Raw genomic sequence first — 113,063 nt, 5'->3', positions numbered from 1 at the left:
GCGGATTGATGGCGACCAACCTCACCGTTTGAGCCAAATACGGGAAAGCCGTGTCCAGTGCGGCGTTCGGCAGGTAGCGGCTCACCATATTCAAGAGAGATGAGCGCGTCGAGCTTAGACATACCCCAACCCCTTCAGGAACCCGTGTAACGCCTCTGCCGCCGCATCGCGCTTCTGCTCGATTTCGTTCAGCGTTACCCGATATTTGTCCCACCAGTTCTCGAAGGCGGCGACTATCTGCTTGCGTTGGGCGGCGATATAGCGTTCGACGATGGCCTGCATATCGTTGTGCAGGATGGTCAGCAGCAGTTCGGCGGCTTGCTTCTCGTCCAGCCCGTCGACGGCCTGATTCAAGTGACTGGCGAAGTTGTCCTGCCGGTTTTTGAGCTGTTTCTTCACCTTGATCAACTCGGCTTTCCAGGCCTTGAGCTGGGCTTCGTCGACGGTGTTTTCCTCGTCGTCGGTATCCGTCGCGTTTTCGGCCTCGTCAGCCTCTTCCCCTTTAGCCGGGGCGGCGGCCTTGAGCTGACTATCCAGTTCGGTCTTTTTTGCCTCCAGTTCGGCCAACTCGGCAACGAAATCGCCAAGCAGGAACTTGACCAATTTGTGCTCCAACGGGCTTTGCTTGCTGGCCTTGTCTTCCAGAGCGGTGATGATGCTGGTGCGCCAAGCGTCGATTACGCCCCGGCAACCGCGGGCCATCAAGCCAAGAAAGTCGTATTTGCTCTGGTACCAAAAGCCCGCGACGATGCCCCTGACTTGGAAGGGGTCGAGCAGGCCGATGCCTTCCAGCGTCTGGCTAAAACTGGCCAGCAATTCACCGCGCAGTTCGACCAGTGCAGCGCTGTTATCTAGCTTCCCTGCCAGTGCGGTGATACGCGGGCTGTGTTCGTGCCACCAGCGCTCGAAGGCCTCACGGAGGGCGGCCTCCTTGACCAGCAGGCCTGCATTGTTTTCGATGGCCGGCTTGAGGTCGGTGCGGCGGGTCAGCTCGCTGTGAAAGTCGAGATACTGTGCGTCGCGCGCCACGAAGAGGTCCTGCGGGTCGAGGCCGTGGGCGGCGAATAGCGGAGCTTTCGCTTCGACTTCGGCCTTGGGTACCCCGCCCAGCAGGTGAGCACGCACATCATGCGGCTCGGGCAGCGGTGCGTTATCCACATAGCGGCGAATATTAAGGTTGTACTCGTTGTCGCGCAGTGTGGCGATATCCACCACGTCGCTAAGGCCGTCGATCCGGCGAAATTCGTCGAAGGCGGTGGTGATCTTCTCAATGTGCTCGGGCAGTAGGTAGTTCTGCGCACGGCCCTCGAAGCACTCTCGGTCGGCGTTGATAAACAGCACCTTGCCCTGGCGCTCGGCAGGCTTGGCGCTGACACGGTTGGCGCCTTCCTGCTTTTGCTGGCGCAGGATGAGGATGCATGCCGGAATGCCGGTGCCATAGAACAGGTTGGCAGGCAGGCCGATCACGGCTTCGAGCAGGTCGTTCTCGATAATGCCAGCGCGGATGCCGCGCTCCTCACCGCCCCGGAACAGCACGCCATGGGGCAGTACGGTGGCGATCATGCCTTCGTCACGGGTGACGGCGAGCATGTGCTGGAGGAACATCAAGTCGGCTTTTTTCGAGCCTAGTGGCACTTCGCCGAAACGGAAGCGCTGCTCGCGGAATGTCGGGTTCCAGGCCAGGCTGCCATCTGGGCTTTTCTCGGTGTGGCCCCAGTTGATGGAGAACGGTGGGTTGGTGAGGATGCGGTCGAAGCGGCGCAGTTCGCCGCCCTCGATATGCCGAGGGTCGGCCAGGGTATCTTCGTTCTCCAGCCAGGCGTTGCTGATGCCGTGCAGCAGCATGTTCATCTGCGCGATGGACCAGACGGTGCCGTTGAATTCCTGGCCGAACAGGTTGGCCTTGCGGCCATCTTCGCCGTGCTCTTCGATATATTCCTTGGCTGCGATCAACATACCGCCTGAGCCACAACAGGGGTCGTAGACATCGTGAGCCAGGGTCGGCTTGAGCAGGTGCACCATCAGCCGCACAACAGAGCGCGGCGTATAGAATTCACCACCTTTCTTGCCGGCCGAGTCGGCGAACTCGGCGATCAGGTACTCGTAGGCTGCGCCGAGTAGATCAGGGAATTCGAAGTCACTGTTGCGCAGGCGCACGTCACCGAAGTGGGTGATGAGTTGGCGCAGCTTCTGATCGGGAATCTTGCTCTGGCCTACCTTGCGGGTGAAGTCGATGTGCTCCAGTACCCCTTCCAGGGAGACGTTATTTTCCTCGATGCCACCCAGCGCCTTGTTGAGCAGGTTGCCGACGTTGATGTGTGCTTCGTTGAGCAAATATTTGAAGCGCGAATGGCTGGGCACCCAAAAATTACCGTCACGCTTGTACCAGCGCGGATTTTCCGCCGAGACAAAGGCCTCGGCCTTGCTCTTGCCAGCGTTTATCTCATCGGCAACGACCTGCTCATAGCGCTCCTCGAATACGTCGGAGCAGCGCTTGAGGAACAGCATGCCAAAAATGTATTCCTTGAACTCCGAGGCATCCATCTTGCCACGCAGAATATCGGCAGCCTTGAATAGATGGCGTTCCAGTTGTTGCAGCGTGAGGGGCATTGCGGAATCTCTTGTGGGCACTCAGGAGCGGATGCCGATCCTGATGGTATTAAATGCCGGGGATTGTATCCCAATCCAAGCTTGGCACTGAGCAGTCTCGGTTGTACGGGGTCAGGTTGGGTGGCGCAAGACAGGATGCCCGGATGCTTACGCTTAAATGCCGTCGCAGCGAAGATAAGTACATATTTCAGGCATTAAAAAGCCGGCTTATGGCCGGCTTCTCGTTGACTGATTCAGCTCGTTTTTGACAAACCTTACCAGCCTTCAAAACGTACATCCGGCTCTTGCGGCCGGCTGTGGGACTTGGTCAGAAAGTGATCTGCCTTGTCGGTGCGAGGCGTGGGCTCGCAAATGTGGGGCGGAGGATACGCGGGTTTTGTTCGGAAGCCCAGTGGTAAGTGGTGTGGAATCATTGGGTTAGGGGTGATTCAGATAAAAAGCAGGGGGCTGCTGCGCAGCCCAGCGGGAGCAAGCTCCCTGCCACAAAAGCTTCCTGTCACAAAGGCTCCTCGGCGCAAGGCGCTTTGCCTGTCTGCCCGTTCGGGTGGGTTAGTCGAATACCGGCGGTCTCTGTTTGTTGAGGGTTGACCACCAGAACACCCAGCCAATCACCCTGATGTGCTGCGCATCGATCTGTTCGGCGCTGAAGACCTCGTCGGGATACGCAGCGCTGTTGTGGCTGCGCAGGCGCAGGCGGTTGCCGGGGATTCTGTGCAGGTATTTGATACGCAGCATCCCGTCGTGCTCAAGCGCGTAGATTTGGCCGTCGACGATTTGGGTCAGGCCGCGGTCGATGGCGAGGGTGGAGCCGTCGGCGATGCGTTCGGCCATGCTGTCGCCGACCATGGTGATGCAGATGGCGTCGCTGGGGTTTATTTCCAGGGATTCGAGGTGGCTGCGGGGCAGGCGGATGGTTTGGTCGGGGATTTCGGTGATGTGGGTTTTGGTTTCGCCTGGGGCGATGGGGACTTCCTTATAGAAAGGCAGTTCGATGTCCGTCGGTTCCACCACGCTGTAGACGCCTTGGATTTCAGCGGCGTCGTAGGTGGTGCCGGGGCCCAGGCCCAATGGGGTTTGCGGGCCTTCGCCGGTGGCGAGCCACTGCGGGCTGACGGTGAGCAGGCTGGCGATGCTGTAGATGCGCCCCGGTGGGATGCCACGGTTGAACCAGTTGTTCACGTGCTGGGATTTCACGCCGTATAACTTCGCGAAGTCGGCGGATCGAATATTGGCTTCTTTTAGAAGGGCTCTGAAGCGGTCGCCACTGGAAAGTATTTTCATAAACGAAAAGTTTAGAGACGAAGATGTTTTCGGCAATAAACATGTCGTTCAAATATATAAGACGATCTTTCCGTTTGCAGGATTTGAAAGGTGTGGGCTAAACGCCGTTAAACGGTGTTAATACAACTTCGTATTAGGAACCATTAAGACATAAAAAAACCCCGGGGCAAACCGGGGTTCTTTATCAAGTTTGTTTCAGCCTTTGTAGGCGGCAACCGACTTGGTGATCGCTTCGCGGGCGGCGTCTGCACCGGCCCAGCCTTCGATCTTGACCCACTTGCCTTTTTCGAGATCTTTGTAGTTCGCGAAGAAGTGCTCGATCTGCTGGATCAGCAGCGGTGGCAGGTCGGTGTATTCCTTCACGTCGACGTACAGTTGCGACAGTTTGTCGTGTGGCACGGCGATGACTTTGGCATCGCCGCCGCCGTCGTCGGTCATGTTCAGGATGCCGACTGGACGGGCGCGGATGACCGAGCCTGGGGCCACAGGGTAAGGGGTCACGACCAGCACGTCGAGGGGGTCGCCGTCGTCGGCCAGGGTGTTGGGGATGTAACCGTAGTTGGCCGGGTAGAACATGGGGGTGGCCATGAAACGGTCAACGAACAGGCAGTCGCTGTCTTTGTCGATTTCGTATTTGATCGGGGCGTGGTTGGCCGGGATTTCGATCGCGACGTAGATGTCGTTCGGCAGGTCTTTGCCAGCCGGAATCTTGCTGTAGCTCATTGGGCGGTGCCCCCGTTAGTTGACCAAATGACTGGTCGGATTGACCAAAAAGTGGCGGCGATTATAGGCATATTCGGCCGCTGTTGCCACGTTACCAGGGTCGTAGAGACCTTAGTATGACGCCTGATAGACCGGATCTTCGGCCTGAAGTTGCCGCAGCCGGGCCAACGGATCCTGGCGATAGAACGCTTTGAGCTGTTCATACACCCGTGGATAGGCCTGGTGCAGCAGGTCTGGGGCGCTGAAGAAGTATTCGCTGGTGACGGCAAAGAACTCCGCCGGGTTTTCGGCGGCGTAGGGGTCGATGACGGTTTTGGCGTCGGGGTTGTGGTCGAGTTGGCGGTCGAGGTCGTCGAAGGCTTGTTGCATGGCGTCGGCCCAGTCGCTGACGCGCATGTTGGCGTGCAAGGGTGGCAGGCCGTTGGCGTCGCCGTTGAGCATGTCGAGTTTGTGCGCCAGTTCGTGGATCACCAGGTTGTAGCCGTCCCAGCCGCCGCTGGCCATCACGCCGTCCCAGGCCAGGATGATCGGGCCTTGGGGCCAGGCTTCGCCGCTGTGTTCGCCGTCCCATTCGTGCTCGATGCCGCTGGCGTCGCGGTAGCGCTGGTGGCTGAGGAAGTCGTCGGGGTAGAGGACGATTTCGTGGAAGCCCTGGTACCAGTTCAGTTCGCCCAGGTGCATCAGCGGCAATTGGGCCTGGGCGGCGAGCAGCAGGCGTTGTTCCTGGTGCAGTTCGACGCCGGGCAGGGTGGTGAGGTGTTTGTCGTGCAGGAACAGTACGCAGGCTTCCCGCAGCCATTGGTCCTCGGCGGCGCCGATGCCGTCGAGGAAGCTCAATTGTTGGCGCACCCGCTGCCAGGTGTCCTCGGTCACGGGGTGTTTGGCGAGGGTGCGTTGGCGGCGCCAGTTGCTCAGGGACCACATGGGCGATCAGCGCGGATGGGTTTTCGAGGTGCGCTGGCTCAGTTTGCTGCGCACCAGGCCGATGATCATCGGCAGCAGCGACAGCAGGATGATGCCGACGACCAGCAGCGACAGGTTCTGCTTGATGAACGGCACGTTACCGAAGAAGTAGCCGAGGGTCACCAGGCCGCCGACCCATAGGATGGTGCCGAGGACGCTGAAGCCGAAGAAGCGTGGGTAAGGCATTTTGCCGACGCCGGCGACGAAGGGTGCGAAGGTGCGGATGATTGGCAGGAAGCGCGCCAGGGTTACGGTTTTGCCGCCGTGTTTGTCGTAGAAGTCGTGGGTTTGCTGCAGGTAGTCGCGGCGGAAAATTTTCGAGTTGGGGTTGCTGAACAGTTTTTCGCCAGCGGTGCGGCCGATCAGGTAGTTGGTGCTGTCGCCGAGGATGGCCGCGAGCATCAGCAGGCCGCCCAGCAGGACTGGGTCCATGGCGCCACCGGCGGCGACGGCGCCGGCGATGAACAGCAGCGAGTCGCCCGGCAGGAAGGGTGTGACCACCAGGCCGGTTTCACAGAAGATCACCAGGAACAGGATGGCGTAGATCCAGGTCCCGTAGTTGGTCACCAGCATGTCGAGGTAGACGTCGAGATGCAGAATGAGGTCGAGGGGGTTGAAATCCATGCATAGCACCTGTGGTGGCGGCCCGGCTTGGCAGGCGGGTGGGACTGGCTTTGAGTATGACTACAGAGTGTGTAGCTTTTTCTTACAAGCCGGGAAGAGCGGCATTATACGGCGAGGATTGTGAAGCGCGTGTTGAGTTTGTAGCGGGGGATTTCGGTGGTTTTGTGGGCAGTGGCGCACTTTGTGGGGGCGGGCTTGTTCGCGAAGATGGCGGCACATTCAAATATTGATACAGCTGGACTACCGCTATCGCGAGCAGGGGGTTGTGGTGAACATTGGTTTTTGTGCGCGCCTCAATACTAGTGTGGGAGCGGGCTTGCTCGCGAAGATGGCGGCACATTCAGCATTGATGCAACTGGGCTACCGCTTTCGCGAGCAAGCTTTGCTCCCACAGGTCTGATGGGTGTATGAGCGGGAGAATCAGGCTGGCTGTTAGGCCGCCTTCGCGAGCAAGCCCGCTCCCACAATGGGAACGGGGTACGACTGGGAGAGCCAGGCCGGCTGTCAGGCTGCCTCGTGGAGGACGTTGATCTCGGGCGCCCCATTAACCACGCTGGCCGAACGCAGGCATTGCGCAGTGGGCACCTCGGCATGGATGCCGAGGTAGCCGCGCTGGGCCATGGATGGCCCTTCGCGGCGGGCCCACGGAGCAATGCCTTCGTTCAGGCATGCCGAGCCTAGGCGAGGTGCCAAGTGGTGGGGCAAAAGCGCTTTGGTTACTTTCGACTGGGCCGGCTTCCGGGCTTTTCGAAAGTGACCCGCCGTCAGGGCGGAACCCTAAGCAGCCGTTACCGCAGCAACGGATATGTCCCCGACCTTCAACACTGCTCTGAGCGATTCAGATCCCTTCGCTGATCGGCAACACGTAGTTCTTGAACTCGGTGTCTTCCTTGAAACCAATCGATTCGTAGGTCTTCTGCGCCACGTCGTTGTTGCTGCTGGTGGAGACGCGCATGCGGACGGCGTTGGTTTCCTTGGCCATTTTTTTCGCGGTGCGGATCAGGTTGTCGGCCACCAGTTGGCGGCGGGCGTCTTCGGCGACGTAGATGTCATTGAGGATCCACACGCGCTTGAGCGACAGCGACGAGAAGCTCGGGTAGAGCTGGCAGAAGCCCAGCAATTTGCTGTCGTCGTCATCGGGCAAGGCTAGGTAGATCACCGATTCCTTGCGGCGCAGGCGTTTTTCGAGGAAGGCTCGGGACGAATCCGGGTAGGGCAGTGAGCCGTAGAATTCCCGGTACTTGACGAACAATGGGGTCAGCAGGTCCAGGTGTTCCAGGGTTGCTTGGATAATCCGCATGGTAGGTCTCGTCTGCAAGGGTCGACAGATATTCTGACAACAACGTCGCGCTGCCGTGCTTTTGATGCTGCCTGAAAGCGGATCAAAAACGCAATCGGATAAACGGATCAGTTTCGGGGCGGCGCCAGTAGGAAATTACCTTTCATATCGGCAGCGTTTTCCGACTCTAGTGTGTTTACTTGGGCTTCGTCCTTCAGATTGACCCCCGAAAGCTGTCGGCGACAGGCCTCGCGCATCAGGTAGATCAAGCGATGGGCGGCCATGCCGTAGCCCAGGCCTTCGAGGCGGACATTGGAGATGCAGTTGCGATAGGCATCGGTCAGGCCGACCTTGGGGGCGTAGGTGAAATACAGCCCCAGGCTGTCGGGGGAGCTGAGGCCGGGGCGTTCGCCGATCAGTATCACCGACATTTTTGCGCCGAGCCGCTGCGCCACTTCATCGGCCACCGCCACACGGCCTTGTTCCACCAGGATTACAGGTGACACTGACCAGCCTTCGGCGGCGATCTGTTCTTCCAGCCGCGCCAGGAACGGCAAGGTATGGCGATGCACCGCCAGCGCCGACAGGCCGTCAGCCACGACGATGACCAAGTCCACACCGCCAGGGTGTGCCGTGGCGTAGTCCTGCAATTGTTGCGCGGAGGCGTCGTCGAGCCGTCGGCCCAGGTCCGGACGCTGTAGGTAACTGTGTCGGTCGGTCGCCGCGCTGTGGAGTAGTAGGCTCTCGCGGCCGCGTTCAGTTAGTTGCGCGCGAATGCCCTCGTGATCGAACGCCAGGTGTACGGCGTCGCGGGCCTGGGCGTGGGCGAACTGGAAATCCAGTTGCGCCGAGGTGGGCAGGCTGGTGCCGGTACGGCCCAGGGCGATGCGCGCCGGGGTCAGGTTGCGCAGACTCAGCCAAGGGTTTTGTGGGTCGACAGGTTTTTTGTCCATGGGCAGTTCTCTCATCCCAAATGCGCGAGGGCGTGACGGAACGCCGGTGGCAGGTTGTCGCCAAATCGCACCCGGCCATCGGCCTGGGTGAAGATGCCCATGTTCGCCAGCCACGTTTCGAATTCCGGGGCGGGCTTGAGGCCCAGGGTCTGGCGGGCGTAGAGGGCGTCATGGAACGAGGTGGTCTGGTAGTTGAGCATGATGTCGTCGGAGCCGGGGATGCCCATGATGAAGTTGATCCCGGCCACGCCCAGCAGGGTCAGCAGGGTGTCCATGTCGTCCTGGTCGGCTTCGGCGTGGTTGGTGTAGCAGATGTCGCAGCCCATCGGCACGCCCAGCAACTTGCCGCAGAAGTGATCTTCGAGGCCGGCGCGGATGATCTGTTTGCCGTTGTACAGGTACTCGGGGCCGATGAAGCCTACAACCGTGTTGACCAAAAACGGGTTGAAATGCCGTGCCACGGCGTAGGCCCGGGTCTCGCAGGTCTGTTGATCGACGCCGTGGTGGGCGTTGGCTGACAGCGCGCTGCCCTGGCCGGTTTCGAAATACATCAGGTTGTTGCCGAGAGTGCCGCGATTCAGGCTCAGCCCGGCGTCATAGCCTTCTTTCAATACGTTCAGGTTGATGCCGAAACTGGCGTTGGCCGCTTCGGTACCGGCGATGGACTGGAACACCAGGTCCAGGGGCACGCCGCGGTTCGCCGCTTCAATCGAGGTGGTGACGTGGGTCAGCACACAGCCTTGGGTGGGGATGTCGTAACGCTGGATGATGGCGTCGAGCATTTCCAGCATGGCGCAGATCGACGCTGTACTGTCGGTGGCCGGATTGATGCCAATCATGGCGTCACCGTTGCCGAAGAGCAGGCCGTCGAGGATGCTCGCGGCGATTCCGGCCGGTTCGTCGGTGGGGTGGTTGGGTTGCAGGCGGGTGGACAGGCGTCCGCGCAGGCCGAGGGTGCCGCGGAACTTGGTCACCACGCGGATTTTTTGCGCCACCAGCACCAAATCCTGCACGCGCATGATCTTTGACACAGCGGCGACCATTTCCGGCGTCAGGCCGGGGGCCAGTGCCCGCAGGCTCTGCTCATCGGCGGCGTCGCTGAGCAGCCAATCGCGAAAACCGCCGACCGTGAGGTGGCTGACCGTGGCGAAGGCTTGTTTATCGTGAGTGTCGACGATCAGCCGGGTGACTTCGTCGACCTCGTAAGGAATCAACATTTCTTGCAGGAAATGGCTGAGGGGCAGGTCGGCCAAGGCCATCTGCGCGGCTACCCGCTCACCATCGTTGAGCGCCGCGAGCTCGGCCAGAAAATCTCCGGAGCGCGCCGGGCTGGCCTTGGCCATCAGGTCTTTGAGGCTGTCGAAGCGATAGGTCTGGGCGCCGACCGTGTGTGCAAAACTGGCCATACAGGTTCTCCGTGACGGCGCCGCTGGGCGGCGCCGTGGTTTTCGGCGTTTTACAACTTAGTGCAAGGCTTCTTCAGCATTCTGAATGGCCGCGAATTCCTCTTCGGGCGTGCCTGCTACCAAGTGATGCCGGCTGTAGAACGCAAAGTAAGCAATTAACACTCCATAGATGATCGCCGCGCCGATGACCACCCGCGGGTCCACCAGAAAGCCCGCCACCACGGCGATGCACGCCAGCACCAGGGCCACGCCCGAGGTGAAGATGCCGCCTGGGGTACGGTATGGCCGGTCCATTTTGGGGCGACGGATGCGCAGGGTGATGTGCGCGGCCATCATCAGCACGTAGGAGATGGTGGCACCGAACACCGCCACCAGAATCAGCAGGTCGCCCTGGCCGGTCAAGGACAGGCCAAAACCGATGATGCCGGGGATGATCAGTGCCAATACCGGTGCTTTGCTTTTATTGGTTTCGGAGAGCTTGCGTGGCAGGTAGCCGGCGCGAGACAGCGCAAATATCTGCCGCGAGTAGGCGTAGATGATCGAGAAGAAGCTGGCGATCAAACCGGCCAGGCCGACGAGGTTGACGAAGTTGCCCATCCAGGTCGAGCCACCGTAGGCCTTGGCCAGGGCTTCCACCAGCGGGTTGCCCGAGGCCATCAGCGCGTTCGAGCCCGCGCCGCCCGGGCCGATCACCAGAATCAGCAGGGCAAACGCCACCAGCACCAGCATGGCGCCGATCAGGCCGCGCGGCAGGTCGCGCTTGGGGTTCTTGGTTTCTTCAGCTGCCAGCGGTACGCCTTCCACGGCCAGGAAAAACCAGATGGCATATGGAATGGCTGCCCACACGCCGACATAGCCGAAAGGCAGGAATGGGCTGGCGCCCGTGGCCGCGCTGACCGGGATGTCCAGCAGGTTGGTAACGTCGAAGTGCGGCACCATCGCCACCAGAAACACGCCCAGTGCCAGGGCGGCGACGGCGGTGATGATGAACATCAGTTTGAGGGCTTCCCCCACGCCGAATATGTGAATGGCGATGAAGATAATGTAGAACGCCAGGTAGATCATCCAGCCGCCAATGCCAAATAGCGATTGGCAATACGCGCCGATGAACACCGCAATCGCCGCTGGGGCAATGGCGTACTCGATCAGGATCGCCGTGCCGGTGAGAAACCCGCCCCAGGGCCCGAATGCGCTACGGGCAAAGCCATAGCCGCCGCCGGCGGTAGGGATCATCGAGGACAGCTCGGCCAGGGAGAAACACATGCACAGGTACATCGCGGCCATCAGCAGCGTGGCGAGGAACATCCCGCCCCAGCCACCTTGGGCCAGGCCGAAGTTCCAGCCGGCGTAGTCCCCGGAAATGACATACGCCACCCCCAGGCCCACCAGCAGGACCCAGCCCGCCGCGCCTTTTTTCAGTTCGCGTTGTTGGAAATATTCGGAGCCGACTTTTTCGAAGTCGACCGAGGACGTTGCCGGTTGCGGATTTGCTTGATCGCTTGGCATAAGGGTTTACCTGTTTTTATTGTTTTTTGGCCCTGTGAAAGCGGGCTTGCTCATGAAGCGGTGATTCAGTTGTGGCTTTGCTGGATGTACTGCCGCCATCGCGAGCAGGCTCGCGGATCTGTTTCAACCCTGGAAACGAGTTATCCACAAATCCCTGTGGGAGCGAGCTTGCTCCGGGCGGCGATCCGACGATAGCTATCTAAAGGGCGAAGCAGAACCACCTGCCTCGCCCTAAGGGCTTAGAAGAACCCCAACGGATTGATGTCGTAGCTCACCAGCAGGTTTTTGGTCTGCTGGTAGTGGTCGAGCATCATCTTGTGCGTCTCACGACCCACGCCGGACTTCTTGTAGCCACCGAACGCGGCGTGCGCCGGGTACAGGTGGTAGCAGTTGGTCCAGACGCGACCGGCCTTGATCGCCCGGCCCATGCGGTAGGCGCGGTTGATGTCGCGGGTCCAGAGACCGGCGCCGAGGCCGAACTCGGTGTCGTTGGCGATCGCCAGGGCTTCGGCTTCGTCCTTGAAGGTGGTGATGCTCACCACTGGGCCGAAGATTTCTTCCTGGAACACGCGCATTTTGTTGGTGCCCTTGAGCAGGGTCGGCTGGATGTAATACCCGGTCGCCAGGTTGCCCTCGAGTTTTTCCACCTTGCCGCCGGTCAGCAGCTCGGCGCCTTCGCCCTTGGCGATTTCCAGGTACGAAAGAATCTTGTCAAATTGCTGCTCGGACGCTTGGGCGCCGACCATGGTGTCGGTGTCCAGCGGGTCGCCGCGTTTGATCTGCAGGACTTTCTTCATCACCACTTGCATGAATTCGTCGTAGATCGATTCCTGCACCAGGGCGCGGGATGGGCAGGTGCAGACTTCGCCCTGGTTGAAGAACGCCAGCACCAGGCCTTCGGCGGCCTTTTCAATGAAGCTCGGCTCGGCTTGCATGATGTCTTCGAAGAAGATGTTCGGCGACTTGCCACCCAGCTCTACGGTAGACGGGATGATGTTCTCGGCGGCGCACTTCATGATGTGCGAGCCCACCGGGGTGGAACCGGTGAAGGCGATCTTGGCGATGCGCTTGCTGGTGGCGAGGGCTTCACCGGCTTCTTTACCGAAACCTTGCACCACGTTCAGCACGCCGGGCGGCAGCAGGTCGCCGATCAGCTCCATGAGCACGCAGATGCCCAGTGGGGTTTGCTCGGCCGGCTTGAGCACCACGCAGTTACCGGCGGCCAGGGCCGGGGCGAGTTTCCAGGCGGCCATCAGCAGCGGGAAGTTCCACGGGATGATCTGCCCGACCACGCCCAATGGTTCATGGATGTGGTAGGCCACGGTGTTGCCGTCGATCTCGGCGGCGCTGCCTTCCTGGGCCCGCAGGCAACCGGCGAAGTAGCGGAAGTGGTCGGCGGCCAGGGGGATGTCGGCGTTGAGGGTTTCGCGCACAGCCTTGCCGTTGTCCCAGGATTCGGTGATCGCCAGCACTTCGAGGTTGGCTTCGATGCGGTCGGCGATTTTCAGCAGGACCAGCGAACGGGCCTGGGCCGACGTGGCACCCCAGGCATCAGCGGCAGCGTGGGCGGCGTCCAGGGCTTTTTCGATGTCTTCGGCCGTGGAGCGCGGGAATTCGGCAATGGGCTGGCCATTGACCGGGGACGTGTTGGTGAAGTACTGACCTTTGACAGGCGCGACGAACTCGCCGCCGATGTAGTTACCGTATTTGCTCTTGAACGAAACGATAGCGCCTTCAGTACCGGGGTGAGCGTAACGCATGATGAGTTCTCCTTGGCTTTTGTGCTTATACGGGAGGCCGCGCAAAATTGAGCGCTGGTATTTAAGCCTAGAGCAAAGGTCGGGCCATTGCCTTGCAGGGCCCGTAAATCAAGACTTTAGGAGGAGTTGGTCGGACAAACGGAGGGGCTGTGTCGCGGTTGCGATACGTGGGGTGTGACAGTTTGTGCCAGATACGAGACAGTCTGTGACCGGCAGGTCGCGCCAGTATTGCAAAGACGGTTGGGCTGGAGGATGCTGGGCCTTGATGCGAGGCAGGCCGGGTAGGCGCTGTGTAGGAGCTGTCGAGTGCAACGAGGCTGCGATCTTTCCCCAGCCAATTGAATCCCAAGCGAAAGATCAAAATCAAAAGATCGCAGCCTTCGGCAGCTCCTACAGTATGGCCGCAACCTGCGGGGAGAATAATAAGAAAATGCACAGCAACCATTTGAGTCGCCATGCCCAACAAGTCCTGACGGTCACCCAGGGCAAGGCCCATTTGCAGGGGCCCGGCAGCGATCCGTCGATTGCCCGTTCCTGGCTGCGCTGCCTTGAGGACTATCACCTCGACCCGGCCCAGAACCTGGCGCCGACGGTGCTCGAACATGGTCGGGTGCTGGAAAGCCGCGAGCGCTTGCAGCAGGTGCTGCAGATCGCCGGCAATGAAATGACCAGCCTGCATCAGCAACTCTCCGGTGCCGGCCACGCGGTGTTGCTGACCGACGCCCGGGGCGTGATCCTCAACTGCGTCACCGCCCCCAGCGAACGGAAGATATTCGAGCGGGCCGGCCTCTGGCTCGGCGCCGATTGGAGCGAAGCCTGCGAAGGCACCAACGGTATTGGCACCTGTTTGGTGGAGCGCCAGGCCCTGACCATCCACCAGGAAGAACATTTTCGCGGTCGCCACACCGGCCTGACCTGCTCGGCCAGCCCGGTCTTCGACCCTCAGGGCGAACTCCTGGCGGTGCTCGACGTGTCTTCGGCCCGGCCAGACGTGTCGCGCCAGAGCCAGTTCCACACCATGGCCCTGGTCAATCTCTCGGCGAAGATGATCGAGAGCTGCTATTTCCTCCGTTGCTTTGACAATCAATGGCTGCTGCGTTTTCACTTGCAGGCCGAGTCCGTGGGGCTGTTCAGCGAAGGGTTGCTGGCGTTCGACGGCGAAGGGCGGATCAGCGCGGTCAACCAGAGCGCGCTGAACCTCTTGGGGCATATTCGCGGCAGATTGCTGGGCCAGCGGGTGGCAGACTTTTTCGACTGTTCACTGGATGAATTGCTGGGCCGGGCCAGCGCCCAGGCCAGTGCCAGTTGGCCGCTGCGCACCCGTGACGGTCGGCATTTGTTCGCCGTCCTGCGCGGGCAGCCCCGCAGTGTGCCGGTACCGGTTGCGCCAGCGCTCAAGGTTATCGAGCCGGCTCGCCTGCCGGGCATCTGCCTGGGGGACGTGGCGTTGCAGGAGCATTTTCGCAAGGCGCTGCGGGTGTTCGAGCGCGATGTGCCGCTACTGATCCAGGGCGAAACCGGCTCCGGCAAAGAAGCCTTCGCCAAGGCCGTGCACCACGCCAGCCAGCGCGCCGGGAAACACTTCGTCGCCCTCAACTGCGCGGCCATCCCGGAAAGCCTGATCGAGAGCGAGTTGTTCGGTTATCGCGGCGGCAGCTTCACCGGCGCGCGCAAGGAAGGCATGCGCGGCAAGCTGCAACAGGCTGACGGTGGCACGCTGTTCCTCGATGAAATCGGCGACATGCCCCTGGCCTTGCAGACCCGTTTGCTGCGGGTGCTGGAAGATCGCCAAGTGGTGCCTATCGGCGGTGAGCCCGAGGCGGTGAACGTGCGCATCATCAGCGCCACCCACCGGCAGCTGCTCGACCGGGTGCGCGACGGCAGTTTTCGTGAGGACTTGTACTACCGCCTCAACGGTCTGGAAATCCCGCTGCCGGCGTTGCGCGAGCGCAGTGATAAGTCGCAGTTGCTGGATTTCCTGTTGGCTGAAGAGAGCGGGGCCGAGACGGTGTCCATCGAGGAACCGGCGCGCCAGGCGTTGCTTGGGTTCGACTGGCCGGGCAACGTGCGGCAACTGCGCAATGTGCTACGCACCCTTGCTGCGCTGTGCGACGGTGGGCGCATCGGTCTTGAAGATTTGCCAGTCATGATCCACCAGCACCCGGTTGTGGTGGTAGAGGCGATGGCCGAGCGGCCGCTGGAGGATGCCGAGCGCCTGGCGCTGCTCGATGCACTGGAGCGCCAGCGCTGGCACATGACCCACACCGCCGAACAACTGGGGATCAGCCGCAATACCCTCTACCGCAAGCTGCGTAAACACGCGATTACCCGCTGATCGCGAAGGCGGCACTTTAAACATCAATGCAACTGATCCACCGCTATCGCGGGCAAGCCTTGCTCCCACAGAAGGCCGTCTGTGTAGCGGGGGCTCAAACACAAGGTGCGATTTCCCCCTCCCTACGCTAACCTGCGGCCATGTTTACGAGGTCGACTATGCACATCCATATTCTCGGTATTTGCGGCACTTTCATGGGCTCGATGGCGGTCTTGGCCAAGGAGCTGGGCCATCACGTGACCGGTTCCGACGCCAACGTCTACCCGCCAATGAGCACTCAATTGGAGGCTCAGGGCATCGAGCTGACCCAAGGCTACGATCCGGCGCAACTGGACCCGGCGCCGGACCTGGTGGTCATCGGCAACGCCATGTCCCGTGGCAACCCGGCGGTGGAGTATGTGCTCAACAAAGGCCTGCCGTACGTGTCCGGGCCGCAGTGGCTGGCCGATCACGTGTTGCAGGGCCGTTGGGTCCTGGCTGTGGCCGGTACCCACGGCAAGACCACCACCAGCAGCATGCTCGCCTGGGTGCTGGAACACGCGGGCATGAGCCCGGGCTTTTTGATCGGTGGTGTGCCGCAGAATTTCTCGGTGTCGGCGCGCCTGGGGGGCACGCCGTTCTTCGTGATCGAGGCTGACGAATACGACAGCGCGTTTTTCGACAAACGCTCGAAATTCGTCCACTACCGTCCCCGCACCGCGATCCTCAACAACCTTGAGTTCGATCATGCGGATATTTTCCCTGATCTGCCGGCCATCGAGCGGCAATTCCATCATTTAGTGCGCATCATCCCCAGCGAGGGCCTGGTGATTCACCCGACCACCGAGCCGGCCTTGCAGCGCGTGATCGAGATGGGGTGCTGGACCCCGGTGCAAACCACTGGTGCGGGTGGGCAGTGGCAGGTGAAGTTGCTCAAGGATGACGGCTCGCAATTCGAAGTCATGTTCGAAGGCCAGTCCCAAGGTGTGGTCGAGTGGGACATGACCGGCCAGCACAACGTTGCCAACGCCCTGGCGACCCTGGCGGCGGCCCGGCATGTCGGCGTGGTGCCGTCCATGGGCATTGCCGCGTTGAGCGCGTTCAAGAGCGTGAAACGGCGGATGGAGAAAGTCGCCGAAGTGAACGGCATCACCATTTATGACGATTTCGCCCACCACCCGACCGCCATCGCCACCACCCTCGACGGTTTGCGCAAGCGTATCGGCGAGGCGCCGCTGATTGCGATCATCGAGCCGCGTTCCAACTCCATGAAGCTCGGCGCGCACCGTGATGGCCTGCCGGAAAGCGTGGTCGATGCCGACCAGGTGATCTGGTACGCACCGGCCAACCTCGGCTGGGACCTGGGCGCCACTGCGGCGCTGTGCACAGTGCCGTCGATTGTCAGCGATTCCCTGGAAGGCATCATCGAACGCGTGAAGAGCCAGGCCCAGCCCGGCACTCACGTGGTGATCATGAGCAACGGCGGTTTCGGCGGCCTGCACGGCAAACTGGCCGAGGCGCTGAAATGAACACGCGTTTGGAGAGCAATGGCCCCGAACGCATCACGCTGGCGATGACGGGGGCGTCCGGCGCCCAGTACGGCTTGCGCCTGCTCGATTGCCTGGTGCGCGAAGACCGTGAGGTGCACTTCCTCATCTCCAAGGCCGCGCAACTGGTGATAGCCACCGAAACCGACGTGACCCTGCCGGCCAAGACCCAGATGATGCAGGCCTTCCTCACCGAGTACACCGGTGCGGCGGCGGGGCAGATTCGTGTGTATGGCAAGGAAGACTGGATGTCGCCAGTGGCCTCGGGCTCCGGCGCGCCGGCCGCCATGGTGGTGGTGCCGTGTTCCACCGGGACGCTGTCGGCGATTGCCACGGGGGCCTGCAACAACCTGATCGAGCGGGCCGCGGACGTAGCGCTCAAGGAGCGCCGCCAGTTGATCCTGGTGCCGCGGGAAGCGCCGTATTCGAGCATTCACCTGGAGCACATGCTCAAGCTGTCGAACATGGGCGTGACCATCCTGCCGGCCTCACCGGGTTTCTATCACCAGCCGCAGACCATTGATGACCTGATCGATTTTGTGGTCGCCCGGATCCTCAATCTGCTGAACATTCCCCAGGACATGTTGCCGCGTTGGGGCGAGCATTATTTGAGCTGTGATGGATAAGCTGCTGATCGTGCTGCTGGCGTTGCATTTGACCGGCTGCGCCACCGCCCGCACCCTCGACGCCGCCAAGCCCGGCGCGCCGGTGGTGTACGCCGGGACGCGCCTGGATCTGTACGCCCTCAACGGTGGCTGCTGCGCCAAGGACCGCTTTGGTGCCGAGGCGCCGAGCTACCCGGGCTTCGATCTGCCGGGCAGTGCGCTGCTCGATACCTTGTTGTTGCCGTTGTCGTTGTTCACCGCTATAGGGGTGGGGTTCCAGGCTACGGGTGGGTTGTAGCGAACACCATAGAGCCGGTGACGAGGGCGTGCGCGTATGAATTGCGTAGGCGCTGTGTAGGAGCTGTCGAGTGCAACGAGGCTGCGATCTTTCCCCAGCCACTTGAGTCCCAAGCGAAAGATCAAAAGATCGCAGCCTTCGGCAGCTCCTGCACGGCGCCCGTCCTGGCGTAGCGGAATCATTTGCCGAGCTTGCGCAACTCATCCGACTCCACGACTCGTACCCCATCCTGTTCTTCCAGTGCCAAACGCCACATGGCGCGGGCCAGTTGGCAGGCTTCGATGCCGTGGTACTTGCCTGGGATCAGTTTCGACAAGGGGCCGGCCAGTTGCTCGGCCAGGCGCGGTTCGACGCGGTCGCCCAGCAACAGGGAAGGCCGGCAAATGGTCAGTTGCGGCCAGCCTTGGGCCTTGAGTGCCGCCTCCATTTCACCTTTGACCCGGTTGTAGAAAATCGATGACTTGGCGTCAGCCCCCAACGCACTGATCACCACAAGGTGCCGTGCGCCCAGTTCCCGGGCACGCTTGGCAAATGCCACGACCAGGTCCAGGTCTATCGCGCGGAAGGCCGCTTCAGAGCCGGCTTTCTTGATGGTCGTGCCGAGGCAGCAAAAGGCGATGTCGATCTGGCCGCCGAGTTGGGGCAATACCTGCGCCGGTTCCCCGACCGGGTTTTCCAGGCGTGTGTGCTCGGCCAGCGGCCGGCGCGTGGGGGCCAGGACCCGGGTGATGGTCGGCTCATTGAGCAGCCGGTCCAGTAGGTGTTCCCCGGTCAGCCCGGTAGCTCCGGCAAGCAAAACATGCTGAGGCGTCAAGTACATAGTGTTTCCCCCTTGATACGGTTCAGCTTAGTTGCTCTTTGTGGCCTCGTCGTTCAAAGCAGCACTTTGCAATGCTTTACGTGCCTGCTGTTTGCGCAGCAGTTGCCAGTGGGAAAGGACCGTTCTGGGCGCCCACATCTGCGGTTCGGACGCTTCGAAATTGTCGGCCTGTTCGCGCTCGGCGACGATGGCCTTGGCGCGCTTGAAGGCTTGCTCCAGGTTGTCGGTCTGGTTCAGTGCCTGGGCGAACAGCGCATCGCCGAAGTAGGTGAAGTTGGCTTCCTCGGAGCAGCCAAAGGATACCCGGTCGGCCCGTGAAGCAGTCATGATCAGGGTGCGTTCATCCTTGAGTGCCGGGATGAAACCGCCGGAATAACAGGCCGAGATCACCACGATCTTGTCGCGTTTTTTCAGCGGCGCCAGCACTACGGCCAATTCATCGGCGGGCAGGTCGGGCAGTTCCATGCGCGGCTGATCGAGCACCAGCTCATGCTCGCTGGTGCCGTGGCTGGTCAGGTAGATGAAAATCAGGTCTTCCGGGCCACTGCGCTCGGCCAGGGTGGCGGCGGCGCGGCGCAGGCTTTCGCGGCTGGCCATGGGGCGGTCGCCGAGGTGATCGCGGTGGTTGACCAGGCGGATCTGCCCGAACGCGCCGAAACGGCTGGCGAGCATGTTGGCGACATAGTCGGACTCGCGCAGGAACACGCTTTGCTTACCATCGCCGCCCAAGGTCAGGCTGTACAGCTCAACCGCTGGGGTCGAGGCCGGGATGTTGGCCAGGGCATCCTCCAGCAGGCGGCCTTGGGCCAGCACGCCGAGTTCGAGTGCATCCGGCAGCAGCCGGCCGTCAGCGTTGCGCACCCGTTGGCCGTTGGCCCAGGTGCCACTTTGCACGGTGCCATCGGTCAGCACCAGGGTGCCGCGTCCGTGGTAGCTGTCGCTTTCGAACTGGCCGACGTAAAAACTGCCGTCGGGCAGGTTCAGGCGGCCCTCGCCGGTAAAGCGCCAATCATTGAATTGACCGAGATAGTGACTGCCGTCGGCGCCGATCAGTTCGCCCTTGCCGGTCAGTGCGCCGTCCTTGAATTGGCCGATCCAGACGTCGCCGTCGGCATTTTCGTAGCGACCGCGACCGTTGAGCTGGTTGTTCTTGAAGCCGCCGATGTAGACGTCGCCATCGGCACTGTTGAAGGTGCCCTTGCCCTGCAGTTGCCCGTCGACAAAATGCCCGGTGAACTGGTTGCCACTGGCGTCGAAGCGCTGGCCTTCACCGTTGGGCTTGCCGTTGACGAATGGGCCCTGGTATTGGCTGCCGTCGTCGAGTTCCAGGCGTCCGAAACCGGAATAGCGGTCGGCCTTGAACTCGCCCCGGTAGCTCATGCCGTTTTCCTTGAGCGTCCCTTCACCGTCCCGCCGCCCCAGCTTGAAGCCGCCGGTGTAGCTGCTGCTCGGTGTGGTCAGGCTGCCCTGGCCGTGGAACAGGCCCTGCTGGAACTGGCCACGATAGACCTCGCCATTGCTGCCATGCCATTGCCCGGTGCCGTGCCACTGGCCTTTGTCGAACTGCCCGGCGTACCAACTGCCATTGGGGTAATCGATGCGCCCCTGGCCTTGCAGAAGCCCGTCCACCAGGTCGCCGCGGTAGCGGCCGCCGTCGGGCAGGCGCGCGTCGGGAGGCAGCGGCGATTCGCCGTCGCCACAGGCTGTGAGCAGCAGGGTCAGGGTCAGTGGGACGAATAAGCGCATAACGGGTTCCAGGTCATCAGGCCACGAGTATGCCGCAGCTAGACATAGAGAAGCGATGCGAAACTGCCTGGACGGTTTCGCATTTGTGCCTTCTTACACGAAGCAGAGCGACAGCGGCTCGGCGATGTAGGCCGGTTTTTCCGAACCTTCGATTTCCAGCGTGGCGGTGGCCTTGAGCAGCCATTGGCCGGTTTTTTTCTCGGTGACTTCCACCAGGTCGACCTTGAGCCGGACCTTGGAATCGACCTTCACCGGTTGGATAAAGCGCACGCTGTCCAGCCCGTAGTTGACGACCATCTTCACGCCCTCGGGCAGGATCAGGATGTCTTCCATCAGCTTGGGCATCAGCGACAGCGACAAGAAACCGTGGGCGATGGTGCCGCCAAACGGGGTCTGCGCGGCCTTGACCGGATCGACGTGGATGAACTGAAAGTCGCCAGTGGCTTCGGCGAACAGGTTGATGCGCGCCTGATCGATGGTGAGCCATTCGGAACGTCCAAGTTCCTTGCCGACATAATCTTTGAGCGCTGCAACGGGGACGTAGGGCATTGAGACTCTCCTTGGGTTCATCTGTTTTACTTTTTCTGGAACGGGGATCGGCATCCCCGGAGAACCACTGTAGATCAACATGGCGCTTAAGGAAGGTCACCGAACATGCTTTTTACGAATGCCGACCCATAGCGCAGGCGTGTTTAAATGTGTCGCCTGATTACTCCCTGTAGGCGCTGTCCGAAGGCTGCGATCTTTTGGTCTTTCGCTCCAGGATTCAATTGGCTGGGGGAAGATCGCAGCCTCGTTGCACTCGGCAGCTCCTACGCAGCTACAGGGGTGGGGTTTATGGATGTTTGTAAGGGGAGAGAGCGGATGTTGCTACGGGGCCTGACCTGGTTGGTGCTGTTTCAATTGCTGGGCACTGCGATCAATCATTTGTTCTTGCCGGTGCTGCCGGGGCCAATCATTGGCTTGCTGCTGTTGCTGGGCTATCTGGTCATGCGCGGCGAAGTCAGCGAGCCGCTGAGTCTGGCCGCCGGCAGCCTGCTGCGTTATCTGCCATTGCTGCTGGTGCCGCCCGCAGTGGGGGTGATGGTCTATGCCCAGGCGATTGCCGCCGACTTCTGGGCCATCGTCGGCGCGTTGACGTTGTCGCTGGTACTGTCGGTGGCGTTGACGGGAGTGCTGATGCAGCGCCTGGCCCGGCGTCACGTCGCCGCCCCGGAGGACGGCCAATGATGCTCGACTGGCAGGGCGCCTGGACCTCGGTGATCCATCATCCGCTGTTCGGTATCGGCATTACCTTGGGCGCCTATCAACTGGTGCTGGCGGCGTTCGAAAAGACTCGCTGGGTGTTCTTGCAACCGGTGTTGATGTCGATGGTGCTGTTGATCGGCGTGCTGGTCGGTTGCGGCATCGACTATGCCGAATACCGCAAGAGCACCGAGATCCTCAGCATCCTGCTGGGCCCGGCCACGGTCGCCCTGGCGGTGCCGTTGTATTTGAACTTGCGACGGATCCGGCAGTTGTTCTGGCCGATTTTTACTACGCTGGTGATAGCTGGGGTGTTTGCCACGGGCTCTGCGGTGGTATTGGGCTGGGCGTTTGGCGCCGAGCACATGATTTTGATGACCATGGCGCCCAAGTCCGTGACCTCGCCGATCGCCATGCTGGTGGCCGAGCAGATCGGCGGCGTCGCGGCGATGGCGGCGGTGTTCGTGTTGATCACCGGAGTGCTCGGGGCGATCCTCGGTCCGAGCATTTTGACGAAACTGGGTGTCCATAGCCCAGAAGCCCGGGGCATGGCCCTGGGGCTGGCGGCTCACGCGGTGGGCACGTCGGTGGCGTTGCAGGAAAGCGAGGAGGCAGGCGCTTTTGCGGCGCTGGCAATGAGTCTGATGGGCGTGGCCACGGCGGTGTTGCTGCCGTTGGTGGTGTCGATGACGGTTTAAGGAACTGGTTATGAGCTTGCCGCTTTTCCCGTTGAACACCGTGCTATTCCCCGGTTGCATCCTCGACTTGCAGATTTTCGAGGCGCGTTACCTCGATATGATCGGGCGCTGCATGAAACAGGGCGAAGGTTTCGGTGTGGTGTGCATCCTCGATGGCGAGGAAGTCGGCATCGCACCTGAAGGCTACGCGCGGGTCGGTTGTGAGGCGCGCATCACCGATTTCTCCCAGCAGGACAACGGTCTGCTGGGCATTCGCGTGCAGGGTGGGCGGCGCTTTATCGTCCATGGCAGCAGTGTCCAGGCGGATCAACTGACCGTCGCCGAGGTCGAGTGGCTGGAAGAAGAGCCGGAGCAACCGCTGCAGGATGAAGACGCCGACCTGATGGCGCTGCTCAAGGCCCTGGCCGAGCACCCGATGGTCGAGGCGCTGAACATGGGCACCGAAGCGAGCGGCCAGCAATCGCTGGGCAATCAACTGGCCTACCTGTTGCCGTTCAATGAGCTGGACAAGATCGACCTGCTGCAACTCGACGACCCGCAACAGCGCCTGGATGCGATCCAGGCCTTGCTCGATGAGTTGCAGGGCGAACTCTTCGCCTGACGCGCCGATATGGGTAGATCAATGCGGACCTCTGTGGGAGCGAGCAGGCTCGCTCCCACAGGTGGGGTGCAGCGTCTTGGCGTCAATAGGCATACCGCAACATCGCATGCGGCAAGTGCCGCAGGGCGAAGAAGCTGAACGCCGCCACCAGCGCCGGCAGGATCAGCCACCAGATTTTCGGCGGCATGGCCGGCAACGGGGCCTGGCGTTGGCTCAACCACAGGACGGCGGCGCAGACACAGGCGGCGAGCATCGCCCCGGCGACGATGTCGCTCGGCCAATGCGCCCCCAGGTAGACCCGCGACAGGGCAATGGCCAGCGCCGGCAGGCAGCCCAGCAGCAGCCAAGTCAGGCGCAGGCGCGACGGTTGACCGCGGCCGGCCAAGACGGTCAGGGCCAGGAACAGCGCGAACGCCCCGGAGGCATGGCCGCTGGGCATGCTGTAGCTGGTCAACGGGTCGGTGAGGATTTCCGGGCGCACGCGGGCAAAGAAGTGTTTGCTGCCGGTATTGGCCAGCGCGGTGAGCAGCATCGTGCCACCGGCAAAGATTGCCTGGCGCCATTGGCGCGCCAGCAATAGCAACCCGGTCAGCAGGGCGCTGAAAATCAGCATGTTGCGGAACTCGCCCATGAGCGTAAACGTCACGGCGATCTCATCCAGCGTCGGGCTGCGATGCTCCTGGACCAGGGCCATCAAGCCCTGGTCGAACGCCGTCAGGTAACGAAAGCCGTTGAACAGGCCGATCAGGATCACCAGGCCAAGGCCTGCGATCAGCGCCGTGGCATGGCGATGACGACGCAAGCTGCTGTTGACGCTCAGCCCGATCATCACCGCGATGCTGCCGATGACCACGCCGGCCTGAGGCCAGAAACCTTCGGGCAGCGGCAGGCGAAACGCCGCTCCGGTGGCCCAGCCCGGCAACAGGTACGCCACGGTCCAGCCCGCCGCGGCCAGTACGCTGACGACGGCGAAGCGTGGGAATGGCATGTCGCACATCCCGGCCACCATCGGCAACATGGGCCGTAACGGGCCGATAAAACGGCCCACCAGCAGGCTGGCGATGCCGTAGCGCTGGAAATAACTTTCCGCTGCGCCCATCCATTCCGGGTGATGCCGCAGCCCCGGCAGGCGCCGGATGTTCTGGTGGAAATGCCGGCCGAGGAAGTACGACACCAGGTCCCCGAGCAGCCCGCCAAGCAGGCCCAGCAGCAACGTCTCGCCCAAGGACAACGCGCCGCTGCCGGCCAGCACGGCGATGGCAAACAACAGCACGGTACCTGGCACGATCAAGCCGGCGATGGCCAGGCACTCCACGCAGGCGACGATGAACACCGCCACCGCCAGCCATTGCGGGTTGACGGTCAGCCAGCCGGTGATGCTATCGAGCCATGGGCCCATAAATACAACTCCATTGAAAATTGATTGGCATGCAGTTTTTACTGTGTGAGCGAGCCTGCTGTGAACGAAAACTCAAGATCACTGAAGATTAAAGCTGTGGGAGATGCGGTATTTCATCAGGGCAACAAAAAGTAATCACGGCCTTCGACCTGTCCGCGCCGCAACGGGTTGCGGGTACACCACGGGGCGTAGGCGGCGTCGACAAAACGGTAGGGCAGGTGCTCGTCCCGTCCCCGGGGAATGCCCAGGCGGGTGGTCTGGATTGCATTGACCGTCGGCACGCCGACATCTTCCACCAGCAAGCGCTCGGCGTCGAAGCGTTTAGCGTCCCAGTCCGGCACCTTCAGCCCCAGGGCTTTACACAGCAGAGTCTGGCCGGCGCAGAGTTTCTGCGGTGTGCGCGGCCGGCCTTGGGCGTCGGGGTTGTTGAGCAGCATCTGCGCCAGGCTCGCCGGCCCGCAAAGGGCATCAACCCACGGGTATGCCGATTTGATCAACACTGCATTGCCGGGGCCCTGGGCGCTGAAGTTCAACGAATCGCCGCCCCGGGCGTAGTACATATAGATGTGGCCGCCGTCCAGAAACAAAGCCTTACGCTTCTCTGTGTAGCCCAGCGAGGCGTGGCTGCCTTTTTCGGTGAGGTAATACGCCTCGGTCTCGATGATCCGCGCGCTGAGCCAGAGGTTACCGACCTTGTGACGGATGACCTTGCCCAGCAGGTCTTTGGCGAGCACCTGGGCGTCGCGATCGAAAAAGGCGTAGGGCAAGGCGTTGGGCGATGGCAAATCGGTCATGGCGATAAACGAAGTGAGGCCAAAGGAGGCGCGATGATAGCAATGGAAAGCTTAATCAGCGCTGAACACGCGCTTCAACCGGCTGTTTAGGGCTGTTTTGCTCCTCCGCCGGTCACCACTGTGAGTCCATGCTGTTAGTCGAGGGTTACGACAGCTATAATCTGCCGCTTTCCTCATCGCCAAGACCACACAGACCATGACTGAGTCCGTTCTTGACTACATGACCCGCCTGGGTCGCGCCGCTCGCCAAGCGTCGCGCATCATCGGCCGGGCCAGCACCGCGCAGAAAGACCGCGCCCTGCAGGCCGCCGCCAATGCGCTGGACGCTGCGCGTGCCGAGTTGTCCGCTGCCAACGAACTGGACCTGGCCGCCGGCCGGGCCAATGGTCTGGAGCCGGCCATGCTCGAGCGCCTGGCGCTGACCCCGGCACGCATCGACGGCATGATCGTCGGTCTGCGCCAGGTCGCGGCCCTGCCGGACCCGGTCGGGGCGATCCGCGATATGAGCTACCGCCCGTCGGGCATCCAGGTCGGCAAGATGCGCGTGCCCTTGGGCGTGGTCGGGATCATCTACGAGTCGCGGCCGAACGTGACCATCGACGCCGCCAGCCTGTGCCTGAAGTCGGGTAACGCGACCATCCTGCGTGGCGGCTCCGAAGCTATTCATTCCAACCGTGCCATTGCCGCCTGCATCCAGCGCGGCCTGGCCGAGGCCGATCTGCCGGCGGCCGTGGTGCAAGTGGTGGAAACCACTGACCGCGCCGCAGTCGGCGCGCTGATCACCATGCCCGAGTTCGTCGATGTCATCGTGCCGCGTGGCGGCAAGGGCCTGATCGAACGGGTCAGCCGTGACGCCCGCGTGCCGGTGATCAAGCACCTGGACGGCATCTGCCACGTCTACGTCAGCGCCCACGCCGAATTGCCGAAGGCCCAGCGCATCGCCTTCAACGCCAAGACCTACCGCTACGGTATCTGCGGCGCGATGGAAACCCTGCTGGTGGACCAGGCCGTGGCCAAGGACTTCCTGCCGTCGATGGCTGCCCAGTTCGGCGAAAAAGGCGTCGAGCTGCGCGGTTGCGAGCGCACCCGGGCGATCATCGAGGCCGTTGCGGCCACGGAAGAAGATTGGGACACCGAATACCTGGCGCCGATCCTGTCGATCCGTGTGGTCGACGGGGTGGACGAGGCCATCGAGCACATCAACCGCCACGGCTCGCACCACACTGACGCCATTGTCAGTGAAAGCCTGGGTGAAACCCGGCGCTTCGTGGCCGAAGTGGATTCGGCGTCGGTGATGATCAACACCCCGACCTGCTTCGCCGATGGTTTCGAATACGGATTGGGTGCCGAGATCGGCATTTCTACTGATAAGCTGCACGCCCGCGGTCCGGTGGGCCTGGAAGGCCTGACCTGCGAGAAGTACATCGTGGTCGGGGACGGCCAGTTGCGCGGACAGGAGCCGGTCTGACTTGGGCGATCTCGACCCACTGGCCTCTATGACTACGACCGCAGTGACGGCGACCACCGCGCCAAAGCGCATCGGTATCCTGGGCGGCACGTTCGACCCGGTGCACATCGGCCATTTGCGCGGTGCGCTGGAAGTCGCCGACGCCCTGGCCCTCGATGAGCTACGCCTGACGCCTAGCGCCCGGCCGCCTCACCGGGATACGCCGCAGGTGTCGGCGCAGGATCGCCTGGCGATGGTCGAGTGCGCGGTGGCCGGTGTGGCACCGTTGGTGGTGGACGCCCGCGAATTGCAGCGGGACAAACCGTCCTACACTATTGATACCCTGGAGCTGATGCGCGCCGAACTGGCCGCGGATGCCCAGGTTTTTCTGCTTCTGGGCTGGGACGCATTTTGCGGCCTGCCCACTTGGCATCGCTGGGAAGAGTTGCTCCAGCATTGCCACATCCTGGTGTTGCAACGCCCGGATGCCGACAGCGAGCCGCCGGATGCCTTGCGCAACCTGCTGGCGGCCCGCTCGGTGAGCGACCCGCTGGCCTTGAAAGGGCCGAGCGGACAGATTGCATTCGTCTGGCAGACGCCGCTCGCGGTATCCGCCACCCAGATCCGTCAACTGCTGGCCAGCGGTAAGTCGGTACGTTTCCTGGTGCCCGACGCGGTCCTGGCCTACATCGATGCGCACGGGCTTTACCGTGCGTCGAACTGAAAAAGGTGTGCTTCAAGGCACGTGAATGCGTGTAGCGAAGCGCCCGAACATACGAGCAAAACGAGTTTTATATGACTGACAAAGATGTAAGCAAAGTAAAGCGCAAGGGCACATTCAAGAGCGCCCCGCTGCCGGTAGAGGCCCACACCGGCGTCGTACTGGCCGGTGAAGAGCTGGTCAAGGTCGCCGTTGCGGCCCTGGAAGACGTCAAGGCCCAGGACATCCAGGTGATCGACGTTCGTGAAAAGCAGAGCATCACGGACTACATGATCATCGCCACCGGTACCTCCAACCGCCAGATCGGCGCGATGCTGGACAAGGTCCGCGAAGCGGTCAAGGCCCAGGGCGTCAAGCCGCTGGGTGAAGAAGGCAAGGGTGACAGCGACTGGGTACTGCTGGACATGGACGACGTCATCGTGCACATGATGACTGCCTCGGCGCGCCAGTTCTACGACCTGGAGCGCCTGTGGGCCGGTGCCGAGCAGAGCCGTTCGGCCAGCGCTGCGCACCACAGCCCGGAAAACCCCCATGAGCACTTCACCAAGCTCAACAAAGACCAGCAATAAGGGACCGCTGTGCGACTGCGCCTGATCGCCGTCGGTTCTCGCATGCCCAAGTGGGTGGAAGAAGGCTGGCATGAATATGCCAAGCGTCTTCCGTCCGAGCTGGCCCTGGAACTGGTGGAAATTCCGCTCAACACCCGTGGCAAGAACGCCGACGTGGCGCGCTTCATCCGCCAGGAAGGCGAAGCCATGCTGGCCAAGGTCGGGCCGAACGAGCGCATTGTCACCCTTGAAGTCCATGGCAAGCCTTGGAGTACCGAGCAACTGGCGGTGGAGCTCGATCGCTGGCGGCTGGATTCGCGCACGGTCAATTTCATGGTCGGTGGCCCGGAAGGGTTGGCGCCGGAAGTCTGTGCCCGGGCCGATCAGCGTTGGTCATTGTCGCCGTTGACGTTGCCGCACCCGCTGGTGCGGATTCTGATCGGCGAACAGCTGTATCGTGCCTGGACAGTTCTGTCCGGGCACCCTTACCACAAGTAATCCTGCCCCATGCCCCGGCCGATCCGCATCAAGGACCACGAAAAAGACGCCCGCCTGGTGCGGGGCCGCGTCGTGTTCGGTGCCATTGCCGTGGTGACGCTGATCGGCGTGCTGATTGCGCGCTTGTATTTCCTCCAGGTGATCCAGTACGAGTACCACTCGACCCTGTCGGAAAACAACCGGGTGCATGTGCAGCCGATTCCGCCGACCCGCGGGTTGATCTTCGACCGCAATGGCGTGGTGGTGGCGGATAACCGGCCCAGTTTCAGCTTGAGCATGACCCGCGAGCGCTCCGGCGACTGGCAGCATGTACTCGACGTCATCGTCGAGGTGCTGCAACTGACGCCCGAGGACCGGGCGATCTTCGAGAAGCGCATGCGCCAGGGCCGCCGCCCGTTCGAGCCGGTGCCGATCCTGTTCGAGCTGACTGAAGAGCAGATCGCCCTGATCGCTGTGAACCAGTTCCGCCTGCCCGGCGTCGAGGTGGTGGCGCAGTTGGTGCGTCATTATCCCCTGGGGGCGCACTTTGCCCACTCGGTCGGCTACATGGGGCGGATCAACGAGAAAGAGCTCAAGACCCTCGACCCGGTCAATTACAGCGGCACGCACCACATCGGCAAGACCGGCATCGAGCGTTTCTACGAGCCCGAACTGCATGGCCAGGTGGGTTACGAGGAAGTCGAAACCAACGCTCGCGGCCGCGTACTGCGGGTGCTCAAGCGCACTGACCCGATTCCTGGCAAGGACATCGTCCTGAGCCTGGACATCAAGCTGCAAGAGGCCGCCGAAGCGGCGCTGGGCGGGCGGCGTGGTGCCGTGGTGGCACTGGACCCGAACACTGGGGAGGTGCTGGCGATGGTCAGCCAGCCGAGCTTCGACCCGAACCTGTTCGTCACTGGCATCAGCTTCAAGGCTTACGCCGAGTTGCGTGATTCCATTGACCGGCCGCTGTTCAATCGCGTGCTGCGCGGCCTCTATCCGCCGGGGTCAACCATCAAGCCGGCGGTGGCGATTGCTGGGCTGGACTCTGGCGTGGTGACCGCATCGAGCCGGGTCTATGACCCTGGTTACTACCAACTGCCGAACTACGACCACAAGTACCGCAACTGGAACCGCAGCGGCGACGGTTATGTGGACCTGGAAACGGCGATCATGCGTTCCAACGACACCTACTTCTATGACCTGGCCCACAAGCTGGGGATCGATCGGCTGTCGTCCTACCTGGGCAAGTTCGGCATCGGTCAGAAGGTCTCCCTGGACATGTTCGAAGAGTCGTCTGGATTGATGCCGTCCCGGGAGTGGAAGCGGGCGACCCGGCGCCAGGCGTGGTTCCCCGGCGAAACCCTGATTCTGGGGATCGGCCAGGGCTACATGCAGGCCACGCCCTTGCAGCTGGCCCAGGCCACGGCGCTGGTGGCGAGTAAGGGCAAGTGGTATCGCCCGCACTTGGCCAAGACCATCGAAGGCGAGAAACCGGTGGACCCGGACCCGATGCCAGACATTATCCTGCGCAACCCGTCGGACTGGCAGAAGGTCAGCAACGGTATGCAGCAAGTGATGCACGGCGCCCGGGGCACCGCTCGCAAAGCCGCTATCGGCGCGCAGTACCGCATTGCCGGCAAGAGCGGTACGGCCCAGGTCGTCGCCATCAAGCAGGGCGAGAGGTACGACCGGTCCAAGGTCCAGGAGCGCCATCGCGACCACGCCTTGTTCGTCGGTTTTGCGCCGGCCGACAACCCGAAGATCGTCGTGTCGGTGATGGTCGAGAACGGTGAGTCGGGTTCCGGTGTCGCCGCGCCAGTGGTGCGCCAGATCATGGACGCCTGGCTGCTGGATGAGCACGGCCAGCTCAAGCCTGAGTACGCAAGCCCCACCACTGCGGAGGCTACGGCCCGTGAAGAATAATTTCGACCGGATCCTCTCCAGTGAGGATGTGATGCGCCGCCGTGCCACCTTGTTACAGCGCATGCACATCGATGGTCCGTTGCTGCTGCTGCTGCTGACCCTGGCCGCGGGTAGCCTGTTCGTGCTGTATTCGGCCAGCGGCAAGAACTGGGACATGCTGGCCAAGCAGGCCACCTCGTTCGGCATCGGTCTGGTGTCAATGATCGTCATCGCCCAGCTCGAGCCGCGATTCATGGCGCGCTGGGTGCCGCTGGCCTATGTGGTGGGCGTGAGCCTGTTGGTGGTGGTGGACGTGATGGGCCACAACGCCATGGGCGCCACCCGCTGGATCAACATTCCCGGGGTGATCCGCTTCCAACCTTCGGAGTTCCTCAAGATCATCATGCCGGCGACCATTGCCTGGTACCTGTCCAAGCGCAGCCTGCCGCCGCACCTCAAGCACGTGTGCATCAGCCTGTTGCTGATCGGCATCCCGTTCATCCTGATCGTGCGCCAGCCGGACCTTGGCACTTCGCTGCTGATCCTGGCCGGCGGCGCCTTCGTGCTGTTCATGGGCGGGTTGCGCTGGCGCTGGATCCTCAGCGTCATGGCCATTGCCGTACCGGTGTCGGTGGCCATGTGGTACTTCGTGATGCACGACTACCAGAAGCAGCGAGTCCTGACCTTTCTCGACCCGGAGAGCGATCCGCTGGGCACCGGTTGGAACATCATCCAGTCCAAGGCCGCCATCGGCTCCGGCGGGGTGTTCGGCAAGGGCTGGCTTTTGGGTACCCAGTCGCACCTGGACTTTTTGCCGGAAAGCCACACCGACTTCATCATCGCCGTGCTGGGCGAGGAGTTCGGCCTGGTGGGCATCTGCGTGCTGCTGCTGATCTATTTGCTGCTGATTGGCCGTGGGCTGGTGATCACCGCCCAGGCCCAGACGTTGTTCGGTAAATTGCTGGCAGGCAGCCTGACCATGACATTTTTTGTTTATGTTTTCGTCAACATCGGTATGGTCAGTGGCCTGTTACCGGTCGTGGGGGTTCCGTTGCCATTCATTAGCTACGGAGGAACTTCGCTGGTGACACTACTGTCAGCGTTTGGGGTCTTGATGTCGATTCATACGCATCGCAAGTGGATCGCGCAGGTTTGAATAAGGTGAAGAGTTCAATGCAAGCAATGCGTGGCTGGTCGACGCGATATGCACCGTGGATCGGCCTGGTCGGCTTCTTGGGCGGTGCGTCGCAGGCCCAGGCTGGCGAATACGAAGGTTCGCCGCAGGTGGCCGAATTCGTCGGTGAGATGACCCGCGACTACGGTTTTGCCGGTGAGCAGCTGATGGGGGTGTTTCGCGAGGCCGAGCGCAAGCAGTCGATCCTTAACGCCATCTCCCGGCCCGCCGAACGGGTCAAGCAGTGGCATGAGTACCGGCCGATGTTCATCAGCCAGGCGCGTATCGCCCGGGGCGTGGACTTCTGGCGCCAGCACGAGGCGGCCCTGGCCCGTGCCGAGCAGGAATACGGCGTACCGGCCCAGTTCATTGTGGCCATCATTGGCGTCGAGACCTTCTTTGGCCGTAATACCGGGAATTTCCGGGTGATCGACGCGCTGTCGACCCTGGGTTTCGATTACCCGCCGCGCGCCGAATTCTTCCGCAAGGAGCTGCGCGAGTTCCTGCTGCTGGCCCGCGAAGAGCAGGTCGACCCGCTGACCCTCAAGGGTTCCTATGCCGGGGCCATGGGCCTGCCGCAATTCATGCCCAGCAGTTTTCGCGCTTACGCGGTGGATTTCGACGACGACGGTCACATCAATATCTGGACCAACCCGACCGATGCCATCGGCAGTGTTGCCAGCTATTTCAAGCGCCACGGCTGGGAAGCCGGGCAGCCAGTGGTCAGCCGTGCCGACGTGCGTGGCGAGCAGGTGGACGAGGGCCTGACCGAGGGCATCGAGCCGACGAAAACCGTCGGGGAGTTGCGGGCGTTGGGCTGGTCGAGTCATGATGCGCTGCGTGACGACATGCTGGTCACTGCGATACGCCTGGAAGGCGAACAAGGCCCCGAATACTGGATGGGCCTGAAGAATTTCTACGCGATTACGCGTTATAACCGCAGCGTGATGTACGCCATGGCCGTATATCAACTGTCTGAAGAGCTGATCAAAGCACGGGGCGTCAAATAATGCGGGCATTGCCTACCTATCTACCCCTGAAAGCCAAATCCCTCAAGCTCGTGGCGTTGGCCGCGCTGTCGTTGTTGGTCGTCAGTTGTTCGACCAGCCGCGCGCCGGCCCAGAAAAACTCCACCGCCGTGCGCGGCTCGCCCCCCGGCCTGGACATCAACCGGGCCCACAAGGACGGCGCGCCGTGGTGGGACGTGGACGTTTCGCGCATTCCCGACGCCACGCCGACCCTGCACACCGGCCCCTACAAGGCCAACCCTTACACGGTGCTGGGTAAGACCTATTTCCCGATGGCTGACTCCAAGAGCTACGTGGCCTCGGGCACGGCGTCCTGGTATGGCACCAAGTTCCACGGCCAGAACACCGCCAACGGCGAGGTGTATGACCTGTATGGCATGAGCGCGGCCCACAAGACCTTGCCGCTGCCCAGCTATGTGCGGGTGACCAACCTGGACAACAACAAGAGCGTGATCCTGCGGGTCAATGACCGTGGGCCGTTCTATTCCGACCGCATCATCGACTTGTCGTATGCGGCGGCGAAAAAACTCGATTACGCTGAAATAGGCACCGCCCGGGTCAAGGTCGAAGGTATTGACCCGCAGCAATGGTGGGCCCAGCGCGGCCGTCCGGCGCCTTTGGTGCTTAACGAACCGAAAGTGGCGCAAAATGCCGCGCCGTCCGTGTCGGCGTCCACCGGTACGGTCGAGCAGTGGACGCCACCGCCGCAGCAGCACGCGGCGGCCGTAGTGCCCGTTCAGCCGGATGCAAAAAAAAACGCTTCTGCAACAGCGTCTGGCCAGTATCTGCAAGTGGGCGCGTTCGCCAACCCGGACGCTGCCGAGTTGCTGAGGTCGAAGCTCAGCTCGATGGTGAGCGCCCCGGTGTTCGTCAGCTCGATCGTGCGCAACCAGCAGACACTGCATCGCGTGCGCTTGGGACCGATCGGTTCTCCGGGTGAAGTCCAGCAAGTGCAGAACAGTGTGCGCTTGGCCAATCTCGGTTCGCCGAGCCTGGTCAGCGCAGAATGATGTGATTGAGGACCCACTTGTGGTTCGAGTGGGTCAGGTTGTTGGCTCCACGCATAACAAAAGCCCGGCAAGGGATGTGAGCGAGCAACTTAAATACGCGGCGACCCGTCAGAAGGTTGCCTGTTTTAGTTTTGCCTTCGGGCAGTCCCATTAGCGATTTCGAGAGACGGATGAACATCACCACCTTTGCCAAACGCCTTTGCCTGCTAGTTCCGCTGCTTCTCTCTCCGGCCGCGTTCGCGGTCGAGATGATGCCTGCGCCTCCTCAATTGGCCGCCAAATCCTTTGTACTCATGGATGCCAGCAGCGGCGAGGTCCTGGTAGAGAACAACGGTGATCAGCGCCTGCCACCGGCCAGCCTGACCAAGCTGATGACCGCCTACATCGCCACCCTGGAAATCCGTCGTGGCCAGATCGGTGAAAACGATCTGGTGACCGTCAGCGAAAACGCCTGGCGTACCGGCGGTTCGCGGATGTTCATCAAGGTCGGTTCGCAAGTGACCGTCAGCGACCTGCTGCACGGCATCATCATCCAGTCCGGCAACGACGCCAGCGTCGCTCTGGCCGAGCACATCGCCGGCAGCGAAGATGCGTTCGCCGACATGATGAACAAAACCGTGGCCGACCTGGGCATGACCAACAGCCACTTCATGAACCCTACCGGTCTGCCGAACCCTGAGCACTATTCGTCGGCTCACGACATGGCGTTGTTGGCACGGGCGATCATCCACGAAGACCCGGCGCACTATGCCATCTACTCCCAGAAGGAATTCCTCTGGAACGGCATCAAGCAGCCTAACCGTAACCTGCTGCTGTGGCGCGACAAGACCGTTGATGGCTTGAAGACCGGCCACACCGAAGAAGCTGGCTATTGCATGGTGTCTTCGGCTGTCCGTGACGGCATGCGCCTGATCGCCGTCGTCTTCGGTACCAACAGCGAAGTGGCCCGTGCCGCCGAGACCCAGAAGCTGTTGACCTACGGTTTCCGTTTCTTCGAAACCCAAACCTTCTATCAGAAGGGCGCCGAACTGGCCCAGGCCCAGGTCTGGAAAGGCACCAGCAACCAGGTCAAAGCCGGCTTGGCCCAGGACCTGACCATGACCTTGCCTAAAGGCCAGCTCAAGAAGCTCGCTGCCAGCATGACCATGAGCCCGCAACTGACCGCTCCCATCGCCAAGGGCGACGTGATCGGTAAAGTCGAAGTCAAACTGGACGACAAAGTGGTGCACAGCGCCGACCTGATCGCTCTGGACGCGGTCGAGGAAGGTGGTATCTTCCGCCGCATGTGGGATAGCATCCGTCTATTCTTCTACGGCTTGTTCAACTGATTGAAGTGTTGACCTGCATGGCCTCGTTCCTATCCGGAACGGGGCCATGTGCGTTACCACGGCTTACGAGGCCGTTACCCCATGACAGACTCTGAAGTAAAAGCGCCAAAGATCGAATTCCCCTGCGTGGATTATCCGATCAAGGTCATCGGCGACACCGGTGTGGGTTTCAAGGACCGGATCATTGCGATCCTTGAAAAACATGCCACCGTTGACCATAAGACCCTGGCGGAGCGCCAGAGTACCAACGGCAAGTACACGACGATCCAGTTGCACATCATTGCCACTGGCCAGGAACAGCTCTACGACATCAACAGCGAGCTGCGCGCGACCGGTTTCGTGCACATGGTGTTGTGATGCCGGGCACGCTGGGCTTTCGCGAGCTGGGCACGATGGCTTACGAGCCGGTCTGGCAGGCCATGCAACGCTTCACGAATGAACGCGGCACCACCGCCGACGATGAAGTCTGGCTGGTGGAACACCCACCGGTGTTCACCCAGGGCCAGGCCGGCAAGGCCGAGCACCTGTTGCTTCCGGGGGATATCCCGGTGGTGAAGGTCGACCGGGGCGGGCAGGTGACCTACCATGGCCCTGGTCAACTGGTCGCCTACCTGTTACTGGATGTGCGCAAGCTGGGATTTGGCGTGCGCGAGTTGGTCACCCGCATGGAGACATGCCTGATCGAGTTGCTGGCCAGCTACGGTGTGACGGCGGCGGCCAAGCCGGATGCGCCGGGTGTCTACGTCGACGGTGCGAAAATCGCGTCCCTGGGTTTGCGAATCCGCCACGGCTGTTCGTTTCATGGCCTGGCGCTGAACGTGGACATGGACCTTGCGCCATTTCGACGGATTAATCCCTGTGGCTACGCGGGACTGGCGATGACCCAGTTGAGCGAGCACACAGGATCGATTGAATTTGCCGAGGTAAGTGCCCGGCTGCGCGCGCAGCTCGTCAAACACCTCGACTATGCTGAGCAGACGACCCTCACGGGCGGAATCGACTGATATGACTACTGATGCAGTGCAAACCATTATCCCGACGCAGGACGTCACCGAACGTCCGGCCCCACGTGCCAAGGTAGAGGCCGGCGTCAAGCTGCGCGGCGCCGAGAAGGTTGCACGCATCCCGGTCAAGATCATCCCGACCACCGAATTGCCGAAGAAGCCTGACTGGATCCGCGTGCGCATCCCGGTGTCTCCGGAAGTCGACCGGATCAAGGCCCTGCTGCGCAAGCACAAGCTGCACAGCGTCTGCGAAGAAGCCTCCTGCCCGAACCTGGGTGAGTGCTTCTCCGGCGGCACCGCCACGTTCATGATCATGGGAGACATCTGCACCCGGCGCTGCCCATTCTGTGACGTCGGCCACGGCCGTCCGAAGCCGCTGGACACCAACGAGCCGGAAAGCCTGGCTATCGCCATCGCCGACTTGAAGCTCAAGTACGTGGTCATCACCTCGGTGGACCGTGACGACTTGCGTGACGGCGGTGCCCAGCACTTTGCCGACTGCATCCGCGAGATCCGCAAGCTGTCGCCGAACGTCCAGTTGGAAACCCTGGTGCCCGATTACCGTGGCCGCATGGACATCGCCCTGGAAATCACCGCCGCCGAGCCACCGGATGTGTTCAACCACAACCTGGAAACCGTGCCGCGCCTGTACAAGGCTGCGCGTCCGGGTTCGGACTATCAGTGGTCGCTGACCTTGCTGCAGCGCTTCAAGCAGATGATGCCGCACATTCCGACCAAGTCTGGCTTGATGCTGGGCTTGGGTGAGACTGATGAGGAAGTTATCGAAGTCATGAAGCGCATGCGTGAGCATGACATTGACATGCTGACCTTGGGCCAGTACCTGCAGCCTTCCCGTAGCCACTTGCCGGTGCAGCGTTTTGTGCATCCGGATACCTTTGCCTGGTTTGCTGAGGAGGGGTACAAGATGGGCTTCAAGAACGTGGCTTCGGGGCCTTTGGTGCGGTCTTCGTATCATGCGGATGAGCAGGCTAAGTTGGTCAAGGCTGAGCTTCTGGGTTCCTGAGTTTTTGGGTGGGGTGTGTATCCGTTTTTTGTGTAATGGCGGCTTATGGTTCCGCCCTTACGGCGGGTCACTTTTGAAAAGCGCAAAAGTAACCAAAACGCTCTTGCCCCACCACTCGGTGCCTCGCCCACGAACCAATGCCTGCGTTCAGCCATCGTGGTTAACGGGGCGCCCCAGATCAAGATCAAAAGCCAAAGCGAGGCGGCCTTAGAGCCGACCTGGTTATTGGTGGGACCGCGTTTCTCCTGTGGGAGCGGGCTTGCTCGCGAAAGCGGTGTGTCAGTTTGCGGTGATGTTGGATGTGCCTGCCTCATCGCGAGCAGGCTCGCTCCCACAGGGGGCTGCGGCGTATATGTATTTTGTGGCTACCGAACATCTATGTGGGAGCGGGCTTGCTCGCGAAAGCGATGTGTCAGTTTGCGGTGATGTTGGATGTGCCGACCTCATCGCGAGCAAGCTTGCTCCCACAGGGTTCTGCGGCGTATATGCATTTTGTGGCTGCCGAGCATCTATGTGGGAGCGAGCCTGCTCGCGAAGACGATGTCACAGTCGATGAAGATGTTGGATCTGCCGACCTCATCGCGAGCAAGCTCGCTCCCACAAAGGGGATCTGCGGTGTACATGAATTGTGTGGCTGCTGAAGATCCAATGTGGGAGCGAGCTTGCTCGCGATAGCGGTGGCGCAGCCACATAGATACTGAACATGCCCCGCTCTTGCTTTGCTTTGCTTTGGATCTTGATCTTGATCTGGGCGCCCCGTTAAACCACGCTGGCCGAACGCAGGCATTGCGCAGTGGGCATCCCGGCATGGATGCCGGGATAGCCGCGCTGGGCCATGGATGGCCCTTCGCGGCGGGCCCACGGAGCAATGCCTTCGTTCGGGCATGCCGAGCCTAGGCGAGGCACCGAGTGGTGGGGCAGAGCGTTTTTGGTTACTTTTGGCGCTCTTCCAAAAGTGACCCGCTGTAAGAGCGGAACCATAAGCCGCCGTTACACAAAAAACGGATATACACACTAAGCAACAACCCGGGAATCCCATGGCCCTAACCCCACACCACCCCGTCCCAGCCCTCCCTCAAGAAGGCCTGATCGCCGTGATCGCCCCCGCCGGCCCCGCCCCCCTGGACACGGGAAAAGCCATCCAATGGATGCGTGCAAGGGGTCATGAGCTGCGAATATTTCCGGGCGTCTATGAAAAGAACGACTACCTGGCCGGCAGCGACGAAGTACGTCTCAACGACCTGCACACCGCCTTCGCCGACCCAGAAGTCAAAGCCATCATCTGCCTACGCGGCGGCTACGGCACGCCCCGTCTACTCGATCGTATCGATTTCGAGCTCTTAAAGCTCAACCCCAAACCATTCGTAGGCTACAGCGACATCACCGCCCTGCACCTGGCCATCAGCCGTTACGCCGGCTTCGTGACCTTTCACGGCCCGCTGCTCAACGCCGATCTGCTGGGCGACAAGGAACCCCCTACCGTCACCTCGTTTTTCAGCCTGCTGCGTGGTCAGTTGAAGGCCGGTAGCGCGCTGAACCATCCCGCCGCCTACCCGTTGACCACCGTCGAGCCGGGCATCGCCCACGGACGTCTGCTGGGCGGCAACTTGTCGATGATTGCCGCGACCATGGGCACGCCTTATCAAATCGACGCCGAAGGGGTGATCCTGTTCATCGAAGACGTCAACGAACCGCTGTATCGCATCGATCGTCTGCTGACTCAACTGCGATTGGCCGGCACATTGCACCAGCTACGCGGCGTATTGGTTGGGGATGTGGCGGGGGTCGACATCGAGGCATTGAACCGATTGCTCAAGCAGACCTTCGAGCCATTGCGCATCCCGGTGCTGTCCGGCTGGCGCAGCGGGCACTGCGATCCGAACCTGACCTTGCCCATGGGGGCGTTGGTGAGGTTGGATGCGGGGGAGAAGAGGTTGGTGCTGGAGCAGGATGTGGTGGTCAGTCGCTAGTCGTGTAGCGTCTGTAACTCAGCCATCGCGAGCAAGCTCGCTCCCACAGGTTGACCGAGAACACCTGTGGGAGCGAGATTGCTCGCGAAAGCGGTAGTCGCCATACGCCAATTCAGCGGCTACGCAACGCCTCCAGCAACTGCTGCGTCGGATACCCATCCGCCGGCCAGCCGAACGACTGCTGGGCGCTGCGGATGGCCTTGCGGGTGTTGGCGCCGATGATGCCGTCGGGGTTGCCCGCGTCGTAGTTATGCTTGCCCAGCAGGGTTTGCAGCTCGATGCGTTCGCTGCGGCTCAGGGGCAGGTCCTCCTTGGGCCACTGGCCATAGACCAGCCCGCCGTTGGTAAAGCGCTTTGACAACAACCCGACCGCCAAGGCATAGGACGACGAGTTGTTGTACTTGAGGATGGCGCGGAAGTTATCGAAGATCAGGAACGCCGGGCCGCGATGGCCGGCCGGCAGGAGCAGGGACGCCGACAGCTCTCTGTCATCGGGGGCTATCGGCAAGCCGCCATATTCTGAAACGCCCAGCCGCATCCATTCGGAGACGGGCTTGCGGATCGTGCCATCGGCCAGTGTGTAGTCGAAGCCCTCTGCGAGATCGACCTCGAACCCCCACGGCTGGCCGCGTTGCCAGCCGGAGCTTTGCAGGTAGTGGGCGGTCGACGCCAGGGCGTCGGTGGCGCTGCCCCAGATGTCGCGGCGACCGTCGCCGTCGAAATCCACCGCATGGGTGTTGTACGTGGTGGGAATGAACTGGGTCTGGCCCATGGCACCGGCCCAGGAGCCGAGCATTTTTTCCGGTGTGATATCGCCCTGTTGCAGGATTTGCAGCGCGGCGATCAGTTGCGCATGGGCAAAACCCGGGCGCCGTCCTTCATAGGCGAGGGTCGCCAGGGAGTTGATCACCGACTTGCTGCCTTGGAACTGGCCGAAGTTGCTCTCCATGCCCCACACCGCCACCAGCGCCTGGCGATCGACGCCATACCGCTGCTCGATGCTTTGCAGGATCTGGGCGTTCTGCCGCATCAGGCTCTTGCCTTTGTTGACCCGCAGTGGCGACAGCGCGCCATCGAGGTATTCCCACACGGGGCGGGTGAACTCCGGCTGGCTGCGATCGGCCTTGATTACGCTCATGTCCGGGCTGACGCCGACAAACGCACGGTCGAACAGGTCGCCACGGATCCCGGCGACCAGTGCCTCCTTGCGAAACCCGGCCTGCCATTCAGCAAAGGTTTGGGTGGGCGCAATGGCCAGGTCTTCACCGGTCGGCACCAGAGGCGGCACGATGGCCGGAGCGGTCACGGCGGGGGTTGTTTGGGGCGGTTGGGCGTCGGCGGCAGTAGGCTTTTCGGCGCAGGCGACAAGCAGGACAACGCTTGTGGCAACAATCATTTGGCGCAGTGGCCAACGATGGGAAAGACAGGAGGGCATGCACGGGTCCAGAAATACAAGTCAGGTGCTGACCTTAACATGCGAAAGGGGCATAGGGCTTGTCCGGTGTTTCAAGCGGCCAGAAAGCAAGAAGCCTCCCAGTTGTCAGACTGGAAGGCTTCGCGGCGGTAGCTGCCTTTGCCCTTGGCGGGTCGCTCCTGGCGGCTGCGGAACAGGGGCTGGGCGACGATGGACTTGGCCTTGTTGGGGCCATGCTTGGATGGCTTTTTGCTCATGGTGGGTACTCTCGTGGGGTTGGGTTTTGCGGGGCAAATCATGGGACAGAGTTGGGGCGTTGTCCATAGGGTAAATGGAGGCGATATTTGTAGGATCAAGAGTGGAAAAAGTCGCAGCCTTCGGCAGCTCCTACAATGGAAATGCATACTTCTGTAGGAGCTGCCGAAGGCTGCGATCTTTTATTCAGCTGGCAGAGTCAACCGCTGGCCGGCCATCAACAGCGACAAGCGACTGAGGCTCATCCACGGTGAGCCGGCGGCCTGGCCCTTGATCTGCGCATCAATGCGTTGGGCCTCGAGCAGCAATTGTGCCCAGCGCGACGCGGAATAGCGTTGCAGGGCCTTGCTCATCAGCGGTTTGCGCTTGTCCCAGACAGGCGGGCGGGCCTGACTGAAGGCCTTGTCCAGCGGTACGCCCTGGCTGTATTGCAGGGAAAGGTTGGCCAGCAGGCGCAATTCCCGGGCCAGGGCCCAGAGGATCACCGGCGGTTCGACGCCTTCGCCCCGCAGGCCTTCGAGCATGCGCAGGGCATGGGCGGCCTCACCGTTGAGGATCGCATCGGTCAGCCCGAAGACATCGAAACGCGCACTGTCGGCCACGGCAGCCTGTACCGTTTCCACGGTGATCTGCCCGCCCTCGGCCATCAGCTTGAGCTTTTCGATCTCTTGGGCGGCGGCCAGCAGGTTGCCTTCGACCCGGGCGGCAATCAGCTCCACTGCGTCCTGGCTGGCCGAGAGGCCGGCCTGGGACAGGCGTTGGCGGATCCAACTGGGCAACTGGCTGACATCCACCGGCCAGATCTGCACGAACTGGGTCTGCGGGCCTTCGACCAGGGCCTTGCCCCATTTGGTCTTCTGCGCGCTGCCGTCGAGTTTCGGCAAGCTGATGAGCAGCACGGTGTCCTCGGCGGGCCGTGAGCAATATTCGATCAACGCAGCGGCGCCCTTGTCTCCGGGTTTGCCAGATGGCAAACGCAGCTCCAGCAGGCGCTTTTCCGCGAACAACGACATGCTCGCCCCGGCCTGCAGCAGCGTGCCCCAGTCAAAACTGGCGTCGGCAGCGAATACCTGGCGTTCGTCGAAGCCTTGCTGGCGTGCAGCGGCGCGGATGGCGTCGGCAGCTTCCTGGCACAGCAGTGGGTCATCGCCACTGATGATATAGACCGGCGCGAGGGCGCCTTGCAGGTGTTTGCCGAGTTGGGCGGGGGCCAGTTTCATAACACGCGGTTCATAAGAGAAGGCGAGCGGGGCGCCGGAGCGCCCCGCAAGGCTTATTCAGCCGGGATCTGCATCGGTGACTGTTGCGGCGTTTGCGCTTCAGCCTCGCGTGCCGCTTCCAGCGCTTCGGCTTCGGCTTTGGCCTTGGCGTCGGCTGTCTGTTGCAGTTGCTCCAGTTGGGTCGGGCTCAGCTGTTGCAGGCGCAGCATCATGCGCTGTACGAGGTCGCGCCGCATTTCGCCGCTCACTTCGCTCGACTCCTGGTCGGAACCGGTGATGTTGTTGCCATCGTGCAGGTAGACCTTCTGCACCTGCAGCTTGTCGTCCAGCAGTACTAGGTCGTTCTGGCCGCGGACTTCATAGTTCAGCACGTTGCTCAGTTCGTACTCGGCCGAACGACCGGCGCCGGCATAGCTCAGGCTGCGCTGGCTTTGCTGTTCGCGGGTCAGTACCAGCTTGTACGGGGCCCCGGTGTAGACTTTCACGCCGCTGTTTTCCAGGGTGTCGCGCAGCATCTTGACGGTGTCGCCATAGGCGTCCCGTGCGCTGAGGTCCAGTTCCGTGATGGCCAGCTCGGTGGTACCGGTGCCGCGCAGTTGGAAGCCGCAGGCGCTCAACAGGACCGCCAGGCCCACTACCAGCAGATTACGTTTGATCATCTTGTTGCTCCCCTTGAACCCTATAGGGGTCGACCATGCGACCCCGCAGGTTGTATTCGGCGCCAGGCTCAAGCCTTGCACCCGATCCAATTAGCTTGCGACGATGTTGACCAGCTTGCCGGGCACGACGATCACTTTGCGAATCGTCAGGCCATCGACGAAGCGCAGCACGTTTTCATTCGCTCGCGCAGCGGCTTCGATTTCTTCGCGAGTGGCGGCGGCCGGCATTTCGATCTGGCCGCGCAGCTTGCCGTTGACCTGGATGACCAGGGTCAGGCTGTCCTGCACCAACGCGGTTTCGTCCACCACCGGCCAGCGTGCGTCAATCACCGGGTCGGCGTGACCCAGTTGATTCCACAGCGCGTGGCTGATGTGTGGGGTGATCGGCGCCAGCAGCAACGTCACGGCCTCCAGGCCTTCGTGAACCAGTGCGCGATCCTGCTCGGTGCCTTGCGCGGCTTTTTCCAGCACGTTCATCAGCGTCATCACCTGGGCGATGGCGGTGTTGAATTTGTGGTTCTGGCCGACGTCATGGCTGGCTTGCTTGATGGCCAGGTGGATCGAGCGGCGAATGGCTTTCTGCTCGTCGTTCAGGCTGGCGACGTCCAGTTTGCCCGGCAGACCCAGGGTGACGTGGGCTTGAGCCAGGCGCCAGACGCGCTTGAGGAAACGGTGCGAGCCCTCGACGCCTGAATCGGACCACTCTGCGCTCATGTCAGGTGGTGAGGCGAACATCATGAACAGGCGGCAGGTGTCTGCGCCGAACTGGTCGATCATCGACTGTGGGTCGACGCCGTTGTTCTTCGACTTGGCCATTTTCTCGGTGCCGCCAATTTCCACCGGCAGGCCGTCGGCGATCAGCTTGGCGCTGATGACCTTGGCTTTGCTGTCGCGTTCGAGTTCGACATCGCTCGGGTTGAACCAGGTGTAGGCACCGTTGGCTTCACGACGATAGTAGGTCTCGGCGATCACCATGCCTTGGGTCAGCAGGTTCTTGAACGGCTCGTTGGAGCTCACCAGGCCTTCGTCACGCATCAGCTTGTGGAAGAAGCGTGCGTAGAGCAGGTGGAGAATGGCGTGTTCGATACCGCCGATGTACTGGTCCACCGGCAACCAGTGGTCAGCCGCGGATTTTTCCACCAGGCCGCCTTGATAGTGCGGCGAGGCGTAGCGCGCGTAGTACCAGGAGGACTCGACGAAGGTGTCCATGGTGTCGGTTTCACGCTTGGCCGGTGCGCCGCATTTCGGGCAACTGCACTCATAGAACTCGGGCATGCGCGCCAGGGGTGAACCGGCGCCGTCAGGTACGACGTCTTCCGGCAGGACCACGGGCAGTTGATCTTCCGGCACCGGAACGTCACCGCAGGTGTCGCAATGCACGATCGGGATCGGGCAGCCCCAGTAACGCTGGCGGCTGATGCCCCAGTCCCGCAGGCGGAACTGGGTGCGCGAGGTGCCGAGGTTTTTCTTGATCAGGGCAACTTCGATGGCATCGAACGCGCCGGGGAAATCCAGGTCGTTGAACGCTCCGGAGTTGATCAGCTCGCCATGTTCGCCATAGGCGTCTTGCCAAGGTTCCGGGGTCTGGTCGCCGGCGCTGGTACGCACCACGGCTTTGACCGGCAGGTTGTACTTGTGGGCGAATTCGAAATCGCGCTCGTCGTGGGCGGGGACTGCCATTACCGCGCCGTCGCCGTAGTGCATCAGTACGTAGTTGGCGACCCAGACCGGCAGTTTCTCACCGGTGAGCGGGTGCTCGACGAACAGCGAGGTTGGCAGGCCTTTTTTCTCTTGGGTGGCGACGTCGGCTTCGGCGACGCTGCCGCCCTTGCATTCGGCGATGAACGCCTGCAGCTCAGGGTTGTTCTGTGCCGCCAGGGTGGCCAGCGGATGCTCGGCGGCCACGGCCACATAGGTGGCGCCCATCAGCGTGTCCGGGCGGGTGGTGAAGACTTTCAGGGTGCCGGCTTCGCCAATGGAGGCGACGTCGTACGGGAACTGTACTTCCATGCCCCGGGACTTGCCGATCCAGTTGCGCTGCATGGTCTTGACCTGCTCGGGCCAGCCGGTCAGCTCGTCGAGACTCTCCAGGAGTTCATCCGCGTAGGCGGTGATCTTGAAGTAGTACATCGGGATTTCGCGCTTTTCGATCAGCGCGCCGGAGCGCCAGCCGCGACCGTCGATCACTTGCTCGTTGGCCAGTACGGTCTGGTCCACCGGGTCCCAGTTCACGGTACCGTTCTTGCGGTAGATCACGCCTTTTTCGAACAGGCGGGTGAACAGCCATTGTTCCCAGCGGTAGTAGTCGGGTTTGCAGGTGGTGACCTCGCGGGACCAATCCACCGCCAGGCCCAGGCTGCGCAGCTGGGTTTTCATGTAGGCGATGTTTTCGTAGGTCCACTTGGCGGGGGCTACGTTGTTCTTCATCGCGGCGTTTTCCGCCGGCATGCCGAAGGCGTCCCAACCCATGGGTTGCAGGACGTTCTTGCCTTGCATGCGCTGGTAGCGGGAGATCACGTCGCCGATGGTGTAGTTGCGCACGTGCCCCATGTGTAGCTTGCCGCTGGGGTAAGGGAACATCGACAGGCAGTAGTACGTCTCCTTGCCTGGCTGTTCACTGACTTCAAAGGACTTTTGCTCGTCCCAGAACGACTGGGCGGCGGCTTCGATTTCAAGGGGCTGGTAGTGTTCGTGCATGGCTACTTTTGTACTGAATGGGGTGGCCCAATCCTCTTCGTTGCCATGCTGGACGCAGACGACGCCACATGCGGCGTTTTCGATGCCCAGCCAAGCTGGAAGTGGAGTTACAGGAAGCGCCGTAGCATACATGACCGCGCTCTACCGAGGGAAACCCTGATTGCTGCCGAACCACCGCTGAGCCATTGCCGATCAGCGGCAATGACCCGTGTTCAGGGCCGTTGGTCGCGGCGCCCTGCCGGTTTGCCCAGCGAAGCTACGCTTCTCAATGGGGAGTGAGTCTTATCTTCAATGAGGTGAGGGATGGTTGAATCACAACGAAAAGTCGCTACACCTGAGTTGTACGAAAAACTGATCGATCGTCTTGGGGTGGCCCTGGACGCTGCAAGAACCGCCGGTCGCTTGCGTGATGAGCGCCCGGTAGAGCTGGAACTGCGAGGCTTGAGCCCCGCAGAGTTCGAACTGGTCAAGGCCTACCTCGAACAGGCCGGACATCAACCCCCCACCACAGGGGCCCAGGCACTCAAGCGTCTAGACGCGCCCCGTTCGGCCAAGGTTGTGTGGCTCAAGGACCGGACGCCTGATAAGGATGCTGTAAAGGTCCGGTCGCTGCAGTTTAAGTAAAGCCGGATTCACGTTTGTCGCTTTTTTTGGTTCAAGGCTTTTTCGAATCTGTTGTCGCTTTGCGTCAACCCACTTAGGCTTCGGGCATCTATGGAGATGCCCGATGCCGTTTCGCTATTTCATCAAACAACTTTTATTGCCGCCCGGCATTCTTTTGCTGCTATTGGCGCTCGCCTGGTGGTGGCGCCATTCACGGCCGCGCCTGGCCCGGCTGTGTTTCGCCGTGGGCCTGGGCGGTTTCTGGTTGATGAGCCTGCCGGTGGTGGTGCAGTGGAGCGCCAACGCATTGGAGCGTGAGCCGCCGCTGCTGCGCAGTGAATGGGCGACCCTGGCCCAGCGTGCCGACGCCATCGTGGTACTGGGTTCCGGTCGCGAGCGCGGTGACCTGGCCTGGGGGGGCGACCAACCCACCGGTGTCGGCCTTGAGCGCCAGCGTTATGCGGCGCGATTGGCCAAGGCTTCGGGCTTGCCCGTGTTGACCACTGGGGGCTTGCACTACGGCACCCCGCCCAGCGAGGCCAAGTTGATGGCCGACTCGATGCTGGATGATTTCGGCGTCAACGTGCGCTGGCAGGAAGGACGTAGCCGCACCACCTGGGAAAACGCCCAGATGAGCGCCGAGATCCTGTTGCCGGAAGGCATCAAGCGGGTCGTGGTGGTCACTCAGGCCTGGCACATGCCGCGGTCGGTCTGGAGTTTTGAACGCGCGGGGTTTGAAGTGGTGCCGGCGCCGGTGGGTTTCCTGGGACAGGACAATGCCCGGCCACTGGGCGGTTGGATGCCGGAGTTCAAGTCGATCTGGCAATCCGGGCAGTTGATGAATGAAACGGTGGGGCTGGTGGGGTATCGGTTGTTTTACCGCTGAGCGGTGTTGCGGCAAGTGGAATTATCCCGCTGGAACGCACCTGTGGAGCTGCGTAGGAGCTGCCGAGTGCAACGAGGCTGCGATCTTCCCCCAGCCAATTGAATCCTGGAGCGAAAGATCAAAAGATCGCAGCCTTCGGCAGCTCCTACAGAGTCCAGCAGGAGCAAGGATTATCGAAAACCTTAAACCGTCCTGGCCATCCGGCTCGCCATCAACGCCCAGCCCAGCAGCAATACGCACAAGATGATCAGCGGCCACGAGCGCCATTGCAGGTACGGCGTCAGGCCGTGCATCGGCACCACTTCGCCGTACAGGATGCCGCGCTCGAATTGTGGGATCTGCGCGGTGATCTGGCCAAAGGGGTTGATCAGGCCGGTCACGCCGTTGTTGGTGGCACGGATCATCCAGCGGCCGGCTTCCAGGGCGCGCATCTGCGCCATTTGCAGGTGCTGCAACGGGCCGATCGAGGTGCCGAACCAGGTGTCGTTGCTGATGGTCAGCAACAGGTCGCTGCGCGCCGAGAGGCCGGCGGCAAATTCCGGGTAGACCACTTCATAGCAGATGAACGGCGCGATCTGGTAACCCTTGGCTTGCAGCAGTGGCTGGTCGGCCGGGCCCCGGGCGAAGTCCGACATGGGCAGGTCGAAGAAGGCGATCAGGCCGCGCAGGATGTCCTGTAGTGGTACGTATTCGCCAAATGGCACGAGTTTTTGCTTCAGGTAGGTACCGTCCCCTTCGCCGGTCACGGTGATGCCGTTGTAATAGCGCTTCTCGTGGCGTACCAGTTGGCGAATCGGCACACCGGTAATCAACGCCGACTGTCGCTCGGCGGCGAAGTTGCCCATCGTGTCCAGGTAGCCTTGGGCAGACTCCTTGAGTACCGGCACCGCGGTTTCCGGCCAGATCAGCAGGTCGACGCGCTTGGAGGCGAAGCTCATGTCGCGGTACAGCGCCAACTGCGCGTTGAGCTGCTCGGGGTCCCACTTCATGTTTTGTTCGATGTTGCCCTGGATCGCCGCGACGCTCAGCGGGTCGCCCGAAGGACTGGTCCAGGCGTGACCCTTGAATGCCATGCCAGCCACCCATGGGCCGATCAGCAGCAGCACGCCCGCGGCGATAAAACCTTTACGTGCGGTGCGGATCAACCGGGGCGCGTTGTACAGCAGCGCGGCGGTCAGGGCCAGGGTGAAGGAGATCAGCCACATTCCGCCCAGCGGCGCGAGGCCGGCCAGCGGGCCGTCGAGTTGGCTGTAGCCGGAATACAGCCAGGGGAAGCCGGTGAGGAACCAGCCGCGGAAGGCTTCCTGGCCCAACCACAACGCGGCGAACGCCAGGGCATCGGCCAGTGGGGCCTCGTTACGGCGCAGCCAGCGCGCCCACAGCCAGGCGGGCAGGGCGAAGAACCAGGCGATGGCGGCGATGAACAGCAGCATCAACAACCCGGCGAGCAGCACCGAGGCGCCGCCGAAGTTATGGATACTGACGTAGATCCAACTGGTGCCGGCACCAAACAGGCCAAAACCGAAACACCAGCCACGGCCCAAGGCCTGGCGCGGCGAGAGTTCGCGCAACCCGGCGTAGAACAAACCGACCGCCAGCAATGCCAGCGGCCAGAGGTCGAACGGCGCCAAGGCCAGGGTGGTGATCGCACCGGCCGCCATGGCCAGCAGGTTACCGGGCCAGCCGGGGCGGGTTATCCAGCGCATTTTTGTCCTTAGCGGGTCTCGCAGGGGTTATCGGCCAATGGGCGACAGGCGCAGCAAGTGAATCCGACGGCTGTCGGCATTCAGGATGCGGAAGCGCCAGGAGCCGATTTCCGTGGTTTCGTTGCGCTTGGGCAGGTGCCCGAAAGCACTCATCACCAGGCCGCCGACGGTGTCGAATTCATCGTCGGAGAATTGGCTGTCGAAGAATTCGTTGAAGTTCTCGATCGGCGTCAGGGCCTTGATCAGGAAGTCGCCGCTGGGCAGGGGCTTGATGTAGCTGTCTTCCTCGACGTCGTGCTCGTCCTCGATGTCGCCGACAATCTGCTCGAGCACGTCTTCGATGGTGACCAGGCCGGCCACGCCGCCGTATTCGTCGATGACGATGGCCATGTGGTTGTGGTTGGCGCGAAATTCACGCAACAGCACGTTCAGTCGCTTGGACTCGGGCACGAAGGTGGCCGGGCGCAACAGGTCCTTGATGTTGAAGCGGTCGCCGTTTTCCTGAAGGATCAACGGCAGCAGGTCCTTGGCCAGTAGCACGCCCATGACGTCGTCATGGCTCTCGCCGACGACCGGGTAGCGCGAGTGAGCGGAGTCGACCACGGCGGGCAAAAATTCGCGAGGGGTCTGGGTCGCCTTGATGCTGACCATCTGCGAGCGCGGGACCATGATGTCCCGGACTTGCAGGTCAGCGACCTGGATGGCGCCTTCGACGATGGCCAGCGCTTCGCTGTCCAGCAGTTTGTTCTGGTGTGCGTCGCGCAGCAGCTCCAGCAGCTCCTGGCGGTTCTTCGGCTCATGGGCAAAAGCCTGGGTGAGCTTGCCCAGCCATGACTTCTGCCCGTTGCTCGATCGATCTTCGCTCATAGCGATTACTCTGAATCCTTTGTCGTTACAGGTTGATGTATCAGTGTTCGTCGCCGGCGTAGGGGTCGGGATGACCCAGCTCTGCAAGCAACGTTCGTTCCAGAGCTTCCATTTCTTCGGCTTCGTCATCTTCTATATGGTCGTAACCCAGTAGATGCAAGCAGCCGTGAATCACCAGATGGGCCCAGTGGGCCTCAGGGGGTTTGTCTTGTTCCGCCGCTTCACGCTCCACCACCGGGACACAAATCACCAGGTCGCCCAGTAGCGGGATATCAAGCAGTTCGTCGGGCACATCGGCGGGGAACGACAGCACGTTGGTGGCGTAGTCTTTCTGCCGCCAGGTGTGGTTCAGTTCACGGCCCTCGGGCTCGTCCACCAGGCGGATCGTCAGTTCCGAGTCGGCGCTGCGCTGGCGCAGGGCCAGTTCGCACCATTGGCGGAACTGGGCTTCGCTGGGGGCGGCGTGTTCGCAGGCCACTTGCAGGTCGAGTTCAAGCATTGTGGCGATTGCCTTTGCTTTCGACCGAATCTTCATCGGCGCGATTCTCGAAACGCTCGTAGGCTTCGACAATGCGTTGCACCAACGGATGGCGCACGACGTCCTTGGGCATGAAGTGCGTGAAGCTGATGCCCGGCACGTCCTTGAGGACCTGGATCACATGGTTCAGCCCGGACTTGGTGCCACGGGGCAGGTCGACCTGGGTGATGTCCCCGGTGATGACGGCGGTGGAGCCGAAGCCGATGCGGGTCAGGAACATTTTCATCTGTTCGACCGTGGTGTTCTGGCTTTCGTCGAGGATGATGAAGCTGTTGTTCAGCGTACGACCACGCATGTAGGCCAGCGGCGCGACCTCGATGACTTGGCGCTCGATCAGCTTGGCGACGTATTCGAAGCCGAGCATTTCATACAGCGCGTCATAGAGCGGGCGCAGGTACGGATCGATCTTCTGGGCCAGGTCGCCGGGCAGGAAGCCGAGTTTTTCACCCGCTTCGACCGCCGGGCGTACCAGCAGGATGCGCCGCACCTGTTCACGTTCCAGTGCATCGACGGCGCAGGCCACGGCCAGGTAGGTCTTGCCGGTACCGGCTGGGCCGATGCCGAAGTTGATGTCGTTGCCCAGGATTTCCTTCACGTAGCGCTGCTGATTCAAGCCGCGAGGGCGAATCATACCTTTTTTCGTGCGCAGGGCCACGGCAGGTTCCGACGGGGCGGGGTTGTCGAGTTCCTCGACAGCCGACTCCTGCAGGAACAGGTGGACCGTATCCGGCGACAACTCGCTCCCCTTGGTTTCCCGGTAGAGACGGCGTAGCAGGTTTTCCGCGGAGGTGGTGTGCTTGGGTTCGCCGATCAGTTCGAACTGGTTTCCGCGGTTGCGGATCTCGATGGCCAGGCGCTGTTCGATCAAGCGCAGGTGCTCGTCGAATTGCCCGCACAGATTGGCGAAGCGGCGAGCCTCAAAGGGCTCGAGAATAAAGCGATGTGGTTCGATGGGTGCGTTCAAGGTCGTTTTTAGCCGCCCGGGGGCAATTAAGGTGAAATCAAGGATAACGCCAGTAGGCTGGGTGCGAAAGCTCTTAATAAACCGAGCGATCTTGTGGGAGCAAGGCTTGCCCGCGATGAGTGCAACTCGGTCCCTCAGGAATTGAGGCGCCTGTATCGCGGGCAAGCCTTGCTCCCACAAGTTCTGCTTTCACAGGGAATTGGGGAGTTACTGGATCAGCGAACCGCGCAGGGAGTGCGGTTGCGCGGCGTCGATGTGCACGTCGGCGAACTGGCCGATCAGGGCCGGGGTGTCGCAGCGGAAGTTGACGATGCGGTTGTTTTCGGTCCGTCCTTGCAACTCGCCCGGGTCCTTTTTCGAGTAATCGGTCACCAGAATCCGCTGGACGGAGCCGACCATTTGTCGGCTGATCTCGAAACCTTGCTGATTGAGGCGATGCTGCAAGGCGTTGAGCCGTTCCTTTTTCAGTTCTTCCGGGGTTTCGTCGGCCAGGTCGGCCGCCGGGGTGCCAGGGCGCTGGCTGTAGACGAAGGAATAGGAGAAGTCGAAGCCCACGTCTTCGATCAGTTTCATGGTCTGCTGGAAGTCTTTCTCGGTTTCGCCAGGGAAGCCGACGATAAAGTCCGAGCTGATGCAGATTCCCGGTACTGCCGCACGCAACTTGCGCAGCTTGGATTTGTACTCAAGGGCCGTGTGGTTGCGTTTCATGGCCGCAAGGATCCGGTCGGAACCCGATTGCACTGGCAGGTGCAGGTGCTTGACCAGTTCGGGGACGTCGGCGTGGGCCTGGATCAGGCTGTCGGAGAACTCCAGCGGATGGGACGTGGTGTAGCGGATGCGGTCGATGCCATCCACTGCCGCCACGACGCGGATCAGTTCGGCGAGGTCCGCCAGGCGCCCGTCATGGGTCAGACCACGATAGCCGTTGACGTTCTGCCCCAGCAGGGTCACTTCACGCACGCCGTGTTCCGCCAGGTGGATGATCTCGGCGATCACGTCGTCGAACGGCCGGCTGACTTCTTCGCCGCGGGTGTAGGGCACCACGCAGAACGTGCAGTACTTGCTGCAACCTTCCATCACCGACACGTAGGCACTTGGGCCGTCGATGCGCGGTTCGGGCAGGTGGTCGAATTTTTCGATTTCCGGGAACGAGACGTCCACTTGCGGCAGCTTGGTGCTGCGGGCGGCGTCGATCATCTCCGGCAGGCGGTGCAAGGTCTGCGGGCCAAAGACCACGTCCACGTACGGCGCACGATCACGAATGGCCGCGCCTTCCTGGCTGGCCACGCAACCGCCCACGGCGATGACCATTTCCGGGTTGGCCAACTTCAGTTCGCGCCAGCGGCCGAGCTGGGAATACACCCGGTCCTGGGCGCGTTCGCGAATCGAGCAGGTGTTGAGCAGGATCACGTCCGCGTCTTCAGCGCGGGCGGTGACTTCCAGGGCCTGGTGTTCACCCAGCAGATCGACCATGCGCGAGCTGTCGTACTCGTTCATCTGGCAACCGTGGGTTTCGATGTAAAGCTTCTTGGCCATGGACGGGATCATCACGTGATTCAAAGAACCGCGCATTATAGAGAACAAGTCCCTGGGTTCCCACCGCTGTGCGAGCAGTGGCTATGCTATAGTTCGCGCCCTCATTTTTACCCGCCGATGTGTTTCGCCAGCCATGACCAAACGTGAAGCTCCAATCTACAAGGTGATTTTCCTCAACCAGGGCCAGGTGTTCGAAATGTACGCCAAGCAGATCTATCAAAGTGATCTGTGGGGTTTCCTGGAAGTGGAAGAATTCGTCTTTGGCGAGCGCACGCAAGTGGTCGTCGACCCGAGCGAGGAAAAGCTCAAGGCGCAGTTCGAAGGCGTGGTGCGCAGCTTCGTGCCGATGCATTCGATCGTGCGTATCGACGAAGTCGAACGCCTGGGCACCCCGAAAATCAGCGAAGCCCGCGGAGCGGTCGGCAATGTGATGCCGTTTCCGATGCCGATGCCTGAGAAGTAGGAAATATTTTTTGTTCCTGCGTCAGGCCCTGTAGGCGCTGGCGAAGCCTGCGATCTTTTGATCTTGATCTTTCGCTCTCGACTCAATTGCCAGTGGAAAGATCGCAGCCTCGTTACACTCGACAGCTCCTACAGGGGCCAGGCTGTGCGATTCAGGGCAGTGGCGAGAAGGGCGTACGCCCATCGGCGTTCTGCAATTCCATCAGGTATTTGCGAAAGATCTGCCCCAGCACTTGGGTTGCCACTTCCAGTTCGTCGCGGGGCATTTGCTCGGCGACTTCGTCGGCGGTATCCAGGGCTTCTTCGGCGCCATTGACCGCGGCCATTTTCAGGACGATGTAGGCCTGGACGTTGTTGGCTGGCACGCCTTCGCCATGGAAGAACATGCCGCCGAGCTTGAATTGCGCCTGGGCATGGCCTTGCAGTGAGGCTTTTTCGAAGTAGTCGAGGGCTTTTTTGAGGTCGCGCGGTGCAGCCTTGCCTTCGTAGTAGAACTCGCCCAACTCGTATTGCGCTTGTGCATCACCTGCGTCCGCCGCTTTTTGACAGGCGTCGAGTGCCGGTGCGAGATCTTGTGGCTGGGTATTGAGCGTGCAACGGCCCAGCGCCGGGATCAACAACGAGTTACCGCCTGCCTGTGCATTCGCGAGCAGGGGCTGAAGGAGCAACAGGCAGCCCAAGGCAAGGGTGCGGCCGGTGCGGTTCATGGGAATCGACTTACCTCTGAGGGGCGCGCGGACCCTCCGGGGGATCCAATAAGCGCGCATTATGAAATAAGCAGGGCCATCCTTACAAAGTCTTTACTCGTTTTTCTGCTGCGAGGGAATCGCAGCGACCATTTGCTAGACGAATATGTAGGAAAAGGCAGGGATGTTGAAGAAGAGATAATCAATTTCGGTGTCAGGCTGGGTCAGTCGTCACTGACTTACCTGAATGATCGCCTACCATTACCTGTTCGCGCTCTAGGCCAGACCTGATAGATCTGACAGTAGCGACACTTTTTACCCTTTGCTAGCTTAACTCTGGAGAGTTGAACCGGCGGATTGTAGATTGGTGCCATGGCAGCGAAGGCAGCACCGACAACGCATGTGAGAGGACACATTCCACGCATTCTCTATGTGGCGGCCCCAGGCGAACCGCCAGGCAGCCGCGCCTGTTGGTAACTTGGAGCGGAGTTTTGGCTATGACTGGTTTGCATCACCATACCCCGACCCTCACAGCCATCGACCCGCGAGGCCTGCCGTCACGCACGGTGCGCTACTGTCGCGCGGAGGTGGCTGAGGTAGCCGAGGCACGGGTGGAGCGCCAAGCATTCGACGCTGTCGGGCGGCCAGTGGCGCAGTGGGATGCACGATTGTGGGCATTACAGGAGACAGGTCAGGTGGTGCCGGCCAATCAGGTTGCGATCCACAGCCTTTCAGGACAGGTGTTGTCTAGTGACAGTGTAGATGCGGGCTGGCGGGTGGCCTTGTTGAGTGAGGCCGGGCAGGCACATCAGGTCTGGGACGGATGCGGTAACCACGTCCGCACCGATTACGATAGCTTGCTTCGCCCGGTGGCGGTGTATGAACAGGCGGCGGGCGAGCCCGAGTGTTGTGTAGAGCGCCTGACCTATGGTGGCCCTTCGGAAGCCGACAGAAACCGTTGCGGTCAAGTGCTGCGCCACGACGACCCGGCTGGCACAAGACACTGGCCCGACTATGGCATGCGGGGTCAGGCACTGGCCGAGAGTCGTGCTTTCCTGCAGACGTTGGAAACCCCCGACTGGGCCGAGGACGAGATCTCGCGTGATGCGCTGCTCGAGCCTGAGGTCTATACCACGGCTTGGACCCATGACGCATTCGGTGCGGTGCTTACGCAGGTCGATGCGCGCGGTCACAAGCAGCGCCAGGCTTACACGGTCGCGGGTCAGCTCAGGGAAAGCGCGCTGACCTTCTCGGGTGGTGTTGAGCTATGCCTGGTGCATGAACTGGCTTACAACGCTTTCGGCCAGGTCGAGTCCCAGTCAGCGGGCAATGGCGTACGAAGCACCGCCACCTACCGTCCGTCCGACGGCCGCCTGCTACACCTGATGACCAGCCGCCCTGACGGGATCCGTCTGCAGTCGCTCGGCTATGGCTACGATCCGGTGGGTAATGTGCTACGCATCGAGGACGCTACCGTGACGAATGCCTACTTCGCCAACCGCAAGACCGACGGAGTGAGCACCTATGCCTACGACAGCCTGTACCAATTGATCGAGGCTTCGGGCCGCGAGAGCCCCAGCGCCGGCGTTGGCCCCGGATTGCCGGGAATCATTCCGCTCCCGGCGGTGCGGACCCTGGCGTGCTCACACCTTACAACGAACGCTATGCCTACGATGCCGGCGGCAATCTCACGTTACTGACACATCAGGGCCAGCAGAACTGGACCCGGCGCATGGCCATAGCCCCCGCCAGCAATCGCAGCCTGCCCTGGCCACAGGACAGCCCCGAACCGGATATCGAGGCGGTTTTCGATGCCAATGGCAATCTACAGAGCCTGGAGGGCCAGCCACTAGCGTGGGACGTGCGTAACCAGTTGAAGCAAGCGACCCAACTGTCGCGCCAGGATGGCCCGACGGACCGGGAACGCTATGCCTATGACGGCGGCAACTGGCGAGTGCGCAAGATTATCCTGCGCCAGGCGCGGGCAATCACCCACGTCTCCGAGGTGCGCTATCTGCCGGGGCTGGAGCTAAGGACCGATTCGGTCACGGGGGAGGTGCTGGATGTGGTCACGACGTCGGCCGGACGGGCCCGGGTGCGGGCGCTGCGCTGGCACGCGGGGCTCCCGCAGGACATCCACAACGACCAATTGCGCTATGAGATGGACGACCACCTGGGCAGTGCGGTGCTGGAACTCGATGCCCAGGCCCGGTTGATGAGCCGGGAGGGTTACTACCCGTATGGCGGCACGGCCTGGCGGGCGGCGCAAAATGCCACTGAAGCGAAGTATAAGGTGATTCGTTATTCGGGCCAGGAGCGTGACGCCACAGGGCTCTCCTACTACGGCTCAGGTATTACGCCCCGTGGTTGCAAAGATGGATCAATCCTGATCCGGCCGGGGCGGTTGATGGGCTGAATCTTTACAGAATGGTTCAGAATAATCCCGTGTCGTTGCGCGACGGGGAGGGCTTGGCTCCACTGTTCAATCCATTTATACGGGCTGTTGATCAAGCCAAGAGCGACGCCCAAAAGATAGTCGGCAAGACGATTGAAATTCTGGAGGCGGGCAGCAGCCCCGAAATTGGAATGGTGATGAATTTATTTTTCGGTGATTCGTCTCCTGAACGAAGGATGCAGTGGAAAGAAGATCTCGGAAAAGTTCAAGCACTTATGGAAGACACGAACGTGTCGCGTGACTTTAAGGAGATTCCTTGGCGAGAAGGTCTGACGACAGTTGCCCAGATAGATCAGAAGGAATATCAAAATTTCAGGATCTATCGGCAGGGCATGGACCGAACTGCAGAGCAATCCAAAGAGCTTTCGTGGATGGAGAAACGGGGCTTTATCAGCGAAAAGAAGGTCGATCTGAAAGATTATAAAGGGGCCAGGTTCTTACAAGCCAATAGGGAAAAATGGCAAGAACAGCGTCAGATCACAGATAAGGACTTTATGGCTCAAACGATCATTCATGAGTTTTCGCATGCGGCGGCAGGCACCGAAGACTATGTCTACGGGAAGGTCTTGAGCGGCATGGATCCAAGCTCTTTATATGAGCTTCCACAAGGGCAGGTTGTTCAGAGGATCAGCTTGACGCATACAAGGAGAGGCTTAAGGGCGGCGGAGCAATAGATTTCCGTCAATTAGCTTATAAAAATGCCGATTCGTTCGCTTACGCGACGACGCTTTTGTCGTTCGCAGATTCCAAGCAGGCTATTCGACGTGAAAAATACCAGAACTTTGTGACCAATCGAGTTAGGTCCTAGGATGAGTTTGTTTGAGTGCCGAATATTCAGTGCCGGAAAACTACTTCATACAGTTCAACTGCCTTGGTAAGGGCAGGGTTGACGCTTCGAACACTAACGCCCCGGGCAGCGGCTTCACTGGAGGACCGCTGCTGTGTCAAGGGACACTATTGTCCGGAGACAGACTGGCGCGCAACACCAATCTGAGCTGGGGTGAGGGCACATCAATAAGCGGCGCTCCTACTTCAGCGCCGCAAAGGCCCGTTCGGCCGCATCGAGGGTGATCTTCAGCTCGGTCTCGCCATGGGCGGTGGAAGTGAAGCCGGCTTCGAATGCGCTCGGGGCCAGGTACACGCCGCCGTCGAGCATCAGGTGGAAGAAGCGCTTGAACCGGCCAGCGTCGCTGGCCATCACGTCTTCGAAGGTGACGATGTCATCGGCGCCACTGAAGTACAGGCCGAACATGCCGCCGGCCTGGGTGGTCACGAACGGAATGCCGGCCGCATCAGCGCGAACTTGCAAGCCGTCGAGCAGGCGGGTGGTGTAGTCGGTCAGTTCGGCGTGGAAACCCGGGCGGCTGATCAGGCGCAGGGTGGTCAGGCCAGCGGCCATGGCCAGTGGGTTGCCCGACAGCGTGCCGGCCTGGTAGACCGGGCCCAGCGGCGCGATGCATTCCATGATGTTGCGCTTGCCGCCGAAGCAGCCCACCGGCATGCCGCCGCCGATGATCTTGCCGAAGGTGCTCAGGTCCGGCGTGACGCCGTAATGGGCCTGGGCGCCACCGAGGGCCACGCGGAAACCGGTCATCACTTCGTCGAAAATCAACACCACGCCATGCTGGTCGCACAGGCTGCGCAGGCCTTCGAGGAAACCCGGTGCCGGCGGCACGCAGTTCATGTTGCCGGCCACCGGTTCGACGATGATGCACGCCACTTCCTGGCCGACTTCGCCGAGCATCTTCTCGACGGCTTCGAGGTTGTTGAACGGCAGGGTCAGGGTGTGTTTGGCGAACGCTGCCGGTACGCCGGCCGAGCTCGGCACGCCCTGGGTCAGTGCGCCGGAGCCGGCCTTGACCAGCAGGCTGTCGGAGTGGCCGTGGTAGCAGCCCTCGAACTTGATGATGCTGTCGCGACCGGTGAAACCCCGCGCCAAGCGGATCGCGCTCATGGTCGCTTCGGTGCCGGAGCTGACCATGCGCACCATTTCCATCGACGGCACGATCGAGCAGACCAGGTCGGCCATCTCGGTTTCCATCGCGGTCGGGGCGCCGTAGGAGAGGCCGTGTACCAGTTGCTTGCGCACCGCATCCAGCACGTCCGGATGGCTGTGGCCGAGGATCATCGGGCCCCAGGAACCGACGTAATCCACATAGCGTTTGTCGTCTTCGTCGGTGACGTACGCGCCTTCGGCGTGCTTGAAGAACAGCGGGGTGCCGCCGACGCTCTTGAACGCACGAACAGGCGAGTTCACGCCGCCGGGGATGTGTTTCTGGGCATTGGCAAACAGGGTTTCGGAACGGGACATGGTTGGGCTCTCGAAAACGGAAAATGGACTATTTGATCTGCAGCAGCTCGTTGAAGGCGCGGGCACGGCGCGTCACTTCAGTGGTGCTGTCGGCACCGAACAGACCGTGGACCACCGCCAGCAGGTTGACCCCATGGGCCACCAGCGGAGCGGCGTTGTCCAGGGTGATGCCGCCAATGGCGCACACCGGAATATGCAGTTTGATGTGCGCCTGTTCGAGCAGTTCAAGGTTTGCGCTGGGGGCGCCGGGCTTGGTGTTGGAATTGAAGAAACGCCCGAACGCGACATAACTGGCGCCTTCGCTGGCGGCTTGTTCGGCCAGTGCCAGGCTGGCGTGGCAGGTGGCGCCGACGATTGCCTTGTGCCCGAGCAATGCCCGCACGGGTGCCAACGGGCCATCAGTTTGTCCCAGGTGCACACCGACGCCCAGGCGTGCGGCCAGTTCGGCGTCATCGTTGATGATCAACTGGGTCTTGTAGCGCTCGCACAGGTTGCGCAGTGCTTCGGCTTCCCGCAGGCGGCGAGCCTCGTCGCTGGTTTTGTCGCGGTATTGCAGCAGGGTGACGCCACCTTCCAGCGCCGCTTCCACATAAGCGAGGAATTTGCCGGCCAGCAATTGGCTATCGGTGATGGCGTAAAGGCCACGTAATTTCATTTCACAGGCCTCCGGTACTACGAGCAGAAATCCAGCGGTAGGCGACGCGGGACGAACTGGCCTTTGCCCAGTTGTTCGGCATCGCGCAAGGTGCGCCAGGTGTAATCCAGTGCTGTCTTGACAGCGCTGGCGAGCTGTTCGCCCTGGGCCAGCCGACCGGCGAGGGCGCTGGCCAGGGTGCAGCCGGAGCCGTGGTAGCTGCCGGGCAAGCGCTGGCAGGTAAAGGTTTCGCGCGCGCCGTCGCGGCTGTACAGGCGATTATGGACTTCATGTTCGTCGCCGTGACCACCGGTGATCAACAGGTGTTTGACGAAGGGCAGCAGTTTGTCCGCGCACTCGTCGGCGCTGCCTTCGGGCAGTTCGGCGAGGATGCGTGCTTCAGGCAGGTTGGGGGTGGCGATGATTGCCAGGGGCAGCAGGCGTTCGCGCATGGCGTAGCCGACCTCATCCTTGCCCAGGCGCCCGCCACCGCCGGCGCGCAGCACCGGGTCGCAGACCATGGGCAGGTGCGGATGCGCCTGGAGCAGTTCGACCACCGTGTCGACCATTTCAAGTGAGCCAAGCATCCCCAGCTTGACCGCCGCCACCTGGGCATCGTTGAGCACGGCATTGGCTTGTGCCAGCACCCACTCTCGGTCGAGCACCCGGAAATCGCTGACGTTGACGGTGTCTTGCACGGTCAGTGCGGTAACGGCGGGGGCGGCATGACAACCCTGGGCAAGCAGGGCTTCGATATCTGCCTGCAAACCGGCGCCACCACTGGGGTCGTGGCCGGAGAGACAGAGGACAACGGGGCGTGAGCTGTAGATATTCATGGTGCGCGAGCTTACCACCAAACCTGTTTTATCGGTGGTCGGACGCTGAGGGTTTTGTAGTGAGTGGCTGGCCACATTGGCCCGCCAGTTGCCAACCTGACCAAGGCAACAGCTCTATCTCAAGGCTTTTCTCTGAGACGCCCGTCCTAGAGCCTTTGGTAGGAAAAATTTCAATGGTGCAAATTGGCCATCAGCGGCTATGCTAAAGGTGGATCCAACTCATAACAGGTCATGCCGGTTTTACGTCTACTCAGGGAATGGGGGGCTTCCTGACTCAACCGGACAGGCCGCGCTGGGGCTTAAATGCGCTATTTGCTGATGTTGTTGCTGTGCTTGTCCCCTCTGGCAAGTGCTCTCGAATTCGATGAATTCACCCACAACCTGCCCTTGGGCCATGCCCTGCAGGTGTTCGAAGATGCAGGCGGCACGGCCACCATCGATGAGGTCCAGGCCCAGGCTGGCGCCGGTGCTTTCAAACCCCACGATCAAACCACCCTGAACGCCGGTTACTCGCGATCAGCTTTCTGGTTGAAAATCGACCTGCAGTACCGCCCCGAAAATCCGGACGCCCAGCGTACCTGGTTGCTGGAGCTGGCGTACCCGCCGCTGGACCACCTCGACTTGTACCTGCCCGATGCGGCGGGGGCCTATCGCCTGGTTCGCCAGACCGGTGATGCGTTGCCGTTCAGCAGCCGCGAGATCCGCCAGAACAACTACCTGTTCAGCCTGGCTTTCAAACCCGAACAACAGCAGACCCTCTACCTGCGCCTGCAAAGCCAGGGTTCGATCCAGGCGCCGCTGACGCTGTGGTCGAGCACCGCTTATCTCGAACAACAGCCAGAGCGTTTGTATGTACTGGGGATCATCTATGGCGTGCTGCTGGGGATGCTGGTCTACAACCTGTTCATCTACCTGAGCGTGCGTGATACCAGCTACCTCTATTACATCTTCTATATTGCCGCGTTCGGCCTGTACCAGTTGTCGGTCAACGGTGCCGCCGTGGAGTACTTCTGGCCGGATAACCCCTGGTGGGCCAACGCCGCGACGCCGTTCTTCATCGGCTGCGCGGGCCTGTTTGGCAGCCAGTTCGCCCGCAGTTTCCTGCAAACCGCCCAGCATAGTCGTTGGCTGGACCGCCTGCTGCTGGCGCTGATCGCCTACAGCGCGATGGTGGTCGGCCTGTCGCTGATGACCAGTTATGCCCTGGCGCTGCGCCTGGCGACGGTGTTGGCACTGCTGTTCACGGTGGCGATCTTTGCCGCCGGGTTGTTTGCCTGGTGGCGTGGCCTGCGAGTGGCGCGTTACTTCATCATTGCCTGGTCGGCGTTCCTGCTGGGGGGCATCGTCAATACGTTGATGGTGCTCGGCTACCTGCCGAACGTCTTCCTGACCATGTACGCCAGCCAGATCGGCTCGGCCATCGAAGTGGCGCTGCTGTCCCTGGCCTTGGCCGACCGCATCAATGCCATGCGCGAACAGCAGGCCCAGACCCTGTTGGATGCTGGGCAGAAACTCGAAGTGCTCAACCAGCAACTGGCCCACGGCAACAAGCTCAAGGATGAATTCCTCGCCACCCTGACGCATGAACTGCGCACGCCGATGAATGGTGTGATCGGTTCCCTTGAGCTGATGGAAACCGTCGAGATGGACGAGGAACTGACCCAGTATCAACAGACCGCCGCCGGTTCGGCGCGGGACATGATGCGCATGGTCAACGGCATCCTCACCCTGACGGAGTTGCAGGCCGGCAAACTCAAGGTCTATCCGGCACCGTTCAGCCTGCGTGGGATGGTCGATGCGCTGCAGGTGCAGTTCGGCGCCAATGCGGCGGCCAAGGGCCTGGACTTCAAGGTCGACGTGTCCCCAGGCCTGGCGGACCGGTTGCACGGCGACAGCGGCAAACTGGCCCAGAGCCTGGAGTGCCTGCTGGACAACGCCATCAAGTTCACCCGGGTTGGCGGTCTGGCCCTGCGAGTCAGCGGCAGGCCGACGGCGCTTGATCGACTGGTGCTGTCCTTTGCTGTCATCGACACCGGAATCGGTTTTACCGATCTGGGGGAAGCGACCTTGTACCAGCGCTTCTTCCAACTCGACGGTTCGATGACCCGCGAATACGGCGGCCTTGGCGTGGGTCTGGCCATTTGTCGGCAACTGGTGGAGCTGCTGGGCGGACGCCTGATCCACACCTCCGAGCCCGGTCGTGGCAGCCGTTTTCAGTTGGACGTGGCGTTTGACGTGGCGTTGCCAGCGGCCGTCCCGACGCCGTTTTCCTTCGGTAGCCGCCAAGGCTCGCGCCTGCCGCAGGAATGCACGGTGCTACTGGCCGATGACAACAGCATCGATCAGTTGGTCATGCGCGGCATGTTGCTCAAGCTTGGTTATCGGGTACGCACGGCCGACAGTGGTGCCGCTGCGCTGGATCTGCTGCACGGCGAGCGCTTTGATGCGGTGCTGCTTGATTGCCAGTTGCCGCCGCTGGACGGTGTGTCGCTCTGCTGCCAGATCCACACCTTGTCAGGCTGCGAGGAACTGCCGGTGCTGGTGGTCAGCCCGAACGTGGGGCGCGAGTGCTGTCCCTCGGGCGCGCCGATCGATTACTTGAGCAAACCGGTGAAATTCGAGGCGCTGCAGGCGATGCTCCAGCGTCGCGTGCTTTGCCCGAGGCAGGGTGAAAGTGCCGACATTTAGGCGTATATGACACTTTGTTCGGCCTGGAGGCGGTGCTTAACTGAATCCCTGGCCGATCGAGGAGCCCTGTCATGAACCTGCACCAGTTCGCTGAAACCCACGACGTCACCAATCAGCCACCGTCCCTGGATGGCGCCAACCTGTACCGCATCGACTTACCGCTACAGCAGTGGTCGCAGCGCTTTGGGGCGGGCTGGGCACAGGCGCGGATCGATGCGTATGGGGCGCTGGCCGGCGGGCCGTTGATGGAGGCGGGCTTCCTGGCCAACCAGAACAAACCGATGTTCTCCAGCCATGACCGTTACGGCCATCGCATCGACCTGGTGGAATTCCATCCCGCTTATCACCAGTTGATGCGCACCGCCGTCGAGCACGGCCTGCCCAGTTTGCCTTGGACGCATCCGCAGCCTGGCGCGCATGTCGCCCGTGCCTCGATGACCTATCTGCACAGCCAGGCCGAAGCCGGCACCGGCTGCCCCCTGACCATGACCTTCGCCAGCGTGCCGGCGCTGCGCTTGCAGCCGGACCTGGCCGAGCGCTGGGTGCCAAAGGTGCTGGCCACCGAGTACGACCCGCGTAACGTCGGCATGGCCCACAAGGCCGGGGTGACCCTGGGCATGGCGATGACCGAAAAACAGGGCGGCACCGATGTGCGGGCCAACACCACCAAGGCCTATCCAGTGGGCACCAGCGGCCCCGGCCAGGCCTATGAACTGGTCGGGCACAAATGGTTCTGTTCGGCGCCGATGTGCGATGCCTTCCTCACTTTGGCCCAGACCGACAAAGGCCTGACCTGTTTCCTGTTGCCGCGCCATCGCCCCGACGACACCCGCAATCAGTTCTACATCCAACGGCTGAAGAACAAACTGGGCAACTGTTCCAACGCGTCCAGCGAAGTCGAGTTCCGTGGCGCGCTGGCCTGGATGGTGGGTGAGGAGGGCCGAGGTGTGCCGACGATCATCGAGATGGTCGCCATGACCCGTTTCGATTGCATGGTCGGCTCCAGCGCCCTGATGCGCCAGGCGCTGACCCAGGCCAGCCATCACTGCGCGCACCGCAAGGTCGGTGGCAAGTTGTTGAGTGAACAGCCGCTGATGCAAAACGTCCTGGCTGACCTGGCGCTGGAAAGCGAGTCCGCGCTGGCCTTGAGCCTGCGCATGGGCCAGGCACTGGATCACTTGAATGACGAACATGAGGCCAAGTTCGCCCGGCTGGTGACGGCGGTGGGCAAGTACTGGATCTGCAAGCGCGCCCCCGCGATGATCAACGAAGCCGCCGAATGCATGGGCGGTGCCGGCTACGTCGAAGACAGCATCCTGCCGCGCCTGTACCGCGAAGCGCCGGTCAACTCGACGTGGGAGGGCTCCGGCAACGTGCAATGCCTCGATGTGCTGCGCGCCTTGTCCAAGGAGCCGGGTGTGCTGGAGGTATTGTTCAGCGAGTTGGGCGACGGCCACGGCGACAAGCGCCTGGCTGCCCACATCCATCAACTGCACGCTGCGTTCAAGGACACCGGCGACATCCAGTACCGCGCCCGGCAATTGACCGAAGACATCGCCGTTGGCTTGCAAGCCAAGCTGTTGCTCGAGGCGGGGAACAGCGATATCAGCGATGCCTTCATCGCCAGTCGCCTGGGTTCGGTCGGCCGGGTGTACGGAGCCTTGCCTCGAGGCTTGAATGTCGAGACGATCGTGACGCGCTCCACTGCGCACGGCTTCTAAGAAGCCCGGGGTCGACACATGACCCTGTGGGAGCAGCCTGCTCGCGAAGGGATCGGCACATTCAATAGTGTGCTGACTGATACACCGCTTTCGCGAGCAGGCTCGCTCCCACAGGGGATGTGCGTTGAATGAAGATTCTGCGACCCGCGGCGATCAGGGTGGGAGCGGTGATGGCAGTTTAGGGGCTGCTGAGATCAAGGGCGCAAGCGAGTCCACTACGCCACTGTTCCCGTCGGGCGGCGATGCAGGCAAGATGAAGGCCTGCAAGTCAGAACACAGGAAGCTGATCGTGACCGAAGCGTTTATTGTCGTTCAAACCGCCGAGCAAGCCGTGGATCGTCTGGCGGCCCTGCACGCGCGTGCGACCACCGCGTTGAACCAGGCGCTGATGCGTTATCTCAAGGACCGCGTCGAGCCGGATGCCGAGCAGCGTGCGTTGTTTCGCTATCCCGCCTTGCGCCTGACCTATCACTGCCACGGCGAAGTCCCGCAAACCACGCGTGCCTATGCCAAGGTTCAATTGCCCGGCACCTACAGCGTCACCGTCACCCATCCCACGGCCTTCCGTAAATACCTGTTGGAACAGTTGGTCCCGCTGATGCACGACTTTACCGTCACCGTGGAAGTGGGCGTCAGCGAGCAGAACATTCCGTACCCGTACGTGGTGGAGCAGGGCGACGAACTGGCCGGCTCCGGCGTGACCGCCGCCGTGCTGGCGCGGGTATTCCCCAGCACTGATCTGTCGGCCGCCACCGATGGCATTGCCGACGGCCTCTATGACTGGGAAAACACCGACCCGTTGCCCCTGGCGCTGTTCGACGCCGCGCGGGTGGACTTTTCCCTGCGCCGGCTGGTGCATTACACCGGCAGCGACTGGCGCCATGTGCAGCCGTGGATCCTGCTGACCAACTACCACCGCTATGTCGACCAGTTCATCGTCCATGGCCTGGAGCAACTGCGCAGCGACCCGCGCTTTGTGCGCATGGTCCTGCCGGGCAACGTGATCATCGACAAGAACATGGAGCACGGCGAAGCGTCGGCCATCGCCGCCGGTGTGGTCTGGCACCGCTACCAGATGCCGGCCTATCACCTGCAGACCAATGATGGTCATGGCGTGACCCTGGTGAACATCGGTGTCGGTCCTTCCAACGCCAAGAACATCACCGACCACCTGGCCGTGTTGCGCCCACATTGCTGGCTGATGATCGGCCACTGCGGCGGGCTGCGGCAGTCCCAGACGATCGGTGACTACGTGCTGGCCCACGCCTACATGCGCCGCGATGGCATTCTTGACCGGGTGGTGCCGCCGAACATTCCGATTCCGGCCCTGGCCGAAGTGCAGATGGCGCTTCAACAGGCCGCGGCGAACATCACCGGCGAAAAGGGCGACGAGCTGAAAAAACGCCTGCGCACCGGCACCGTGCTCACCTACGACGACCGCAACTGGGAGCTGCGCTGGGCCCAGGAGCGTCCGCTGATCAACCTGTCCCGCGCGGTAGCGGTGGACATGGAAAGCGGCACCATCGCCGCCCAGGGCTATCGCCTGCGGGTGCCTTACGGCACCTTGCTTTGCGTTTCAGACAAACCGCTGCACAGCGAAATCAAGCTGCCGGGCTCGGCCAACGCGTTCTATGAACGAGCGGTCAACCAGCACCTGAAGATCGGCATCGAGGCGTTGGACCTGTTGCGTACCGAACTCAACTCGTTGCATTCGCGCAAGCTGCGCAGCTTCGACGAGCCGCCGTTCCGCTGATGCCCCGTTGAAGGGGATGGTGGTTATTTAACGGTCGGGCCACTAGCATGGTCGGCCCAGACCGTTAGATGTTGTATTCGCCATGCCCCGTCCTCCACGCCCTGCTTCCCGTCGTCCTGGCGCGAAGCTTCCAGCCTCCACCCCGCGCCGTGTGGCCAAGGCCCCGCCGGCCGAGCCGAAGCTGATCCTGTTCAACAAACCCTTCGATGTACTGACGCAATTCAGTGACGGCGAAGGGCGGGCGACGCTCAAGGATTTTATCGACGTACCGGGCATCTACCCGGCCGGACGGCTGGATCGCGACAGCGAAGGCTTGCTGTTGCTGACCAACGATGGGCAGTTGCAGGCGCGCATCGCCGACCCCAAGCACAAGCTGGCCAAGACCTATTGGGTGCAGGTGGAGGGCGAGCCGAGTGCCGAACAGTTGCAGCGATTGCGCGATGGCGTGGAGTTGAACGATGGCATGACCCTGCCGGCCGAGGCTCGCTCATTGGATGAACCGCAACTGTGGCCGCGCAACCCGCCGGTACGTTTTCGTAAAAGCGTGCCCACGAGCTGGCTGGAGCTGGTGATACGCGAAGGGCGCAACCGTCAGGTACGACGCATGACCGCCGCGGTAGGCTTGCCGACGCTACGCCTGGTGCGGGTCAGGATCGGTGACTGGACGATCGAAGGGCTCGACCAGGGGCAGTGGAAGGCGGTGCCGGCGCGCTTATAACGTCCCGGATTCGATCAGGCCGATCACCACGCTCTTGATGACGAATGCCGCCACGCCGAGTCCCAGCACGAAAAACAGAATGAACGAGCCGAAACGCCCGGCCTTGGACTTCTTCGCCAGGTCCCAGACGATGAAACCCATGAAAATGATCAGGATGCTGACCAGACCGGTCATCATCCACTCTTCGAAAACAGCAGGATCCATCAGGACACTCCGGCGTGGACGGCATTGAAAAGGCGCGGCGAGTATAAGGCATGGGGCACGGGCGCGGGATCGACCTGCGGCGGTGTGTCGCAGCCCGACCGTCGTGATATAGAGATTTTATGGCCAGGGACTTTCCTCCCGCTCGACGCTGGAGCGTAGGAGCGTAGGAGCTGTCGAGTGCAACGAGGCTGCGATCTTTCCCCAGGCACTTGAGTCTCAAGCGAAAGATCAAAAGATCAAAAGATCGCAGCCTTCGGCAGCTCCTACACGCAACCCAGCGGGAGTAAGCGCCCTCGCCACAAAAACGGTCAGTTGCGCAGGTGAGTCAACGGCATTTCGGTGCTGTTGAGTACCTGGTTCAGCACAAAGCTCGAACGCACGCTGGTGACGCCATCGATCCGGGTCAGGTGCCCCAACAGCAGTTTCTGGTAATGGTCCATGTCGGGCACCACGACCTTGAGCTGGTAGTCCGCGTCCATGCCGGTGACCAGGCTGCACTCCAGCACTTGTGGCAGGTTACGGACGGCGGCTTCGAAGTTCTCGAAACGCTCGGGGGTGTGGCGGTCCATGCCGATCAGCACATAAGCCGTCAGGCTCAGGCCCAGCAGCTTGCGGTCGAGCAGGGCGACCTGGCGGGTGATGTAGCCGTCATCCTCCAACTGCTTGACCCGTCGCGAGCAGGGGGAGGGCGACAGGCCGATGCGTTCGGCCAGTTCCTGGTTGGAGATGCGCGCATCGCGTTGCAATTCCGCCAGAATACTCAGGTCGTAACGGTCGAGTTTGCTCATCGGTCGGGCCTTTATCTTGATAATTGCGGCAGATTATCTATCTAGGGTTAAAAATTGCGCAAGTGATGTTTATTTCCGCAATATCCGCAATCATCTGTCGGCGCCCCAGGCTTATGCTTACCACCAAGATCACTGCTCGGACAAACAGTCCAGTGCAGCCCGCCTAATCAGGCCGGCTGCGGTCGCAGTACCCACCGGTACTGGCAGACCCCCGAGCTGCACACTGTCCAGAAGACGGCGTGAGGTGAGCCGACGTCATAAGCGTCGAGCACGGACGAAATTCTCAAGGGGAGGCCGACGGGTCTCCCTTTTTTAATGCCTGCGAAATAAACCCGGCGACTGATAACCTGTTGCAGAACCGGCCTGGGCTTTTCCAGTCTTACCATCAGGCCTTGAACCGTTGTGAGGAATTTCATGAAGTCGCGCATCTGGCGTTTGGCAGGTGTTGGTCTGTTGTGGGCAAGTGTCAGCGCGCAGGGAATGGCCGATGATCAGCAAAACCGAGGCGGCCTGGACGACGGTCGCGGACAGGACGGGCGCGGCGGCAACGGCCAGGGTTATTCGGGCCAGCCGCGGCCGCAGAGCAACGAAATCATTCGCGGCGACAACAGCCGTCAGTTCGAGGTCAAGCCGCAGAACCCAGGCGGACAACACTACGATCGTCCACCGCAGGACCCTAACGCCCACGGTCGCCCGCCGCAGCCGCAACCCGGCAACAACCTGCCCATCCAGGGCCGGCCCGACAGCGTGACCCAGACCCGCGAACCGCAACCGGGTTACTACCGCGACATTCCTCGTCGCAGCGATGGTTATCCGAGCGGCGGGCCACGCCCAAGTCATGACAACCGTCCCGAACAGCATTGGCCCGGTCGGCCGGCCGGCCATGGCAACGGCTGGGGCCCGGGGCCGCAATACCGCCCGGGTTATGTGATCGACCGTTTCCCGGATCGCAATGACCGCGTGCCCTATCGCGGCCAGGATTATTTCTATTCAGGTGGCTACTGGTATCGCCCCCAGGGGCCGCGCTACGTGGTGGTGCAGCCACCGCGGGGCATCCGCACCCGTTACTTGCCCGATTACGCTCGGGAAGTGTGGATCGGCAGTTCGTTGTTCTTTCTCGCCGCTGGCGCCTATTACATCTACGAAGCCAATACTCAGGATTACGTCGTGGTCGAGCCGCCCGTGGCCAACCCGCAGCCTCAACCGCAAGGCAACAGCTTCGACGTGGTGGCCTATCCGGCCAACGGTCAGTCGCCCGAGCAGGTCAATCAGGATGGCTACGACTGCTATCGCTGGGCGGTGCAGCAGAGCGGTTTCGATCCGCGTAACTACAGCTACCCACCGGCACCGGAAGTGGTGCAGACCTATCGTCAGGCCCAAGGCAGTTGCTTGAGCAGTCGTGGGTATCAGGTGACGTACTGAGGCTGGTAGCACACTGCTCTTGTGGCGAGGGGATTTATCCCCGTAAGTCTCTGTAGCTGGCGAAGCCTGCGATCTTTTGATCTTGATCTTTCGCTCTTGACTCAATGAGCAATGAGAAAATCGCAGCCTCGTTGCACTCGACAGCTCCTACAACGTCCAGCGGGGCGGTGCGACGTTTCGCTAAATCCCCTCGCCACAGGTTATGCGCTGACGCCTTTGACCACTTCCGACGGATCGGCATGCACCAGCACTTCGGCCTTCGGATAAGCATGATGGATCGCATCGGCGGCCTGGTCGCTGATGCCATGGGCCACTGACAGGGTCAATTCTCCCGGCAACTCCAGGTGCAGTTGCACGAACCAATGGTTACCGGAGACCCGCGTCCGCAGGTCGTGGGCGCCGAGCACGCCGGGCACGGCGCAGGCCAGTTCCAGCATGCGCTGGCTGACGTCGGGCGGCAGTTCCTGATCCATCAACACCGCGAAGCTTTCCCGGGCGATCTGGACGGCGCTCCACAGAATGTAAATGGCGATGCCCAGGCCGAACCAGGCGTCGAGCTGATACCAGCCAAACCCGGCCAATACCAGCGCCACCAGGATGCTGCCGTTGAGCAGCAGGTCGGAGCGATAGTGCAGCGAGTCGGCACGCACGGCGTTGGAGCCGGTGGCGCGGATAACCCGATACTGCAATGCCAACAAGGCCAGGGTCAGTGCGAGGGAAAACACGATCACGCCGACGCTCAGCCAGGGGGCATCCACCGGCACCGGGTTTTTCAGGCGCTCGAAAGCCTGCAAGGCGATCAATACTGCACTGCCGCCGATAAACAGCGCCTGGGCCATGCCGGCCAAGGATTCGGCCTTGCCATGACCGTAGCGATGATCATCGTCGGCGGGGCGCAGCGCGTAATGCACCGCCAGCAGATTGAGCAGCGAGGTGACGCCGTCCAGTGCCGAGTCGGTCAGGCCGGCAAGCATGCTCACCGAGCCGCTCAGCCACCAGGCCAGGGCCTTGGCGACGACCAGGATCAGCGCCACGGCCACCGACGCTCGGGTGGCCAGACGCAGCAGACGGGCGTGTTCGGTGCTAGTGGTCATGGCGCGGTCGTTCCTTCTGTAGCGCTTGTCATGCGGCGGGTTTGAGACCCAGGGCAGCCAGTTGTTGCGCGCTGCCCTTGTGCTGGATCAGCCGAGGATCGTCCAGCGGGACGCTGCGGCCCAGTTCGCGTTCCAGGATCGCCTGCAGCTTTTGGTTATTGACCGTGCCGTCGGGGTTGATGGCCGGCTTGAGTTTCTCTGGCTCGATCTGGACGCTTCGGCCCGGTTCGAAATAGATGGCGCCGGTGGCAAAGTCCACGGCGAACGCGATCAGGCCGGGGATGATGTAGAACAACAGGCCGACGGCATCGAGCGCGGCAATTGCCGGGTCGATCTTGCCATCGATCTGGCCGCGACGGTCGGGGTAGAAGATCGAGCCGCAGGCGCTGATTTGAGTCAGCAGGGCGGCGACCAGGACGCCACCGATCACGCGAAAGGGAATACGCATAGCAATCTCCTGAACAGGTAAAGGCGTTGCTGGTTGGAGTCCAGACCACGCTAAACAGTTCGCCGTTATACTCGGCCCTCTGTTTTGGAGCCAGCATGATTTCTTTGCCGATTGATGAAGTTTTACCCGCCCTGCGTCAAGCCTTGGCGTCGCGCCACGAAGCCGTGCTCGAAGCGCCGCCCGGTGCCGGTAAAACGACCCGTGTGCCCCTGGCCTTGCTGAACGAGCCCTGGCTGGCCGGGCAGACCATCCTGATGCTCGAACCCCGGCGCCTGGCGGCACGGGCGGCGGCCGAGCGGCTGGCCAGCGAGCTGGGGGAAAAGGTCGGTGAAACCGTCGGCTACCGGATTCGCCTCGACAGCAAGGTCGGGCCCAAGACCCGTATTGAAGTGGTCACCGAAGGCATCCTCACGCGCCGCTTGCAGGACGATCCGGCGCTGGAAGGCGTGGGGCTGCTGATTTTCGATGAATTCCATGAACGCAGTCTCGACGCCGACCTGGCCTTGGCCTTGAGCCTCAACGGTCGGGAGCTGTTTCGCGACGACCTGCCGCTGAAGATCCTGCTGATGTCCGCCACCCTGGAAGGTGAGCGCCTGGCCGGGTTGTTGGACAACGCGCCGATCCTGCGCAGCGAAGGCCGGATGTTCCCGGTGACGGTGCGCTGGGGCCGGCCGTTCCAGCCCGGCGAGTTCGTCGAGCCGCGGCTGGTGCAGACCGTGCTGGAAGCTCTGGACGATGAAACCGGCAGCGTGCTGGTGTTCTTGCCCGGACAGGCCGAGATCCGCCGGGTTCATCAGCAACTCGCCGAGGCGTTGGGCGAGGGCGGCAATGTGTTGCTCTGTCCGCTGCACGGAGAACTGGACCTCGCCGCCCAGCGCGCCGCCATCGATCCCGCGCCGCCCGGCCAGCGCAAAGTGGTGCTGGCCACCAACATCGCCGAAACCAGCCTGACCATCAATGGCGTGCGGGTGGTGATCGACGCCGGACTGGCGCGGGTGCCGCGTTTTGACCCGGGCAGCGGCATGACCCGTCTCGACACCCAGCGCATTTCCCGAGCCAGCGCCACCCAACGGGCCGGTCGGGCCGGGCGTCTGGAGCCTGGTGTCTGCTATCGGTTGTGGTCCGAAGACCAGCATGAACAATTGGCCGCCTACGGCAGCGCGGAGATTCTGTCGGCGGACCTGGCCGGGTTGGCCCTGCAATTGGGGCGCTGGGGCGTGACGCCGTCGCAACTGGTCTGGCTCGATGTTCCGCCCTCCGCTGCGTATGCCCAGGCCCAGGACCTGCTGCAACGCCTGGGCGCGCTGGAGGGCGAGCAACTGACCCGTCACGGCCAGGCCATGGCCGAGCTGCCGGCCCACCCGCGTATCGCTCATCTGCTGCTGCGCGGTCAGGCGCTGGGGCTGGCGGACATGGCGTGCAACGTCGCCGCACTGTTGGGCGAGCGCGACATTCTCCGTGGTGCCGGCGCGGATCTGCACAGTCGCCTGGCCTTGCTGTCCGGTGAACAACGCGCCGCGCGCGGCGCCCAGGGTGGGGTGCAGCGGGCGCGGCAACTGGCCCGGCAATATCGCGGCTACCTGCGGGGCAAGGCCGAAGAAGCCGTGGCCGACCCCGATCATCCGCGCTGGCTCGGCGCCTTGCTGGCCTTGGCTTACCCGGACCGCGTCGCCCAACAGCGCCGGCCCGGCGGCGCGGAATATCGTTTGGCCAACGGCCGTGCGGCGCTGTTTGCCGAGGCTGACAGCCTGATGAAACAAGTGTGGCTGGTGATCGCCGACCTGGGCAGCCGCCAGGGCCAGCGCGAAGAACGGATCTACCTGGCGACGGATTTCGACCCGACGTTGTTCGAGTCGGTGCTGGCCGAGCAAGTGCGCACCGTGGATCAACTGGATTGGGACGAGCGCGAAGGTGTGCTGCGGGCCGAGCGTCAGCGCAAGGTCGGCGAACTGGTGCTCAGCCGCGAACCCCTGACCGGCCTGGATGAATCGGCCCGTAGCCAGGCTCTGGTGAACCTGGTGCGGCGCAAGGGCTTGGAATTATTGCCCTGGACCCCGGAACTGCGGCAATGGCAGGCGCGGGTGGCGCTGCTGCGGCGCCTGGACCTGGACGCCAAGGGCGAGAGCGAATGGCCGGACGTCAGCGATGGCGCCTTGCTGGACAGTCTCGAGCATTGGTTGATGCCGTATCTGGGCCGCGTCTCACGCCTCAGCCATTTCGCCAACCTGGACGTGTCGAGCATCGTTCACAACCTGTTGCCCTGGCCCCTGCCGCAACGCTTGGATGAGCTGGCACCGCACCATTTGAGCGTGCCGTCGGGGTCGTCGATCCGCCTGGACTACAGCGAGCATCCGCCGATCCTGGCGGTGCGCTTGCAGGAACTCTTCGGCCTGGCCGACACCCCGCGCATTGCCGGTGGGCGGCAGGTCGTCAAGTTGCACCTGCTGTCCCCGGCGCGGCGGCCGGTGCAGGTCACCCAGGACCTGGCGAACTTCTGGCGCAGCACCTATGCCGAGGTGAAGAAGGACCTCAAGGGGCGTTATCCCAAGCATTACTGGCCGGATGACCCGCTGGTGGCGGAGGCGACGGCGCGGGTCAAGCCGCGTAAATGAGCCAGCCCCAAATCCAACACAGCTCCACTGTGGGAGCTTGCTTCGGGCGGCGATCCGACGATAGCGGTGTGCCAGCCAACACTTCCCCGGGAAGCGTTCATCTACACACCGTCTCCCTCAAGAAACTTGCTGTAGCTTAAAAACATCTCGTCGCGTACCCAACCAGCAGATTCATAGAGTGCCTGGGCGGATTGATTGGTTTTGGCAGTGCGCAAATCCATACGGACGGCGCCCTGCTGCCTGGCGTATTCTTCAGAGGCCATAAGCAGCTTTTTGCCTATGCCTTGTTGGCGCAGGTTTGAGTCAACGAAAAGATCATACAAAGTGAAGATGCGTGCAGTGAACACCGAGCAAAAGGTTGGGTAGAGCTGGCAGAACCCGACAATCGCCTGGGTGGCGTTCTCTGCAACGAACACCTGGGACTCACTTTTTTCAATCCGCGCCCCGATATAGTCGGTCGCCCGCTGTAGGTCGGCATCCATCCTGTAGAACTGCCGATACGCATCAAACAGTACACCCACCGCTTCAACATCGTTCTGTTCAGCCAGGCGAATCTGGATGTCGCTCATGGATCACTCCTTGAAATGGGTGTTCAGTCTGAGGGGGCCTCAGAGCAATACCACCAAGACAGTCAGAGCGTACTTATCCTATTGACCGGGCGTTATCCCAAACCGGCACGTTCTAGATTGCGACACAGTTGTTCGGCGATGGGGCTCAAATCACGGTATTGCCGGCAACAGGAACCGCGCAATCACCGGCAAATGGTCCGAGATACGCAAGGTGTCGTCCTGCCGTACCTGGGCTTCGACCCGTTTGATCCGCGGGCTGTAGAACAGGTAGTCGACGGTGCGGTCGGGGCCGTTGAGGCCGGGGTCGTTCGGGTAGTGGGTCAGCCAGTGTGCGCGATCGATGCCGCTGGCCTCGTTGTTGGTGGGGATCATCGGGTATTTGTCCCACAACAGGTGCAAGGGGCTGTCGGCGGAGTAGGGCGTGCGTTGCTCGCTCGGCAGGCGCCGGTACTGGCCCAGGGGTAGCAGGTTGAAGTCGCCGCCGATCAGCCAGGGCTTGCCCGCGGATTCGAATTTATCCAAGGCCTTGGTCACGGCGGTGATTTGTTTGGGCAGGGCTTTGTTCGGCTCGGTGGCCCGTTCCAGGTGCGTGTTGAGCACCGCCAGCTGGCTGCCGTCGCTCAGCGGCAGATAGCTCACCAACAAGGCATTTTTCGGCTGGAACTGACGGCTGATGACGTTGGCGTCGGCCACCGGCAGTTGCACCCGTTCGGCATGGTCGATGCGGTAGCGACTCAGGGTCGCCAGTTGCCGGCCGACGCTGCCGAAAATGTGTGGGTCGGGGATGAAGTCGGCCTTCCAGTCGAAGGCGCTGGTGCCGCACGGATAGAGGTCGGCCAGCCTTTCCTGCAACAGCTTGAACTGGTCCTGGTAATCGCTGGCCTTGGCGCCCTTGTCCAGTTCCTGGAGCAGCACGACGTCCGGTTGCTCGTCGCGGATGACCCGTGCCACTTCATCGAGGCTGAAGGCCATGTCTTCCAGGGTCGGGTTTTCATCGTTGCCCTGGGCCAGGTCGTTCCAGAACACGTAGCGTTTGCCCGCAAGGAACTGGACGTTCCAGGTCATCACCTTCAAGGCCTGGCCGGGCACCAGCGGTGCTGCGTTGGCGGTGCAACTGACCGGCAAGGTTTCCCGGGGCTGTGGCCGCCAGGTCAGGCCGTAGATCGACAGGACGGCCAGGCTGAGGAACAACAGCAGGCCCAGCAAGGTGTAGCGCAGTAGACGGGTCATGGCTCGGCTTATGGGTGAAACGCGAAAGTGACCCCGAGCATACCCGAGAGCGGTTCTCAAGCCCAAGCCCTGGGCCCTCGCAGTGAGCGATCAGCGGTCGTCAGGTTTTGCTTCGATCAACATGAACATGCGGAACAGCACCACGCTGGTGAACAGTTGCAGGAAACTGTGGATGCTGTCGATCAGCAGGCTGAGCGCAGGGTTCTGAGGCGACGGATACACCGAGACGCTGACGCCTCTGAGCAGCCACAACGGGCCCATCACACAGAGAATACACAGCAGGATCCGCCAGAAGTTGCCGCGGGACATGTTCAGGCTTTCCTTCATCGCCGCCAGGGGTGTCAGGCCCCTGAGGACCAACAGGTATTCTCCAAAGGCCAGGGTCACCATCAGCCACAGGCCCGGCAGGAAGTACAACGACAGCCCCACCAGGATCAACAGTGTGTTGAGGGCCGTCAGCAAGGCAAAGCGTGGCCACAGGGTGAGGGCCGTTGCGAGCAGGTCACGGGTGCGTGGTGCTTCACCGCGACTGCGAGCGTCGAGAAACAGGATCAACGCGGCGGTGTACAAGGGGTACACCAACAACCCGACGATCACGCTGTAGCCGGGGAAACCCTCGGGGCCGACAGCGTTGCCCACGCCTTGCTGCAGCAAAGCCTCGAGTATGACCAAAGGCAGGCACAGCTGGGCGATCTGGCCCAGATGGCGCTTGAAGAAATACAAAGAGTCGCGCAGCACGTCAAACGGATTCATGGGTCGGTATCGCAGTTCAAAAAAGCGGTCCGACACTTTAACCGATCAGGCGCCCGCACAAGCAAACGTAAACATCAGGTAAAGACCATTGAAACCTATGCGGCGAGTCCTATTACTGGTGGGCACCGGTCTTCAGGATCGGAATGGTTTCTGCCCGGCAATCTAATGAGGTCGCCATGAACAGCGAAGAACAAACCCTGATCGATGGACTGTTTTCACGGCTGCAACAGGCCGAAAAGGATTCAGCCCCGCGCGATGCCCAGGCCGAGGCGCGGATCAAGGAACACCTGGCCAGCCAGCCAGCGGCGGGCTATTTCATGGCCCAGGCGGTTCTGGTGCAGGAGGCCGCGATCAAGCGCCTCGATGAACAGAACAAGCAACTCACCCAGCAAATCGAGCAATTGCAGGCCGAGCTGCAACGGACCCGTACCCAGCCATCGGTACCCAGTGGTGGCGCAGGCTTTCTGTCGAGCATTTTTGGTGGCAGCGCCCGGGATTCACGCCCGGCAAGCGTGCCGGCTTCCAGCGACGGAGGCAGGCGCGAACCGGCACAGCCGTCCTTCAATGCCCAGCCCCAACAGGGCTTGGGCGCGCCGCTCGGCAATTATGGCGCACCGCAGCAGCAGGCCCCGGCGGCGGGAAGCTTCCTGGGCGGTGCCCTGAAAACCGCGGCGGGCGTGGCCGGCGGCGTGATGCTGGCCCAAGGCATCAGCAGCCTGTTCCACAGTCACCAGCAACCGCAGGAAATCGTCGAGGTCATCAAGCAAGAGCCGGCCCAACCGGCCAACGACACCGCCAACAGCGGCTGGGGCGATGACCAACGGGTGGCCGATAACGACAGCTACGGCAACGACCCGGGCGGTTTCAGCGACGCCGACTACAGCGACGATTCTTCTTTCTTCGGCGACGACGATTCCTTCGTCTGAGCTGCCATTCGTCCGGGCTCACCGACGCCTCGGGCCGATTATTCGCGGAACAATCCTTCGGGCTGGCATACTGGGCGACTTTTCGGCCCAGGTGGTCTGTGTGCGTGTGCATCCAAGAGGAAACGCGGTGAAAAAAATTGCAGTGTTCGCCGATGTCCAGAACCTCTACTACACCGTGCGCCAGGCTTATGGTTGCCATTTCAACTACGCCGCGCTGTGGGCTGATGTCAGCAAACAGGGGCAGATCGTCGAGGCCTATGCCTATGCGATCGATCGCGGTGACAGCAAACAGCAGCAGTTCCAGCAGATCCTGCGCAACCTGGGCTTTGTCGTGAAGCTCAAGCCCTACATCCAGCGCAGCGACGGCTCGGCCAAGGGCGACTGGGACGTGGGCATCACGCTGGACATCATGGACGCCGCCGACCACGTCGATGAAGTGGTGCTGGCCTCCGGCGATGGCGATTTCGACATGTTGCTCGAACGCATCATCCAGAAGCACGGTGTGCAAGCCGTGGCCTATGGCGTGCCGGGATTGACCGCCAACTCGCTGATCCGCGCCGCCAGCCGCTATGTGCCCATCGAAGGCGCGTTGTTGCTCAAGAATTGATTTTCACGGAGTTCAAAAGGTTTGGAACGTATCGCAGTCATCGACTTTGAAACCACCGGGATCACCCCGAGCAGCAGTTGCCGGGCCACTGAAATCGCGGTGGTGATGCTCGAGCAAGGCCGGATCGTCGACCGCTACCAGAGCCTGATGAACGCCGGTGTGCGCGTCCCTGCGTTTATCGAGCAACTGACTGGCATCAGCAACACCATGCTGCGCAGCGCCCCGTCGGCGGAAAAAGTGATGAACGAGGTCAACGAGTTTGTCGGCACCACGCCGCTGCTGGCCCACAACGCTGCGTTCGACCAGAAGTTCTGGGATTTCGAGTTGGGACGCATCAAGCGCACCCGCTTGCAGAATTTTGCCTGTTCACTGTTGCTGGCCCGGCGCCTGATGCCGGCGGCGCCGAACCACAAGCTCGGCACGCTCAACGCGTTCGCTGGCTTGCCCCACACCGGCCAGGCTCACCGGGCCATGGCCGACGCCGAAATGGCCGCCAACCTCACCGCGCACCTGGCTTCGGAGCTGCGGCAAAAGCACGGGCTGCGGGAGCTGTCCCATGATTTGCTGTGCAGTTTGCAGAAAGTGCCGGCGGCGAAGATCAACGAGCACCTCAAGCGGCATCGCGGGTTCTGAATACACCACAAAACAACTGTGGGAGCGGGCTTGCTCGCGAATGCGGTGTGTCAGTCAACTGATAGGTTAATTGACACACCGCATTCGCGAGCAAGCCCGCTCCCACAGGTTGATCAGTGTTTGACCGTTTATTTCCCGTTACCTTCCAACTGCCCCAACGGCACGCGCTTTTCAATGGCGCTGGACAGCACGATCGAGGTCTTGCTGAAGCCGAACTTGGCGATGCGGTTGATCAATTCTTCCAGCTCGGGCATCGAACCCACTGCCGCTTGCATGATCACGCACGGGTCCCCGGTGACCCGGTGGCACTCGGTCAGTTGTGGGATCTTGCACAGTTCGTCGTAGGTCTTCTGGTTGCCGTGCTGGTTCATCCGCAATTCGATGACGCACTGCACCGGCAGGCCGATCTTTGCCATGTCGACTTTGGCTTGATAACCGGTGATGACGCCGCTGGCTTCCAGTTTGCTGACCCGTTCGGCCACGGCGGGGGCTGACAGGTTCACTTTGCGGGCCAGTTCAGCGTAGGACGCACGACCGTTGTCCAACAAAGCGCTGAGCAGCATGCGGTCGTATTTATCCACGGTTTGGCTTCCTGTTGGCGTGACTTTCGAAAACGCGATTTATAGCGCTGATCTCCGTGTTTTGAAAAGTGTATGGCTTTGATAAACAGGTTTTGTAACTTATTTTCCGTCTATCGCCTTTCTAGAATAAAGCCTCTCATTGTCCTGACTTCGAGCTGAACATGCCTGGCCTACGCCGTTTCCCCCTGCCATTGATCGCTGCTTTTTTTGCCTTGTACGTCATCTGGGGTTCGACCTACCTGGTGATTCGCATCGGTGTGGAGCATTGGCCGCCGCTGTTGCTGGCCGGGATTCGTTTTGTGCTGGCCGGTTCGCTGATGTATGGCTTCCTGCGCTGGCGCGGGGCACCGGCGCCGACCTGGGCGCAATGGAAGGCCGGGGCCATCATCGGCGTGCTGTTGCTCAGTTTTGGTAACGGCGCGGTCACTGTGGCCGAGCACACGGGCGTGGCGTCCGGGGTGGCGGCGTTGGCCGTGGCGACGGTGCCTTTGTTTACTTTGCTCTGCGGATATTTCTGGGGCACGCGTAATACCCGTCTGGAATGGGCGGGGATTGTGCTGGGGTTGATTGGCATCGCGATGCTCAACCTGGGCTCCAACCTGCAGTCCAGCCCGTTGGGTGCGACCTTGCTGCTATTCGCGGCGGCCTCCTGGGCCTTCGGTTCGGTGCTGAGCAAACACGTGCCGTTGCCGGCAGGGGCGATGGCCAGTGCCGTGGAAATGCTGGTGGGCGGCGTGGTGCTGTTGATCGGTAGCGTGGCCAGCGGCGAGCATCTGGACAGCATGCCGCCGCTGGAAGGTTGGTTCGCCTTGGCTTATCTGACCTGCTTCGGCTCGATCGTCGCTTTCAACGCCTACATGTACCTGCTCAAGCATGTGCGCCCGGCGGCGGCCACCAGTTATGCCTACGTCAACCCGGCCGTGGCGGTGTTGCTGGGGATCGTGTTCGCGGGTGAAACCATTGGCGCTGAAGAAAGTGTGGCGATGCTGGTGATCATCAGTGCCGTGGTGTTGATCGGATTGCCGCAGTGGCGTAAACCCAAGCCTGCGCCGGCCGCCGCCTGATTTAGGGTAAACTGCCGCGCATTGCACACCTTGCGCTGATTTTTCCTACGGTACTTCCATGACTTTCGCCACCCTTGGCCTGATCGAACCCTTGCTGCGCGCCCTCGAGACGCTCGGCTACCAGACTCCGACGCCGGTTCAGGCCCAAGCCATGCCGGCCGTGCTGGCCGGTCGCGACCTGATGGCCGCGGCCCAGACCGGCACCGGTAAGACTGCTGGTTTCGCCGTGCCGCTGTTGCAGTTGCTGACCACCGAAGGGCCGAAGGTCGCGGCCAACTCGGTGCGAGCGCTGATCCTGGTGCCGACCCGTGAGCTGGCTGAGCAGGTCCATGAAAGCGTGCGTCAGTACGCGCAAAACCTGCCGCTGAGTACCTACGCCGTGTACGGCGGCGTCAGCATCAACCCGCAAATGATGAAGTTGCGCAAAGGCGTCGACTTGTTGGTCGCCACGCCGGGGCGTCTGCTCGACTTGTTCCGCCAGAACGCGCTGAAGTTCAACCAGTTGCAGACTCTGGTGCTGGACGAAGCCGACCGCATGCTCGACCTGGGCTTCTCCGAGGAGCTGGCGAATATCTACAAGGCATTGCCGAAGAAGCGCCAGACCCTGTTGTTCTCGGCGACTTTCTCCGACGCGATCCGCTTGCTGGCCGGACAGATGCTCAACGATCCGCTGAGCATTGAGGTGAGCCCGCGCAACGTGGCTGCCAACACCGTCAAGCAATGGGTGGTGACGGTGGACAAGAAACGCAAGCCGGAACTGTTCGTGCACTTGATGCGCAAGAACAAGTGGAAGCAGGTGCTGGTCTTTGCCAAGACCCGCAACGGCGTCGATGCGCTGGTGGAAAAACTCCAGGGCCTGGGCGTCAACGCCGACGGCATCCACGGTGACAAACCCCAGGCCACCCGCCAGCGCGCGCTGGACCGCTTCAAGGCCAGCGAAGTGCAGATCCTGGTAGCCACCGACGTTGCCGCCCGTGGCTTGGATATCGAGGATTTGCCGTTGGTGGTGAACTTCGACCTGCCGATCGTCGCCGAGGACTACATCCACCGCATCGGCCGTACCGGTCGGGCGGGCTCGACCGGGGAAGCGATTTCTCTGGTCTGCGCCGACGAAGTGAACCTGTTGTCGGCCATCGAGATGCTGACGCGCCAGACGCTGACGCGTCAGATGGAACAGGACTTCGAGCCTGAACATCGGGTACCGGACACCGATGCCAGCGGCCAGGTGATCAAGAAGCCGAAAAAGCCGAAGAAACCGAAAGCTTCGGGTGGTGGCGGCAAGCGCAACCTGGGCAAGTGGGTGGACAGCGGCGAAGCCTCGCCTGTGGAACCTTCGGTCAAGCCTGTGCGCAAAGTCCCGGTGTTCAATACTGGGCCGCGTAAGCGCAAGCCTTGATATCAAAACCTGGGAGCCGTAGGAGCCGTAGGAGCCGTAGGAGCCGCTCGTCAGCTCCTACGGATTCAACCGTTCAGGAATTCCAGGATTCCTAAACCTGCTGCCCGGCCACTGGCAAAGCAGGCCGTGAGCAGGTAACCGCCGGTCGGCGCTTCCCAATCGAGCATTTCTCCGGCGCAGAAAACGCCAGGCAATTGCTTGAGCATCAGGCGTTCATCCAGGGCCTCGAAGGTCACGCCACCGGCGCTGCTGATGGCTTCGTCCAGAGGGCGGGTCTTCACCAGGGTCAGCGGCAAGGCCTTGATCGCCTGGGCCAGCCGCGCCGGGTCAGTGAAACACTCGGCCGGCGTGAGCTCGCGCAACAGCGCTGCCTTGACGCCGTCGATCCCCAGTTGGCCGTGTAAGTGCTTGGCCATCGAGCGAGAGCCGCGTGGCTTGCTCAGGGCTTGCTGGATCTTATCCACAGGCCGGCCCGGCAGCAGGTCCAGATGGATCGTCGCGCTGCCGTGTTGGTTGATGGCTTCGCGAACCGGCGCCGACAGGGCGTAGACCAGACTGCCTTCGAGGCCAGTGGCGGTGACCACGCATTCACCGAGGCGCGGTACATCGTCGTTCAGGCCGATGGCGATGTTCTTTAGTGGGGCGCCAGCGAATTTGCTGATCATCAGGTCGCTCCAGGCCTCTACCTCAAACCCACAGTTACTCGGTTGCAATGGCGCCAGGGCCACGCCGCGTTGTTCCAGCGCCAGCATCCAGGCGCCGTCAGAGCCCAGTCGTGACCAACTGCCACCACCCAGCGCCAGCAGTGTCGCGTCGGGGCGTAGGGTTTTCTCGCCTTCCGGACTCGTTATTCTCATGCTGCCATCGGGGTTCCAGCCGAGCCAGCGGTGGCGCGTGTGGATCGTCACGCCGGCATCGCGCAGGCGCTTGAGCCAGGCGCGCAGCAGCGGGGCGGCTTTCATGTCGGTAGGAAATACCCGCCCGGAGCTGCCGACAAAGGTGTCGATGCCCAATCCGTGAATCCATGTGCACAACTCATTCGCACCGAATGCCCGCAGCAGCGGGGCAATGTTCGGCGCACGTTCGCCATAGCGGGAGAGGAAGACCGGGAAGGCTTCGGAGTGGGTGATGTTCATGCCGCCCACGCCGGCCAGCAGGAATTTTCGGCCTACCGATGGCATGCCGTCGTACAGGTCGACCCGCAGGCCCGCCTGGCTCAACACCTCGGCCGCCATCAGGCCGGCGGGGCCGCCGCCGATGATGGCGATGTTTGGGGTGTGGGGTAGGGGCGCTTGGGTCATGGCGAGCGATGTCTGGAGGATCAAGGAGGGCATTCTATCAGCTTGGTCCACATGATCTGAGGCCGGAATCCGTGTAGGCGCTGTCGAGCGCAGCGAGGCTGCGATCTTGTCCCTGACAATTGAGTCGCGAGCGAAAGATCAAGATCAAAAGACCGCAGCCTTCGGCAGCTCCTACGGGGCATCCACAGGCATTGTGGGTAAAGCCCAGGGTTCAGTGACAACCTGATGACGTCCAGACCCTATGTGCGCTGTGGTGCAGGATCCCGTGGCGGCGGGCCAGGGCCTGGCGATCCTTGCTGTAGCCACCCCCGATCACGCCGACCACCGGGATGTCGCGTCCCAGGCAATGGCGCATGACGCTCTCGTCCCGGGCGGCGAGGCCTTCGTCGGTCAGCTTCAGGTAGCCGAGGGCGTCATCCTTGTGTACGTCGACGCCGGCGTCATACAGCACCAGGTCCGGCTGATAGAGCGGCAGCAAGTAGTTGAGCGCATCGTCCACCACCTTCAAATAAGCCGCGTCTTCCATGCCCATTGGCAGGGGGATGTCCCAGTCGCTTTGCGCCTTGCGTGCAGGAAAATTCTTTTCGCAGTGCAAGGAAACGGTCACGGCGTCCGGGGTGTCATGGAGTATTCGGGCGGTGCCGTCGCCCTGGTGCACATCGCAGTCGAAAATCAGCACCCGCGAGACCCGGCCGCTGGCCAGGAAATAGCGGCTGATCACCGCCAGGTCGTTGAAAATGCAGAACCCGGCCGGGTGGTCGTAGTGGGCGTGATGGGTGCCGCCGGCCAGGTGGCAGGCTAGCCCGTGCTCAAGGGCTTGTTCGGCGGCCAGGAGCGAGCCGCCCACGGCGCGCACCGTTCGGCGGGCCAGGGCTTCGCTCCAGGGCAGGCCAAGTCGCCGTTGGTCTTCGCGGGACAACTCGCCGCCCATGTAGCGTTCGATATAAGCACGGTCGTGGGCCAGGGCGAGAATGTCCGGCGGACACAGCGACGGGCGCAGCAGGTCGGCGTCGCGGGTCAGGCCGCTGTCCACCAGGTGATCGCGCAACAGGCGAAACTTGTCCATGGGGAAACGGTGTTCCGCCGGGAAGTCGGGGCTGTAGTCTTCGTGATAGATAAGCGGCAGCGACATGGTGTTTTCAGTAGTGAGTGAGTGACGGATCCTACCAGCGATGTAGGCTTTGCACGAAAAGTGCCTGCGCGACGATCATGCTGCGTTGAAAACAGGCTCGGAATGCTCATTTACAACCAGTAAAGTCGAGCGCGACTCCGGGCGTTCCTCACCTGTTTTCGCCTTGCCTGATCGCCGCTTGGCGACTTTTCGTACAAAACCTAGACTCATGGGGCATGGAAGGGGAGTGAAAATGGAGCCGATACTGGAACTGGAAAGCGCACGACTGCTGTTGCGGCAGTGGCGCGATGATGACTTGCCGGAATTTTCCACCATGTGTGCAGACCCGCACGTGATGCGTTATTTCCCGGTGCGCCTGAGCCGTCTGGAAAGCGCTGCCCTGATCGGTCGCGTGCGGGGGCATTTCGCCGAGCATGGTTTTGGTTTGTGGGCCCTGGAGCGCAAGGACACCGGCGCCTTCATTGGCTTCACTGGGCTGCTTGTGGTCGGGTTCGATGCGCCTTTCACACCGGCTATCGAGATCGGCTGGCGCCTGGCCCGAGAGCACTGGGGCCTGGGGTATGCCAGCGAAGCGGCGTGGACCGCCTTGCGTTGTGCTTTCGACCAGTTGACGCTGGACGAAGTGGTGGCGTTCACCGCTGTCGATAACCTGCCATCGCAAAAGGTCATGCAGGCCATTGGCATGCAGCACGAGCCGGCTGACGACTTCGAACACCCGACACTCGCCGTCGGTCATCCATTGCGTCACCATGTGCTCTATCGCATCAATCGTGAGCAGTGGCTACAGACCCTGCACGGTTAGCCGACACGGACGTTTACAATGCCCGCCAGAGTGGCCCGGGCCAACAATCGATCCACCGCGTAGATTGCGCGGTATTGCGCTGTGTGAGGAAAGTCTGAATGAGCCATGTGTTGGAAGATCTGGTCGACCTGCTGACCCTGGAACCGATCGAAGAAAACCTGTTTCGCGGGCGTAGCCAGGACCTGGGGTTTCGCCAGTTGTTCGGCGGCCAGGTGCTGGGCCAGTCGTTGTCGGCGGCCAGCCAGACCGTGGAAGAGGCGCGCCATGTGCATTCGATGCACGGATATTTCCTGCGTCCGGGCGACGCCGCGTTGCCGGTGGTCTACCAGGTGGACCGGGTGCGCGACGGTGGCAGCTTCAGCACTCGCCGGGTGACGGCGATCCAGAAGGGCAACCCGATTTTCACCTGCAGTGCGTCGTTCCAGTACGACGAAGAGGGTTTTGAGCACCAGAGCAGCATGCCGCAAGTCGTCGGGCCGGAGAACCTGCCGTCCGAGCTGGAACTGACCCAGCAGCGCGCGCACCTGCTGCCTGAGCACATGCGTGAAAAACTGCTGTGCGCCAAGCCGATCGAGGTGCGACCGGTCACCGAAAAAGACCCTTACAACCCGCAACCGGCCGACCCGGTCAAATACGTGTGGTTTCGTGCCGATGGCGCCCTGGCGGATTCACCGGCCTTGCACAAATACCTGCTGGCCTACGCGTCGGACTTCGGCCTGTTGACCACTTCGCTGCTGCCCCACGGCAAATCGGTGTGGCACAAAGACATGCAGGTCGCCAGCCTCGACCACGCCTTGTGGTTCCACGCCGACCTGCGCGCCGATGACTGGTTGCTCTACGCCATGGACAGCCCGTGGGCCGGCAATTCTCGCGGGTTCTCCCGTGGCAGCGTGTTCAACCGTGCCGGGCAACTGGTGGCCTCGGTGACCCAGGAAGGCCTGATTCGCCATCGCAAGGACTGGGCATGAGCCTGGCCGAGGTTCGTCACTGGGTGTTCGACATGGACGGCACGCTGACGATCGCCGTGCATGACTTCGCGGCGATCCGCGTGGCCCTGGCGATTCCGGCCGAAGATGACATCCTCACTCATCTGGCGGCGTTGCCGGCTGATGAAGCCGCGGCCAAGCATGCCTGGCTGCTGGAGCATGAACGGGACCTGGCGCTGGGCTCCAGGCCCGCGCCGGGGGCGGTTGAACTGGTGCGAGAGCTGGCCGGGCGCGGTTATCGCCTGGGCATCCTCACCCGCAACGCCCGCGAACTGGCCCACGTCACCCTCGAAGCCATCGGCCTGGCGGACTGTTTCGCCGTGGCGGATGTGCTGGGCCGCGACGAAGCACCGCCCAAGCCTCACCCCGGCGGCCTGTTGAAGTTGGCCGAGGCCTGGAACGTGGCGCCCGAGGCGATGGTGATGGTGGGCGATTACCGTTTCGACCTGGATTGTGGCCGTGCGGCGGGGGCGCGGACGGTGCTGGTGAACCTGCCGGACAATCCGTGGCCAGAACTGACAGATTGGCATGCGCGCGATTGTTCGGCGTTGCGGCGGATGTTGTCGGCTTGAGCGTTTGATTGACTGATCGATCGCTATCGCGAGCAGGCTCGCTCCCACAAGGAGATTTCTGTTGGTCGCGAAATTTGTGTCCACACCCGATCTACTGTGGGAGCGAGCCTGCTCGCGAAGAGGCCCTGTAAACCACCGCAAACCTTACTGACCAAACATAACCTTCAACCCCTCGGGCGAATTGAACATCCCACTCCCATCGTGCCCCACCCCAGGCACTTCGATCAGCCGCTGGTTCAACCCCTCGGGATGACGCCGGGTCAGGTAGTCGAAAAAGAAATGCCCGCGCAGTAACCGATACGGTCCCTGGGTTTGTGCTTCACAGCCTTTATCCAGCGCCGGATGTTCCGGGTCGGTGTCTTGTTGCCCGAGCAAATAGACGATGTCGCGCTTGGCGTAGTGATCTTCCAGTTGCGCAGGTGTTTGCCCCGCCGCGTAGGCTGGCAAGTTCTGCAGGCCGTATTTCCAGCGGTTGAAGCCAGGACAACTGGCAGGGTCGAAAGCCATGGGCCGTTGCGCATCGAAGTAGGCATAGGACGACGGGTTGGCGATGACAAAACGTGGGTTGATCCGGTATTGGCCGTGGGCAAGCAGGGCATAGCGCTGCACGACCTGGGCGCCGCCGGAATGGCCGGCGATGACGATCTCTTTCACTTCAGGAAGCTGTTGCCGGTCACTGACTCGGGCAATGATGTCGTCGAGGACCTGAAAGGAGCTGACGGGATTTGCCCCTGTGGACAGACCGCCCGCCATCCAGTCGTTGCCTTTCCAGCGCAGGAGGTCATTGGGCAATTGATGGCGCGCCACGTCCTGTTCGTTGAGAAACTGCGGGGCGATGATCAGGGTAGTGCCCAGTTGCTCGGCCTGTCCGACAGCCTTTTCGGCGCTGTTGAGGTAGGTGTCGGCATTGCGCAGCCGACCGTGGAGGATGATCAACACGCGCTGGATGGACGCCGGCGGTGGGCTTACGCCGACGGCCATGGCACCGCTCTTGAACTGCAGTCGCCCTTGGGCGACCACGTTGACGCCGCGTTGATCGGCCTGAGCAATGGCGCAGCACAGCATCAGCCCGATCAACGCCCCCCACTTCATCTACAGGGTTTTCGCCGCGAACGTGTCGCACTGGCTGACCTGGCCCTGGGCGAACCCGGTCTTGAACCAGCGCACCCGCTGCACCGAGGTGCCGTGGGTGAAGGAATCCGGCACCACGCGGCCCTGGCCTTGTTGCTGCAAGCGGTCATCGCCGATGGCATTGGCGGCGTTCAAGGCCTCCTCGATGTCTCCCGGCTCCAGCCAGTTCAGGCGTTTTTGCGCATGGTTGGCCCATACACCCGCCAGGCAATCGGCCTGCAACTCCTGGCGTACCAACAAGCCGCCATCGCCCTCCATCTGCCGGCCTTGCTGGCGTGCTTCCTGGACTTTCGCCGACACGCCGAGCAGCGTCTGCACATGGTGTCCGACTTCGTGGGCAATGACGTAGGCCTGGGCGAAGTCCCCGGAGGCAGCGAAGCGTTGGGACATTTCCTTGAAGAAGCTCATGTCCAGGTAGACCTGGCGGTCTGCCGGGCAATAGAACGGGCCGGTCGCCGACGAGGCGAGGCCACAGGCAGAGTTGACCCGACCGCTGAACAACACCAGTTTGGGTTGCTGGTATTGGCGTCCGGCCTGCTGGAAAACCTGGCCCCAGGTGTCTTCGGTATCGCCAAGGATCGAGCGCACGAACTCGGCCTGTTCGTCGTTGGCCGGCGGTGCCTGGCGGGTCTGTGAAGTGGTGGGCGCGGATTGATCCATCTGCCCGGCCAGTTGCCCGAGAATCTGCATCGGGTCCTGGCCGGTGATCCAGCCGATGCCAACGATGAGGAGGATGGCCGTCAGGCTCAGTCCCTTGCCGCCGCCGAAGCGCATCCCGCCACCGCCCCCACCGTCACCGCGAGCGTCCACCACGTTGTCACTGCGGCGACCTTTTTTCCATAACATGTGGGTGTTCCTCTGATTGACCGGGGTGTTACTGCACTGTCGTTGCGGTGAGTTTAGCTTTTGGGGCGTCAGGATGCGCGTGATGCTTGAGCTTTCAGGCAACAGGCGCGGGGTTTGGTTCATCAGGGCATGAATGAAGAGCGCGCCAGTTCCAGAATTTGAATTACACTTTGTGCATTCTGGAATCGACGAACTTACCTTTGGATCGCTCATGGCTGGCAGTCAAATCGAACGGGTTTTCAATGTGCTGGAAAGCCTCGCCAGCGACCCTCGCGGCTGGCCGCTGCTAGGCTTGGCCGAACACTTGCAGATTCCCAAGAGTGCCACCCACCGTTTGCTCGCCGAACTGATGCGCCTGGGCTATGTGCGCCAGAATCCCGAGAACCTGCGTTATCACTTGGCGACCCGCTTGGTCGCCATGGGCTTTCGTTATCTGTCGCGAAGCGGTGCCGACATCGTCCAGCCAGTGCTCGATCGCTTGGCACTGGGAACGGGTGAACTGGTGCGCCTGGGTGTCATCGAAGGGGAGTGCCAGACCTGGATCGCCAAGTCCCAGGGGGCCCGTTCCGGCTTGCGCTACGACCCGGACATGGGGCGTGAGACGCCGTTGTCCTATACCGCGTCGGGCCATGCCTGGCTGGCTTGCATGACTGACACCGAGGCGTTGGCGCTGGTGGCGCGCCAAGCCGTGCCAATACCGGCGGACGCAGGGCCAAACGCGCCACGCAGCGCGGCTGAACTGCTCGAGTACCTGCACCAGGCCCGCGAACAAGGCTATGCCTGTGTCGAGGAAAGTTCGGCGATCGGCACGTCGGCCATTGCCGCTGTGGTCCGTCATCCATCGGATGGCCGAGCCATCGGCGTGTTGAGTGTCGCCGGCCCCAGTGCACGAATGACGCGCACACGCTTGCATGAGCTGGCACCGACCTTGCTGGCGTTTGCCGAGGAGTTATCGCAAGCCAGTCAGGCCTCGGAGTTGTTCAGCTGAATACGGTCTCATCCGTCACAGGCAAGCCTTGCTCCCTACATCACGCAACGCAGGACTCCTACATGACTGTCAGCACTCCGCTTTCCGGCGTCAATCAGGCTTTCAAGGGCATCCTGCTTATTCTGGTGGCGACGTTTCTGTTCTCCAGTCATGACGCCTTGGCGAAATATCTCTCGGGTTTTTACCCGATCATCATGGTGGTCTGGGCACGTTACGTGGTGCACACGTTGTTGATGGCCGGTATTTTCCTGCCGCGCTCGGGGCTGCGGGTCCTGCGGACCAAGCGTCCTTTGTGGCAACTGGCCCGGGCGCTGTGCCTGCTGGGCACCAGCCTGTTCTTCACCACGGCGCTGTTGTATATCCCGCTGGCCGAGGCGACGGCGGTCAACTTTCTCGCGCCCGTGCTGGTCACCGCGTTGTCGGTGCCATTGCTGGGCGAACACGTAACACGCGGCCAATGGATCGCGGTGATCTTCGGCTTTATCGGGGTGTTGATCATCGTCCATCCGGGCGGGGATCTGTTCACCCCGGCGGTGATATTGCCATTCTGTTCGGCGCTGTTTTTCTGTTTCTACCAACTGCTCACGCGCAAGCTCAGCGAGATCGACAGCCCGACCACTAGCAACTTCTTCGCCGGCCTGTGCAACACCTTGGTGATGAGCGCGCTGGTGCCGTTCTTCTGGCAAGTGCCGAGCCTGTTGCACGGTGCGATGATGCTGGCGCTGGGAGCTTGCGGGATGACGGCGCACCTGATGCTGACCCAGGCCTTCCGCTTTGCCGCCCCGGCGCTGCTCGCGCCGTTCGGGTACTGCCAGATCGTGTTTGCCGGGCTGCTGGGCTGGGTGTTGTTCAACCATACGCCGACGCTGACCACCGTGGTGGGCATCACCTTGATCTGCTTGAGTGGGTTGGCGGCGGCGTGGCAACAGCGGCGGGTTTAGCACGAACTGTGGAGGGATTGATTGTGGGAGCAAGGCTTGCCCGCGATGAAGGCACCTCGGATCACTTAGGACCGCATCGTCTTAATCGCGGGCAAGCCTTGCTTCCACAGTGGGATAAATAATCCCGGGCTGACTCGAATCAGTTTTCCAGCGTAGGCACCTTGCGCGGTGCCATGAAGTACAACCAGGTCAGGGCAATGAAGTACATCGCCGGGATCAGGGTGAACAGCACGGTGTAGTTGTTGTTAGTGATCGTGAGGATGTGGCCCACCAGTTGGGTCATGAACATCCCGCCGATGGCCGCGCACATGCCGCCAAAACCAAACACCGTACTCATCATGTGCTTGGGCGTGTAGTCCATGACCAGGCTCCAGATGTTGGCGGTCCAGGCTTGATGCGCGCCGATGGCCAGGGAGATGGCAAACACTGCCACCCACAAGCTGCTGGAGCCGGCGGCCAGGATCACGCCGATGATGCAGCAGGCGAACAGCAGCATGGACACCAGTCGCGCCTTGATCGGATTGAGGCCGCGGCCGATCAGGAACGAAGACAGGATGCCGCCGCCGACGCTGCCGAAGTCGGCGGTGAGGTAGATGATGATCAGCGGGATGCCCATCTGGGTCACGTTGATGCCCAGGTTGTATTGCTGGTTCAGGAACGGCGGCAGCCAATAGAGGTAGAACCAGAACACCGGGGCGGTGATCGAATAGGCCAGGGCGAACGCCCAGGTGCCGCGCATGCGCAGGATGCGTGAGAACGGCACGCGGACCTGGTCCGGTTCGTCCTGGGCCTGGATGTAGTCCAGTTCCGACTGTTTGACGGAGGGGTGGTCCTCGGGGTTGAAGTATTTCAGGCCCCAGAACAGCAGCCAGATCCCGCCCAGCGCGGCCATGCACAGGAACGCCGCCTGCCAGCCCCACACGTGCAGGATCAGTGGCAGCAGCATCGGGGTGAACATCGCGCCGACGTTGGTCCCGGCGTTGAATATACCGGTGGCTACGGCTCGCTCGCCCGCCGGGAACCACAGCCGTGTGGTCTTCACGCAGGCCGGGTAGTTGGCGGCTTCGGTGAGGCCGAGGATGAAGCGGCAGACCATGAAGCCCACCGCCGAGGTGGCCAGGCCGTGGGCGCCGGTCGCCAGGCTCCAGAGCAGCACGGCGCAGAAGAACACGCGCTTGACGCCGATCCGGTCGATCAGCCGCCCTTGCAACACGAAGCCGACGGCATAACCGACCTGGAACCAGAAGTTGATGTTGGCGTAGTCCATCGCCGTCCAGCTCATTTCCTTGGCCAGGATAGGCTGCATGACGCCCAGGGCGGCGCGGTCGATGTAGTTCAGGGTGGTGGCAAAAAATACCAGGGCGAGCATCCCCCAACGGGTCTTGCCCACGGCCATGGCGCCGCGGATCTTGTCACCGATGCTGCCGGTGGAGACTTCCAGGCCGGGGGCCAGGCGGGAACTTTGGGAAGGGATCATAGCGTGTACCCGCTTTTGAAATTCTTATGGTTGGTCTGGGGCAGTCCATCGAGGTCGGCAGGGCCGGCGTCAATGTGGGAGCGATGGTGCGCAGTGAGCAAAAATTCGTCAATTCGGCGATTGGCATTTTGTTCGATAATCGCCCAAAAAACTAACTGGATGGTACATATTAAATTGCTGAAAGAAACCGGCAGCTCAATAATCGGCTCACTCTTTTAAAAGCATTTTCAAAAGCGGCGCACCTTTTGTAGCCGATGCCTGTCCCGGGAGCCGAAGTCATGCAGCGTTCCATTGCCACCGTTTCCTTGAGCGGTACCTTGCCGGAAAAACTCGAAGCCATTGCCGCCGCCGGTTTTGATGGGGTGGAAATCTTTGAGAACGACCTTCTCTACTACGATGGCAGTCCTCGGGAAATCAGGCAGATGTGCGCCGACCTGGGCATCGCCATCACGTTATTCCAACCGTTTCGCGACTTCGAAGGTTGCCGCCGCGATCGCCTGTCGCGCAACCTGGAACGGGCCGAGCGCAAGTTCGACCTGATGCAGGAACTGGGCACCGACCTGGTGCTGGTGTGCAGCAACGCCTCGGCCGACAGCGTCGGCGATGAACAGATGCTCATCGATGACCTGCGCCTGCTGGCCGAGCGGGCCGGGGCGCGCGGCTTGCGTATCGGTTATGAAGCGCTGGCCTGGGGTCGGCACGTGAATACTTATCAACAGGTCTGGAACATCGTGCGCCAGGCCGATCACCCCAGCCTCGGTGTGTTGCTCGACAGCTTTCATACCTTGTCCCTCAAGGGCGATCCGAGCGCGATCGCCGAGATTCCCGGCGACAAGATCTTCTTCGTGCAAATGGCCGACGCGCCGATCCTGGCCATGGATGTCCTGGAATGGAGCCGGCATTTCCGTTGTTTCCCTGGGCAGGGCGAGTTCGACTTGCCGGGGTTCCTGGCGCCGATCATCAAGAGTGGCTACACCGGGCCGCTGTCGCTGGAAATCTTCAACGACGGTTTCCGGGCCGCGCCGCCACGGGCCAATGCCGCCGACGGCCTGCGCTCGCTGCTGTACCTGGAAGAAAAAACCCGCCAGCGCCTGGCCGAAGAGGCGTGCGCCATAAGCAATGCCGACATTCTGTTCGCCACGCCGCCGGCCAGCGAATACGACGGCATCGAATTCCTCGAGTTCGCCGTGGACGATAACCTCGGCGCCAAGCTTTCCCATTGGCTGGAGCGGCTGGGGTTCGTCAAGGCTGGCCAGCATCGATCCAAGAATGTGAGCCTCCTGCGCCAGGGCGACATCAACCTGATCCTCAACAGCGAACCGTACTCGTTCGCCCACAGTTTTTTCGAAGCCCACGGACCTTCGTTGTGTGCCACCGCCGTGCGCGTGAAAAGCAGTGTCAGCGCCCTGGAGCGGGCCATTGCCTACAAAGGCCAGCCCTATCGTGGGTTGGTGGGCCCCAATGAACTGGAGTTGGCGGCGGTGCGTGCACCGGATGGCAGCCTGATTTACCTGGTGGATCAGCAGGCCGATGTCTATGGCACCGATTTCAACCTGCAGCCGGGTGCTGTCATTGGGGCCGGGCTCAAGCGCATCGACCACATGGCGATGGCGCTGCCGGCCGACAGCCTCGACAGTTGGGTGCTGTTCTACAAGAGCCTGCTGGATTTCGAGGCCGACGACGAAGTCGTCCTGCCCGACCCTTATGGCTTGGTAAAAAGCCGTGCGCTGCGCAGCCGCTGCAGTTCGATCCGCTTGCCGCTGAACATTTCCGAAAACCGCAACACCGCAATCTCACACGCGCTGTCGAGTTATCGCGGCTCCGGTGTGCATCACATAGCCTTCGACTGTGATGACATCTTTGCCCAGGTCAGTCGTGCCAAAGAGGCGGGCGTGCCGTTGCTGGACATCCCGCTCAATTACTACGACGACCTGGCGGCGCGTTTCGATTTCGACGACGAGTTCCTTAGCGAGCTGGCCTACTTCAACGTGTTGTACGATCGTGACACCCAGGGGGGCGAGCTGTTCCACGTCTACACCGAGCCGTTCGAAGGGCGGTTTTTCTTCGAGATCATCCAACGCAAGAACGGTTACGCCGGTTACGGTGCTGCCAATGTCGCGGTGCGCCTGGCGGCCATGGCCAAGTCCCGCAGCGGTGGTTTGCGGCACGCCAAGTTGTAGGCAAATCGTAAACGTGGCGGTAATGGGCGGTGTCCTGGCTTCCTTCAGTGCACGGTGCGGCCCATAATCGCCAGCCTGTGCAGTGATGGCCGTGAGCCCCGCAATGACTATGAATCCAGAGCTTTCCGCAGCGCCCGACGAACCCGTCGCCACGCCGCGCAAGAGTCGCAAGAACAACCCGGAGAAGACCCGGGAAAACATTCTTCAGGAAGCCATCGTCGAGTTCGTCCAGCAGGGCCTGTCCGGGGCCCGGGTCGACGCCATCGCCGAGCGCATCCACACGTCCAAGCGCATGATTTACTACTACTTCGGCAGCAAGGAGCAGTTGTACGTCGAGGTGTTGGAAAAACTCTACGGTGATATCCGCACCACCGAGAACCGCCTGCATCTGGCGGAACTGGCCCCGGTCGAGGCGATTCGGCGCCTGGTGGAGTTCACCTTCGACCACCACGATTGCAATGTGGATTTCGTGCGCATCGTCTGCATCGAGAACATCCACAACGCCGAGTACGTGAAGCAGTCAGGCGTGATCAAGGCGATGACCAATACCATCCTCGATTCCCTGGGCGTGATTCTGCGGCGCGGCGCTGAAGAGGGCGTGTTCCGTGCCGGCCTCGAGCCGCTGGATGTGCATCTGCTGATCAGTTCGTTCTGTTTTTACCGGGTGTCCAATCGCCAGACGTTCGGGGAGATCTTTCAGATCGACCTGTCGGATGAAGCGATCAAGCAGCGGCATCGGCAGATGGTCTGTGAATCGGTATTGAGATACTTGCAGGCCTGATTCTGGAACCCCTGTGGGAGTATCACTAGACATTAATGATTCATGCTTTGGAAATGCGCCAGCATCCGCTGCGCATCTGGCGCCACGCCGCTGAACAGTTCGAAGGCCTTCACCGCCTGGAACACGGCCATGTTGCCGCCATCCAGTGTGCGGCAGCCGACCGCGCGGGCGTTGCGCAGCAGTTCGGTTTCCAGCGGGAAGTAAACGATTTCCGCGACCCACAAAGCGCCGCGCAACAGCTCGATCGGCACTGGCATGCCCGGTAGTTTTGCCATGCCCATGGGCGTGCTGTTCACCAGGCCATCGGCCTCGGCCATGGCGGTGGGCAGATCATGCCCTGCGCGCGCGCGGCCAGCGCCGAAGTGTTGATTCAAGTTGTTGGCCAGTGCCTCGGCACGGCGGACCTCGACGTCAAAAATGCTCAGGGTTTCTACGCCCTCCATCAACAGCGCATGGGCCACCGCCGCGCCGGCGCCACCGGCGCCCATCTGGACCACGCGCTTGCGCGCCACATCCCCCAGGCCGCGACGAAAACCTTCGGCGAACCCCAGGCAGTCGGTGTTGTGGCCGATGCGCTTGCCGTCCTTGAGCACCACGGTATTGACCGCGCCGATACCGCGGGCCTCGGGTGACAACTCATCGAGCAGCGGGATGATCGCCTGCTTGCAGGGGAAGGTAATGTTCAGGCCGGTGAAGTCCATGCGCTCGGCGGCCACCAGTAGATCGGCCAGGGCGCCGCTGTCGAGTTTCAGCGCATCGAGGTCGATCAGCCGATAGAGGTAACGCATGCCTTGGGCATTGCCCTCATGCTCATGCAGCGCAGGTGTGCGAGAGGCCTGGATGCCCGCGCCGATCAGACCGGCCAGCACAGTGATATTCGACATGCTCATCAACCCTTCAACCGCTGACTGAAGTGTTCAAGGGCCAGGCGATAACCATGGCTGCCAAACCCGCACATCACGCCAATGGCGACGGATGAGACGAAGGAGTGATGACGGAAGGTTTCACGGGCGTGGACGTTGGACAGGTGGACTTCAATGACCGGTACTTCGCTGGCCACCAGGGCATCGCGGATCGCCACGGAGGTGTGGGTCCAGGCCGCCGGGTTGATGACGATACCGGCGCACCGGCCACGGGCGCCGTGAATCCAGTCCAGCAGCTCGCCTTCCTGGTTGGTCTGGCGAAATTCCACCGCCAGGCCGAATTCTTCGGCAGCGCGGCCGCACAGTGCCGAGATGTCAGCCAGGGTTTCATGGCCATAAGTCGCCGGCTCGCGGGTGCCGAGCAGGTTCAGGTTCGGGCCGTTGAGCACCAGAACGATCGGAGGCATCGCAATTTCTCCACATTTTTATTGTTGGTGTCGGCGGGGTTTCAGCCGTTGGAGATAAATTGTACTAGATGGTTAATTGGGTCAAATAAAGCAGCCGACATCGGCCAATAAGTGTTCGATGATCGAACATGACCGTTGTCGGGAGGTGAGGGAGGGCAATGGTGGCGAGGGGATTTATCCCCATGTAGGAGCTGCCGAAGGCTGCGATCTTTTGGACACTCAAGTGTCTGGGGAAAGATCGCAGCCTCGTTGCACTCGTCAGCTCCTACCGCCGAGTCAACAACACCCCGGATTCCATGTGGTGGGTCCAGGGAAATTGATCGAACAACGCGCAGCGCGTGATGCGGTGGGTGTCGTTCAGTTGCGCGATATTCGCGGCGAGGGTGTCAGGGTTGCAGGAGATGTACAGGATGTTGTCGAAACGTCGGGTCAGCTCGCAGGTGTCCGGGTCCATGCCGGCGCGAGGCGGGTCGACGAAGACGCTGCCGAATTCGTAGCTTTTCAGGTCGATGCCATGCAGGCGACGGAACGGCCGGACTTCGTTCAGGGCTTCGGTCAGCTCTTCGGCGGACAGGCGCACCAGCGTGACGTTATCCACAGCATTCTCGCTGAGGTTGCTCAGCGCGGCGTTCACCGAGGTCTTGCTGATTTCGGTGGCCAGCACTTTGCGCACGCGGGTGGCCAGGGGCAGAGTGAAGTTGCCGTTGCCGCAGTACAACTCCAGCAGATCGTCGTTGCGATCGCCCAGCGCTTCATAAGCCCAGTTGAGCATCTTCTGGTTCACCGTGCCGTTGGGCTGGGTGAAGGCGCCTTCGGGCTGGCGATAGCTGAAGGTGCGCGTGCCCACTTCGAGCTTCTCCACCACGTAGTCATGGCCGATCACTTCGCGCTTGCCCTTGGAGCGGCCAATGATGCTCACGCCCAGGTCAGCCGCCAGTTTCGAGGCGGCAGCGTGCCAGTGCTCGTCCAGCGGGCGGTGATAACACAGGGTGATCATCGCATCGCCCGCCAGGGTGGTCAGGAACTCCACCTGGAACAGTTTGTGGCTCAGGGGCGCGCTGGCTTGCCAGGCGGCCTTGAGTTGCGGCATCAACTGGTTGATGCGCAGGCTGGCGATGGGAAACTCTTCAATGAGGATCGGTGTGCGCTTGTCGTCCTGGGAGAACATTGCGTAGTGCCGTTCGCCGGCCTCGCGCCAGAGACGGAACTCGGCGCGCAGGCGGAAGTTCTTCAGGGGCGAATCGAACACCGCAGGTTCTGGTGCATCGAACGGCGACAACAGGTCACGCAAGCGGGTGACCTTGTCCTGGAGCTGAGCGGTGTAGGCTTGGGAATCAAAAGTCATGCGTTGAACCAACCCAACTTGATCACGAACAGGATCGATAGAATGACCAGCGCCGGGTTCAGCTCACGGCCACGGCCAGACACCAGTTTGATGGCGGTCCAGGCGATGAAACCGAAAGCGATGCCGTTGGCGATGGAATAGGTGAACGGCATTGCCAGGGCGGTCACCACCACTGGCGCGGCGACGGTGATGTCGTCCCAGTCGATTTCCGCCAGGCCCGAGGTCATCAGTACGGCGACGAACAACAGGGCTGGGGCGGTGGCGAAGGGCGGGACGCTGGCGGCCAGTGGCGAGAAGAACAGCGCCAGCAGGAACAGGATCGCCACGACGACGGCGGTCAGGCCAGTGCGGCCGCCAGCACTGACGCCCGCCGCCGATTCGATGTAGCTGGTGGTGGTGGAGGTGCCCAGCAGCGAACCGGCCATGGCGGCTGTGCTGTCGGCGATCAGCGCACGGCCCATCTTCGGCATGTGGCCGTCCTTGCCCATCAGCCCGGCGCGCTTGGCGACGCCGATCAGGGTGCCGGAGTTGTCGAACAGGTCGACGAACAGGAAGGCGAAGATCACGCTCACCAGGCCGATGTCCAGGGCGCCCTTGATGTCCAGTTGCAGGAAGGTCGGGGCCAGGGACGGCGGCATCGACATCACGCCGCCGAACGCAGTGAAGCCCATCAGGATCGAAGCGATGGTGACCGCCAGGATGCCGATCAGCACTGCGCCGCGTACTTTCAAGGCTTCGAGGGCAACGATCAGGACAAAGCCGAGGGTCGCGAGGATCGGCGCCGGTTTTTTCAAGTCGCCGAGGCCGACCAAGGTCGCCGGGTTTTTCACCACGATGCCGGCGTTATTCAGGGCGATCAGCGCCAGGAACAGGCCGATACCGGCAGCAATGGCCGACCGCAGGGGCAGCGGGATGCTGTTGATGATCCATTCGCGGATGCGAAAGATCGATAGCATGAAGAACAGCACCGCGGAAATGAACACCGCACCCAGCGCCACTTGCCAGGTGTGGCCCATGTGCAGGACCACGGTGTAGGTGAAGAAGGCGTTCAGGCCCATGCCGGGTGCGAGGGCGATCGGGTAGTTGGCGATCAGGCCCATGACCGTGGAGCCGATGGCCGCCGCCAGGCAGGTGGCGACGAACACCGCGCCCTTGTCCATGCCGGTTTCGCCGAGGATGCTCGGGTTGACGAACAGGATGTAGGCCATGGCCAGGAACGTCGTGACACCCGCCAGGATCTCGGTCCGCACGTTGGTGTTATGTGCCTTGAGTTGAAACAGCCTTTCCAGCATGTCTGCTCCCCGTGGCGCGCCCGGCGCCGTAAATGTATCGACCTCAACAGCAAAGCACAGGTCGCCAGCGGCGCCCGGGAAATTTCTGCCGGTCGGAAAAAGCCGCGCATCATACCAGCAGCGTAGCGTTGTGGCTGCGATCGTCGTCGAAGTTTTGCCAACGCGCCAAGTGGGCCATACTGCGCTCGGTTCCGGGAGGTCTCTATGTATTGCATGAATAAAATGCGGCTGGCGGCGGTGGGCTGCATGCTGGGCTGGTGGTTGTTTGGCCAGACCGCCAATGCCGCGTCGGCGCCGCCCTTGAGCGAGGTCAAGGTGCTCAAGGTCGAGTCACCGGCCTGTGGTTTCGAAGATATTGTCCCGGGGCAGGCGCAGACGCGTTGCGATCACCGCGGCCCGAATATCAAGGTCTACGTGCTGGAGGTCGGTTATGGCCGCCAGCCCCATGTCACCCTGGACGGCTTTGAAGTCGACGGCACCCGCTCGCCCGTGTGTGCGTACAGTAATGGCAACCTTAACGACTGCTCCGTACGGACCAAAGTCGTCGGCTATTTGTATGTCTTCGACCTGAAGGGCAAGCAGGAAGGCACCTTCAGCTTCAGCAACATCTCGATCAACGCACCGGGCAACCGGATGTCGACCCAGCTGAACATCAAATAACCGCTGGCCCCCGTAGCAGCTGTCGAGCGAAGCGAGGCTGCGATCTTTTCCCAGACGCTTGAATCTCAAGCGCCTATCAAAAGATCGCAGCCTTCGGCAGCTCCTACACTACAGGCATCACCCAGCGGAGAGCGTCCATGATTCCAGGAACCAAGATCCCCCGAGCCTTGATAGCCGTCGCCGAGGGTGTCGACGACTTGCAGACGGTCACCTTGATCGACGTGTTGCGTCGAGCGCAGATCGAAACCGTGGTGGCGAGCATCGAAGGGCGGCGGATGCTCACCTGCGCCCGCGGCACGCGCCTGACGGCCGATGGAATGCTGGTGGACGTGCTTGTGCAGGACTTCGATCTGGTCGTCCTGCCGGGCGGCATCATCGGCGCCCAACACCTGGCCGCCCATCAGCCGCTGCAACAACTGATCAAGGACCAGGCCGCCGCCGGACGTTTCTTCGCCGCCATCGCCGAAGCCCCGGCCCTGGCGCTACAGACGTTCGGCGTTTTGCGCCAGCGGCGCATGACCTGCCTGCCCGCCGTGAGCCAGCAGTTGTCCGGATGCAGCTTTGTCGATCAACCCGTGGTGGTGGATGGCAACTGCATCACGGCCCAGGGGTCGGCCGCCGCCCTGGCGTTTGCCTTGATGCTGGTGGAACAACTCAGCGGCAAGGGCGTGCGGAGTGTGGTGGCGGCGGAGTTGCTGGCCTGACATTCTTCAGCGGGCACGCGCCTGTGGCGAGGGAGCTGTTCCCGTCAACTTCAATGCAATCTGACCTACCGCTATCGCGAGCCGGCTCGTTCCCACCGGGATTTATGGTGGATGCAGGATCTATGGGCACTCGAGAACCAATGTGGGAGCGAGCCTGCTCGCGATGGCGTCAGCGCATTGAACTTCAGTGCGCGCGGACTCACTGAAGGCGCTGGCTTCCAACGTCAATCATTTGCCTTGAACGCTTCGCCTCACCCTGAAGTCGTACCCCTTATGACGGCGGTTTCCCAAAACGCCGCAAGTACGACCAACCGTGAGGTGTTCCATGAGTGCGACCCTGTCCGAAACGACGCCGGCGTCCTTCGTCCGTCATCCGATCCGCCTGACACTCAATGGCCAGGTGCGTGAGTTGCAAGTGCTGGCCTGGACCACGTTGCTGGACCTGCTGCGTGAACAACTGGACCTGGTGGGCAGCAAGAAAGGCTGCGACCACGGCCAGTGCGGCGCCTGTACGGTGCTGCGCGATGGCAAGCGGATCAATGCCTGCCTGACCCTGGCGGTGATGTGCGACGGCGCCGAATTGATCACCATCGAAGGCCTGGCCGGTGATGACGCATTGCATCCCATGCAGCAGGCCCAACTGTTCATGCAACAAGGCCCTCAAGCCCTGCCCACCTTCTCCCGCCCACCTCGCGACTGGAACAACGAAGACGTGTCCTTCAACCTCGCGCGCCGTTTGGCGCCCAAGGTGCGGTGGCCGACGGAAATAGACCTGGAGTCACGCACCGGGCCCTGAAGATGCGCCTTAACACGAAAAGAAATCACGTAGCGCCGCCCGGTTTTTCTAAGTCCGACAGGCTGCTAGGTCTTCGCTTCATCCACCGGTTCGTGCATCCGGTCACGGTTGGCCAGGGTTGGGAACAGTTTGATCCAGACCCCGGTCACCAGCAGCGTGCCGATGCCGCCCATGACCACCGCTGGCACCGTGCCGAACCAGTGGGCGGTGAGGCCGGATTCGAACTCGCCCAACTGGTTCGAGGCGCCGATGAACAACCCGTTCACCGCGCTGACCCGGCCGCGCATTTCATCCGGTGTTTGCAGTTGTACGAAGGAGGCGCGGATCACCATGCTGATCATGTCCGCCGCGCCCAGCACCACCAGCACCGCCAGGGAAAACCAGAACGAGGTGGAGAGGCCGAACGCAATGGTGGCGACGCCGAACACGCCCACCGCCGTGAACATCACCCGGCCGACCTTGCGCTCCACGGCAAACCGCGCCAGCCACAGCGACATCAGCAAGGCCCCGACCGCCGGCGCCGACCGCAACAGCCCCAGGCCCCAGGGGCCGGTGAGCAGGATGTCCTTGGCAAATACCGGTAGCAGCGCCGTCGCGCCGCCGAGCAGCACCGCGAACAGGTCCAGGGAGATCGCCCCGAGAATGTCCGGGCGACTGCGAATGAAGCGAATCCCGGCCAGCAACGAATCCAGCGTCGCCTTGCCTTTGTTCAGCGGCGTCTGCCGGGCGGGCAGGTTGAGCATCAGGCCGCAGGCGATGAGGTAAAGCAGCACCGTCGGCCCGTAGACCCAGACACTGCCAAAGGCGTAGAGCAAGCCGCCGAGCGCCGGAGCGACGATGGTGGCCGACTGCTGGGCCGATTGCGCGGCGGCCACGGCCCGGGGAAACAGCCCCGCCGGCACGATGCTCGGCAGCAGCGCCTGGGTGGTCGGCATCTCGAAGGAGCGGGCGGCCCCCAACAGGAACGCGAGGATGAAGATCATCTCCCGCGTGACATGGTCGGTAGCGCTGCCAATCACCAGCGCCAGGGCAATCATCGCCTGCAATGACTGACAGATGGCCGCCACCTTGCGGCGGTCATAGCGGTCGGCCACATGCCCAGTGTGGAGCATGAACAGCACACGCGGGGCAAACTCCACCAACCCCACCAGGCCGAGGTCCAGGACGTTGCCGGTCAGCTGATAGAGGTTCCAACCGATAGCCACGGTGAGCATCTGGAAGCCGCTGGCGGTGAATATCCGGGCCAGCCAGAAGGCGATGAAGGGACGATGGTGGCGGAGCAGCAGCGGCGCTTGGCTGGGCATCTATGATGGGTCCGGTGATGAAGGCATCGAGATTATCACCGAGCTGTAACTGGAAGTTGCGGTGGTGGAGAAATAGTTAGCCAAGCATCGATATTCCACGGCGCACCGTTTTTTTTGTGGCGGGGGGATTTATCGGTGGGAGCAAGGCTTGCTCCCGCACAGACTTGCTTCCACACATCCCCTCGCTGCAGCCAGCACTGAGACAACCTGTCACGCGACAAACGACCACGCCGTTCATCGACGAGAATGCGGCTACTCTTTGAGCATTGCTTGACCCAGATCAATACCTTTCGAGGCGTTGGACTGGCGGCCATCCGGCCATAGTCCTGCGTTGTGACGGTTATAAAAAGAACGATTTGAAAAGCATCGCACTCCATATCCCTGGAGGCTGGTGCAAGCCCCGCCCGCAGCCGGTTTTACCTGACAGAGGAAGACTTATGTTCGGTTTGGAGGCGCTCGATCTCGCCCGAATCCAGTTCGCGTTCACCATCTCGTTCCACATCCTGTTCCCGGCCATCACCATTGGCCTGGCGAGTTACCTGGCGGTACTCGAAGGCTTGTGGCTCAAGACCCGCGATGACACCTACCGCGACCTGTACCACTTCTGGTCGAAGATATTTGCCGTCAACTTCGGCATGGGTGTGGTGTCCGGGTTGGTCATGGCCTATCAGTTCGGGACCAACTGGAGCCGTTTCTCGGACTTCGCCGGAGCGGTGACCGGGCCGTTGCTGACTTACGAGGTGCTCACGGCGTTTTTCCTCGAGGCGGGTTTCCTGGGCGTGATGCTGTTCGGCTGGAACCGCGTCGGCCGCGGCCTGCATTTCTTTTCCACGGTCATGGTGGCGATCGGCACCCTGATCTCGACCTTCTGGATCCTGTCCTCCAACAGCTGGATGCAGACCCCCCAGGGTTACGAAATCATCGACGGCCGGGTGATCCCGGTGGATTGGCTGGCGGTGGTGTTCAACCCCTCGTTCCCTTATCGATTGCTGCACATGTCCACCGCAGCGTTTGTTGCCACGGCGTTCTTCGTCGGCTCGTCGGCGGCTTGGCATTTGCTGCGCGGTCGCGATAACCCAGCCATCCGCCGGATGCTGTCGATGGCGATGTGGATGGCGTTGCTGGTGGCGCCGATACAGGCGGTCATCGGCGACTTCCATGGCCTGAACACCCTCAAGCATCAACCGGCGAAAATCGCCGCCATCGAGGGCCACTGGGAAAACGTCGGCAATGAACCGACCCCGCTGATTCTGTTCGGCTGGCCCGACATGCAGGCCGAGAAGACCCGGTTCGCCGTGGAAGTCCCGTATCTGGGCAGCCTGATCCTGACCCATAGCCTGGACAAGCAGGTGCCGGCCCTCAAGGAGTTCGCGCCTGAGGACCGACCGAATTCGACCATCGTGTTCTGGTCGTTCCGGGTCATGGTCGGCCTTGGGTTGCTGATGATTTTCACCGGCCTATGCAGCCTGTGGCTGCGCCGCAACGATCGGATCTATCAGTCCCGGCCGTTCCTCTACATGGTGTTGTGGATGGGGCCGTCCGGCCTGGTCGCGATCCTGGCCGGCTGGTTTACCACGGAGATCGGCCGCCAGCCGTGGGTGGTCTATGGCTTGATGCGTACGGCCGATGCTTCGTCCGGCCACAGCTTTGTCCAGATGAGCATTACCCTGGTGTTGTTCGTCGTGGTGTATTTCGCGCTGTTTGGCGCCGGGCTGAGCTACATGATGCGTCTGGTGCGCAAAGGGCCGCAGGCCCACGAAGCCGAGCCGAGCGATGGTGGCCCGGGCCAGAAACGTACGCCGGCCCGGCCATTGTCGGCCGCCGATGGCGTCGACGACATGGACCATAACGAACGCTCGAACAAGGGGAATTGAATCATGGGTATTGATCTTCCGCTGATCTGGGCCGTGGTCATCATCTTCGGCATCATGATGTACGTGGTCATGGACGGCTTTGACTTGGGGATCGGCATTCTCTTCCCCTTCGTCAAGGGCGAACGCGACCGCGACGTGATGATGAACACCGTGGCACCGGTCTGGGACGGTAACGAAACCTGGCTGGTGCTGGGCGGTGCCGGGCTGTTCGGGGCGTTTCCACTGGCTTATTCGGTGGTGCTTTCGGCGCTGTACCTGCCGCTGATCCTGATGCTCATCGGCTTGATCTTCCGCGGCGTGGCTTTCGAATTCCGCTTCAAGGCCAAGGCTGAGAAGCGCCACCTCTGGGACAAGGCATTCATTGGCGGTTCGCTGACGGCCACCTTCTTCCAGGGGGTGGCGCTGGGGGCGTTCATCGACGGCTTCGAGGTGGTCAATCGCCAGTTCGCCGGCGGCTCCCTGGACTGGTTCACGCCATTCACGATGTTCTGTGGCCTGGCGTTGATCGCGGCCTACGCGTTGCTCGGCTGCACCTGGCTGATCATGAAGACCGAGGGCAAGTTGCAAGAGCAGATGCATGACCTGGCCCGGCCGCTGGCGTTCGTGGTGCTGGCGGTGATTGGTATCGTCAGTATCTGGACACCGCTGGCCCATGCGGACATCGCGGCACGCTGGTTCACCCTGCCGAACCTGTTCTGGTTCCTGCCGGTGCCGATCCTGGTGCTGGTGACCATGTACGGATTGTTCCGCGCAGTGGCGCGCAACGCCAACTACACGCCCTTCATCCTGACCTTGGTGCTGATCTTCCTCGGCTACAGTGGCTTGGGCATCAGCCTGTGGCCGAACATCGTGCCGCCGTCCATCTCGATCTGGGACGCCTCGTCACCGCCCCAGAGCCAGGGCTTCATGTTGGTCGGCACGCTGTTCATCATTCCGTTGATCCTGGTGTACACCTTCTGGAGCTACTACGTGTTCCGCGGCAAGGTGACCCATGACGACGGTTACCATTGAGGACGTTGAGCATGGCCAAACCTGATTTGAAAGACATCGAGGCCGCCGAACGCAAGCCACTCTGGCAGCGGCTCGGCTGGCTGGCGCTGATCTGGGCCAGCAGTGTGCTGGCGCTGTTCATCGTTGCCAGCTTGATGCGGATGTTCATGAATGCCGCGGGCTTGACCACTCACTGATTCCCCTGGGGGAGCCGAGGTGCTTGTCCCACAGACGATTTATTTGCGGGCTTTGAGGATCACGAATTTCGGCGTGGCGGCCACTTGCTCGACACCGCGGAACAACCGCGCCAGTTTGCTGTGGTAACCCAGGTGCCGGTTGCCGACGATGTACAGCGCGCCGCCGACCACCAGCGCTTCGCGAGCCTGCTGGAACATCCGCCAGGCGAGGAAATCGCCCACCACTTGCTGCTGGTGGAAGGGCGGATTGCACAGCACCACGTCCAGTGACTGCGCCTCTTGCCCGGCCAGGCCATCACCGGCCCGAAGGGTCACTTCGCGTTCGCCCAGGGCCGCACGCCAATTCTCGGCGGCCGATTGCACGGCCATATACGACTCGTCCACCAGGGTGTAATGGGCCTCGGGGTTTTGCAGGGCACTGGCGATGGCCAGCACGCCGTTGCCGCACCCCAGGTCCGCGACCCGGGCCGTCCCGAGGTTTTTCGGCAGATGTGGCAGGAACGCGCGGGTGCCAATGTCCAGGCCTTCGCGGCAGAATACATTGGCGTGGTTGAGCAGCTCGATCTTTGGCTCGTCCAGCCAGTAACGCGTGGGGTAGGGCGATACGATTGGCGCACTGCCTTGTGAAGAACCAGGTTGTGGCGTAGCAATCAACAGCCGCGCTTTTTTCACCGCCAGGGAGGCCTGCACCGGGCCGATATACCGCTCCAACAAATCGCCAGCGGCCCGGGGCAGGTGCTTGATCATGGCCCCGGCGATCACTTGGGCGCCTGGCGCGAGTTGGCCTTGCAGGCGAATCAGCTGTTCCTCCAGCAAGGCCAGGGTTTTCGGTACTTTGACCAACACGCGATCAAACGGGCCGGTCAGCGGCTCGCTGGCAGGTAGCGTCGGCACCGCATCGAAGGGGCGGCCGTTGCGCACCAGGTTTTTCTCCAGCGCCTGTAATGCCAGGAAGGAGTCACCGCTGCTGGTCACCAGGACGTTGCCCGCCAGGCTGGCCGCCAGGGCGCCGAAGCCGTCATTGAGCACCAGGACCCGAGTCTGTGCCCTCGGCTGTTGTTCGGCCAGGTACGCGAGCAGGTATTCATCGGCCGCATCGAAGGCTTGCAGCGGTTCGTTCTGCTGTTCGGGTTGGCGGATCAGGTCGAGTTGGGCGAAGGGGCTGTCGAGCAGGGGCATGGCTGGGGACTCTGGAGATCAACGAATGTCCCGCTGCCTGGAGATAGGTGTCTGGGCGGGACCGCCTGAATGAACTGCGTCGCGTGCAGGCAGCGACATCATTCAAGAGGCGCCGTAAATGGTACGTTCTTTTGTTGCACATTACTCGCGGGTTTTTCAGCCCGGGGTTGTCCCTCCATTGTTCAGATCACATGGATCTGGGCGGCTTTTGCCACCGCTGAAATTTTATTGCTGACGTTCAGCTTTCGCATGCAACTGCACACATGGAAATTCACGGTCCGTTCGGAAAGACAGAGAATTCTGCCCACTTCCGACGCCGTCTTGCCTTCGGCAGACCACCTCAATACCTCGATCTCTCTGGGTGACAGGTGGCATTTGGGTTTGTCTGCGAGGACGTCAGACAATTTTTTACTGGCGAGTACATGCAGCCTTTGACTGGCGAAGATGGCGTAGCCAAGATTTGCATAGTGCTCCTCGATATCAATGGGGCAATGAGTTCGTGCCAGGCTGAACAGGCTGGACTGTGCCCCTTGTTCATCATGTACGGCTTGGGTCCAACCATACTTGAGTCCTTGTCGATTAAGTTCTCTCCACAACTTCGGAGCCTGAGCGAAAACAGTCTCATTCCATAAGATGGGGAGCGGTGATTGATTGCAATGTGCTACTAGTGGGTCGTTCGACGCATAACCGTTTTGTTCATAAAGCCGGTCCCATCCATAAGGGTAGTTATTCAGGTTCACCTTACCGGTGTGCTTGTCGGGGCTTCCTAGATAGGCTGTAAATGCGCAATATTCAAACCCTTGATTGTTAAAGAAATTCAGGGCCAGACGATAGGCCGTTTGCAGGTCTTTTTCGCAGGATAGTTTCTTCAATAACAAGTCCTTCCACTTGTCCATCGTTCTCTCCTGGGGTGATTCGTCCATGCGGATCCAATCCATGATGCGAGATTTTAGTGTAGGACTATTCTTGATTTGTAGTGGCTTTTTTTAGTCTGTTTGTATCTTGAAATGTTTAAGAGATTAAACGTTTAAGCTGAATATGTTTACAGTTTCTTTTGTTTTGTATAAGTTGGGTGAAAGATTTTGTTGGTTGGACGCAGCTAGTTGCTACAGTGCCATTGCTCGTCATCGGTGGTGAAGACGCTCGCTTTGCGGGACACTGCAAGTCTTGTCCCATTGGAGTGACTCATGACCGATAGCGCAGAGAAGTTCACCCGCCAAACCCTGCTAGATGTCCAGCCGTTGACGGCTCATTTGTTTACTTTGCGTACGACCCGGGATCGCGGCTTTCGCTTTCGGGCCGGTCAGTTTGCCCGGCTGGGGGTCGTCAAGGCGGACGGGACCACTGTCTGGCGGGCGTATTCCATGGTGTCTTCGCCGTTCGACGAGTTCCTCGAGTTCTTTTCCATCGTTGTTCCCGATGGCGAGTTCACCAGTGAGCTCAGCCGCCTACAGCCGGGTGACGAACTGTTGGTGGATCGCCAGGCTTTCGGCTATCTGACGCTGGATCGCTTTGTCGACGGTCGGGATTTGTGGCTGTTGTCTACAGGGACGGGGGTGGCGCCGTTTCTTTCTATCCTCCAGGATTTTGAGGCCTGGGAAAAATTCGAGCGGATCATCCTGGTGTACAGCGTGCGTGAGGCGCGGGAGCTGGCGTATCAGGCGCTGATCAAGGAACTACCCCTGCGCGACTACCTGGCCGAGTACGCTCATAAGTTTCGTTTCATTGCGACCGTCACCCGTGAGCAGCATCCGGGGGCACTCAGTGGGCGGATCACCGCGCTGATCGAAAATGGCGAGCTGGAGCGGGCGGTCGGCGTAGCGCTGACGCCGGAGCATTCGCGAGTGATGCTGTGCGGCAATCCGCAAATGATCGATGACACGCGCAAGCTGCTCAAAGCCAGGGAGCTGCAACTGAGCCTGACCCGTCGGCCGGGCCAGGTGGCGGTGGAAAACTACTGGTAGGAAAGGAAGGGCTACCCCATGCATGTAGGCGCTGTGTAGGAACTGTGTAGGAGCTGTCGAGTGCAACGAGGCTGCGATCTTTCCCCTCGCGCTTGAATCTCAAGCGAAAGACCAAGCGAAAGATCAAGATCAAAAGATCGCAGCCTGCGGCAGCTCCTACCCCCCGGCAGGAGCAAGCTCCCTCGCCACAGGTTTCATCGATGGAGAGAGGTTCAGGGGCGCTCGTTCTGGGCCTTGAGCAGGTCGCGAATCTCACTCAGCAGCAACTCTTCCTTGGTCGGAACAGGAGGCGCGCTGGGGGCTACGGCTTCTTCGCGCTTGAGGCGGTTGATCGCCTTGACGCCCATGAAAATGGCGAACGCCACGATGATGAAGTCGATGCTGCTCTGGATGAACTTACCGTAGGCCAGTACCACGGCAGGCGCATCACCCTGGGCGGCCTTGAGGATGATGGCCAGGTCACTGAAGTCCACCCCACCAATCAGCAGGCCAATGGGAGGCATGACTACGTCGCCAACGAATGACGAAACGATTTTGCCGAAAGCGGCACCAATGATGATCCCGACGGCCATGTCGACGACATTGCCTTTGACCGCGAAGGCCTTGAATTCGCTTAGCACGCCCATGAGCTATTCCTTGTAACAAATGAAAGATGAGTGGCAGTGTAAATCAGCCCAACGAGTCCTGCTCGAAACGCCTGCTTACAAAGCTTCAGCTATCGACCTGGTCCCGGGTGAAAAGTTTTCAAAGTGCCATCAATCGCGCGTGATACGCGGTTTCAGCCTGGCACCCCACAACGTTTTTTCTATCGATGCGGTACGGCATTTCTATTTAGATTTTCCTTTTTCGAGCACTAGCCTCTGGATGGCGCACATGGATGCGCTCTATAACATCAGAGGAACACCCTATGAACACTTCCCTTGGCCACGGGGCTTATTCCCATCGCCGCGCTTTTTTTGTGCTGAGCGCGAGCCTTTTGTCCTTGTCTGTCAGCGCGGCCACCCTGACCCGGGACAACGGTGCGGCTGTCGGCGACAACCAGAACTCGCAAACGGCAGGCCCCAACGGCCCGACCTTATTGCAAGATGTGCAGTTGATCCAGAAGCTCCAGCGCTTTGACCGTGAACGCATCCCCGAGCGCGTGGTGCATGCCCGTGGGGCCGGCGCCCATGGCACCTTCACGGTTTCCGATGGTCTCAGCGACTTGACCAAGGCCAAGGTCTTTGCCGCAGGCCAGGTTACGCCGGTGTTCGTGCGTTTTTCCGCCGTGGTGCACGGTAATCATTCGCCGGAAACCCTGCGTGACCCCCGTGGTTTCGCCACGAAGTTCTACACCGCCGACGGTAATTGGGATTTGGTGGGTAACAACTTCCCGACCTTCTTTATCCGTGATGCCATCAAGTTTCCGGACATGGTCCACGCTTTCAAACCCGACCCGCGGACTAACCTGGACGATGATTCACGCCGTTTTGATTTTTTCTCCCATGTTCCAGAGTCGACCCGCACCCTGACCGAGTTGTATTCCAACTCCGGGACGCCGGCCAGTTACCGTGAAATGGACGGTAACGGTGTACATGCTTACAAACTGGTTAACACCAAGGGTGAAGTTCACTACGTCAAGTTTCATTGGAAAAGTTTACAGGGCTTGAAAAATCTCGATCCGAAAGAAGTTATGAAAGTTCAGGGTCGAGATTACAGCCATATGACCAATGATCTGGTAGCTCATATTAATAAGGGCGACTTCCCGAAGTGGGACTTGTACGTCCAGGTCCTCAATCCACAGGACCTTGCCAAGTTTGATTTCGACCCACTGGACGCGACTAAGATCTGGCCGGGTGTGCCTGAGCGAAAAGTCGGGCAAATGGTCTTGAACCGCAATCCGGCGAATGTCTTCCAGGAAACCGAGCAGGTGGCCATGGCGCCGGCCAATCTTGTACCGGGTATCGAACCTTCCGAGGATCGTTTGCTCCAGGGGCGAGTATTTTCCTACGCCGACACGCAGATGTACCGGCTAGGTGCCAATGCCCTGCAACTGCCGATCAATGCCCCCAAGGCGGCGGTGAACAACGGTAACCAGGACGGCGCGATGAACCCTGGCAGCACCAGCACCGGGGTGAATTATCAGCCGAGCCGCCTGATGCCACGCGAAGAACCGCAACAGGCACGCTACAGCCAGGCCGCGCTGACCGGCAGTACTCAGCAGGCGAAGATCCAGCGTGAGCAGAACTTCAAGCAGGCCGGTGATTTGTATCGTTCGTTCAGCAAGCAAGAGCGTGATGACCTGATAGACAGCTTCGGCGGCTCTTTGGCGACCACCGATGACGAGAGCAAGCACATCATCCTGTCGTTCCTCTACAAGGCTGACCCTGAGTACGGCACTGGCGTGGCCCGTGTCGCCAAAGGTGACCTGGCCCGGGTCAAGGCCCTGGCGGAAAAACTGACTGACTGATCCATAGCCAGGCAGGTACATGACCTGTGGGAGCAAAGCGTGCCCGCGAAGCTGGCGCTGGGGCCTGAAACCAGACCGAGTCGTCTGCATCGCGGGCAAGCCTTGCTCCCGCAACCATGCCTCCACAATCATCTGCCAGAGGAGACGTCATGATGGGTAGATTCATTTTATCGATGCTTGCGACCTGGTCACTGAGCGTAGTGGCCGATCAGCCAATACCCACCGAACCGGCGGCCGTACAAGAACAGTTGCAAAACTATTACTTCGATGCCGCTCGCCGCGGCGATGTACCGATGATCGAGACCTTTATCGAGGCCGGTTATTCGCTCGATACTCGGGATGAGAAAGGCTACACCGCGTTGATTCTGGCGGCCTATCACGGCCACAGCCCGGCGGTGGAGCGGCTGCTCGCTGCCGGTGCCGATGCCTGTGCCCAGGACAAACGTGGTAACACAGCGCTGATGGGCGCGATTTTCAAGGGCGAAGTGCAGATTGCGCGTCGTTTGTTGTCCACCGATTGCAGCCCGGACCAACGCAACGGTGCCGGGCAGACTGCGGCGATGTACGCCGGTCTGTTCAAGCGTGCCGAGTTGCTCGATGCCTTGGAGGCCAAGGGCGCCGATCTTCAGGCCCAGGACCCGTTGGGCAACACGGCAGTGGATCTGGCCAGGGGTGAAATTAGAATGCCGGTCCCTCGCTAGTGGCCTGTGTGGCCAGTTCTGTCAGCCCAACTTCGGCGCCACAAGCCCATACCCTGCGTTGCTGTTACTCGCCATAGCGAGCTATAAACTTCTGGCATCCGAATTTGAGCTAACGAACTGGCCGTACAGGCCACCGACTGGGCTATCATCGCGGTTTTTCTCCGGAGTTCAGATGGCCAAGGCAAAGCGCATGTACGGCTGCACCGAGTGCGGCTCGACCTTTCCCAAATGGGCCGGCCAGTGCGGCGAATGCGGGGCCTGGAACACCCTGACTGAAACCATGGTGGAAAGCGGCGGTGCGGCGGCACCCACCGGTCGCACGGGCTGGGCCGGTCAGCAGGCGCAGATCAAGACCCTGGCCGAAGTCAGCGTCGAAGAAATCCCGCGGTTCTCCACCGCATCCGGTGAACTGGACCGCGTGCTGGGCGGCGGTCTGGTGGACGGTTCGGTGGTGCTGATCGGCGGCGATCCGGGCATCGGCAAATCCACCATCTTGTTGCAAACCTTGTGTAACCTCGCCACCCGCATGCCGGCGCTGTACGTCACTGGCGAAGAATCCCAGCAGCAGGTCGCCATGCGCGCCCGGCGCCTGGGCTTGCCCCAGGACCAGTTGCGGGTCATGACCGAGACCTGCATCGAGACCATCATTGCCACGGCGCGCCTGGAAAAACCCAAGGTGATGGTGATCGACTCGATTCAGACCATCTTCACCGAACAGCTGCAATCGGCCCCGGGCGGCGTGTCCCAGGTGCGCGAAAGTGCGGCGTTGTTGGTGCGCTACGCCAAGCAGAGCGGCACGGCGATTTTCCTGGTGGGCCACGTGACCAAGGAGGGCGCACTGGCAGGGCCTCGGGTGCTGGAGCACATGGTCGATACCGTGTTGTATTTCGAAGGCGAATCCGACGGACGCCTGCGTTTGTTGCGGGCGGTGAAGAACCGCTTTGGCGCTGTCAACGAACTGGGTGTGTTCGGTATGACCGACAGAGGCCTGAAAGAAGTCTCAAACCCTTCGGCGATCTTTCTGACGCGTGCCCAGGAAGAAGTCCCTGGCAGTGTGGTCATGGCTACGTGGGAAGGCACCCGGCCGATGTTGGTCGAAGTGCAAGCGCTGGTGGACGACAGCCACCTGGCGAACCCGCGCCGGGTCACCCTGGGCCTGGATCAGAATCGGCTGGCCATGTTGCTGGCGGTGTTGCATCGACACGGCGGAATCCCGACTCACGACCAGGACGTTTTCCTCAACGTCGTGGGCGGGGTCAAGGTGCTGGAAACCGCCTCCGACCTGGCGTTGATGGCGGCGGTTATGTCCAGTCTGCGCAACCGGCCGCTGCCCCACGACCTGTTGGTGTTCGGCGAAGTAGGGTTGTCGGGCGAGGTGCGGCCGGTGCCCAGTGGCCAGGAGCGGCTCAAGGAAGCGGCCAAGCACGGCTTCAAACGCGCCATCGTGCCCAAGGGTAACGCGCCGAAGGAAGCTCCGGCGGGGTTGCAGATCATTGCCGTGACGCGTCTGGAACAGGCGTTGGATGCGTTGTTTGAATAGCACTGGCAATTGTGGAAGGAATGTACGTGGGGGCAAAGCTTGCTCGCGATGCAGGCGACGCGATTTTGAAGGACCGCATCGCAGCCATCGCCGGCAAGCCTTGCTCCCACATGGATCCCCGCGCCAAGGGAGCGGGGTCGCTCAAATCTGGATCAACGCCGCCAACTCCCGTTCCAGTTCATCATGGTCGGCCAGGTTCAGCTCCACCAGCCGGCGCAGATGTGCGATGGAATCCAGGTCGATATGCTCGCAGACGAAACCCAGGTGACCGTGATCGTCGTGGGTCAGGCGCACTTCCATCCTCACTTCCACCTCATTGCTCAGGTGAATGTCGGCGATGAAGGGCTTTTCGGGATTGCCCAGCCAAGGCTCGGGTTTTTTGATCAGCAGTCCCTTGAGGGACAGGTCCAGCAGTTCAACCGGCCATTTGAATGGAGCCTGGATCAGCTCGGTCCTGGCATGGAATTCGATTCGTACGAAGCGGCGGCGATCGCTCATTACGCATTCCCTCTGAAGATTCATTGACTATAGACCCAACTGACGGGGCATCGTCACCGTTCGGCCGCTGACAAACGACTGTCGAGTATGGCCTTTGCCCGGGTTGGCGCTAAACTCCAGCGGCTATCTTTCTTGTCACCCTGACTGGAATATGAAAGTGAAAAACAATAATAGCCTGCTGCGCCATCTGCCCTGGCTCCTGCTGGCCGTCCTAGGCGCGTGCGCCCTGGGCGTCGTGGCCTTGCGCCGCGGCGAACCCATCAACGCCCTCTGGATCGTCGTCGCGGCCGTGGCCATCTACCTGGTCGCCTACCGCTACTACAGCCTCTTCATCGCCAATAACGTGATGCAACTCGATG

107 protein-coding genes and 1 pseudogene (1 of these 108 running past the window's edge) are annotated in these 113,063 nt (G+C 61.5%); 55 read left to right on the top strand and 53 right to left on the bottom strand.

Annotated features, from left to right (window positions below):
- The 12 genes from AACY31_RS12040 to exaC all read right to left on the bottom strand — a co-directional run.
- On the bottom strand, positions 1-122 hold the 5' portion of the coding sequence (locus AACY31_RS12040) for a restriction endonuclease subunit S (RefSeq protein WP_339504513.1). It extends 1,126 nt beyond the left edge of the window; only the first 122 of its 1,248 coding nucleotides appear in the window; its start codon is at positions 120-122; its stop codon lies beyond the left edge, outside the window.
- Positions 115-2,610, bottom strand: a complete 2,496-nt coding sequence (locus tag AACY31_RS12035) for a type I restriction-modification system subunit M (RefSeq protein ID WP_339504512.1) — start codon at positions 2,608-2,610, stop codon at positions 115-117. The genes AACY31_RS12040 and AACY31_RS12035 overlap by 8 nt, the downstream gene beginning before the upstream one ends.
- 549 nt (positions 2,611-3,159) lie before the next feature.
- A complete protein-coding gene (locus AACY31_RS12030) occupies positions 3,160-3,891 on the bottom strand; it encodes a LexA family transcriptional regulator (RefSeq protein ID WP_339481854.1) in 732 nt (243 codons plus the stop codon).
- A gap of 195 nt (positions 3,892-4,086) precedes the next feature.
- Positions 4,087-4,614 carry an inorganic diphosphatase gene (gene ppa, locus AACY31_RS12025; protein WP_003205933.1) on the bottom strand — a complete coding sequence of 176 codons (528 nt, stop codon included), beginning with the start codon at positions 4,612-4,614 and terminating at the stop codon, positions 4,087-4,089.
- Positions 4,615-4,725: 111 nt separating this feature from the next.
- Positions 4,726-5,538 carry a M90 family metallopeptidase gene (locus AACY31_RS12020; protein WP_339481855.1) on the bottom strand — a complete coding sequence of 271 codons (813 nt, stop codon included), beginning with the start codon at positions 5,536-5,538 and terminating at the stop codon, positions 4,726-4,728.
- Positions 5,539-5,544: 6 nt separating this feature from the next.
- Positions 5,545-6,201, bottom strand: a complete 657-nt coding sequence (locus AACY31_RS12015; protein ID WP_339481856.1) for a DedA family protein — start codon at positions 6,199-6,201, stop codon at positions 5,545-5,547.
- A 504-nt stretch (positions 6,202-6,705) separates the two neighbouring features.
- Positions 6,706-6,894, bottom strand: coding sequence for a nucleoid-structuring protein H-NS (locus AACY31_RS12010; RefSeq protein ID WP_339481972.1), 189 nt, complete (start codon positions 6,892-6,894; stop codon positions 6,706-6,708).
- 145 nt (positions 6,895-7,039) lie between these two features.
- On the bottom strand, positions 7,040-7,501 hold the full coding sequence (locus AACY31_RS12005) for a GNAT family N-acetyltransferase (RefSeq protein ID WP_013694280.1): 462 nt from the start codon (positions 7,499-7,501) through the stop codon (positions 7,040-7,042).
- Positions 7,502-7,608: 107 nt separating this feature from the next.
- Positions 7,609-8,433: an ethanolamine ammonia-lyase subunit EutC gene (gene eutC / locus AACY31_RS12000; RefSeq protein ID WP_339481859.1), complete on the bottom strand. Its 825-nt coding sequence runs from the start codon at positions 8,431-8,433 to the stop codon at positions 7,609-7,611.
- An 11-nt stretch (positions 8,434-8,444) separates the two neighbouring features.
- Positions 8,445-9,839 (bottom strand): ethanolamine ammonia-lyase subunit EutB, encoded by a 1,395-nt coding sequence (locus tag AACY31_RS11995; protein ID WP_339481860.1) that lies wholly within the window; start codon positions 9,837-9,839, stop codon positions 8,445-8,447.
- Between the two features lie 57 nt (positions 9,840-9,896).
- Positions 9,897-11,345 (bottom strand): ethanolamine permease, encoded by a 1,449-nt coding sequence (gene eat / locus AACY31_RS11990; RefSeq protein WP_339481861.1) that lies wholly within the window; start codon positions 11,343-11,345, stop codon positions 9,897-9,899.
- Between the two features lie 239 nt (positions 11,346-11,584).
- On the bottom strand, positions 11,585-13,105 hold the full coding sequence (gene exaC / locus AACY31_RS11985) for an acetaldehyde dehydrogenase ExaC (RefSeq protein ID WP_339481862.1): 1,521 nt from the start codon (positions 13,103-13,105) through the stop codon (positions 11,585-11,587).
- A gap of 430 nt (positions 13,106-13,535) precedes the next feature.
- On the opposite strand from exaC, the gene AACY31_RS11980 reads away from it, so the two are divergent.
- The 4 genes from AACY31_RS11980 (at position 13,536) to AACY31_RS11965 (ending at position 17,869) form a co-directional block, all read left to right on the top strand.
- Complete coding sequence (locus AACY31_RS11980; RefSeq protein WP_339481864.1) at positions 13,536-15,440, top strand: sigma-54-dependent Fis family transcriptional regulator; 1,905 nt, start codon at positions 13,536-13,538, stop codon at positions 15,438-15,440.
- 158 nt (positions 15,441-15,598) lie between these two features.
- Positions 15,599-16,948 (top strand): UDP-N-acetylmuramate:L-alanyl-gamma-D-glutamyl-meso-diaminopimelate ligase, encoded by a 1,350-nt coding sequence (gene mpl / locus AACY31_RS11975; protein WP_339481865.1) that lies wholly within the window; start codon positions 15,599-15,601, stop codon positions 16,946-16,948.
- Complete coding sequence (gene ubiX / locus AACY31_RS11970; protein ID WP_339481867.1) at positions 16,945-17,592, top strand: flavin prenyltransferase UbiX; 648 nt, start codon at positions 16,945-16,947, stop codon at positions 17,590-17,592. Before mpl ends, ubiX begins: the two co-directional genes overlap by 4 nt.
- Complete coding sequence (locus AACY31_RS11965; RefSeq protein WP_339491690.1) at positions 17,585-17,869, top strand: YceK/YidQ family lipoprotein; 285 nt, start codon at positions 17,585-17,587, stop codon at positions 17,867-17,869. Before ubiX ends, AACY31_RS11965 begins: the two co-directional genes overlap by 8 nt.
- 178 nt (positions 17,870-18,047) lie before the next feature.
- Here the strand turns inward: AACY31_RS11965 and AACY31_RS11960 are convergent, their stop codons facing one another.
- The 3 genes from AACY31_RS11960 to AACY31_RS11950 form a co-directional block, all read right to left on the bottom strand.
- Positions 18,048-18,689, bottom strand: coding sequence for an oxidoreductase (locus AACY31_RS11960; protein ID WP_339481870.1), 642 nt, complete (start codon positions 18,687-18,689; stop codon positions 18,048-18,050).
- A gap of 27 nt (positions 18,690-18,716) precedes the next feature.
- On the bottom strand, positions 18,717-20,435 hold the full coding sequence (locus tag AACY31_RS11955; protein WP_339481871.1) for a C13 family peptidase: 1,719 nt from the start codon (positions 20,433-20,435) through the stop codon (positions 18,717-18,719).
- A 93-nt stretch (positions 20,436-20,528) separates the two neighbouring features.
- Positions 20,529-20,984 (bottom strand): MaoC family dehydratase, encoded by a 456-nt coding sequence (locus AACY31_RS11950; protein WP_339504510.1) that lies wholly within the window; start codon positions 20,982-20,984, stop codon positions 20,529-20,531.
- A 315-nt stretch (positions 20,985-21,299) separates the two neighbouring features.
- Here AACY31_RS11950 and AACY31_RS11945 point away from each other — a divergent pair, with 315 nt between their 5' ends.
- The 3 genes from AACY31_RS11945 to AACY31_RS11935 are packed head-to-tail and all read left to right on the top strand — an operon-like array spanning position 21,300 to position 22,979.
- Complete coding sequence (locus AACY31_RS11945) at positions 21,300-21,665, top strand: CidA/LrgA family protein (RefSeq protein ID WP_339481873.1); 366 nt, start codon at positions 21,300-21,302, stop codon at positions 21,663-21,665.
- Positions 21,662-22,378, top strand: coding sequence for an LrgB family protein (locus AACY31_RS11940; RefSeq protein ID WP_339481874.1), 717 nt, complete (start codon positions 21,662-21,664; stop codon positions 22,376-22,378). The genes AACY31_RS11945 and AACY31_RS11940 overlap by 4 nt, the downstream gene beginning before the upstream one ends.
- Before the next feature lie 10 nt (positions 22,379-22,388).
- Positions 22,389-22,979, top strand: a complete 591-nt coding sequence (locus AACY31_RS11935) for an LON peptidase substrate-binding domain-containing protein (protein ID WP_339481875.1) — start codon at positions 22,389-22,391, stop codon at positions 22,977-22,979.
- Positions 22,980-23,061: 82 nt separating this feature from the next.
- Here the strand turns inward: AACY31_RS11935 and AACY31_RS11930 are convergent, their stop codons facing one another.
- Together AACY31_RS11930 and AACY31_RS11925 are read right to left on the bottom strand one after the other, a co-directional pair.
- Entirely contained in the window at positions 23,062-24,378 is a 1,317-nt protein-coding gene (locus tag AACY31_RS11930) for a bifunctional DedA family/phosphatase PAP2 family protein (protein ID WP_339481876.1), read from the bottom strand.
- Positions 24,379-24,494: 116 nt separating this feature from the next.
- Positions 24,495-25,172, bottom strand: coding sequence for a DNA-3-methyladenine glycosylase (locus AACY31_RS11925; protein ID WP_339504509.1), 678 nt, complete (start codon positions 25,170-25,172; stop codon positions 24,495-24,497).
- A 196-nt stretch (positions 25,173-25,368) separates the two neighbouring features.
- On the opposite strand from AACY31_RS11925, the gene AACY31_RS11920 reads away from it, so the two are divergent.
- The 13 genes from AACY31_RS11920 to AACY31_RS11860 all read left to right on the top strand — a co-directional run bounded on the left by AACY31_RS11920 (position 25,369) and on the right by AACY31_RS11860 (position 38,808).
- The gene (locus AACY31_RS11920; RefSeq protein ID WP_339481879.1) at positions 25,369-26,640 is read left to right on the top strand and encodes a glutamate-5-semialdehyde dehydrogenase; all 1,272 of its coding nucleotides are present in this window, start codon (positions 25,369-25,371) and stop codon (positions 26,638-26,640) included.
- Between the two features lie 28 nt (positions 26,641-26,668).
- Complete coding sequence (gene nadD / locus AACY31_RS11915; protein ID WP_092150587.1) at positions 26,669-27,343, top strand: nicotinate-nucleotide adenylyltransferase; 675 nt, start codon at positions 26,669-26,671, stop codon at positions 27,341-27,343.
- A gap of 71 nt (positions 27,344-27,414) precedes the next feature.
- The gene (gene rsfS, locus AACY31_RS11910) at positions 27,415-27,909 is read left to right on the top strand and encodes a ribosome silencing factor (RefSeq protein WP_214512950.1); all 495 of its coding nucleotides are present in this window, start codon (positions 27,415-27,417) and stop codon (positions 27,907-27,909) included.
- Between the two features lie 9 nt (positions 27,910-27,918).
- A complete protein-coding gene (rlmH, locus tag AACY31_RS11905; protein WP_003185785.1) occupies positions 27,919-28,386 on the top strand; it encodes a 23S rRNA (pseudouridine(1915)-N(3))-methyltransferase RlmH in 468 nt (155 codons plus the stop codon).
- A 9-nt stretch (positions 28,387-28,395) separates the two neighbouring features.
- Positions 28,396-30,291: a penicillin-binding protein 2 gene (mrdA, locus tag AACY31_RS11900; RefSeq protein ID WP_339504507.1), complete on the top strand. Its 1,896-nt coding sequence runs from the start codon at positions 28,396-28,398 to the stop codon at positions 30,289-30,291.
- A gap of 31 nt (positions 30,292-30,322) precedes the next feature.
- On the top strand, positions 30,323-31,426 hold the full coding sequence (rodA, locus tag AACY31_RS11895) for a rod shape-determining protein RodA (RefSeq protein WP_339481967.1): 1,104 nt from the start codon (positions 30,323-30,325) through the stop codon (positions 31,424-31,426).
- 17 nt (positions 31,427-31,443) lie between these two features.
- Positions 31,444-32,454 carry a lytic murein transglycosylase B gene (mltB, locus tag AACY31_RS11890; RefSeq protein WP_339481882.1) on the top strand — a complete coding sequence of 337 codons (1,011 nt, stop codon included), beginning with the start codon at positions 31,444-31,446 and terminating at the stop codon, positions 32,452-32,454.
- A complete protein-coding gene (locus tag AACY31_RS11885; RefSeq protein WP_339481883.1) occupies positions 32,454-33,482 on the top strand; it encodes a septal ring lytic transglycosylase RlpA family protein in 1,029 nt (342 codons plus the stop codon). The genes mltB and AACY31_RS11885 overlap by 1 nt, the downstream gene beginning before the upstream one ends.
- A gap of 170 nt (positions 33,483-33,652) precedes the next feature.
- Positions 33,653-34,810: a D-alanyl-D-alanine carboxypeptidase family protein gene (locus tag AACY31_RS11880; RefSeq protein WP_339481884.1), complete on the top strand. Its 1,158-nt coding sequence runs from the start codon at positions 33,653-33,655 to the stop codon at positions 34,808-34,810.
- An 81-nt stretch (positions 34,811-34,891) separates the two neighbouring features.
- Positions 34,892-35,167, top strand: coding sequence for a DUF493 domain-containing protein (locus tag AACY31_RS11875; RefSeq protein WP_339481885.1), 276 nt, complete (start codon positions 34,892-34,894; stop codon positions 35,165-35,167).
- A complete protein-coding gene (gene lipB / locus AACY31_RS11870) occupies positions 35,167-35,814 on the top strand; it encodes a lipoyl(octanoyl) transferase LipB (protein ID WP_339492463.1) in 648 nt (215 codons plus the stop codon). Before AACY31_RS11875 ends, lipB begins: the two co-directional genes overlap by 1 nt.
- A 1-nt stretch (position 35,815) precedes the next feature.
- Entirely contained in the window at positions 35,816-36,838 is a 1,023-nt protein-coding gene (gene lipA, locus AACY31_RS11865) for a lipoyl synthase (protein ID WP_003205886.1), read from the top strand.
- Between the two features lie 1,037 nt (positions 36,839-37,875).
- Positions 37,876-38,808, top strand: coding sequence for a S66 peptidase family protein (locus tag AACY31_RS11860; RefSeq protein ID WP_339481887.1), 933 nt, complete (start codon positions 37,876-37,878; stop codon positions 38,806-38,808).
- A gap of 112 nt (positions 38,809-38,920) precedes the next feature.
- On the opposite strand, the gene AACY31_RS11855 is transcribed toward AACY31_RS11860, so the two are convergent.
- From AACY31_RS11855 to leuS, 5 genes are all read right to left on the bottom strand, one after another.
- A complete protein-coding gene (locus AACY31_RS11855; RefSeq protein WP_339504505.1) occupies positions 38,921-40,243 on the bottom strand; it encodes a lytic murein transglycosylase in 1,323 nt (440 codons plus the stop codon).
- 71 nt (positions 40,244-40,314) lie between these two features.
- The gene (gene arfA / locus AACY31_RS11850) at positions 40,315-40,479 is read right to left on the bottom strand and encodes an alternative ribosome rescue factor ArfA (protein ID WP_003205882.1); all 165 of its coding nucleotides are present in this window, start codon (positions 40,477-40,479) and stop codon (positions 40,315-40,317) included.
- Positions 40,480-40,659: 180 nt separating this feature from the next.
- On the bottom strand, positions 40,660-41,697 hold the full coding sequence (gene holA / locus AACY31_RS11845) for a DNA polymerase III subunit delta (protein WP_204128065.1): 1,038 nt from the start codon (positions 41,695-41,697) through the stop codon (positions 40,660-40,662).
- Between the two features lie 53 nt (positions 41,698-41,750).
- Complete coding sequence (locus AACY31_RS11840; RefSeq protein ID WP_339481892.1) at positions 41,751-42,356, bottom strand: LPS-assembly lipoprotein LptE; 606 nt, start codon at positions 42,354-42,356, stop codon at positions 41,751-41,753.
- A gap of 90 nt (positions 42,357-42,446) precedes the next feature.
- Positions 42,447-45,053, bottom strand: coding sequence for a leucine--tRNA ligase (gene leuS / locus AACY31_RS11835; protein WP_339481894.1), 2,607 nt, complete (start codon positions 45,051-45,053; stop codon positions 42,447-42,449).
- A 303-nt stretch (positions 45,054-45,356) separates the two neighbouring features.
- Between leuS and AACY31_RS11830 the strand changes: the two genes are divergently transcribed.
- Together AACY31_RS11830 and AACY31_RS11825 are read left to right on the top strand one after the other, a co-directional pair.
- A complete protein-coding gene (locus tag AACY31_RS11830) occupies positions 45,357-45,677 on the top strand; it encodes a hypothetical protein (RefSeq protein ID WP_339481895.1) in 321 nt (106 codons plus the stop codon).
- Positions 45,678-45,780: 103 nt separating this feature from the next.
- A complete protein-coding gene (locus AACY31_RS11825) occupies positions 45,781-46,542 on the top strand; it encodes a YdcF family protein (RefSeq protein WP_339481897.1) in 762 nt (253 codons plus the stop codon).
- 182 nt (positions 46,543-46,724) lie between these two features.
- Here the strand turns inward: AACY31_RS11825 and lnt are convergent, their stop codons facing one another.
- From lnt to miaB, 5 genes are all read right to left on the bottom strand, one after another.
- Positions 46,725-48,248: an apolipoprotein N-acyltransferase gene (lnt, locus tag AACY31_RS11820; RefSeq protein WP_339481899.1), complete on the bottom strand. Its 1,524-nt coding sequence runs from the start codon at positions 48,246-48,248 to the stop codon at positions 46,725-46,727.
- A gap of 27 nt (positions 48,249-48,275) precedes the next feature.
- Positions 48,276-49,115: an HlyC/CorC family transporter gene (locus AACY31_RS11815; protein WP_339481901.1), complete on the bottom strand. Its 840-nt coding sequence runs from the start codon at positions 49,113-49,115 to the stop codon at positions 48,276-48,278.
- 40 nt (positions 49,116-49,155) lie between these two features.
- Positions 49,156-49,614 carry an rRNA maturation RNase YbeY gene (gene ybeY, locus AACY31_RS11810; RefSeq protein WP_053125636.1) on the bottom strand — a complete coding sequence of 153 codons (459 nt, stop codon included), beginning with the start codon at positions 49,612-49,614 and terminating at the stop codon, positions 49,156-49,158.
- Complete coding sequence (locus AACY31_RS11805) at positions 49,607-50,617, bottom strand: PhoH family protein (protein ID WP_339481902.1); 1,011 nt, start codon at positions 50,615-50,617, stop codon at positions 49,607-49,609. Before AACY31_RS11805 ends, ybeY begins: the two co-directional genes overlap by 8 nt.
- A gap of 207 nt (positions 50,618-50,824) precedes the next feature.
- Positions 50,825-52,153 (bottom strand): tRNA (N6-isopentenyl adenosine(37)-C2)-methylthiotransferase MiaB, encoded by a 1,329-nt coding sequence (miaB, locus tag AACY31_RS11800; protein WP_339481903.1) that lies wholly within the window; start codon positions 52,151-52,153, stop codon positions 50,825-50,827.
- Positions 52,154-52,286: 133 nt separating this feature from the next.
- Here miaB and AACY31_RS11795 point away from each other — a divergent pair, with 133 nt between their 5' ends.
- A complete protein-coding gene (locus AACY31_RS11795; RefSeq protein WP_003185742.1) occupies positions 52,287-52,616 on the top strand; it encodes a DUF1820 family protein in 330 nt (109 codons plus the stop codon).
- A 151-nt stretch (positions 52,617-52,767) separates the two neighbouring features.
- Here AACY31_RS11795 and AACY31_RS11790 read toward each other — a convergent pair whose 3' ends face one another.
- Positions 52,768-53,322, bottom strand: a complete 555-nt coding sequence (locus AACY31_RS11790) for a tetratricopeptide repeat protein (protein WP_003205863.1) — start codon at positions 53,320-53,322, stop codon at positions 52,768-52,770.
- 476 nt (positions 53,323-53,798) lie between these two features.
- Here AACY31_RS11790 and AACY31_RS11785 point away from each other — a divergent pair, with 476 nt between their 5' ends.
- Genes AACY31_RS11785 through AACY31_RS11775 form a run of 3 tightly spaced genes read left to right on the top strand, consistent with a single transcriptional unit; the run spans position 53,799 to position 56,430 of the window.
- Positions 53,799-55,001 (top strand): hypothetical protein, encoded by a 1,203-nt coding sequence (locus AACY31_RS11785; RefSeq protein WP_339504503.1) that lies wholly within the window; start codon positions 53,799-53,801, stop codon positions 54,999-55,001.
- Entirely contained in the window at positions 54,941-55,717 is a 777-nt protein-coding gene (locus AACY31_RS11780; protein ID WP_339492465.1) for a hypothetical protein, read from the top strand. The genes AACY31_RS11785 and AACY31_RS11780 overlap by 61 nt, the downstream gene beginning before the upstream one ends.
- Complete coding sequence (locus tag AACY31_RS11775; RefSeq protein WP_445261536.1) at positions 55,669-56,430, top strand: RHS repeat-associated core domain-containing protein; 762 nt, start codon at positions 55,669-55,671, stop codon at positions 56,428-56,430. The genes AACY31_RS11780 and AACY31_RS11775 overlap by 49 nt, the downstream gene beginning before the upstream one ends.
- A gap of 353 nt (positions 56,431-56,783) precedes the next feature.
- Here the strand turns inward: AACY31_RS11775 and hemL are convergent, their stop codons facing one another.
- From hemL to AACY31_RS11760, 3 genes are read right to left on the bottom strand one after another with little or no spacing between them, the layout of a single operon-like run.
- Positions 56,784-58,067 (bottom strand): glutamate-1-semialdehyde 2,1-aminomutase, encoded by a 1,284-nt coding sequence (gene hemL / locus AACY31_RS11770; RefSeq protein WP_339504501.1) that lies wholly within the window; start codon positions 58,065-58,067, stop codon positions 56,784-56,786.
- A 28-nt stretch (positions 58,068-58,095) separates the two neighbouring features.
- Positions 58,096-58,722: a thiamine phosphate synthase gene (thiE, locus tag AACY31_RS11765; RefSeq protein WP_339481910.1), complete on the bottom strand. Its 627-nt coding sequence runs from the start codon at positions 58,720-58,722 to the stop codon at positions 58,096-58,098.
- A 17-nt stretch (positions 58,723-58,739) separates the two neighbouring features.
- A complete protein-coding gene (locus AACY31_RS11760; protein WP_339481912.1) occupies positions 58,740-59,537 on the bottom strand; it encodes a hydroxymethylpyrimidine/phosphomethylpyrimidine kinase in 798 nt (265 codons plus the stop codon).
- 303 nt (positions 59,538-59,840) lie between these two features.
- On the opposite strand from AACY31_RS11760, the gene AACY31_RS11755 reads away from it, so the two are divergent.
- The 4 genes from AACY31_RS11755 to AACY31_RS11740 all read left to right on the top strand — a co-directional run bounded on the left by AACY31_RS11755 (position 59,841) and on the right by AACY31_RS11740 (position 66,417).
- The gene (locus AACY31_RS11755) at positions 59,841-62,225 is read left to right on the top strand and encodes a hybrid sensor histidine kinase/response regulator (RefSeq protein WP_339481914.1); all 2,385 of its coding nucleotides are present in this window, start codon (positions 59,841-59,843) and stop codon (positions 62,223-62,225) included.
- Positions 62,226-62,296: 71 nt separating this feature from the next.
- On the top strand, positions 62,297-63,946 hold the full coding sequence (locus AACY31_RS11750; RefSeq protein WP_339504499.1) for an acyl-CoA dehydrogenase family protein: 1,650 nt from the start codon (positions 62,297-62,299) through the stop codon (positions 63,944-63,946).
- Positions 63,947-64,199: 253 nt separating this feature from the next.
- On the top strand, positions 64,200-65,699 hold the full coding sequence (gene amn, locus AACY31_RS11745; RefSeq protein WP_339481969.1) for an AMP nucleosidase: 1,500 nt from the start codon (positions 64,200-64,202) through the stop codon (positions 65,697-65,699).
- Positions 65,700-65,850: 151 nt separating this feature from the next.
- On the top strand, positions 65,851-66,417 hold the full coding sequence (locus tag AACY31_RS11740) for a pseudouridine synthase (RefSeq protein ID WP_339481970.1): 567 nt from the start codon (positions 65,851-65,853) through the stop codon (positions 66,415-66,417).
- Here AACY31_RS11740 and AACY31_RS11735 read toward each other — a convergent pair.
- Together AACY31_RS11735 and AACY31_RS11730 are read right to left on the bottom strand one after the other, a co-directional pair.
- Entirely contained in the window at positions 66,412-66,621 is a 210-nt protein-coding gene (locus AACY31_RS11735; RefSeq protein WP_007937369.1) for a DUF2788 domain-containing protein, read from the bottom strand. The genes AACY31_RS11740 and AACY31_RS11735 overlap by 6 nt on opposite strands.
- Before the next feature lie 308 nt (positions 66,622-66,929).
- Positions 66,930-67,409 (bottom strand): Lrp/AsnC family transcriptional regulator, encoded by a 480-nt coding sequence (locus AACY31_RS11730; RefSeq protein ID WP_339481916.1) that lies wholly within the window; start codon positions 67,407-67,409, stop codon positions 66,930-66,932.
- Between the two features lie 414 nt (positions 67,410-67,823).
- Between AACY31_RS11730 and AACY31_RS11725 the strand changes: the two genes are divergently transcribed.
- Positions 67,824-68,831: a DUF6515 family protein gene (locus tag AACY31_RS11725; protein ID WP_339504497.1), complete on the top strand. Its 1,008-nt coding sequence runs from the start codon at positions 67,824-67,826 to the stop codon at positions 68,829-68,831.
- 200 nt (positions 68,832-69,031) lie between these two features.
- Here AACY31_RS11725 and AACY31_RS11720 read toward each other — a convergent pair whose 3' ends face one another.
- Positions 69,032-69,925: a cation diffusion facilitator family transporter gene (locus AACY31_RS11720; RefSeq protein ID WP_339481920.1), complete on the bottom strand. Its 894-nt coding sequence runs from the start codon at positions 69,923-69,925 to the stop codon at positions 69,032-69,034.
- Between the two features lie 28 nt (positions 69,926-69,953).
- Positions 69,954-70,373: a polyribonucleotide nucleotidyltransferase gene (locus AACY31_RS11715; RefSeq protein WP_339481922.1), complete on the bottom strand. Its 420-nt coding sequence runs from the start codon at positions 70,371-70,373 to the stop codon at positions 69,954-69,956.
- A 95-nt stretch (positions 70,374-70,468) separates the two neighbouring features.
- Here AACY31_RS11715 and hrpB point away from each other — a divergent pair, with 95 nt between their 5' ends.
- Positions 70,469-72,985 (top strand): ATP-dependent helicase HrpB, encoded by a 2,517-nt coding sequence (gene hrpB, locus AACY31_RS11710; RefSeq protein ID WP_339492474.1) that lies wholly within the window; start codon positions 70,469-70,471, stop codon positions 72,983-72,985.
- A gap of 101 nt (positions 72,986-73,086) precedes the next feature.
- Here hrpB and AACY31_RS11705 read toward each other — a convergent pair whose 3' ends face one another.
- The 3 genes from AACY31_RS11705 to AACY31_RS11695 all read right to left on the bottom strand — a co-directional run bounded on the left by AACY31_RS11705 (position 73,087) and on the right by AACY31_RS11695 (position 75,537).
- Complete coding sequence (locus tag AACY31_RS11705) at positions 73,087-73,554, bottom strand: GNAT family N-acetyltransferase (protein ID WP_339504495.1); 468 nt, start codon at positions 73,552-73,554, stop codon at positions 73,087-73,089.
- Positions 73,555-73,704: 150 nt separating this feature from the next.
- Positions 73,705-74,784 carry an endonuclease/exonuclease/phosphatase family protein gene (locus tag AACY31_RS11700; RefSeq protein ID WP_339504493.1) on the bottom strand — a complete coding sequence of 360 codons (1,080 nt, stop codon included), beginning with the start codon at positions 74,782-74,784 and terminating at the stop codon, positions 73,705-73,707.
- Positions 74,785-74,874: 90 nt separating this feature from the next.
- Complete coding sequence (locus AACY31_RS11695) at positions 74,875-75,537, bottom strand: YciC family protein (RefSeq protein ID WP_339481928.1); 663 nt, start codon at positions 75,535-75,537, stop codon at positions 74,875-74,877.
- 176 nt (positions 75,538-75,713) lie between these two features.
- Between AACY31_RS11695 and AACY31_RS11690 the strand changes: the two genes are divergently transcribed.
- From AACY31_RS11690 to AACY31_RS11680, 3 genes are all read left to right on the top strand, one after another.
- The gene (locus AACY31_RS11690) at positions 75,714-76,463 is read left to right on the top strand and encodes a DUF2076 domain-containing protein (RefSeq protein ID WP_339481930.1); all 750 of its coding nucleotides are present in this window, start codon (positions 75,714-75,716) and stop codon (positions 76,461-76,463) included.
- A 127-nt stretch (positions 76,464-76,590) separates the two neighbouring features.
- Positions 76,591-77,070, top strand: a complete 480-nt coding sequence (locus AACY31_RS11685; RefSeq protein WP_053182045.1) for a LabA-like NYN domain-containing protein — start codon at positions 76,591-76,593, stop codon at positions 77,068-77,070.
- A 21-nt stretch (positions 77,071-77,091) separates the two neighbouring features.
- A complete protein-coding gene (locus AACY31_RS11680; protein WP_339481933.1) occupies positions 77,092-77,703 on the top strand; it encodes a 3'-5' exonuclease in 612 nt (203 codons plus the stop codon).
- 128 nt (positions 77,704-77,831) lie between these two features.
- Here the strand turns inward: AACY31_RS11680 and AACY31_RS11675 are convergent, their stop codons facing one another.
- Positions 77,832-78,284 carry an Lrp/AsnC family transcriptional regulator gene (locus AACY31_RS11675; protein ID WP_014340343.1) on the bottom strand — a complete coding sequence of 151 codons (453 nt, stop codon included), beginning with the start codon at positions 78,282-78,284 and terminating at the stop codon, positions 77,832-77,834.
- A 161-nt stretch (positions 78,285-78,445) separates the two neighbouring features.
- Between AACY31_RS11675 and yedA the strand changes: the two genes are divergently transcribed.
- Together yedA and AACY31_RS11665 are read left to right on the top strand one after the other, a co-directional pair.
- Complete coding sequence (gene yedA, locus AACY31_RS11670; RefSeq protein WP_339481934.1) at positions 78,446-79,348, top strand: drug/metabolite exporter YedA; 903 nt, start codon at positions 78,446-78,448, stop codon at positions 79,346-79,348.
- Positions 79,349-79,406: 58 nt separating this feature from the next.
- Positions 79,407-80,744, top strand: a complete 1,338-nt coding sequence (locus tag AACY31_RS11665) for a DEAD/DEAH box helicase (protein ID WP_339481935.1) — start codon at positions 79,407-79,409, stop codon at positions 80,742-80,744.
- A 65-nt stretch (positions 80,745-80,809) separates the two neighbouring features.
- Here AACY31_RS11665 and AACY31_RS11660 read toward each other — a convergent pair whose 3' ends face one another.
- The gene (locus AACY31_RS11660) at positions 80,810-82,045 is read right to left on the bottom strand and encodes a TIGR03862 family flavoprotein (RefSeq protein WP_339492478.1); all 1,236 of its coding nucleotides are present in this window, start codon (positions 82,043-82,045) and stop codon (positions 80,810-80,812) included.
- A 211-nt stretch (positions 82,046-82,256) separates the two neighbouring features.
- Positions 82,257-83,177 carry a histone deacetylase family protein gene (locus tag AACY31_RS11655; RefSeq protein ID WP_339481936.1) on the bottom strand — a complete coding sequence of 307 codons (921 nt, stop codon included), beginning with the start codon at positions 83,175-83,177 and terminating at the stop codon, positions 82,257-82,259.
- 232 nt (positions 83,178-83,409) lie between these two features.
- On the opposite strand from AACY31_RS11655, the gene AACY31_RS11650 reads away from it, so the two are divergent.
- The 3 genes from AACY31_RS11650 to AACY31_RS11640 all read left to right on the top strand — a co-directional run bounded on the left by AACY31_RS11650 (position 83,410) and on the right by AACY31_RS11640 (position 85,537).
- Positions 83,410-83,979 (top strand): GNAT family N-acetyltransferase, encoded by a 570-nt coding sequence (locus AACY31_RS11650; protein ID WP_339481937.1) that lies wholly within the window; start codon positions 83,410-83,412, stop codon positions 83,977-83,979.
- A 98-nt stretch (positions 83,980-84,077) separates the two neighbouring features.
- Positions 84,078-84,947: an acyl-CoA thioesterase II gene (gene tesB, locus AACY31_RS11645; protein ID WP_339481938.1), complete on the top strand. Its 870-nt coding sequence runs from the start codon at positions 84,078-84,080 to the stop codon at positions 84,945-84,947.
- Positions 84,944-85,537 (top strand): HAD family hydrolase, encoded by a 594-nt coding sequence (locus AACY31_RS11640; protein WP_339481939.1) that lies wholly within the window; start codon positions 84,944-84,946, stop codon positions 85,535-85,537. Before tesB ends, AACY31_RS11640 begins: the two co-directional genes overlap by 4 nt.
- A gap of 144 nt (positions 85,538-85,681) precedes the next feature.
- Here AACY31_RS11640 and AACY31_RS11635 read toward each other — a convergent pair whose 3' ends face one another.
- Together AACY31_RS11635 and ypfJ are read right to left on the bottom strand one after the other, a co-directional pair.
- Entirely contained in the window at positions 85,682-86,629 is a 948-nt protein-coding gene (locus AACY31_RS11635; protein ID WP_339504491.1) for an alpha/beta hydrolase, read from the bottom strand.
- On the bottom strand, positions 86,630-87,514 hold the full coding sequence (ypfJ, locus tag AACY31_RS11630; protein ID WP_339481941.1) for a KPN_02809 family neutral zinc metallopeptidase: 885 nt from the start codon (positions 87,512-87,514) through the stop codon (positions 86,630-86,632).
- A gap of 211 nt (positions 87,515-87,725) precedes the next feature.
- Between ypfJ and AACY31_RS11625 the strand changes: the two genes are divergently transcribed.
- Together AACY31_RS11625 and AACY31_RS11620 are read left to right on the top strand one after the other, a co-directional pair.
- The gene (locus AACY31_RS11625) at positions 87,726-88,502 is read left to right on the top strand and encodes an IclR family transcriptional regulator (protein ID WP_339481942.1); all 777 of its coding nucleotides are present in this window, start codon (positions 87,726-87,728) and stop codon (positions 88,500-88,502) included.
- Between the two features lie 62 nt (positions 88,503-88,564).
- Positions 88,565-89,443, top strand: coding sequence for a DMT family transporter (locus tag AACY31_RS11620; RefSeq protein ID WP_339481943.1), 879 nt, complete (start codon positions 88,565-88,567; stop codon positions 89,441-89,443).
- Between the two features lie 139 nt (positions 89,444-89,582).
- On the opposite strand, the gene AACY31_RS11615 is transcribed toward AACY31_RS11620, so the two are convergent.
- Positions 89,583-90,920: an MFS transporter gene (locus tag AACY31_RS11615; protein WP_339481944.1), complete on the bottom strand. Its 1,338-nt coding sequence runs from the start codon at positions 90,918-90,920 to the stop codon at positions 89,583-89,585.
- 278 nt (positions 90,921-91,198) lie between these two features.
- Between AACY31_RS11615 and quiC the strand changes: the two genes are divergently transcribed.
- Together quiC and AACY31_RS11605 are read left to right on the top strand one after the other, a co-directional pair.
- Positions 91,199-93,100, top strand: a complete 1,902-nt coding sequence (gene quiC, locus AACY31_RS11610) for a 3-dehydroshikimate dehydratase QuiC (RefSeq protein WP_339481945.1) — start codon at positions 91,199-91,201, stop codon at positions 93,098-93,100.
- 103 nt (positions 93,101-93,203) lie between these two features.
- Positions 93,204-93,881 carry a TetR/AcrR family transcriptional regulator gene (locus tag AACY31_RS11605; protein WP_339481946.1) on the top strand — a complete coding sequence of 226 codons (678 nt, stop codon included), beginning with the start codon at positions 93,204-93,206 and terminating at the stop codon, positions 93,879-93,881.
- 32 nt (positions 93,882-93,913) lie between these two features.
- On the opposite strand, the gene AACY31_RS11600 is transcribed toward AACY31_RS11605, so the two are convergent.
- The 4 genes from AACY31_RS11600 to AACY31_RS11585 all read right to left on the bottom strand — a co-directional run bounded on the left by AACY31_RS11600 (position 93,914) and on the right by AACY31_RS11585 (position 97,848).
- The gene (locus AACY31_RS11600; RefSeq protein ID WP_445261535.1) at positions 93,914-94,765 is read right to left on the bottom strand and encodes a shikimate dehydrogenase; all 852 of its coding nucleotides are present in this window, start codon (positions 94,763-94,765) and stop codon (positions 93,914-93,916) included.
- Between the two features lie 5 nt (positions 94,766-94,770).
- A complete protein-coding gene (gene aroQ / locus AACY31_RS11595) occupies positions 94,771-95,211 on the bottom strand; it encodes a type II 3-dehydroquinate dehydratase (protein WP_003205806.1) in 441 nt (146 codons plus the stop codon).
- A gap of 265 nt (positions 95,212-95,476) precedes the next feature.
- Positions 95,477-96,556: a tRNA (uridine(54)-C5)-methyltransferase TrmA gene (gene trmA / locus AACY31_RS11590; protein ID WP_339481949.1), complete on the bottom strand. Its 1,080-nt coding sequence runs from the start codon at positions 96,554-96,556 to the stop codon at positions 95,477-95,479.
- Positions 96,553-97,848: an NCS2 family permease gene (locus AACY31_RS11585; protein WP_339481950.1), complete on the bottom strand. Its 1,296-nt coding sequence runs from the start codon at positions 97,846-97,848 to the stop codon at positions 96,553-96,555. Before AACY31_RS11585 ends, trmA begins: the two co-directional genes overlap by 4 nt.
- A 204-nt stretch (positions 97,849-98,052) precedes the next feature.
- On the opposite strand from AACY31_RS11585, the gene AACY31_RS11580 reads away from it, so the two are divergent.
- The 3 genes and pseudogenes from AACY31_RS11580 to AACY31_RS11570 all read left to right on the top strand — a co-directional run.
- Entirely contained in the window at positions 98,053-98,508 is a 456-nt protein-coding gene (locus tag AACY31_RS11580; RefSeq protein ID WP_339481951.1) for a DUF4879 domain-containing protein, read from the top strand.
- 137 nt (positions 98,509-98,645) lie between these two features.
- Positions 98,646-99,212 carry a DJ-1 family glyoxalase III gene (locus tag AACY31_RS11575; protein ID WP_339492488.1) on the top strand — a complete coding sequence of 189 codons (567 nt, stop codon included), beginning with the start codon at positions 98,646-98,648 and terminating at the stop codon, positions 99,210-99,212.
- A 325-nt stretch (positions 99,213-99,537) separates the two neighbouring features.
- Positions 99,538-99,849, top strand: a pseudogene (locus tag AACY31_RS11570) ((2Fe-2S)-binding protein); the annotation flags it as partial.
- A gap of 224 nt (positions 99,850-100,073) precedes the next feature.
- Here AACY31_RS11570 and AACY31_RS11560 read toward each other — a convergent pair.
- A complete protein-coding gene (locus AACY31_RS11560; RefSeq protein ID WP_339481953.1) occupies positions 100,074-101,312 on the bottom strand; it encodes an MFS transporter in 1,239 nt (412 codons plus the stop codon).
- A gap of 437 nt (positions 101,313-101,749) precedes the next feature.
- Here AACY31_RS11560 and AACY31_RS11555 point away from each other — a divergent pair, with 437 nt between their 5' ends.
- The 3 genes from AACY31_RS11555 to AACY31_RS11545 are packed head-to-tail and all read left to right on the top strand — an operon-like array spanning position 101,750 to position 104,373.
- Entirely contained in the window at positions 101,750-103,186 is a 1,437-nt protein-coding gene (locus tag AACY31_RS11555) for a cytochrome ubiquinol oxidase subunit I (protein WP_339492490.1), read from the top strand.
- Between the two features lie 3 nt (positions 103,187-103,189).
- Positions 103,190-104,197 carry a cytochrome d ubiquinol oxidase subunit II gene (cydB, locus tag AACY31_RS11550; RefSeq protein ID WP_003205787.1) on the top strand — a complete coding sequence of 336 codons (1,008 nt, stop codon included), beginning with the start codon at positions 103,190-103,192 and terminating at the stop codon, positions 104,195-104,197.
- A gap of 11 nt (positions 104,198-104,208) precedes the next feature.
- A complete protein-coding gene (locus tag AACY31_RS11545; RefSeq protein WP_339481955.1) occupies positions 104,209-104,373 on the top strand; it encodes a DUF2474 domain-containing protein in 165 nt (54 codons plus the stop codon).
- A gap of 39 nt (positions 104,374-104,412) precedes the next feature.
- Here the strand turns inward: AACY31_RS11545 and AACY31_RS11540 are convergent, their stop codons facing one another.
- Positions 104,413-105,552 (bottom strand): methyltransferase, encoded by a 1,140-nt coding sequence (locus tag AACY31_RS11540; RefSeq protein WP_339481956.1) that lies wholly within the window; start codon positions 105,550-105,552, stop codon positions 104,413-104,415.
- 182 nt (positions 105,553-105,734) lie between these two features.
- Positions 105,735-106,448 (bottom strand): autoinducer binding domain-containing protein, encoded by a 714-nt coding sequence (locus AACY31_RS11535; protein WP_339481958.1) that lies wholly within the window; start codon positions 106,446-106,448, stop codon positions 105,735-105,737.
- 291 nt (positions 106,449-106,739) lie between these two features.
- Here AACY31_RS11535 and AACY31_RS11530 point away from each other — a divergent pair, with 291 nt between their 5' ends.
- Complete coding sequence (locus tag AACY31_RS11530) at positions 106,740-107,516, top strand: ferredoxin--NADP reductase (RefSeq protein ID WP_339481960.1); 777 nt, start codon at positions 106,740-106,742, stop codon at positions 107,514-107,516.
- Between the two features lie 212 nt (positions 107,517-107,728).
- Here the strand turns inward: AACY31_RS11530 and mscL are convergent, their stop codons facing one another.
- On the bottom strand, positions 107,729-108,142 hold the full coding sequence (gene mscL, locus AACY31_RS11525) for a large-conductance mechanosensitive channel protein MscL (RefSeq protein WP_339481961.1): 414 nt from the start codon (positions 108,140-108,142) through the stop codon (positions 107,729-107,731).
- Positions 108,143-108,423: 281 nt separating this feature from the next.
- On the opposite strand from mscL, the gene katB reads away from it, so the two are divergent.
- From katB to radA, 3 genes are all read left to right on the top strand, one after another.
- Positions 108,424-109,965 (top strand): catalase KatB, encoded by a 1,542-nt coding sequence (katB, locus tag AACY31_RS11520; protein ID WP_339481962.1) that lies wholly within the window; start codon positions 108,424-108,426, stop codon positions 109,963-109,965.
- Positions 109,966-110,117: 152 nt separating this feature from the next.
- On the top strand, positions 110,118-110,666 hold the full coding sequence (locus tag AACY31_RS11515) for an ankyrin repeat domain-containing protein (RefSeq protein WP_339481963.1): 549 nt from the start codon (positions 110,118-110,120) through the stop codon (positions 110,664-110,666).
- 172 nt (positions 110,667-110,838) lie between these two features.
- Positions 110,839-112,206, top strand: coding sequence for a DNA repair protein RadA (gene radA / locus AACY31_RS11510; protein ID WP_339481964.1), 1,368 nt, complete (start codon positions 110,839-110,841; stop codon positions 112,204-112,206).
- Positions 112,207-112,347: 141 nt separating this feature from the next.
- Here the strand turns inward: radA and AACY31_RS11505 are convergent, their stop codons facing one another.
- The gene (locus AACY31_RS11505) at positions 112,348-112,704 is read right to left on the bottom strand and encodes a PilZ domain-containing protein (RefSeq protein ID WP_339481965.1); all 357 of its coding nucleotides are present in this window, start codon (positions 112,702-112,704) and stop codon (positions 112,348-112,350) included.
- A 157-nt stretch (positions 112,705-112,861) separates the two neighbouring features.
- On the opposite strand from AACY31_RS11505, the gene AACY31_RS11500 reads away from it, so the two are divergent.
- A partial coding sequence (locus tag AACY31_RS11500; RefSeq protein ID WP_339481966.1) for a carbon starvation CstA family protein occupies positions 112,862-113,063 on the top strand: 202 nt, incomplete at its 3' end.

Origin of the sequence: Pseudomonas sp. RL_105y_Pfl2_101 (assembly GCF_963970585.1) — a bacterium.
Classification (GTDB): domain Bacteria; phylum Pseudomonadota; class Gammaproteobacteria; order Pseudomonadales; family Pseudomonadaceae; genus Aquipseudomonas.
This window is presented reverse-complemented; position numbering and strand designations above follow the sequence as displayed.

Coding starts and splice junctions, on each gene's coding strand:
- AACY31_RS11790 (WP_003205863.1), bottom strand. CDS start 53,322: ATGAACCGCACCGGCCGCACCCTTGCCTTGGGCTGCCTGTTGCTCCTT.
- aroQ (WP_003205806.1), bottom strand. CDS start 95,211: ATGCCTCCGATCGTTCTGGTGCTCAACGGCCCGAACCTGAACCTGCTC.
- AACY31_RS11715 (WP_339481922.1), bottom strand. CDS start 70,373: ATGCGTATTCCCTTTCGCGTGATCGGTGGCGTCCTGGTCGCCGCCCTG.
- AACY31_RS11530 (WP_339481960.1), top strand. CDS start 106,740: ATGACCGATAGCGCAGAGAAGTTCACCCGCCAAACCCTGCTAGATGTC.
- AACY31_RS11555 (WP_339492490.1), top strand. CDS start 101,750: ATGTTCGGTTTGGAGGCGCTCGATCTCGCCCGAATCCAGTTCGCGTTC.
- AACY31_RS11560 (WP_339481953.1), bottom strand. CDS start 101,312: ATGCCCAGCCAAGCGCCGCTGCTGCTCCGCCACCATCGTCCCTTCATC.
- AACY31_RS11945 (WP_339481873.1), top strand. CDS start 21,300: ATGTTGCTACGGGGCCTGACCTGGTTGGTGCTGTTTCAATTGCTGGGC.
- AACY31_RS11650 (WP_339481937.1), top strand. CDS start 83,410: ATGGAGCCGATACTGGAACTGGAAAGCGCACGACTGCTGTTGCGGCAG.
- AACY31_RS11690 (WP_339481930.1), top strand. CDS start 75,714: ATGAACAGCGAAGAACAAACCCTGATCGATGGACTGTTTTCACGGCTG.
- thiE (WP_339481910.1), bottom strand. CDS start 58,722: ATGAAATTACGTGGCCTTTACGCCATCACCGATAGCCAATTGCTGGCC.
- AACY31_RS11605 (WP_339481946.1), top strand. CDS start 93,204: ATGACTATGAATCCAGAGCTTTCCGCAGCGCCCGACGAACCCGTCGCC.
- AACY31_RS11750 (WP_339504499.1), top strand. CDS start 62,297: ATGAACCTGCACCAGTTCGCTGAAACCCACGACGTCACCAATCAGCCA.
- ppa (WP_003205933.1), bottom strand. CDS start 4,614: ATGAGCTACAGCAAGATTCCGGCTGGCAAAGACCTGCCGAACGACATC.
- AACY31_RS11760 (WP_339481912.1), bottom strand. CDS start 59,537: ATGAATATCTACAGCTCACGCCCCGTTGTCCTCTGTCTCTCCGGCCAC.
- AACY31_RS11615 (WP_339481944.1), bottom strand. CDS start 90,920: ATGATCCCTTCCCAAAGTTCCCGCCTGGCCCCCGGCCTGGAAGTCTCC.
- AACY31_RS11720 (WP_339481920.1), bottom strand. CDS start 69,925: ATGACCACTAGCACCGAACACGCCCGTCTGCTGCGTCTGGCCACCCGA.
- ypfJ (WP_339481941.1), bottom strand. CDS start 87,514: ATGTTATGGAAAAAAGGTCGCCGCAGTGACAACGTGGTGGACGCTCGC.
- AACY31_RS11920 (WP_339481879.1), top strand. CDS start 25,369: ATGACTGAGTCCGTTCTTGACTACATGACCCGCCTGGGTCGCGCCGCT.
- AACY31_RS11575 (WP_339492488.1), top strand. CDS start 98,646: ATGATTCCAGGAACCAAGATCCCCCGAGCCTTGATAGCCGTCGCCGAG.
- AACY31_RS11665 (WP_339481935.1), top strand. CDS start 79,407: ATGACTTTCGCCACCCTTGGCCTGATCGAACCCTTGCTGCGCGCCCTC.
- AACY31_RS12020 (WP_339481855.1), bottom strand. CDS start 5,538: ATGTGGTCCCTGAGCAACTGGCGCCGCCAACGCACCCTCGCCAAACAC.
- AACY31_RS12005 (WP_013694280.1), bottom strand. CDS start 7,501: ATGCGGATTATCCAAGCAACCCTGGAACACCTGGACCTGCTGACCCCA.
- amn (WP_339481969.1), top strand. CDS start 64,200: ATGAAGGCCTGCAAGTCAGAACACAGGAAGCTGATCGTGACCGAAGCG.
- trmA (WP_339481949.1), bottom strand. CDS start 96,556: ATGACTTTTGATTCCCAAGCCTACACCGCTCAGCTCCAGGACAAGGTC.
- lnt (WP_339481899.1), bottom strand. CDS start 48,248: ATGCGCTGGATAACCCGCCCCGGCTGGCCCGGTAACCTGCTGGCCATG.
- AACY31_RS11640 (WP_339481939.1), top strand. CDS start 84,944: ATGAGCCTGGCCGAGGTTCGTCACTGGGTGTTCGACATGGACGGCACG.
- AACY31_RS11535 (WP_339481958.1), bottom strand. CDS start 106,448: ATGGACAAGTGGAAGGACTTGTTATTGAAGAAACTATCCTGCGAAAAA.
- lipA (WP_003205886.1), top strand. CDS start 35,816: ATGACTACTGATGCAGTGCAAACCATTATCCCGACGCAGGACGTCACC.
- yedA (WP_339481934.1), top strand. CDS start 78,446: ATGCCTGGCCTACGCCGTTTCCCCCTGCCATTGATCGCTGCTTTTTTT.
- AACY31_RS11825 (WP_339481897.1), top strand. CDS start 45,781: ATGCCGTTTCGCTATTTCATCAAACAACTTTTATTGCCGCCCGGCATT.
- AACY31_RS11540 (WP_339481956.1), bottom strand. CDS start 105,552: ATGCCCCTGCTCGACAGCCCCTTCGCCCAACTCGACCTGATCCGCCAA.
- AACY31_RS11730 (WP_339481916.1), bottom strand. CDS start 67,409: ATGAGCAAACTCGACCGTTACGACCTGAGTATTCTGGCGGAATTGCAA.
- AACY31_RS11705 (WP_339504495.1), bottom strand. CDS start 73,554: ATGAGCGACATCCAGATTCGCCTGGCTGAACAGAACGATGTTGAAGCG.
- AACY31_RS12030 (WP_339481854.1), bottom strand. CDS start 3,891: ATGAAAATACTTTCCAGTGGCGACCGCTTCAGAGCCCTTCTAAAAGAA.
- AACY31_RS11875 (WP_339481885.1), top strand. CDS start 34,892: ATGACAGACTCTGAAGTAAAAGCGCCAAAGATCGAATTCCCCTGCGTG.
- AACY31_RS11655 (WP_339481936.1), bottom strand. CDS start 83,177: ATGTCGCTGCCGCTTATCTATCACGAAGACTACAGCCCCGACTTCCCG.
- AACY31_RS11545 (WP_339481955.1), top strand. CDS start 104,209: ATGGCCAAACCTGATTTGAAAGACATCGAGGCCGCCGAACGCAAGCCA.
- ybeY (WP_053125636.1), bottom strand. CDS start 49,614: ATGCTTGAACTCGACCTGCAAGTGGCCTGCGAACACGCCGCCCCCAGC.
- eat (WP_339481861.1), bottom strand. CDS start 11,345: ATGCCAAGCGATCAAGCAAATCCGCAACCGGCAACGTCCTCGGTCGAC.
- AACY31_RS11965 (WP_339491690.1), top strand. CDS start 17,585: ATGGATAAGCTGCTGATCGTGCTGCTGGCGTTGCATTTGACCGGCTGC.
- AACY31_RS11955 (WP_339481871.1), bottom strand. CDS start 20,435: ATGCGCTTATTCGTCCCACTGACCCTGACCCTGCTGCTCACAGCCTGT.
- AACY31_RS11635 (WP_339504491.1), bottom strand. CDS start 86,629: ATGAAGTGGGGGGCGTTGATCGGGCTGATGCTGTGCTGCGCCATTGCT.
- AACY31_RS11785 (WP_339504503.1), top strand. CDS start 53,799: ATGACTGGTTTGCATCACCATACCCCGACCCTCACAGCCATCGACCCG.
- AACY31_RS11580 (WP_339481951.1), top strand. CDS start 98,053: ATGTATTGCATGAATAAAATGCGGCTGGCGGCGGTGGGCTGCATGCTG.
- AACY31_RS11660 (WP_339492478.1), bottom strand. CDS start 82,045: ATGACCCAAGCGCCCCTACCCCACACCCCAAACATCGCCATCATCGGC.
- AACY31_RS11585 (WP_339481950.1), bottom strand. CDS start 97,848: ATGCTGGAAAGGCTGTTTCAACTCAAGGCACATAACACCAACGTGCGG.
- AACY31_RS11735 (WP_007937369.1), bottom strand. CDS start 66,621: ATGGATCCTGCTGTTTTCGAAGAGTGGATGATGACCGGTCTGGTCAGC.
- holA (WP_204128065.1), bottom strand. CDS start 41,697: ATGAAACTGGCCCCCGCCCAACTCGGCAAACACCTGCAAGGCGCCCTC.
- hrpB (WP_339492474.1), top strand. CDS start 70,469: ATGATTTCTTTGCCGATTGATGAAGTTTTACCCGCCCTGCGTCAAGCC.
- AACY31_RS12015 (WP_339481856.1), bottom strand. CDS start 6,201: ATGGATTTCAACCCCCTCGACCTCATTCTGCATCTCGACGTCTACCTC.
- AACY31_RS11625 (WP_339481942.1), top strand. CDS start 87,726: ATGGCTGGCAGTCAAATCGAACGGGTTTTCAATGTGCTGGAAAGCCTC.
- arfA (WP_003205882.1), bottom strand. CDS start 40,479: ATGAGCAAAAAGCCATCCAAGCATGGCCCCAACAAGGCCAAGTCCATC.
- AACY31_RS11930 (WP_339481876.1), bottom strand. CDS start 24,378: ATGGGCCCATGGCTCGATAGCATCACCGGCTGGCTGACCGTCAACCCG.
- AACY31_RS11600 (WP_445261535.1), bottom strand. CDS start 94,765: ATGTCGAATATCACTGTGCTGGCCGGTCTGATCGGCGCGGGCATCCAG.
- AACY31_RS11995 (WP_339481860.1), bottom strand. CDS start 9,839: ATGGCCAGTTTTGCACACACGGTCGGCGCCCAGACCTATCGCTTCGAC.
- rodA (WP_339481967.1), top strand. CDS start 30,323: ATGCGCCGCCGTGCCACCTTGTTACAGCGCATGCACATCGATGGTCCG.
- AACY31_RS11725 (WP_339504497.1), top strand. CDS start 67,824: ATGAAGTCGCGCATCTGGCGTTTGGCAGGTGTTGGTCTGTTGTGGGCA.
- AACY31_RS11925 (WP_339504509.1), bottom strand. CDS start 25,172: ATGACCGATTTGCCATCGCCCAACGCCTTGCCCTACGCCTTTTTCGAT.
- AACY31_RS11830 (WP_339481895.1), top strand. CDS start 45,357: ATGGTTGAATCACAACGAAAAGTCGCTACACCTGAGTTGTACGAAAAA.
- AACY31_RS11505 (WP_339481965.1), bottom strand. CDS start 112,704: ATGAGCGATCGCCGCCGCTTCGTACGAATCGAATTCCATGCCAGGACC.
- AACY31_RS11855 (WP_339504505.1), bottom strand. CDS start 40,243: ATGCCCTCCTGTCTTTCCCATCGTTGGCCACTGCGCCAAATGATTGTT.
- AACY31_RS11700 (WP_339504493.1), bottom strand. CDS start 74,784: ATGACCCGTCTACTGCGCTACACCTTGCTGGGCCTGCTGTTGTTCCTC.
- AACY31_RS11860 (WP_339481887.1), top strand. CDS start 37,876: ATGGCCCTAACCCCACACCACCCCGTCCCAGCCCTCCCTCAAGAAGGC.
- quiC (WP_339481945.1), top strand. CDS start 91,199: ATGCAGCGTTCCATTGCCACCGTTTCCTTGAGCGGTACCTTGCCGGAA.
- AACY31_RS11795 (WP_003185742.1), top strand. CDS start 52,287: ATGACCAAACGTGAAGCTCCAATCTACAAGGTGATTTTCCTCAACCAG.
- katB (WP_339481962.1), top strand. CDS start 108,424: ATGAACACTTCCCTTGGCCACGGGGCTTATTCCCATCGCCGCGCTTTT.
- AACY31_RS11840 (WP_339481892.1), bottom strand. CDS start 42,356: ATGATCAAACGTAATCTGCTGGTAGTGGGCCTGGCGGTCCTGTTGAGC.
- AACY31_RS11880 (WP_339481884.1), top strand. CDS start 33,653: ATGAACATCACCACCTTTGCCAAACGCCTTTGCCTGCTAGTTCCGCTG.
- AACY31_RS11980 (WP_339481864.1), top strand. CDS start 13,536: ATGCACAGCAACCATTTGAGTCGCCATGCCCAACAAGTCCTGACGGTC.
- AACY31_RS11815 (WP_339481901.1), bottom strand. CDS start 49,115: ATGAGCGAAGATCGATCGAGCAACGGGCAGAAGTCATGGCTGGGCAAG.
- tesB (WP_339481938.1), top strand. CDS start 84,078: ATGAGCCATGTGTTGGAAGATCTGGTCGACCTGCTGACCCTGGAACCG.
- AACY31_RS11935 (WP_339481875.1), top strand. CDS start 22,389: ATGAGCTTGCCGCTTTTCCCGTTGAACACCGTGCTATTCCCCGGTTGC.
- nadD (WP_092150587.1), top strand. CDS start 26,669: ATGACTACGACCGCAGTGACGGCGACCACCGCGCCAAAGCGCATCGGT.
- AACY31_RS11960 (WP_339481870.1), bottom strand. CDS start 18,689: ATGTACTTGACGCCTCAGCATGTTTTGCTTGCCGGAGCTACCGGGCTG.
- leuS (WP_339481894.1), bottom strand. CDS start 45,053: ATGCACGAACACTACCAGCCCCTTGAAATCGAAGCCGCCGCCCAGTCG.
- mltB (WP_339481882.1), top strand. CDS start 31,444: ATGCAAGCAATGCGTGGCTGGTCGACGCGATATGCACCGTGGATCGGC.
- eutC (WP_339481859.1), bottom strand. CDS start 8,433: ATGGACAAAAAACCTGTCGACCCACAAAACCCTTGGCTGAGTCTGCGC.
- rsfS (WP_214512950.1), top strand. CDS start 27,415: ATGACTGACAAAGATGTAAGCAAAGTAAAGCGCAAGGGCACATTCAAG.
- exaC (WP_339481862.1), bottom strand. CDS start 13,105: ATGCGTTACGCTCACCCCGGTACTGAAGGCGCTATCGTTTCGTTCAAG.
- AACY31_RS12035 (WP_339504512.1), bottom strand. CDS start 2,610: ATGCCCCTCACGCTGCAACAACTGGAACGCCATCTATTCAAGGCTGCC.
- AACY31_RS11620 (WP_339481943.1), top strand. CDS start 88,565: ATGACTGTCAGCACTCCGCTTTCCGGCGTCAATCAGGCTTTCAAGGGC.
- cydB (WP_003205787.1), top strand. CDS start 103,190: ATGGGTATTGATCTTCCGCTGATCTGGGCCGTGGTCATCATCTTCGGC.
- hemL (WP_339504501.1), bottom strand. CDS start 58,067: ATGTCCCGTTCCGAAACCCTGTTTGCCAATGCCCAGAAACACATCCCC.
- lipB (WP_339492463.1), top strand. CDS start 35,167: ATGCCGGGCACGCTGGGCTTTCGCGAGCTGGGCACGATGGCTTACGAG.
- mscL (WP_339481961.1), bottom strand. CDS start 108,142: ATGGGCGTGCTAAGCGAATTCAAGGCCTTCGCGGTCAAAGGCAATGTC.
- mpl (WP_339481865.1), top strand. CDS start 15,599: ATGCACATCCATATTCTCGGTATTTGCGGCACTTTCATGGGCTCGATG.
- AACY31_RS11755 (WP_339481914.1), top strand. CDS start 59,841: ATGCGCTATTTGCTGATGTTGTTGCTGTGCTTGTCCCCTCTGGCAAGT.
- AACY31_RS11885 (WP_339481883.1), top strand. CDS start 32,454: ATGCGGGCATTGCCTACCTATCTACCCCTGAAAGCCAAATCCCTCAAG.
- AACY31_RS11695 (WP_339481928.1), bottom strand. CDS start 75,537: ATGAATCCGTTTGACGTGCTGCGCGACTCTTTGTATTTCTTCAAGCGC.
- ubiX (WP_339481867.1), top strand. CDS start 16,945: ATGAACACGCGTTTGGAGAGCAATGGCCCCGAACGCATCACGCTGGCG.
- AACY31_RS11950 (WP_339504510.1), bottom strand. CDS start 20,984: ATGCCCTACGTCCCCGTTGCAGCGCTCAAAGATTATGTCGGCAAGGAA.
- mrdA (WP_339504507.1), top strand. CDS start 28,396: ATGCCCCGGCCGATCCGCATCAAGGACCACGAAAAAGACGCCCGCCTG.
- radA (WP_339481964.1), top strand. CDS start 110,839: ATGGCCAAGGCAAAGCGCATGTACGGCTGCACCGAGTGCGGCTCGACC.
- miaB (WP_339481903.1), bottom strand. CDS start 52,153: ATGGCCAAGAAGCTTTACATCGAAACCCACGGTTGCCAGATGAACGAG.
- AACY31_RS11940 (WP_339481874.1), top strand. CDS start 21,662: ATGATGCTCGACTGGCAGGGCGCCTGGACCTCGGTGATCCATCATCCG.
- AACY31_RS11515 (WP_339481963.1), top strand. CDS start 110,118: ATGGGTAGATTCATTTTATCGATGCTTGCGACCTGGTCACTGAGCGTA.